Genomic DNA, 112,364 nt, shown 5'->3' with positions numbered 1-112,364 from the left:
ATTCCCCCAGCTCGTAAACGGTTGCTGCGCGCGGTGGCTGGGTGATTTGAGTATCTGGGAAAAGGTGAAGTTGGGGCGTTGACGCCTTGCTTTGGCCGGTTTAGCTGGCGGGTATGGCGAGAATTCCTTTATTGCAAATGTCCGGTATCTCTCTGACGTTCGGGGGTGATCCGGTGTTTTCCGATCTGGACCTTGTGGTTCAACCCGGTGATCGCGTCGCGCTGGTCGGGCGGAACGGGTCAGGCAAATCGACCTTGATGAAAGTGATGGCCGGGCTGGTCGAGGCCGATCAGGGTGAAATCGTCATCCCTCCTGGTAAATCAGTGGGTTACATGGAGCAGGATCCCGGAATGCAGGGATTCGCGACGCTTGGAGACTATGCCTCAAGCGGGTTGGAACCGGGTGAGCTGTATAAGGTCGAACGCGCGGGCGAAGGGCTGAAATTCGACCCTGAGCGCGCGGTCGAAACCGCTTCGGGTGGGGAAAGGCGACGCGCCGCCTTGGCCAAGCTGATGGCCGAGGCGCCTGACTTGATGTTGCTGGACGAACCGACGAACCACCTGGATATCGAGGCGATTGCGTGGTTGGAGCGTGAGTTGGGCTCAACCCGTGCAGCCTATGTTCTGATCTCGCATGATCGCGCATTCCTGCGTGCGTTGACCCGTGCGACGCTGTGGATCGATCGCGGAGTTGTGCGGCGGCAAGAACAGGGCTTTGCGGCCTTTGAAAACTGGCGGGACAAGGTCTGGGAAGAGGAGGATCAGCAGCGCCACAAGCTGAACCGCTTGATCAAGTCCGAGGCGCGATGGGCCGTCGAGGGTATCAGCGCCCGCCGCAAGCGCAATCAGGGTCGTGTTCGGGCGCTACAAGCCTTGCGCGCCGAGCGTGCAGCGCAGATCAAACGTCAGGGATCGGCTGCCATGACGTTGGAATCCGGTCCGAAATCAGGGCGCAAGGTCATCGAGGCCAATGGCGTTTCAAAGGCATTTGACTCTCAGCAGATCGTGCGCAATTTCGATCTTCTGGTTCAGCGCGGTGACCGTGTGGCCTTTGTTGGGCCGAACGGTGTGGGCAAGACCACGTTGCTGAAAATGCTGCTAGGTCAGGTCGAACCGGACGAGGGTTCGGTGGTGCTGGGTACTAACCTTGAGATCGCCGTGTTCGATCAGGCGAGGGCACAGCTGGACCCGGAAATGAGCCTGTGGGACAGCTTGACCGGCGATCCCGAGATGCGAGTCTCGGGCAAGGCCGATCAGGTGATGGTGGGTGGCCAACCCAAGCATGTAGTGGGCTATCTCAAAGAGTTTCTGTTCGATGACGCGCAGGCAAGAGCGGCTGTTAAGTCCTTGTCCGGTGGGGAAAAAGCCCGGTTGCTGTTGGCGAAACTGATGGCGAAAACATCGAACTTGCTGGTGCTGGACGAACCGACCAACGATCTGGATGTTGAAACGCTGGATCTGCTGCAGGAATTGCTGGACGACTATGATGGAACGGTGCTGCTCGTCAGCCACGATCGGGATTTTTTGGATCGGGTTGCAACCACAACCATCGCCATGGAGGGCAACGGGCGCGCGACCGTCTATGCTGGTGGTTGGTCAGATTACATCGCTCAGCGAGGTGATATAGTTGCGAAAAAGGAAGAAAAAGCAAGGCCTTTAAAACCGAAAGTGAAGCAAGAAGCGAAGGCAAAAGCAGGGCTGTCGTTCTCGGAGAAACACCGACTTGAGAAGCTACCAGCAGAGATCGCGCGCCTTGAAGCCGAGATCGCCAAGCTCGAAGAACTGATGTCTGATCCTGAGCTGTTCACACGCGAACCGATCAAGTTCCAGAAGGCAACCGATGCCCTGGTCGAACGGCAGGAAAAACTGTCAGCGGCTGAGGAAGAGTGGCTGATGCTTGAAGAGAAGGCCGAAGCCGGTTGAGTCCGAGTTGTACAACCTCGATCGACTAGATTGTCTGAGTTGTACAAACCTATGCACCGGTTTGCGCGTGCTCAAATGGGGCGGGCAGGGTTACCGACAACAGTTGCTCCGGCGGGGACGTCCTTCGTGACGACACTGCCCGCGCCGACGATGGCGCGGTCTCCGATCGTGACGCCGGGCATTATGATCGCGCCGCCGCCGATCCAGACGTTTTCGCCGATTGTCACCGGGTGGTCGATTTCCAGACCCTGCGCGCGCAGGACTGGGTCTTTGGCGTGTTGGGCGCAATAGATCTGCACCGTGGGGCCGAGCATCGAGTCACTGCCGATGCGAACAGGCGCGGTGTCGAGAATGACACAGCCCGCATTCAGATACACCCGGTCGCCCAGCGACAGGTTCATTCCATAAGCGCAGTGGAACGGAGCCTCAAAATAGCAATCTTGCCCGATCCCCGCAAAGAGCGCCGCCAATTCGGGAGCTATAGCCCCTCGGTCATCGGGCGGGCAGGTGTTGTGAGCATGAACCGCGCGGCGTGCTTTCATGCGAAGCACTTCCAGTTCGGGGTCGAGGCAGCAATACCACTCGCCTGCCGCCATTTTCTGCCGCTCGGTCATGAAACCCGTCTTAGCGCATCCGCAGGGCACCGTCGATGCGGATGACCTCTCCGTTCAGGTAGCCCATCTCGACGATGAACCCGGCCAGACGACCGTATTCGCGCGGGTCGCCGAGGCGAGCAGGGTTGGGGACGTCCGCCGCAAGCTGTTGCTGCACCTCTTCAGGCAGGCCGGCCAGCATCGGGGTCATGAAGATGCCCGGTGCGATGGCCATCACACGGATACCAGTCGAGGCCAGATCGCGCGCCATGGGTAGCGTCATGCCGACCACGCCGCCTTTCGAGGCTGCATAGGCCGCCTGACCTTTTTGCCCGTCAAAGGCGGCGATGGAGGCCGTGTTGATAATCACGCCGCGTGCGCCATCCGGTTCAGGATCATTCTTTGCCATCTCTGCGGCAGCAAGACGTGAGACGTTGAAGGAGCCGACCAGATTGATGTCGATGGTACGCTGGAACGCCTCCAGAGGGTGCGGGCCGTCTTTGCCAACCGTTTTGGCTCCGATCGCGATCCCGGCGCAGTTCACGGCGGCGGTGATGCGACCCATCTTGTCCATCGCATGTGCAATCGCTGCAGCGACCGAGGCCTCATCCGTCACATCAGTTTGCGCGAAATGTCCGCCGATTTCAGCCGCGACTTGCGGGCCACGCTCGGCGTCGCGGTCAAGGATTGTGACCTGCGCGCCGTTCTCGGCAAAGTGACGGGCTGTGGCTTCACCCAGGCCGGAGGCTCCGCCGGTGATCACCGCAGCTGTGGTTGAGAGTTGCATGGCGGGTTCCTTCCTGATCTGAACACTTGTTCAGATAATCCCAACCATGGCCCTCTGTCCAGTCACAGCTTTGATCAATCAAGCCTGCTGCGCTGCTGCATCGGCGTAACGCCAAACGCAGCTCGGTACACACGCGAGAAATGGCCGGCGCTTTCGAAACCGCAGGCAAAGGCGACCTCGGTCACCGAAGATTCGGTCTGCAGCAGCAGATTGCGGGCGCGGTCCAGCCGCAATTCCATGAAGTATTTCTTGGGCGAGGTGTTCAGGAATTTCCCAAACAGACGCTCCAGTTGCCGGGTCGAGATTCCGATATCGCTGGCAATGACCGAGGGGGACAACGGGCTTTGGATATTGTCGGTCATGATGTGGATTGCCTTGGCCAGATGCGCGTTCCGCATCCCGTTGCGCGATTGCAGCGAGACGCGCTGATCGGCAGTGGCGTTGCGCACGGCGTTATAGACCATCTGATCGGCCACTGCGACCGACAGGTCGTGGCCGTGGTCGCGTTCGATCAGGTGCAGCATCAAATCGGCGGTCGCGGTGCCGCCCGAGGCGGTCATGTGTTTTTCGTCGGCGACAAAGACGCTGCGAACAAGGTTTATCTCGGGGAAGGCCTCCATGAAAGCATCATGGTATTCCCAATGGATCGCCGCCTGCATCCCATCCAAAAATCCGGCCTCGGCCAGCAGCCATGCACCGGAACACAAGGCGCTGATATTGGTGCCCCGTGCCCGCTCTCGGCGCAGGGTTGCGAGCAGCGGACGCGAGACGTGATTGCGCATGTTTATTCCTGACAGAACAAACAGTTGGTCGCATTTTGGGATAGATCTCAATCCGCCATGCACCAAAGTGACCGATCCGTTTGAACAGACCGCATGCTCAGCGTGTTCGGACAGGAAGGACCATCGATAAAGATCTTCCTCGGCCAGCAAATTTGCGATCCGCAATGGCTCGACCGCGCAGGAGAAGGCGAGATGCGAGAATTCCTCGACCAGTATGAAGGCGTAGTGCTGTGTTTGGCTCATCGATAGGACCGGAATCAGGGCGTTCTGACAGTTTTCTGCATGCTGCACGAAAACTAACTGTATACAACATGTATTTTTCTACGATACCAGAGGGCAAGCTATCGATTCGCGGGATCGTGATGAAGGGGATCGGATGAGGGACGAAGGGAAATCACCAAAAGAGGCGTTGGCTGAGCATCTGAAGATGTCGGTTCTGACCCTGCGTTTGCGTCCCGGAGAGGATTTGGACGAGGCGCAGCTGTCGCAGGCCTTTGGCCTGTCGCGCACGCCTTTGCGCGAAGTGTTCCGGCAGTTGGCCGGTGAGGGGTATCTGGACTTGCGCACCCATCGCGGGGCGCGGGTGTCAGAGATGTCTCATACCACGCTACGCGATTTCTTTCTGGTTGCGCCGATGGTCTATGGCGCGGTGCTGCGTCTGGCCGCGGCGAATGCGACGCACGATCAGATCGATCAGTTGAAAGAGGCGCAAGAGACGTTTCGGCAAGCCTTGCGTACAGGCTCGGCTGAGGAGCGGACGCTGGCCAATACCCGGTTTCACGAAGTGACCGGTGAAATGGCGGGGAATGTCTATCTATCGCCTTCGTTCAATCGGTTGTTAATCGACCATGCGCGGATCGGGATGACATTTTATCGCCCGCAGACCGCACAGATGACCGAGAACCTATCGCAAGCCAGCCATCAGCACGACGCCATCATCGCCGCCATCGAGGCGGGCGATGAGGCGGCTGCTGCGCAGCTAGCCGACGACCACTGGACCCTGTCACGCGATCAGATCGAGCTGTTCGTGATGCCCGAGGGGTTGGATTTTCAGCTGGGACAGGTCCCCGGCAAGACATCTGCATGAGGGAAACATGACTCCGATCTTCAGATTTGAGGGTATTTATACGCCGGTGGTGACACCCTACGCGGCGGATGGCGGCGTGAACTGGGACGCGTTGGCCGAGGTGATCGAGTACCTGATCGAACAGGGCGTACACGGCTTGATCTCGGGTGGATCGACCGGTGAGAACTATGCCCAGACCGTCGATGAACGGCTGCAACTGGCGCGGTTTACGCATGAACAGCTGACGGGACGTGTACCTTTGGTTGTGGGAACCGGGGCGATGCTGACCGGCGATTCCGTTGCGCTGGCTTCAGGTGCGCGCGAACTTGGCGCGGATGCGATCCTGTTGGCCAGCCCTCCGTATTCGGTGCCGACCGACCGTGAGAATGCGCTGAACGCTCTGGCTATCGACAAGGCGGCTGATTTGCCGGTGATGCTGTACAACTATCCGCACCGGACCGGCACGATGATGGGGGAAGAGTTCCTGGACCGTGTGGGCCGCAGCCGGAATTTCTGCGGCATCAAGGAAAGCTCGGGCGATATCAACCGGGTACATCTGCTGGCGCGGGATTATCCGCATATTCAGCTGGGCTGCGGCATGGACGATCAGGCGCTGGAGTTCTTCGCTTGGGGCGCGCCGTTCTGGGTCTGTGGCGGGTCGAACTTTTTGCCCGCCGAGCATGTGGCGCTGTATCAGGCCTGTGTGATCGAGGGCGACTTTGCCAAAGGCCGCCGCATCATGAGCGCGCTGATGCCGCTGATGCGGGTGCTGGAGCAGGGGGGCAAGTTCATCCAGACGATCAAGCATGGCGTCACCATGAATGGGATTGATGCGGGGATGGTGAGACCTCCGCTCAAAGGGTTGAATAAGGATGACAAACGCGCGCTGGAACAGGTGACGCGCGTTCTGAAACGCAAAATCGCAGATATTGTGGCGGAGGATTGAGGCATGAGCTTGCTGACGAAAGACGAATACGAATCCATCGCTGCGCATCTGGATTTGCCGACGGGCGCGTTCATCGACGGCGGATACCGCCCGGCAATCTCGGGGCAGGTGTTCGAGACCGTAAACCCGGCCACAGGGGCGGTGCTGACCAGCATCGCGGCCTGTGGTGCCGAGGATGTGGATTTCGCCGTCGAAAAAGCGCGTGAAGCGTTTGATGATGGGCGTTGGTCAAAGATGCACCCGTCAGATCGCAAGGATGTGCTGATCCGGCTGTGCAAGCTGATCACCCGGAATGCGCGGGAACTGGCGGTGATGGAGAGCATCGATAGTGGCAAGACGATCTTTGATTGCGAAACCGTTGATGTTCCCGAGACGATCCACTGCCTGAAATGGCACGCCGAGGCGATTGACAAGATCTATGATCAGGTCTCACCGGCCAGTGATGATCACATCGCAATGGTGGTGCGAGAACCCATCGGTGTGGTTGGGCTGGTCCTGCCGTGGAACTTCCCTCTGCTCATGCTGGCGTGGAAGATCGGGCCGGCTCTGGCGGCGGGTTGTTCAGTGGTGCTGAAGCCGGCGGCCGAGACTTCTCTGACCGCTTTAAAGGTGGCGGAGCTGGCGTCTGAGGCCGGGTTGCCGCGCGGTGTGCTGAATGTAGTGCCCGGCGGTGGTGCCGAGGTGGGCGAACCCATCGGGCGGCATATGGACATCGACATGGTGTCTTTTACCGGCTCGACCGTAACCGGAAAGAAGTTCCTGAGCTATTCCGCTGAAAGCAATGCCAAGGAAGTTGTGCTTGAAATGGGCGGCAAAAACCCGGCCATCGTCTTGCACGATGCGGAAAATCTGGATCGGGTGGCGGCGCATGTCGTCAATGGCGCATTCTGGAACATGGGCGAGAATTGCTCGGCCTCGTCGCGGTTGATCGTGCATAAGGACGTGAAGGCAGAACTGCTGGAACGGATCGCGCATCATGCCAAGCACTGGAATGTCGGCGACCCGTTGGACCCAGAGACCCGCATGGGCGCGCTTGTCAGCGAGGGGCATTATTCCAAGGTGTGCGGCTATCTGGATCAGGCCGAGACTGTGCTGATTGGTGGCAAGGCGGAGAATGGGTTTGTTGAAGCCACGGTGGTCGAGGTGCCCGGAAACGATGCCACGCTGGCGCGCGAGGAGATCTTTGGCCCGGTTTTGTCGGTGATCGAAGTTTCGGGCTTTGACGAGGCGATCAGCATTGCCAATGACACCGAGTATGGGCTGTGCGCCTCGATCTTCACGGCCAACGCCAAACGCGCGATCCGGGGTGCCCGGGCGATCCGGGCGGGTACCGTCACGATCAACAGCTTTGGTGAAGGGGATATCACCACACCCTTTGGTGGCTACAAGCAGTCAGGGTTTGGTGGCCGGGACAACTCGGTTCACGCCCATGATCAGTATACCCAGCTGAAAACCATCTGGATTGATCTGGCCGATGACGAAGATGAGGCGGTAGATTGACGATCTACACCGCCAAACGTTTGCCCCGGCAAACCGGCGTGGCAGGATGGAATGCCATCCTGCCTCTGCAGCAAGACCTGCCTCGGCTTGAGCAAGACCAGACCGCAGATGTGACCATCATCGGCGGTGGTTTTGCCGGGCTGTCCGCAGCGCTGAGGCTGCATCAGCTTGATCCGGCGCTGAAGGTTGTGGTGCTTGAGGCTGGGCGCTTTGCGGAAGGCTCTGCCGGGCGCAACTCGGGGTTCATGATCGATCTGCCGCATGACTTGGCCTCGGACAATTACGCCAGCGATGGGCTGGAGGCAGATCGGGCCACAATCGCGCTGAATCGCCAGGCGATTTCCTTTGCGACCCGGGTAGCCGCTGAGTGCGACCTGTCGCCGGAGATGTTCGACCCGTGCGGCAAGATCAACGCTGCTGCGACCGCAGCGGGTGATCGGCACAACGCAGACTACGCAGTGCATCTGGCGCGATTGGGAGAGCCCCACGAGCTTTATGATGCACAGCAGATGCAGGCGCTGACAGGCAGCCCGCATTACACATCTGGTCTGTTTGCGCCCGGGACGGTGATGATCCAGCCTGCAGCCTATGTGCGGGCTCTCTCAACGCATCTGGCTGGGCGGATCGGTGTTTATGAAAACTCTGCCGTGACAGGGTTTCGCAAACAAGGCGGTGGCTGGGTGGTCGAGACCGAACAGGCGCGGGTTTCGACGGGGCGGATCGTGATGGCAACAAATGGTCATCTGGAAAGCTTTGGGTTTTACCAGCGGCGTCTGATGCACATCTGCCTCTACGCGTCGATAACGGAACCACTGACGCCAGATCAGATCGCCACGCTGGGCGGACAGCCACGCTGGTCAGTAACGCCAGCGGATCCGATGGGCACTTCGGTCCGGCGGGTTTCGGGCAGTTATGGGGATCGCATTCTGATCCGGACCTGTTCAAGCTTTCATCCTGAAATCCACAGCAGCGATAGCCAGTTGAATCGGGCAGGCACGGTGCACGATCGTAAGTTTCAGGAGCGATTTCCCAACTTGCCGAATGTACAGATGCAGCACCGTTGGGCTGGGATGCTGTGCCTCAGCCGCAATGGCTCGGCCGCGTTCGGTGAGATCGAGCAGGGTGTATATGCCGCCTGCTGTCAAAACGGATTGGGTATAGCGCGAGGAACACTGCAGGGAATGGGCGTGGCAGAGCTTGTACTGGGAAAAGACTCCCAGATTGCAGATCATTTTCTGGCGCAACCGATACCACCGCGTTTGCCACCCGAGCCCTTCGCATCGGTTGGGGCCAATACGTATCTGCGCTGGAAAGAGTGGCGATCAGGGGCGGAATAGCATGCAGGCTGGTCAGGGCAGGCTGAGCTTTGCCATCCGTCCGCCATCGATCGTGTAAATTTGACCGGTGACAAAACCCGCTTCCTCGGCTGCCAAGAACGCGACCAGTGCGGCGACTTCTTTCGGGTCGCCGGTGCGGCCAACGGGATGAATGCGGGCGATATCCCGGCGGAATGCGCCAGGGTCGTTCATGCTCTCGATGAAATCGATGTTGAGGTCTGTGTCGATCCAGCCCGGTGCCACTGCATTGCAGCGAATGCCTTCTGCTCCGTGGTCCACGGCAACCGCGCGGGTCAGCCCATGCAGCCCGGCCTTAGAGGCGCAGTAGGCGGCGTGGCCGGGGTTGCTGCCCAACCCCTCGACCGAGCCGATATTGACGATGCTGCCCTTGGTTTTGCGCAGATGTGGCAGTGCAGCCTGGATCAGCAGGAACGGGGCGGTTAGGTTGACCATGAGGTTGCGTTGCCAATCTTCAAGCGGCATGTCGTTGACGGAGGCCTCCTGCATCATGCCTGCATTGTTGATCAGTACGTCCAGCTGGCCCGCGCTGTCCACAACCTGCTTGATGATCTGCGCCGGGCTTTCCGGGTTTGCAAAATCCGCCGGGATAGAGGGGAACTCATCATCCTTACCGCGCTGCGCAGTGTAGACATTAGCCCCTTCTTCGCGCAGCCTCCGGGCGATGGCTTGTCCGATGCCACTGCGGCCACCGGTCACGAGCGCTGTTTTTCCTGCAAATCTGTTCATTGCACAGGCTTGCCCCCATTCACTTCGACCAGAGCACCACACATGTAGCGCGCCGAATCCGAGGCGAGAAAAAGGATCACTTCCGCTATATCTTCGGGTTCGGCGATACGCCCTAAAGGCACCGACTTCCCAAGCTCGGCAATCGCCGTATCAGGATCGAACCCACGTTTGGCAAAGCCCGAACGCAGCATCGGCGTATTCACCTCATTCGGGCAAACGGCGTTGATGCGGATGCCCTGATGGGCGTGATCGTGCCCCATGCATTGGGTGAGGCTGGCAATGGCTGCTTTGGTCATGCAGTACACCGCATGATCCGGGCCAGGTCGAAGGCCCCAGCACGAGGCAGTGTTCACAATAGCACCGCCACCCGCCGCCGCCATGATTGGAATCGCAGCGCGGCAGATACGGAAAGGGGCCTCGACATTCACTCCGACGGACAGGGCCCAGTCCTCATCGGATGTTTCAGTCACCGGGCCGCGGGTGATCACGCCTGCATTGTTGATCACGATATCAAGACCACCCAGCGCCTGATGTGCGACCAAGGCCAGCCCGTCGCAATAGTCGGGATCGCGCAGATCGCCGGGCAGATGCGCCTCGGCTTCAAGGCTGCCCACATCGCGGTCAGCAACGGCCACACGCGCGCCTTCGGCCCGCAACTGGCTGACGATGGCCCCCCCGATCCCGCCCGACGCCCCGGTGACGAGTGCGGTTTTTCCAGCGAACCTCATTCGTGTGCCTCCCCGGGACTTAGTAGGATTGGTTCAACTCATCCGCCGCCGGGATCTCGCGCTCGCGCCGTGCGATGTAGTCCAGCAGTTCTTCGTTCTTGGCGATGTCGAGCGTTGGCTCCTGATACTCAGCCAGCAGCTTGCGGGCGTGTTTCAGGGCACGTTCGGTGATCTCGACACAACCTTCGGCCTGCCATTGCTCGATCGAGTTGTTGTCGAACATGTCGGGCATGAAGAACGCGCTTTGGAAATTGTCCTGCGTGTGGGGATGCCCCAGATAATGCCCGCCGGGTCCGATATCGCCGACGGCCGAGACGGCCTGATCGAAGTCGTGCCACTTCGGACCCTCAGCCATGCGATAAGCCATGGCACATTGTTCGGCGTCGACGATGAACTTGGCGGTCGAGCAGTGCATCCCAGCCTCGTTCCAGCCCGCTGAATGCCAGATGTAATTGGCCCCTGCATGGATCACCGCCTGCAGGGTGGTCGCGGATTCATAGCCTGCCTGCGCGTCGAACGTCTTGGCCCCACCCAGCGTGTTCGAAGTGCGCCATGGCACTTCGTAATACCGGGCCATCTGTCCGATCATGAAGTTCATCAGACTGATTTCGGGCGTGCCTGCCATCGGTGCACCGGATTTCATCGAGACGGTCGATAGGTAATGTCCATAGATCGCAGGCGCGCCCTTGCGGATCACCTGCGTATAGGCCAACGCGCTGAGCGCTTCGGCGTTCAGCTGCGCCACGGTGGCCGGGACACTGGCAGGCGTATTGGCCCCGCCCAGTACGAAGGGCGAGCACAGCACCGGCTGTTTGCGGCGGCAGAAGGCCCGCATGGCGCCCAACATGGTTTCATCCCAGACCAGTGGCGAGTTGCCGTTGCAGTTGCCGGTGGTGACAGGGTGATCCTCAAGGAAATCCTCGCCAAACAGGATGGAGCACATCTCCATGACATCTTCGGCATTCTTGGGGCTGGTGGTCATGCCCATGAAAGTTTTGTCCGAGTGTTTCATTGATGAATAAGTGATCCGCAGATGGCGCTGGCTGATCGGGTGATCATAGGGTTCCACGATGTGATGGGCCGAGGAATGCAGCGCGGGCAGCATATGGCTGAGCTTGTGGAACATCGCCAGATCATCCAGCGTCGGGTTACGGCGCACATCGTCCAGATCGCGCAGGAACGGCGCGCCGGTCATTGGCACGAAGATCGAGTGTTTGCCGCCCAACCGGACATTCTTTTTCGGATCGCGCGCGTGGTAGGTGAAATCTGACGGGATGGTCGCGATCAGCTCGCGCACCAGACCGCGATCCAGATAGACGAGTTCGCCTTCGACCTTGGCACCAGCCTTCTTCCAGTCTTTCAGCGCGATGGGGTCACGGAACTGGACACCCACGTTTTCCAGAATATCCATCGATGCCTCATCGATGCGTTCAACCTGCGCGCCGTCCATCACCTCGCATAACGGAATGCCGCGGGTCAGGCCCGGCAACATCTCAAAGTTCGGGGCGGTGCGCATGGCGCGGCGGGCCGAGCGCCCTCCGGTACGTGTGGCTGTGGCAGTTCTGGTCATATGGTGCCTCCTTCCGGTTCAGTGTGAAATGGAAGGGGTGGGGTGCACATGCAGGAATGCGAAAGACTGTTGCGAAATGCGACGTTGGGGTTTCGCCAAAAAAACGGCAACTCGAAGGAGGTTCGCTAAAGCATCTCAAACGCATCGTTGTGAGAGTTTGTGTTTGACATCACACAATGGCAGCGAAGCAGACGATCGGGCCAAAGAATTGCCGCCAAAAGTGACTAGCCCACCCGCAGACTGTATTCTGATCAATGTATCGGCACCATTCGAGACGGGCTTAATCCATGTGGGAGCAGCGCATTAGGAACTCTCAGCAACCAAATCTGATCGTAAGGAGCGTGGCAAAAGCTGCCCTGTCTGTGCGGGTAAAACTGCTGATGGCGTTTTTGGGTATCACGTTGTTGCTTTTGGGATTGGCGCTTTTTGCGGTGTCGGCCTTGCAGCAATCGAACAGGCGTGTCGATGCGATGATCCATGATCAGGAGAGGATTGCATATTTTAACGAAATCCATTTGGCGCTGAGCGAGTTGAACCTGATGAACTTGTCCTTGGTCATCGATCAGACGCCCGGGGACGAATCGGACGAAATTTTTGCGTTTTCAACCGGCAATTTCATCGGTCAGATCGAGAACCTGCAACATCACATTGCGCAAGGGATACGTCGGTTCCTGCAGGCGGGCAGCAATGAGTCCCAAACCATTGACGAAATCCGCGCAGATTTGGGCGACATCAAAACCAAGGCCGCCGCCATGGTGCGATTTCGAAGAGACGGAGACATGCAGAATCTCGCCGAATTGGGATTGGATCAGATTTTTCGCCAAGTTCGTTCACTGCAAAGCGATGCGTATAATCTTGTGCAGGGCGCCGAAGCAGAGATGCGTGACCGGGCAAATAGGAATGCCGAAGTTTACCAATCGACGCGCAAAATGGTCGTGGCGGCGGCAACAATTGCAATGGGGGCAGCCCTTTTTCTTGGCTACGCAATCTCTTCGTCACTGATCTGGCCAATGCGCCGAATTGGTCAAACACTTAGCGTTGTCGCCGAAGGAGATTTCGCGGCGCGAGTTGATGTCCCCAATCGCGACGAGCTTGGCAAATTGGCAAACGACGTGAATGCAACAAGTGCGCGGCTGGGTGATCTTTATGAACAGGTAGAGACCCAGCGAGCCGAACTGGAAGCCGAATACGACCGGTCGGAAAAGTTGCTTTACAATCTGCTGCCAGAAGACATTGCGGTAAGATTGAAGCTTGAGCCAGACCAGACTATCGCTGACAGTTTGCCCAAGGTTGCAATACTATTCGCTGATATCGTGGATTTCACGCCACGGGCATCGAAACTGCCACCGGAAGATGTAGTCGGGTTTCTGAACAACATCTTTCGTCTATTTGACGAATTGGCCGACAAACACGGATTGGAAAAGATCAAGACAATTGGTGATGCCTATATGGTCGCGGCAGGTATGCCGTCTCCGGTCGGCGACCCGGTGCATCGCGTCGCCGAGATGGCACTGGACGTGCAGCGGTTGGTTTCGGAAATGTCACCTGATTTCCCGGATGGGCTTCAAGTAAGAATCGGACTTCACGCAGGGCCTGCTGTCGCCGGTGTCATTGGAAACCAGAAGTTGTTCTATGATGTTTGGGGGGAAACGGTGAACACCGCCAGCCGGATGGAGAGCCACGGAGAACCGGGGAGGATCCAGGTAACGGGTGCCGCAAAAGAGGAACTTGAAGCGGACTACGACTTCGAACCCCGAGGCGTGGTGGAGATAAAGGGATTGGGTGCTGTGAAAACGTGGTTCCTGATCGGTTCTAAAACCAAAAGCTGACCACTACGTCTCGACCTAATTAATCTGCCACTTCTACTTCAATGGACGGCCACCCGGCGGCGACCGCCCAATTTGGCTCAGCCCAACTGAACCAGCGCGTGGCGTTTCTTGCCCGCGCTGAGTTTGATGGGCGAGGACAGTGCGCTTGCGTCGATCATCAGGCCCGTATCAGTCAGCGGAGCATCGTCCAGTTTGGCGCCGTTTTCGGCGATCAGGCGTTTGGCTTCTTTGCCGGATTTGGCGAGGCCGGATTTGACGATCAACTGCACGATCGACATGCCGTCACCCAGCTCTGATGCGCTGAGGGTCAGGGTCGGGAGGTCTCCGCCAACGCCGCCCTTTTCGAACACCTCGCGCGCGGTCGCCTCGGCGGTTGCAGCGGCTTCTGCACCGTGCAGCAGAGTTGTGACTTCGTTGGCGAGGCGGATTTTGGCCTCGTTGATCTCGGACCCTTGCATCGCGGCCATGCGGTCGCATTCGTCCACCGGAAGCTCGGTGAAGATTTTCAGGAACCGTCCCACATCGGCGTCGGTCGTGTTGCGCCAGAACTGCCAGAACTCATAGGCGCTCAGCATGTCGCCGTTCAACCAAACCGCACCGCCCTGTGATTTGCCCATCTTGCGGCCATCGCTGGTGGTCAGCAGGGGGGTCGTGAGGCCATAGATCTCGTGATCCAGCACCCGGCGGGTTAGGTCGATGCCGTTGACGATGTTGCCCCACTGGTCCGAGCCGCCCATCTGCAGAACGCAGTTATACCGGCGGTTCAGTTCGAGGAAGTCATAAGCCTGCAGGATCATGTAGTTGAATTCGAGAAAGCTCAGCGACTGTTCACGATCCAACCGCGATTTCACCGATTCAAAGCTGAGCATCCGGTTGACCGAGAAATGCCGCCCAATATCGCGCAGGAAATCGAGGTAGTTCAGGCTATCCAGCCATTCGGCATTGTTCAGCATCAGCGCGCCGGTGTCGCTGTCATCGTAAGACAGGTATTTCGAGAACACCTGTTTCATGCCTGCGATATTGGCGTCGATCTGTTCAGGGCCCAGCAGGGGGCGTTCGTCTGAACGGAACGAGGGGTCGCCTACCTTGGTGGTGCCGCCGCCCATCAGGGTAATTGGCTTGTGGCCGGTTTTCTGCAACCAGCGCAGCACCATAATGTTCATCAGGTGACCTACATGCAGCGACTGTGCGGTGGCGTCATAGCCGATATAAGCCGTCTGCACCCCAGAGATCAGCGCGTCGTCAAGGCCCTGATAATCGGTGCAGTCGGCGAGAAAGCCGCGCTCGATCATCGTGGCGATGAAATCCGATTTGGGGTGGTAGGTCATGACGCTCAACAGGCCTTGTGTTCTGGCCCTCTCTGCAAGGGCTGGTGTAAGTCATAGGTCAGTAATTTCAAAACCAGACCCGCTTGGTCGCACGACGGAAGGTACATTCATGCGACTGGCCTTCTAATTCCCTAAGTCTCGCGGAATGTCCAGTCATTGGCGAGCAAGTGCAGTCCGTACTGAAAGAATCTTGCGGATAAGCTTTCTGAGGGAAACGCGAAGAAATAACGCATAGCGAAACACAGAATATCGCGTCAGTCTTTGAAGCGTACCAAGTCCTGCCGGATAACCTCTGGTTCTAGCGTGCAGTGTGTCTGGACAGAAGCGGCTTTTCATTCTTGATGTGGCGTTCAATCAGTTGCTTTTGCAGCTTCCCGGATGGGATCGGGCAGGCGGGCTTGGGGGCAAATTCCAGTTCTGCTATCTCGGGGAATACGCTCAGGATTTCTGTTCGTGCTTCTGGACTGATGGCCTTGAGCACTTCCGGTCCGGCAAACAGGCTTTCCGATGGTGCGCCTTCGGCATAGACTACCTCGTGCTGTCCAAAAAGAAGGTGAAAATACTCGACGCTCTGGGCATCCTGGTCGATGAAAATACCGGGCAGCGAAGTCAGATTGACGGCGGGTACCAGAACTTCGGAAGTCCTGAACATACGCTCGACAATCTTTGAAGACACCATCATCCGGTGCTGCCGGGACACCACAAGATCACGCTGAGGCAAGCCCAGACCTAACGCTCCGGCGCTGATACGAACCGGGCGCAGTTTGGGGTTTGCGGCCAGTTCCGGGGCAGATATCGTACGGCGAAACACCCGCAGCAGGGTGGCAAATCCGGGCCCATCACCTGTGGGTTCAAACACTTCGATCTCATCGCTGGCTTTCAGATCCTCGACCGCCTTATGACCACCCCTTACCCGAATATTCGTGCCACTGGTGAAACAGGGAACAAAGTCGTCAACGGGCAGATTTACGACTGGACTGGCGAAGGCACCGTCACCCAGTGCCGTGATCGTCAGTGTTGTGTTGAGCGGGGGGACATCCCCCAAAAAGCCGATGAAAAACCCTTGCTCGGCTCCGCCGCCAAACGCGCCGTCGCCGCTGGAATCATAGTCGAAAACGCCAATCGTATAGGTATTGGTGCCATCCGTGACTATGTAATTGTAGTCCCAAGCAATTGCATTCCCCAGATAGGTTTGCGTGGGATCGTCTGGGAATTCGTTGTTTACACCGTCTCCTTCGATGGTGTTGGGGTCAACACCATCAGTAATTTCGATCGTATTGTACGCGGAGATCTGAAATGTCGTTCCAACGCCGCCGAATTGGGCCTGGTTCGTGGTCAGAGTCGTGTCCGTCCGAAATGCACCGTATATGTTTGGCATAAACCCTGTTCAGGCCAATTCACTGCCGCTTTTTACTAAGCGGTATGAACCTACTCACCCGTCCTCAATTTGTTGTCTGTGCTTCGCTACATATTAATATCTCATCTATAAGCATTGGCGCAACATTTGCGAATATCCGGGGTTTTGAGCCTGCACTTTTATTGCACTCAACATCCCAAAATACCTGCCATTATTCAGTCGCCTTGTTTCAATGCAAATCTGACGAAGCTGAGCTATATGGAATGATCGTAGGTGCTTCAGATCAAGTGGAACATTGAAACCGGCGATGGGCATTCTTGGGAGAGCTTGGCACCTGCTGTAGCGATCTGCGAACATATGGTAATGGACTTTGTACAGTTCTTTCATGAGCACTCTGAACTGCGCTGCGTTCGAGAACGCCCTGTTGCCTTCATTCGCAGTCTCGTACCTTTCGGAACTCTGTAGCGGCGCACGTTAGAGGCGCGGGCAGAGGCAAGGAAAGGGCACCTTTTCCAAGAAAAATGAAGCTCGCGCATGATGTGTCTTGCCTTGGCTTTGCATTACCGTGCAGGTTGTGCTCAGAACCCGGCGAAACGGGTGGAGAGACGCAATACGAGGTCGGCGTGGGCAGGGTCATCAGTAAATCGGGGGCGATCAGAGCGTTGGGGGCCATGTCGGGCACATCGCTGGACGGTGTGGACGCTGCGGTCGTTGAAACCGATGGGCAGCAGATATTCGGCTTTGGTCCCAGCGGGTATCGCGCTTATTCCGAAGAAGAGCGTGCCTTACTGCGCGCGGCGCTGGGGCTTTGGCATGGACCAAAGGTTGATATTTCGGCTGAATTGGTGACCCGGGCACATGCCGAGGTTCTTTCAGAGTTCGAAGAGGTCGACCTGATCGGCTTCCACGGTCAGACATTGGCACATGAGCCGCGTGGGCGTGGCACGTTGCAGGTGGGAGACGGGCTGGGTCTGTCGCAGGCTTTGGGGCTGCCGGTGGTCTGGGATTTTCGCAGCGATGATGTGGCGCTGGGCGGAGAGGGTGCGCCTCTGGCCCCGTTCTTTCATTTCGCCTGCGCCAAATGGATCGGGGCGGAAGAGCCGCTGTGCTTCCTCAATCTGGGCGGTGTTGGGAACCTGACCTATGTTGACCCGTCTTTTGACGGGCCTGAAGCGCCAGGGGCGTTGCTGGCTTTCGACACCGGACCTGCCAACGCGCCGGTTGACGATCTGATGCAGGCGCGGTTGGGGTTGCCGATGGATCGGGACGGCGCGCTGGCCCGAGAGGGTACGGTCGAGACCGGCGCACTGGAGCTGTTTCTGGCCGAACCCTATTTCAACCGAATGCCGCCCAAATCGCTGGACCGGAATGATTTCTCGGAAATGATCGGTCTGGTGACCGAGCTGAGCGATGCGGATGCGGTGGCCACGTTGACCGGGATGAGCGCTGCGGGTGTGCTGCAGGGGATGGAGCATTGTCCCAAGCCGCCTGTGCGCATGCTGGTTACCGGTGGCGGACGTCACAACCCAGTGCTGATGGAAATGCTGCGCGTGTCGCTGGATTGCCCGGTCGAGCCGGTTGAGGCGGTTGGGCTGGACGGAGACATGCTGGAAGCGCAGGCCTTTGCCTACCTTGCCGTGCGTGTGGCGCGGGGATTGCCGACCTCTTGCCCGGGTACCACCGGGGTAAGTGCGCTGGTCGGGGGCGGTGTCGTGTCTTCTCCGGCGAGGGGTGTCGTGGTGAGCGGGTAGGGGGCTCTGCCCCCGTCGCTGCGCGACTCCCCCGAGGTATTTTTGGCCAGATGAAGATGCGGATCTAGCGATTTAGGGCGCGGGCGTAATCCAGGGTGAATTCGGTGTAGCCGTCCGAGGTGGATTGCAGGTGTGCCTGGGTCCAACGGTGGAAGGCTGGAAGGTGGTGGAAAGGCACGTTTGGAAAGGCGTGGTGCTCCGCGTGGTAGGGCATGTTCCAGGCCAGAAATCGGATCATTCGATTGGTAAAGGTGGTACGGGAGTTTTCGAGCATGTTTGCCACCGGCGGGCAGAGGCCGTGTTCGGCGAGCAGGTATAGGCGCAGGAAAGGCTGGCCGATAAGGGCGGGCAGAAGCCAGAGCCAGAACAACAAGGGGCTGAAGAACAGGCTGAGTGCGGCCAGGGCATATAGTGTGGACAATATTCGGGCTTCGGTTCGTATGGCGTGGTGCTGGCGGGTTGGCAGGTAAGCGGCGCCAATCCTGCCGCGCGCGTTGTCGGTCAACACACGGGCCATACCTGTCCAATATGGCCAACCGCTGAGATAGATCGCAAGGCTGCGCCAGTTTTCAGGGCGGGGTTTGCCGCCAAGTTCCGGGTCTTTGGTTGGGTGGTTTGTCCATTTGTGATGGGCAAGGTGAAAGTAGCGAAACCATGTGAACAGCAGGCAGATAGGAATTGAGACAAGGTGCCCAACCGCTTCGTTGATCCAAGGGGTTTTGAACGGCGTCTTGTGGGTGCATTCGTGGCTGAGCGTAAAGAGGAAAACCAGCAATAGGCCTTGCGGCAGGAGCAGTAGCGGCCAGAGGGGAACCTGTAGGATGATACCGGTGCTGGTTGCTGTCAAAGCGCCGAAATAGATCGCTAGATGTCTGAGACCTGCCATGTCTGACCGCTGTTGCAGCCTGTCCTTGGTCTTGGGCGGGATCGCGGCGATCAGGGAGCGGTGGTCCATGGAATTACACTCCTGGAATATCAAAGCCGGGTGGCGCGAGTTCAAACCCATCAAATTCAAATCCCGGTGAAACAGTGCAACTGACCAGCGTGTAGTCTCCACTGCTGCGCGCCGCCTGCCAATGGCCCTTGGGTACAATAAGCTGCGGTGCGCCTTGGGTCAGATCAGGTGTCAGGATGTGGTCTTTGGCAGGGCCTGTATCGGAGGCGCTGAGCGAGAGGATCAGCGGAGCGCCGGAATGGTAGAGCCAGATCTCGGTCGCATCTACCTTGTGCCAGTGGCTGCGCTCACCCTTTGCCAGCAGGAAGTAGATGCAAGTGCCGGTGGCACGGCCGGGATTGTCGGCGCGCCAAGTCTCTTTGAACCAGCCGCCTTCGGGGTGCTGCTGCAGGTTCAGGTGTTGGATGATGTCTTGCGCGGTCATGGGAGCCTCGGGTCTGTTTGTGGGATTATGCACGCACGCGCACGATCTGCTATGGCAATTGTGTATGCAGAGCATATGTTTGCCGCATGACTTTGACGATCCCGTTTGACAACAGCTATGTTCGCCTGCCGGACACCTTCTTTGCGCGGCAGGGGCCTGTGCCTGTGCGTGCACCGAAGCTTGTTGCCTTCAACAGTGATCTGGCGCGACTGTTGCGGATTGCGCCGGGCGACGTAGAAGAGATGGCGCAGGCTTTTGCGGGCAATACTGTGCCCGAAGGGGCCGAGCCGCTGGCGCAGTTATATTCCGGGCATCAGTTTGGCACCTATAACCCTCAACTAGGAGATGGGCGCGCGGTTTTGTTAGGTGAGACGGTCGGAACCGACGGGATTCGGCGGGATATTCAATTGAAGGGCTCAGGGCAGACACCTTTCTCGCGCCAGGGAGATGGACGTGCCTGGCTGGGGCCGGTTTTGCGCGAATATGTGGTTTCCGAGGCGATGCATGCGCTGGGCATTCCCACCACGCGCGCCTTGGCAGCGGTTGAAACCGGAGAGATCGTGCTGCGCGAGGGTCCGATGCCCGGGGCGGTACTGACACGTGTGGCGCAGAGCCATTTGCGGGTGGGCACGTTTCAGGTGTTTGCAGCGCGAGGGCAGATAGAGAGCCTGCAACGGCTGACTGAATATGCCGTTCAGCGCCACTATCCTGAGGCGGACAGGGCTATGGGTTTGTTGCGCGCGGTTCGGGATGCGCAGGCCGGGTTGATCGCTCGATGGATGAGCGTGGGTTTCATTCACGGGGTCATGAATACTGACAACAGCTCGATCGCCGGTGAGACGATCGATTATGGCCCATGTGCGTTCATGGACAGCTATCACCCGAATACAGTCTATAGCTCGATCGACCGGATGGGGCGGTATGCCTACTCGAACCAGCCTGAGATTGCGGTTTGGAATCTGGCGCAGCTGGCAACGGCCCTAATTCAGCAGTTTGAGGACAAGGACGCAGCTGTCGAAGAGGCCACCGAAATTGTCCATGCCATGCCTGCGTTGATGCAGGCACATTGGCTGGAACGTTTCAGGGCCAAGATCGGATTGGTTCGGGCAGAGGAGGGGGATCTTGAAATGATCTCGGATCTGTTGACGCGGATGGCGCAGAATCAGGCGGACTTCACAAACACGTTCCGCGCGCTGGGCAGCGACCGCGCGCGAGACCAGTTTGCCGACCCGGCGGCTTTTGACGAATGGGCAAAGGGGTGGCAGGAACGCTTGGCGCGTGAGGATGCGCCTTTGGACGTGATGGCTGTGGCCAATCCGGCCTTCATTCCACGCAATCATCGGGTGGAGCAGATGATTCAGGCTGCGGTGCAGGGCGATTACGCACCGTTCAATCGGCTGAATGAAGTGCTGTCACGGCCGTATGAGGATCAACCAGAATCAGCTGACCTGATGCGCCCTCCGGCGAAGAACGAGGTCGTACACGCGACATTCTGCGGTACGTAACAAAGAGACGGTTTCTTATGAAGAAACCGAGCCTGAAACTTTTGAAGTTTCAGGTTTCGAGGCTATCGGGGCGTGTCTGCAAAGGGTTCGGCGATCACCTGACACGCATCTTCATAGACAACGTAGCCGATCCGGTCTGATCGCAGAGTATCGATCTGATATCCGTTTTCTTTGAGTAGTTCGACCATCTCATACGACTTGCCCAAAACCTCATTGGCTTCGGGTTTGAACCAGCTGAGGCCTTTGGTATTGCGCTGAAAGGCGCCTTTAGATTTTGTCCTGTTGAAACGATAGGGGATTTCAAGGTTTTCCCGGAACCAAACCAGCAGCGCCTCAATTCGATCGAATGTGTATTTATCCAGCGCGGCAGTGTCGCGCAGGTCGTAGGCCGCGCAGAAGAACCCCTGACGCGCGTCCATATCTTCTATCTTGATCGGGTGGACAAACCTTATGAACATGATCGTGAAGGTGGCCGAGGGGCTGCGCGGGCTCAAGGCCGTTTTGCACAAATGTTAGCGGAGCAGGCGGCGCGTTGCCATTCAGCGCTGGGTTCAGCTTGCACTTGTCCGACCAGTTGGCGATCTTGGGTTAAATCAGTTTGGTGTGCCGATGACCTACCGCTCGACCCTGCGCCTTGCCAGTTACAACATTCAGAAATGCGTGGGCCTCGATTTCCGGCGGCAGCCGCAGCGGATATTGCAGGTCATCGAAAGCATGCAGGCCGATATCGTTGTTTTGCAGGAGGCGGACAAACGATTGCCGCCCCGTCCTGCCGCTTTGCCACATTTCATGTTGGATGAGGCCGGGTGGCAGATCGTGGACCTGGGCGGTGCCGGTAGTCTTGGTTGGCATGGCAACGCGGTGATCTGGCGTGGGGACGCCATTCAGGTGCGTCAGGCAGGTCATCATGATTTGCCGGGTCTGGAGCCCCGCGGCGCCGTGCGGGTCGAGTTTGATACGCAGATCGGGCCTTTGCGGGTGATGGGCATGCATCTTGGGCTTTTGCCGGCGTCGCGACGCCAACAGATCAGTCATATCCGTCGATGTGATTCTGATCTGGAACACATGCCCACCGTCTGGGCCGGGGATTTCAACGAATGGTCACGCCAGCCTGTTCTAGATCATTTGGCCCCGGACATGCGGTTTCTTCCTCCGGTTCCAAGCTTCCCGGCCGCGCAGCCATTGGGGGCACTGGACAGAATCGCGGTGGGGCAGGGGCTTGAGGCTGCACTGCACGGGGTGCATGATGCGCGGCCCGCGCATATCGCCTCGGATCATTTACCCGTCTGGGCCGATCTGCGACGCATCGCCTGACCGCAAAATCGTCTGTGGCGCAGGGCGCGTAGACATATTAAGACAGAACACCGAACAGTTCCGGGGGTCACCATGTCCGACACGATTATCGCCCGTTGCGAAGCCAAGGGCCTGCGCATGACCGGCCAGCGGCGGACCATTGCACAGGTCTTGCAGCAAAGCGAAGATCACCCGGATGTAGAAGAGCTTTATGCCCGTGCTTCAGCCGAAGATGCGGGAATTTCGATCGCGACAGTCTATCGTACCGTGAAGTTGTTCGAAGAGGCCGGGATACTTGAGCGGCTGGAGTTCGGTGACGGGCGCGCGCGGTACGAAGATGCGGAGCGCGATCACCACGACCACCTGATCGACATGCAGTCAGGCGAGGTGATCGAGTTTGTCGACCCTGAGATAGAAGCGCTGCAAGAAAAGATTGCAGCCAAGCTTGGCTACAGGCTGAAAGGCCATCGCCTTGAATTGTACGGCGTACCGTTGGAAAAAGACTGACACATCACGAAAATCGATCGGTCGGTGAACGCGATTTCATCGAACATGTCGTAATACTGCTTGCGACGTCGCAAAGGTTGCGGTTTTGCTGCCGGAAAGGTCCGCCTGTCAGCGGCCTGTTCCAATGGAAACGCGCATGAACAACGTAAACGGCATTTTGCTGATCATCGGCTCGATGGCGGCCTTCGCGCTTGAGGACATGTTCATCAAGCATCTCTCGGTCAGTGTGTCGACCGGGCAGATCATGATCGCATTGGGTCTGATCTGCGGGGCTGTGTTTACGCTTATGTCTATGGCGACACGTAAACGTATCTTCGACCCGGTCGCGTGGCAAACTTTGCCACTGATCCGTGCCGGGACCGAAGCCTTTGGTGCGCTCAGCTTTGTGACCGCGCTGTCACTTGTTGATCTGTCGACTGTGGCGGCGGTTTTTCAGGCGATGCCTCTATTTGTCACGATGGGGGCAGCACTGTTTCTGGGTGAGCAGGTCGGTTGGCGTCGTTGGAGCGCCATCGGCATCGGCTTTGTCGGCGTCTTGATGATCATCCGCCCCGGGTTCGATGGATTCCAGCCGGAATCATTGTTTGTTTTGGTCTCGGTCGTTGCAATTGCCGCGCGCGATCTGATCACGCGTAGGTTGGATGTTCGTGTGGCCTCGTCGGTCGTCGCATTGCAGGCCTATATCGGAGTGGCGCTGGCTGGTGCGGCCCTTATGGTGTTCACAGCACAGCCCGTTGTGCCGCTGCAAGCTGCGCAGATCGGGCCTTATCTGGGTGCCATCGGGTTCGGCGTTTTGGGCTATTACGGCATCGTAACCGCGATGCGGATTGGCGAAGCTTCAGCGCTGACGCCATTTCGGTATACTCGGTTGGTGTTCTCGATCACGGCCGGGATGCTGATGTTTGGCGAACGCCCCGACAGCATGACGTTGGCTGGTGCCGGTCTGATTATCGGATCAGGTCTGTATACTTTCATTCGAGAACGCCAGCTGGCGCGGGCATTGGCAGTGGCCTAAGCGCCCGCGACCTGTTGGCGCAAACAACAAACTGTTAGCCCTAAAGGCTGAAAAATATAAGTGTTAGCGATAACGGAAACGGTTTACTTTTCGCCGCGTGCTGGTATGAGGCATGCAACCGTTGGCATCATTGGGACCCGTATCATGAGCACGATCATCGACATCCACGCACGCGAAATACTGGACAGCCGGGGCAACCCGACGGTCGAAGTAGACGTGATTCTGGAAGACGGCACCATGGGCCGCGCCGCTGTGCCTTCAGGGGCGTCGACCGGCGCCTACGAGGCGGTGGAAAAGCGCGATGGTGACAAATCTCGTTACATGGGCAAGGGCGTGCTGGAAGCGGTTGCTGCCGTTAACGGCGAGATCGCCGAAGAACTGGTGGGCTTTGACGCGACCGAGCAGGTGGCCATCGATCAGGCGATGATTGAACTCGACGGGACCGAGAACAAGGGCCGTCTGGGCGCGAACGCTATCCTGGGTGTCTCGCTGGCGACGGCCAAGGCGGCGGCGGATTTCACCACGCAGCCTCTGTATCGCTATGTTGGCGGTACTTCGGCGCGCGTTCTTCCGGTTCCGATGATGAACATCATCAACGGGGGTGAGCACGCCGATAATCCGATCGACATTCAGGAATTCATGATCATGCCGACCTCGGCCGCGAATATCCGCGAAGCCGTGCGCATGGGGTCGGAGGTGTTCCATACGCTCAAGCGCGAACTGTCGGCTGCCGGACTGGCCACCGGAGTGGGGGACGAAGGTGGTTTTGCCCCTAACATCGCTTCGACCCGTGAGGCACTGGATTTCATCCTGCAGGCGGTCGAAAAAGCGGGCTACAAACCCGGCGAGGAGATCCATCTGGCGCTGGACTGCGCCGCCACCGAATACTACCGCGACGGAAAATATGTTCTGTCGGGTGAAAACATCTCGCTGACCTCAGAGGAAAACGCTGAGTATCTGGCGACATTGGTCAAAGATTACCCAATTATCTCGATCGAAGATGGTATGTCCGAGGACGATTGGGATGGCTGGAAAGCGCTGACTGATGCCATCGGCAACGAAGTACAACTGGTCGGCGACGACCTGTTCGTAACCAACCCAGAGCGTTTGGCCGAGGGGATCGATCGTGGCTGTGCCAACTCGATGCTGGTCAAGGTGAACCAGATTGGATCATTGACCGAAACTCTGCGCGCCGTCGATATGGCCCACCGTGCACGGTATACCAACGTGATGTCGCATCGCTCGGGCGAGACCGAAGATGCCACCATTGCCGATTTGGCTGTGGCGACCAACTGCGGGCAGATCAAAACCGGCTCGTTGGCGCGGTCGGACCGGTTGGCCAAATACAACCAGCTGATCCGCATCGAGGAATCGCTGGGTGAGGTCGCAGAATACGCCGGCGCGTCGATCCTGAAGCGCTGAGTTTGGCGTACTTGGTAAAACCAGATCAGGCCCCGGCAGAACGCCGGGGCCATTTTTTTCTTTGCGTCATTACCGATCCGTCTAAGCTGGGCATCGAAGGCCAACATGGGAGAGGGCGATTTATGACAACATTCAAACGCATCGTTGGCGCTGGGGCGCTATTGATCCTGCCTCAGCTTGCAGGGGCTGATCGTCCGCCTCAGGCAGTGTGCCAGAAAATGGTGGAAGGCGATCCCAGCGGGCAGGTCACGATGGAGGAATGCCTGTGCACCTATAACGTCGCCAACACGGTTTTGGACGATGACATCAAAGAACTATTGTTCGAGTCCTGGTACACCGGTGAGAACATAACTGAACAGTTGAATGCGCTGCCCAAACCCAAACGCGTGCCCCGGCAGTTCAAGACCATGGAGCAGACGTTCAATAAGAACTGCCGCTGATCGTTAAGCTAAACAAACATAAATGTCGTTATGTGTGAACTTGTTCCTATTGCGGCGCTGTGACTCCCGATAGTCTGCAAGCATTGCAGAAAGGGGGACGATATGTCTGCTTCAAAGGTCTTTCTCGTAATTTCAATGCTTTGCGCGGGGATGCTGGCTGCATGTTCAGAGCCTGGGACCTATCCGATCACAGGGATGCAGGTTTCGCAGGATGATCCGGTGCAGGAAATGGCAAATCCGGCGGTAATCTTCCGGGGGGAATCGCGCTAAAGCGATTTGCTCATCAGCATGTAGCGATCGCGCGGTTTAAAACCTGACCGCAGATATAGTTTCTGCGCGGTTTCGTTGGTCCGATCGACCTCAAGATGCAGGGCGGTCAGACCGGCCTCGGCCAGCGCCTTGGGGAGATCATGCAGCACTTCGGTGGCGATACCGCGTCCGCGAACGGCGGGGCGGATGTAAATCTCATCCACAAAGGCATCCATGCCACCAAACTCGACCGACCAGCCGAAGGTGAGGATGACATAGCCCAGCGGCGCGCGGCCCGGACCGATCAGATATATGCACCCATGGGGTATTCCATCCAGCAGAGGGGCCAGCGCGTTGCGACGTTTCTCGTCATCCTGCGCGATGCCGGATTCCGAGTGAAACGCCGCGACCAGCGCCATCAGTCGGTCCAGATCGTCGGGGCGGGCAAGGCGGAGTGCGGCGGTCATAGGCGGGCAAGTCTTTCTGTGAGCAGGTCGAAGAAACCTTGGGCATCCACGTCACCCATGAACATGGCGTTTGGTGCGCGATCAGTGACCCGCCACCAGTCGGCCACTGTCATGCCCAACGTCAATTCTGATTGGGTTTCGATCTCAACATTGATGTGGCGGCCCGAGAACAACTCGGGTCGGATCAGATAGGCGGTGACGCAGGGGTCGTGCAGCGGTGCGCCCTCCGATCCGTATTTTTCCTTGTCGAAACGTTCGAAGAAATCGGTCATTTCTGCGACCGCATGACCAACCTTGCTGTCCAATGCCCGGAATGCATCGTTGCGATGGGGCGTGACCAGCGCGTCGTGGGTGACATCCAATGGCATTACGACGACATGAATGCCGGATTTAAACACAATATCAGCGGCTTCCGGGTCGACATAAATGTTGAATTCGGCTGCTGGTGTGATGTTTCCAACCTCAAAATACGCACCACCCATCAGCACGATTTCCTGCACCCGGTTGATGATGTCGGGCGCTTTCTGGAACGCTGTGGCGATGTTGGTCAGCGGCCCCAGAGGGCAGAGCGTCACCGTGCCGGGCTCATGTGCGCGTAGGGTATCGATGATAAAATCGACCGCGTGACCTTCGGCCAGAGGCATTTCAGGATCTGGCAAAACAGGGCCGTCGAGCCCTGTTTTACCATGCACATGCTCGGCGGTGACGAGCGGGCGTTTCAGGGGGCGATCGCATCCGGCGTAGACAGGGATTTCGGTGTGCCCCGCCAACTCGCACACGATGCGGGCGTTTTTGGCGGTCAGCTCCAAAGGCACGTTTCCAGCGACGGCGGTGATACCCAGAACCTCGATCTCTTCGGGGCTGGCAAGCGCCAGAAGAATGGCGACGGCGTCGTCCTGTCCGGGATCGGTGTCGATTATGATCTTGCGGGGCATTGTGGTCTCCGGGGCCGTGAAGGGCGGACACTCGCAAGTGTCGCGGGGCTTGTCCAGCGGTTTCAGGCCTCGCGTGCGGCATCCACCGGCGGGAGTTTGCCGTTGGCGCGGTGTTCCTCGATTTTCACCTCGTCCCACAGCGCGTCCATTTCGGCCAGATCACTTTGGGAGGGCGTTTTTCCGCGTTCGGCCAGCCGGGCTTCGACCTTCTCAAAACGACGAGTAAACTTGGCGTTTGTGCGGCGCAGGGCGGCCTCGGGTTCGATGCCTAAGTGGCGGCCGAGGTTGACAATCACGAACAGCAGATCGCCAAATTCATCCTCGAGCGCGTCGGCATCCATGCTGTCGCGCGCCTCTTCCAGCTCAGCGGCTTCCTCGGTGATCTTGGCGAGCACATGGCTGGCGTCAGGCCAGTCGAACCCTACGCGCGCGGCACGTTTCTGCAGCTTATGTGCGCGTAGCAGGGCGGGCAGGTTGGCGGCGACACCGTCTAGTGCACCTTTTTGTTCTTTGCCCGCACGTTCGGCGGCTTTGATGGTTTCCCAGTCCTTTGTCTGTTGATCCGCCGACTTGTCTCGGGACTCATCACCGAAAACATGTGGGTGACGGGTAACCATCTTGTCCGACATGGTGCGCACCACGTCCTGAAAGGTAAAATGCCCAGCCTCTTCAGCCATTTGCGCGTGGAAGACGGATTGGAACAGCAGGTCGCCCAGCTCTCCCTTCAATTCGTCATAAGCCTCGCGTTCGATGGCATCGGCGACTTCATAGGCTTCTTCGATCGTATAGGGCGCGATGGTCGAAAAATCCTGTTCGATATCCCACGGGCAGCCGGATTGAGGGTCGCGTAAGCGGCGCATGATTTCCAGCAAACGCTCGATACCTGCGTCCGTGTCGTGGATCAGAGGATTTTCGGCCATTGCGAACCCTTTCGTTCCGGTGTCAGATGCATCCATCCCGCAGTCAGGATCAGGAGTCCACCCCAGATGCCCGTCGTCAACCGAATTGCCGATTACGCCGCTGATATGGCCAAGTGGCGCCAGCACCTTCACACTATCCCCGAATTGGAATTCGAATGCTATGAGACCGCCGCCTTTGTGGCCGAGCGTCTGCGCGAGTTTGGGGTGGATGAACTGCATGAGGGAATCGCCAAAACCGGCATGGTCGCGATCATCAACGGGCAGGGCGAGGGACCGACTATTGGTCTGCGCGCTGACATGGATGCATTGCCGATTACCGAGGAAACGGGCGTGGACTACGCCTCGAAGAACCCCGGTAAGATGCATGCCTGCGGTCATGACGGGCACACAACCATGCTGCTGGGTGCTGCGCGCTATCTGGCCGAAACGCGGAATTTCGCGGGCCGGGTTGCGCTGATCTTTCAGCCTGCCGAGGAAGAGGGCGGCGGCGCGGGCGTGATGGTTGAAGAAGGCATCATGGATCGGTTCAATATCTCTCAGGTTTACGGCATCCATAACACTCCGGGCCGGCCCGAGGGGCTGTTCGAGACTACGCCGGGGCCGCTGATGGCCGCAGTAGATACTTTCGAGATCAATATTCAGGGCGTGGGCGGCCATGGGGCCATGCCGCATGAGACGCGCGACCCGGTGATGGCGGCTTGCGGGATGGCGCAGGCGATCCAAACTATCGTCAGCCGCAACCACTATGCGCTGGACGATCTGGTGGTGTCGGTGACGCAGATACACACCGGAACAGTGAATAACGTGATACCTGATACCGCTTATCTGAACGGCACCGTTCGCACCTTTGATCCGGCCGTGCAAAGGATGGTCAAAGAGAGAATGGCGCAGATCGTGGCGGGGCAGGCGGCCTCGTACGGTGTCGAGGCCAAACTGGACTATCAGGAGGGTTATCCCGCCACTATCAACGACGCCGACAAGGCGGCATTCGCGGCTGAAGTGGCGCGGGATGTATCCGGCGCGGAACGCGTGAAAGATGATGCTGGGCGTGAGATGGGGGCAGAGGATTTTTCCTACATGCTGCAGGCCCGACCCGGTGCTTACCTGTTCATGGGACAAGGAGATGGCGCTGGGCTGCACCATCCGAAATACAACTTCAATGACGACGTCGCGCCGATCGGAGCGTCCTTCTTCGCACGGATCGTCGAAAAGGCACAGCCGTTGGGCTGACAGGGAATAGATATGGCACTGGAAGATGCAAAGAACCAGGTGGATGAGGCATTCACCAACCCCGATCTTAAGGGGCTGTCCTATGAAAACACCTTTGGCGGCGCGACCTCATTCCTGCGGCGGCTTTATACCAAAGACCTGACGGGTGCGGATATTGCTGTAACCGGCGTGCCTTTCGATCAGGCGGTGACAAATCGCCCCGGAACCCGTCTGGGGCCGCGCGCGATCCGTGAGGCGAGCGCGTTGCAATCCCCGGATGCACCCTATGGCTGGCCCTTTGACGCGCTCAGCGAGTTGGCGATCGTGGATTATGGAGACATGGCCTATGACTATGCCAATATCCCGGCCTTTCCCGACACGCTGACCGATCATATCCGTACCATTTTGGCGGCGGATGTGGCTTCGGTCACGCTGGGAGGGGATCACTATATCAGCTTCCCGATCCTTAAGGCCTATGCCGAGAAATATGGGCCAATGTCACTGCTGCAATTCGATGCGCATACGGACACCTGGGCCGATGACGACATGTCCCGCGTGGATCACGGGACGATGTTCTACAAGGCAGTGAAATCGGGGTTGGTTGATCCGAAACGCTCGGTTCAGGTGGGCATTCGCACTACAAACGAAGACACGTTGGGTGTCAACATCATCGACGCGCGCGAGGTTTACGAATCCGGCCCAGCCGCCGTGGCGCAGAAGATCAGGGGTATTCTGGGCGACAGCCCCGTGTACCTGAGCTTCGACATCGACGGTCTGGACCCTGCTTTTGCGCCCGGTACTGGTACGCCGGTCTGGGGTGGGCTGAGTTCGATTCAGGCGCAAATCATCCTGCGCGACATCGCCGGGATCAACATCAAGGGCGGCGATGTGGTTGAGGTATCTCCGCCATACGATACCTCTGGTGCGACGGCGATTGCGGGGGCTCATGTGGCAACACAGATCATTTGCCTTTTGGGGTGGAACAAGCTGGTGAAGCCTTAACCTTTGGTTAGGCATAATCCCGGTATCTGCTTGGTGAGGCACCGGATCGGAGACATCACATGACCCAATACAACCAACCGATTGGCGGCAATGATCTGGCACGGTTTTCGGGGCCGAACACGTTTATGCGGTTGCCACAGGCGTCGTCGCTGGACCGGCTGGATGTGGCGATCCTGGGGGTTCCGATGGATATCGGCACTTCGTGGCGGTCGGGCACACGGTTCGGACCCAAGCAGATTCGCAGCGAAAGTGCGATGATCCGGCCCTATAACATGTCCAATGGCGCGGCGCCCTTCGACCATCTGCAGATCGCAGATATCGGCGATCTGGCGATCAACACTTTCTCGCTCGCCGATAGTCTTAAGATCATCAAGGAAAGCTATGACGGCATTTTGGCGCAAGGTGTTGTTCCAGTGGCGATGGGTGGGGATCACTCGATCACTTTGCCGATCCTGCGGGCGATGGCAGCCAAGCACGGGCCTGTGGCTCTGGTGCACGTGGACGCCCATGCTGACGTGAATGATGAGATGTTCGGTGAAAAGGAAACCCACGGCACTGTCTTCCGCCGCGCCTATGAGGAAGGGCTGATTGTCCCTGACAAGACCTTTCAGATCGGCATTCGAGGCTCGGGTTACGCCGCCAGCGACTTTACCGAGGCACAGGGTTGGGGGTTCCGTCAGTACCCGGCGTGGGAGCTGTGGCAACAGAACCTGACCGAAATCGGCTCTTTGATCCGTAAAACTGTTGACGATTACCCGGTCTATATCACCTACGATATCGACAGCCTCGATCCGGCCTATGCACCCGGAACAGGCACGCCCGAGATCGCAGGTCTGACCACTCCGCAGGCGCTGCAGTTGATCCATGCGCTGGCAGGCATGAATGTGGTGGGCTGCGATCTGGTCGAAGTATCTCCACCCTATGATCCGTCGGGCAATACGGCACTGACCGCAGCCAATCTACTGTTCGAGATGCTGTGCATTCTGCCCGGAGTGACGTCACGATAGGGGTGCGACGCCATCCTCTGACCGAGTAAGCAGGGCATAGCGGGAATGAATGGGCAGATAAAAATGTTGCTGTGGCTGTTGATTGCGGTGGGCCTTGCAATGGGGGCCTATATCAGACTTGCGCCTTCAGATCCTGTGCGCTGGCATGTGGCCCCTGAAGACACGGAACGAGACCTGAAGGGTGGTGTCGTTCGGGTCGTCGAAACCGGTCCTGATGGGCTGGCGCGTCTCGATAAAATTGCGCGCGCAACACCACGCACCAGTGTGCTGGCCGGATCGCTGGAAGAGGGCATGATCACCTATATCACCCGTACCAAGGTGTTCGGTTTTCCCGATTACACCACCGTGCAGCTAGACGGTGATACGCTGCGTATCTATGCAAGATTAAGATTTGGCCGGAAAGATTTCGGCGTCAATCGGGACCGGGTCACCCAATGGCTTGCTTTGCTGCAACCCTGACGACAAACAGCCCTCTTGCACCTCGCGCCACATGGGCACGTTCAGCGACATCTGGCATTGAGCCATGAACATGCGGCCGTCGACCTGCAGGCATATCATCTCTCCCAACTCGATGCGGGTGCCGGATTTGTCGGTGCAATAGCAGTCTTGCACTTTGCCTCCGGGGCCAACAACATCGGCCATTCCGGGCGTCGCAATGAGTGTCAGGGCTAAGATCAGTCGCTTCATGGCCCAAGCCTAGCACAAGGCAGGGCCTTGACCAAAGCCTCTGGATGATAGACACCGCGCGGATGATCCCCGAAGAACGCCTTGAACAGATAACTCAGCGATTCCAATACCTCGAAGCGGCCATGGCGGATGGTGCCTCGGGCGGGGATATTGCAGCTTTGGCAAAGGAATATTCCGACCTCAAGCCGGTGGTCGATCAGATCATGGCGTGGCGTCAGCTGGTTTCTGATCTGGCCGAGGCCGAGGCAATGCTGTCCGACCCGGACATGAAAGAGCTGGCCGAAGAGGAAATTCCAGAACTGCAGGCGCGTATCCCCGAGGCGGAGCATGCCTTGCAGCTGGCGCTGTTGCCCAAAGACGCGGCTGATGCGCGCCCGGCAATGCTGGAAATACGCCCCGGCACCGGCGGGGATGAGGCCGCGCTGTTTGCCGGAGACTTGCTGCGCATGTATCAACGCTATGCCGAAGCGCGGGGCTGGCAGTTCGAGATCATCGAGGAACAAGCGTCTGATCTTGGTGGGATCAAAGAGGTGGTGGCACATATCAAGGGCGACAATGTCTTTGCGCGGATGAAGTACGAATCCGGCGTCCATCGCGTGCAGCGCGTGCCCGAAACCGAAAGCGGTGGGCGCATTCATACCTCGGCGGCGACGGTGGCGGTTTTGCCAGAGGCCGAGGATGTGGACATTCAGATCGATGCCAATGACATCCGTATTGACACGATGCGCAGCTCGGGCGCGGGGGGGCAGCACGTGAACACGACGGATTCGGCTGTGCGGATTACTCACTTGCCCAGCGGTATCGTGGTGACCAGTTCCGAGAAATCCCAGCACCGAAACCGTGAGATAGCGATGCAGGTGCTGAAAACGCGCCTTTATGATCTTGAACGGCAGCGGATCGACAGCGAACGCTCGGCGGATCGCGCCAGTCAGGTCGGTTCAGGTGACCGGTCGGAACGGATTAGGACGTATAACTTCCCGCAAGGCCGCATGACGGATCACCGCATTAACCTGACGCTTTATAAGCTGGATCAGGTGATGCAGGGCGATCTGGATGAGGTGATCGACGCGCTGACCGCAGATGATCAGGCTCGGCTTCTGGCCGAAATGGCGCAATGATTTCGGCGCTGACAGCCGCGCAGGCCATGGTCGCTGCAACCGCACGTTTGCGCGCAGCCGGTGTGCCTGATCCAGCGCGGGATGCGCGGGTGCTGCTGGCGCATGCGGCGCGGATCGAGGCCAGCCGGGTGACTCTGATCGCGCCCGAAGAACTGCCTGTCGATATTGCGGAACGCTATGACCAGCTGATTTCGCTGCGGGCCATCCGTGTGCCGGTGTCGCATCTGTTGGGCGAGCGGGAATTCTATGGCCGCCGGTTCCGGGTCAGCCGCGATGTGCTTGATCCACGCCCCGAAACCGAGGCTTTGATCGAGTCGGCGCTGAGTGAGCCGTTTGACCATGTACTCGATTTGGGTGTGGGCTCGGGCTGTATCCTGATCACCTTGCTGGCCGAGCGGGCGAGTGCCTCGGGCGTCGGCGCCGACCTCAGCGAAGCTGCCTGTCTGCAGGCCAGCGCCAATGCAGTACAGCATCAGGTGCAGGCGCGCGTCGAGATTCGGCAATCTGACTGGTTCGAAAACATTGAAGGTCAGTTCGATCTGATTGTTTCGAATCCGCCCTATATTTCAGCGGACGAGATGCACGCGCTTTCCCCTGAAGTGCGCGAGCATGAGCCGCGCATGGCGCTGACGGATGAGGGCGACGGTCTGGATGCCTATCGCCGTATTGCGGCGTCGGCCCCGGATTATCTGATGCCCGGCGGGCGTATCCTGGTTGAAATTGGCCCGACACAGGGCGCTTATGTTTCTGCCCTTTTTGATGCCGCTGGTTTGACCGGAGTAAAGGTGATCCCCGATCTGGACAGGCGTGATCGTGTTGTGGGGGCCAGAATGCCGCCTTCTAAGCGAATCTGAGGCCGAAAAATGCCGATTGATGTAAAAAAGCTGCGACATTTTCGAGAATCCCCTTGTCTGAACGCTCAGGACATGTTTACTCAGGACTAGTCGGCGAGGTTGACGCTGTTTCAGCGCACCCCTGACGCCAAGCCCAAAAAGTCGATAGCGCGTAACGGCACAAGCCACTGAGCAGCGTTAGATACGGGTTGATCGACAGTGAATTGATAAGGCTGACGTAAAGTAAGATGAGATCTTCCAAATCCCGCTCGCGGGCCAAGAACAACCGCAATCGTCCTTCTGGCGGAAACGTCGTAAACCGGGTTTTTGACAGCTCGGGCCCTGAAGGCAAGGTGCGTGGCACACCGCAGCAGATCATTGACAAATACAACCAATTGGCGCGCGACGCTCAGCTGTCGAATGACCGCGTGGCAGCTGAGAACTTTCAGCAACACGCCGAGCACTATCTGCGCATGCTAAGCGAAGCGCAGCGCGAGATCGAAGCGCGCCGCGAAGAGCAAGAGCGTCAGAACCGCGAACGACAGGCCGAGCGTGATCGTGAACGCGCGGAGCGTCAGGAACGCGAAGCAGCCCGTCAGGCCGATCCGGCCGAGGCTCCGCAGCCGGACGTTGTGGATTTCGGGAATGAGGCGGCTGCGCCCGATACAGGGCTGGTCGAGACGCCGGAAAGCAAGGATGCCGAGCAACCCGAAGCGACCGAGCGTAAGGAAAAGCCGCGCCGCCCGCGCACCCGGAAGCCAAAGGCTGCCACCCCTGCGGCTGAGGAAGCACCCGCTGACAAAGGCGACGCACCCGAGGCAGCTGAATAAGCGCTTTTCGATCATGAATTGAATGAAAACCCCGGGCAAAGGCCCGGGGTTTTTTCGTTCAGGGTTTGCGAATTTCGCGCGCGAGCGCGCAGAAGGCTTCGAGCGGGATCTGCTCGGCCCGGTCTGTGGGCTTGATCCCGGCTGCGATCAGGCGGTCCTCGATATCTGGCGCTGCCCCTTTCAGTGAGGCCCGCAGCATTTTGCGGCGCTGATTGAAGGCTGTGGCAACCACGCGCGACAGGGTTGCGGCGTCAGCGGGATAGCGGGGTTCGGGCAGGGCAGTCAGGTGAACCACGGCGCTTGAGACCTTGGGCGGTGGAGTGAAGGCTCCGGGTGGCAGGGACATCGCAATGCGCGCTTCGGCCCGCCATTGGGCAAGGATGGCGAGGCGGCCATAGGCCTTGCTGCCGGGTTGGGCGACGATCCGCTCGGCCACTTCACGTTGAAACATAAGGGTCAGGCTCTGCCAGAAGGGCGGCCATTCGGCCGGGGTGAGCCAGCGGACCAGAAGCTCGGTCCCGACATTGTAGGGAAGGTTCGCGGCCACCCGGATCGGAGGTGTCAGGTGGGCCAGCGGCTCGATTTCCAGCGCGTCGCCGTTGATCACTTCCAGCTGGCCCGGATAGGCGGCGGCGATGTCGTTCAGGGCGGCGATGCAGCGGGTGTCCTTTTCCACGGCCACGACCTTGCGCGCGCCTTCGGACAGAAGCCCGCGAGTCAGACCTCCGGGGCCTGGGCCGATTTCAAGGACATCGCATTGAGTCAGATCACCCGCCTGCCGCGCGATCTTGGCGGTCAAGTTGAGGTCGAGCAGGAAGTTCTGGCCCAGCGACTTGCGGGCCGAAAGCTGGTGAGTTGCGATAACCTCGCGCAGCGGGGGGAGGGAGTCGATGGCGCTCATGACTTTAGCGTTGTTCGGAATGGAGGGGGAGCGCCAGAGATTTTTTGCCTCCGGCGGAGGTATTTGGGGCCAGATGAAGCATTAGCGGGACTGCGCCATTCGCTGGGCGAGCTTCAGGGCCTCGATCAGGCTGTTGGGGGTCGCGCTGCTTTGGCCCGCGATGTCCAGAGCGGTGCCGTGATCCGGCGAGGTCCGGACGAAGGGCAGGCCCAAGGTTACGTTCACACCGCGGTCGAAATCCAGTGTCTTGATCGGGATCAGGGCCTGGTCGTGATACATCGCGATCGCGGCATCATATCGCGTGCGCGCCGCGGCGTGGAACATGGTGTCTGCCGGGTGGGGTCCGGTCACGGTGCAATCGACTGGATTGAGGTCTGCGATCAGTGGCGCGATCCAGTCAAGCTCTTCCGTACCCATTTTCCCGCCTTCGCCAGCATGGGGGTTCAGCCCCGCGATGGCGATGCGAGGATGGTGGATACCGAATTGGGTGCGCAGGCCTTGGGCGGTGATCTCGATGGTTTCTTGCAGCACTTCTGGGGTGAGTGCGCTTGGGACCTGGGAGAGCGGGATGTGGATGGTGGCCGGAACCACGCGGAGCTGTTCGCTGGCAAGCATCATTACCACGCGCGACCGGCCTGCCAACGCCGCAAGAAATTCGGTATGGCCAGGGAAGGCAAAGCCCGCACCGTCGATCAGCGCCTTTTTGTGGATCGGCGCGGTACAAAGTGCAGAAACTGCACCGGAACTCACCAACTCAACACCCTTTTCAATAGAATCGATGACCGAAAGTGCGTTAGCCGGATCAGGGTGGCCAGGCGTGTTCGGGGCGGGGAAGTCGAAATGCAGAACCGGGAGGGCCGAGGCGCTGGCCGATATTGCCTCAGACGGGTCGGCGATCCGGGTAATGGGTGTTCCATCGGGCAAATGTGATGCGTCGCCGATGTAGAAGAACGGACAGGTATCGCGCAGGGCTGCCCAAGCTTTGGCTGCGATTTCGGGTCCGATCCCGGCGGGCTCACCGCAGCTTAGTGCGATTGGGGCGATCATTGTTCGATGATGACGGCGTCGGCCCTCAGCTGTTCCAGCAGGCTGTTTGCAAGGGCCTGCAACCGCTGCTGGGTCAGTGCGTTTGCTACGTCCACACGGGTGGTGTCTTCGCCCAGGTTGCGGGTGCGATTGCACAGCATCAGGAACATCAGCGTCTGCCCGTTGTTGCGCGTCAGCGTGGCCGATGCCTCATTTGGATCAAGCTTGGCCAACTCAAGCGCTACGTCGCGTGGAATTGCCGAGGGGCTTTGGGTAAGGCGTTCCAGCACGTCGGGCGATTGATCTTTGGCGATGCCGTAGAGGTCATCGCAGGTGTCGATCTCTTCCTTGAGCTTTTCGGCTTTTGCAAGCGTTTCGGCGCTGCGGCCACCGGGAAGGTAGTAGATCGCGTAGTCGATCTCGGAATAGGTTGGGGCACCTGCGGCAACTTCGCGGATGCCGCGCATCTGGAACAGAGCCACGGCGTTCGGGAGCGAAAGTGGGTCAGTGATCTCACCGTTTTTCAAGCCCAGAATGACGGGTTGCAGGGCCGGAGGCAGGTTGTTGAGCGACAGCCAATCCAGTCGCCCGCCATTCTCGCGTGTGGCAGCGGCAGAGTATTGCGTAGCAGCCGAAGAAAAGCTGTCTTGATCGGGAAGTTGTGAGATTTCATCGGCCAGGGCTTCAGCCTGCGCCAGGGTCTGCGGTGTTACCGGAATGATAATTTCGGACAACAGAACCTGCAGGCCGCCGCCGCCACCCTGACCCAAAGCACGGTTGATCTCATCTTCCGAGGGGCGAGCCTGCGACAGAAAGCGGGTACTGACAAAGTCGCGCCAGGACAATTGATCGGCGACAAAATCCCGTACGGTTTCCTTTGATACGCCCGCATCGTTGAGCAGCTGCAGAAACTCTTCGCTGCTGAGGTTGCCGCGCGAGGCGAATTCATCAATCCCGGTCTGGATATCTTCGGGCGCGGCTTCGATGCCGGCATCGCGCATCGCCTGTTTGCGCAAACGATCCTCGATCAAGGCTTCGCGGACTTCGCGCTCGGAACTGCCCGGAACGCCGAGCAGTTCGAGAAACTGCTGACGTTGTTGAAGCTCATACCAGGTGACAATGTCCTGATTGACCCGGATTGCAGGCGAGAACAGGCTTTGAGCCTGGACCTGTGGTGTGGCCATTGCAACAAGCGCGGCAGCCAGCACCGGCAGCACCGATCTACGGCAGCCAGAGCGGAGAGATTTTGTGAAACCTGAGATCAACTGCATCTTCTCTTAAACTTCTGTCCATCGCCTTCGACGGAATACCCTGTCAGGGCAACGGTAAAGCCGAATTCTGTCGAAGGCTCAATACTTGATGTGGAGGTAAAGCGTCTGTTGACGTTCACATTTACCTGCACACACTCATTTTCGTAGGTCACGCCGAACCCAAGGCGGAGTGGTTCAGATTCGCTAAAATCATAGCGTGCGTTGGCTCGGGTCAACCAATTCTGATCTACGCGGTAGCGACCGCTCACCCGTAATTCCGAGATTTCATCATTATTCGCTTCAGCAGGATCAGGCTCGAGCCAGATGTAACCGCCGGAGATTGCCGTATCTCCACTAGACCAGCCTGCACGAATTTCAGCTTTGGTAAAACTGAAATCGCTGTTTAAAAGCCCACGCGCGGCCAATGTCAGCCCCTTGCCGTTATTCAATTGCCCGGCAAGCAGAATGTCGGACTTGGTACCCTGCAGCCCCGATGTGAGCGTGAAATCCGGATCCGCATCGGACCGGAAGACCTGTCCGATTGTCGCCAGCGCCCGCCAGCCGTCAACATTGTACCGAGACCAGTTCAGGCCCACAACGGCGGTTGCACCGTCTTCGCGGCGGTCGGGGGCCGGAAAGCGCGAAAGGGACAAAAGATTGCCCTGATCGAGTTCCTGAAAGGTACTTTCATCGTTGGGAACGTCATTGTTCGAAACATGCGTCCAACCAATTTGCGCGATTGGCTCAAGGATTTGTGTTGCACCGGACTGCTCGCGGCGCAGCATGGGGTAGCGCAGGGTAAAAGCTGCACGCGGGGTCGAGCGGGTTACATTGTTCGGAAACTCGCTGTCATTGCGGATATTGAACGTATCCACTGACGCGCCCACCAATGCCTCTGCACGTAATCCGGTCGCAAAGGTCCAGTTGCGCAGCCATTCCGCATCGAATGTTGCCCTGGCGACGTCGCGACCAATAATATCTTCGTCACTGGTTCGCGTGTGGGTGTGACCATCGAGGCTTAGTTCAACTTCACCTCCTAAGGTGCTGGGGAAGAATCGCTTTCGATAGTTGATGTCGAAGACACGCGATGGGATTTCATCCTGATTTTCGCTATCCCGAAGGGACTTGTAGTGGATGAAGCTGGTTCTGAACGCCGTATCACGCTTGATCCGCTCAAGTGCAATTTCGCTACGAAGGCGGTCAAAATCGGGCAAGCCGTAATCTGCCAGATACGAGTCATCCGAAGTTGTTTTGATATCGAATGTCAGCCGGTAGTCATTTCCAAGACCGAACCGGCCATCGGCGAAGAAATACCCCCGATCCTGACCGGGCTGCAGGTCGTCGCGTGTATAAGAGCCCCGCAGCCGAATGCGCCCGCGTTTGAATGCCTGTCGGTAACGAAACCCAAGTGTGCGGGTCTTGGACGACAGATACGGCGTCAGAGTCAGGTCCTTGTGATCTCCGATCTTGAAGAAATACGGCACCTGAACGCCAGTGCCCAGTTGCGAAGTGGTGCGGATCGACGGCACGAGAAAGCCGGTCGCCCGCTCAAGTGTCGGGTCGGGTAGGCGCAGCGTGGGAAAGTAGAAGACCGGGACATCAAGTATTCGGAACTGTGCGCCTTCGAAATAGAGCTGCCGTTCAAGCTGGTCATGGGTCACTTTACGGGCGCGAATTTGCCAGATCGGGGGTCTGCCATTCGCGCAGACATGACATGAGGTTGCGGCGACCTTGCTGAATTGCGTGTAGCGACCTGCCGCACGGGTGGCCTGGACTGAGGCGATCTGCACTTGCTGGTCAAAGACCATGCGCGCGCCCATCAAAAGGCCATTTTGTATCCCGCTGTCCAACTGCGCGGAATCGGCCAGCAATGTGCTGTTTCCGCCCTGATCGATCCGGATTGGGCCGGTCAGGGTCAACTCGCCGGTTTCGCGATCATAGGTGACGCTTTGCGCTGTCAGTTTGACGTCGCCTTGGAAGGCCTCGACATTCCCCTCTGCGACCAGTTTGCGATCCGGGGTAATGAATATCTCATCGGCCACCAGTAGGGCGGGTTGATTCTGTTCAGTCGCGTCAGCCTCGCTGGCGGCACCTTCTGGTTCGGACTGTGCGGCAACTGCTGCTGGCAGCGAGAGGATCAGTGCGCTCGACAGCAACAAAGACAGGACGGAGCGCATCAGCCATCCTCCGCATGGAGCAACAGGCCCAGAGACAGTAGAATGCCCGCAAAGGGTGGGGCCCAGGCCGAGACCAGAATAGGTAATTGCCCGTTTTCGCCAAGAATTTGGGCGAAATTCCGGATGAAGTAGATACCGAACCCCAGCAATACAGCGGTCAGCACGGCAACTCCGGTGCCGCCGAACCGGACATGGCGCATTGTGAAGGCGGCCCCGATCAGAACCATCGAAACCAGAAACAGGGGTCGCGCAAGTTGTACTTGCAGCCAGACCTCATATTGCTTGGTTGAAAATCCCGCCTCGCCCAGATCACGAATCAACTGCGGCAGATCATAGACCGAAACTGAATCCTTTTGCCCGAGAGTGTCCAGAATCCGGTCTCTGGTCAGCGTTGTGGGTAGGTTCAGGATCTCATGGCTGGTGGCATTTGCTTCGGGATTGAGATCGTCCTGAATGGGCCAGATTTTGGCCTGATGCAAGGTCCAGAATCCATCCTCCAGATCAGCTTTCTGGGCCGAGATTTGCTGGTTCGGCTTGCCGTCGGATGAGAACGTTGTGATGGTCACGTTCCGCAGGGCGAACCGGTCGCCATTGACAGTGCCGGTTGCGTGAATCACCGACTGACCGTTGGCTGAGCTCTGGCGCAACCACAACCCCTCGCGGCTGATGGACAGGGCTGAACCACCCTGGTTGCGATAGCCATCGGACAAACGTTGGAACTCTTCCGACGTCGCGGCCGCGATGGGATTCAGCAAAGTCACAGCAAGTGCGCCGATGGTCAGCGCAAGCAACACGGGCGCTAGCAGGGCTCGGATACCGGATCGCCCGATTGCGCGGGTCACCACCAGTTCGGAGCTGCGGGCGAGGCCGACAAACAGCGCGATCGTGGCTAGGATCATCAGCAGGGGCAACATCTCGCTGATCGCGGCCGGTGTGTTCAGCAACGTCAGTTGCAGCAACTGGCCAAAGGATAGGTCAACACCATCGAACCGCCGCACCTGTTCGATCAGATCGATCAGGATCATCAAGGTCAGAAAAATACCGCCGATTACAAGAAAGCTTTGAACAAAGCGGCGGGCAAAATAGCGGTCGAGGATCACTTTGGCATCCCCGTCAAACCCCGGCATCCAAGAATCACAATCGGGCATGGAATCATGCGCGACGGCCTGTAACTGCCGATTGGTGTCACGTTCTCTCCCCCGAGCCTGCCGTTATTTTCGCGCGACCATAATGCAATTGCCCGGCGGGGAAAACTGCTATCTGGTCAACGGTGGCTGCGCGGGCTAGGTCTTGGGCAACGCATTTTTCAGGAGAATGATATGAGCAGTCTTGTGCCCGTCCGATTCACCCCCTTTGACCTTGATGCGATAGCGCAAACCGAAGGGCGCGTGGCCATTCTCATTCCCGCCGATGGCAAGATGAGCCCCGCCGCGCGTCGAGCCAATCGCCTGACCAAAGGCGCGGTTGCGCGGCTGGTCGAAAGCGAGCGGTTCAGCAAGGTCAAATCGGGTAATGTTATTTCGCTGGCCTGGCCTGCCGGAATGGTGGCCGAGGCGCTGGATATTCTGGTGTTGCCGCGTCGCCCCGACTCTGACGAGGCACGCAAGGCCGGGGCCAATCTGGCGAAAGCTGCAGCGGGCAAACCCGTGCTGGTCATGGCCGCCAATCACGCGCGTATCGAAGAGGTAGCCTTGGGCATGGTACTGCGGGCCTACGATTTCGATGTCCACAAATCCAAGGACTCAGACCCGGCGGGTGAGATCACCATCGGTCACTCCAAGCCAGAGGAGGCCGAAGCTGACTTTGCGCCGCTCTATGCCGTCGCAGACGGTGTGCGCATGACACGAGATCTGACAAATGAACCCGCGAATGTGCTGACGACAACTGAGTTCGCGGACAGGTTGGTCGAGATGGAATCGCTGGGCCTGAAGGTCGAGGTTCTGGAAGAGGACAAGCTGGCCGAACTGGGCATGCGTACGCTGCTGAGCGTCGGGCAGGGCTCGGTCAGCCCCTCGAAAGTTGTGGTGATGCAATGGGACGGCGGCGACAAGGATGACGCGCCACTGGCCTTGGTCGGTAAGGGCGTCGTGTTCGATACCGGCGGTATCTCGCTTAAGCCGGCCGGAGGCATGGAAGACATGACCATGGACATGGGCGGCGCGGGTGTTGTTGCCGGAACCATGCGAGCGTTGGCCAAGCGCAACGCCAAAGCCAATGTCGTGGGGCTGGTCGGGTTGGTCGAAAACATGCCCTCGGGCAATGCCTCTCGCCCGGGCGATGTGGTCACTTCGATGAAAGGCGACACTGTCGAGATCATCAACACCGATGCCGAGGGTCGTTTGGTTCTGTGTGACGTCATGTGGTACGCGCAGGATCGGTTCCAGCCGGTGGGCATGATCGATCTGGCCACTCTGACGGGCGCGGTCATCATTGGTCTTGGGCATGAGAATGCCGGTGTGTTTTCAAACAATGACACCTTCTGCGACGCCTTCCTGAAGTCGGCCAAGGCCGAGGACGAGGGCGCATGGCGGCTGCCCTTGGGTGAAGGCTACGACAAACAACTTAAATCGCGCATTGCGGATATGAAGAACGTGGGCGGGCGGCCCGCAGGTTCGATCACCGCAGCGCAGTTCCTGCAGCGTTTCGTCAAGGAAGAGACGCCGTGGATTCACTTGGATATCGCAGGTGTGGCCTCTGTCTCTTCCGAGACCGCTTATGCACCGAAAGGGGCCACGGGCTGGGGCGTCCGCGCGCTAAGCCGGTTCGTGCAGGACAATTTCGAGTAAGCGCATGGGTGCCGTCTATTTCTACCACCTGACCCGTCAGCCGTTGGAGCACACACTGCCTGTGCTGCTCGACAAGGCACGGCAGGCCGGATGGCGGATTGCCGTGCGGGGTGTCGACCCTGCGCGGATGGACTGGCTGGATGAGAAATTGTGGCTGGGACCTGAGGACGGGTTCCTGCCGCATGGCCGCGAAGGTGGCCCGCACGACGCGGCACAGCCCGTTCTGCTGACGACCGGCCAAGGGGCAGCAAATGACGCGACCTGTGTAATGGCTGTCGATGGGGCAACGGTTGAGGCGGAGGAAGTTTCGACCATGGAGCGTGTCTGCATTCTGTTCGACGGGAATGATCCGGAGGCGGTTCAACATGCGCGCGGGCAGTGGAAGGCTCTGACCGGGGCGGGGTGTTCGGCACAGTATTGGTCCGAGGAATCCGGACGATGGGAGAAAAAGGCCGAGGCTTGATCGGCCACAAATATATTTTAGGAGATTTCAAATGGATATGAAGCCTTTGGGCCGCACCGGGATCATGGTGTCGGATTTATGTCTTGGGACAATGACCTTTGGTACTCAGACCTCGGAAACTGAGGCGCACCGCCAGATGGACATGGCGCTTGCGGGTGGGATCAACTTTGTCGACGCGGCTGAGATGTATCCGGTGAACCCGATCTCGGCAGAGACGGTCGGGCGGACCGAAGAGATTCTTGGCAATTGGAATGCCGCCAATCCTTCGCGGCGCGGTGACTATGTGCTGGCCACGAAACACTCTGGTGAAGGGTTCGTGCATGCGCGCAATGGCGCCCCAATCTCGAAAGAGACCATACCTGAGGCGATAGAGGGTTCACTGCGTCGTCTACAGACTGACTGTATAGATCTCTATCAGTTCCACTGGCCAAATCGTGGCAGCTACATGTTCCGACAGAACTGGGACTATGCACCCTCGGGTCACAACCGGGACGAGATTATGGACGAGATGCGCGAAAGCCTGATCGCTCTGCAGGCGCAGGTGGACAAGGGCAATATCCGCGCCTTTGGTCTGTCGAATGAAAGCGCTTGGGGTACCGCTCAGTGGTTGCGGGCATCGGATGAGGTTAGTGGACCTCGGGTCGCGTCGATCCAGAACGAATATTCTTTGCTCTGCCGGTTATTCGATACCGACCTGGCTGAATTGTGTCTTCTGGAAGATGTCGGGTTACTATCATTCTCACCGTTGGCGGCAGGTTTCCTGACTGGGAAATATCAAGGGGGTGTTGTTCCAGAAGGATCACGCATGGCGCTGGTGCCGAATATGGGCGGGCGTAAAACAGATCGCGTTTTTGATGCCGTGGCTGCTTATCTGGATGTTGCCGCGCGGCATGGGCTGGACCCGATCCACATGTCACTGGCGTGGTGTTGCAGCCGTCCTTTCATGGCCTCAACCATCTTTGGCGCAACAAATGTAGCGCAGCTAGAACATATTCTGGCGGGTAAGGATTTGAAGCTGTCGTCCGAAGTGATGGCCGAGATCAGTGCGGCGCACCGGGCGTTTCCGATGCCATATTGAAGGGATGGGGGCTCTGCCCCCGTCGCTTTTGGCGACTCCCCCGAGGTATTTTAGGCCAGATGAAGTTGGATCGCGTCAGTGATGGGTGGGTTGCGTACGGTCTTGCCTGAGGTCGCGAGCCGTGAGGCCGTGGGCGGTTCGGAACGCGCGCGCGAAGCTGGATTGCGAGGCGAAGCCGGTGGCCAGCGCCACGTCCATCAGCGGCAGGTCGGTATCGGTAACCAGACGGCGGGCCTCGGCCAGTCTGAGTTGCAGGTAATGATCCTGTGGAGTTGTATTCAGGCGCAGGCGGAACTGCTGCTGCAGGGTGCGCGTACTAGTGCCGAGTCTATCGGCGATGTGCGCAAGGGATAGGGGGTCGTCCAGTGAGGATTCCATCAATGAGTTGGCTTTGGCTGTGAGCGCGGTGTGACGGTGCGGCGCACCGGTGCGGCTTTGTGGTTTTGAGGGCTGAGACGCACCTTCATAGAGGAATAGCCCGGACACGCGGGCGGCAAAGCCCGCGCCATGACGTGCAGCAATAATATGGAGCATCATATCGATCGCCGGGACGGCGCCGCCAGAGGTTAGGCGTGTATCGGAGACGGTAAATCGGTCAGGGCACACATCGACATTGGGAAAGCGCGCAGCGAAGTTCTCCAAATCCTCCCAATGGGTCGTCGCCGCGTGACCGTCGAGCAATCCAGCCTCAGCCAGTAACCAGGGGCCGCCATCTATCCCGGCGATTGTTGCACCGGTGGCCGCGATCCTGCGGAGCCCGGCGAGCAGGCTTGGCGTCGCATGACGGGCCAATTGGAATCCGGCAACTACGATCAACAGATCGCAGCCCTGCAACCGGGCCAGGGGAATGCCCTGCACATTCAGAGCGCTGGTCAGCAACGCGGGTTCTGCGGTTGCCGTGACGTAGTCCCAATCAAAAGCGGGCCGATCCGCTAGTCGGTTGGCAGCACGCATCGGATCGACGGCGGCCGCGAAGCTGAGTGTGTTGCATTCGTCCAGCACCAGCACCGCCGTTTTCAGGGCGCGATGTTCGGGCTGCAGTATGTTTTTTGCGGATTTCATCAAGTCTGATTCGCATTTTGCTAAGTGGTTCCCTCAAGGCTGCGTCAGAGTTGGCGTTGACGCAAATCGGAATCCGGGGAGAAGCCTGGGGAAAACCCACGGTAAAACCGGGTATAAGCTGGGGATAACGCCATGCCTTTGGAAATGAACCGCGAAGTCTTTATCACCTGTGCCGTCACCGGCTCGGGCGGGACACAGGATCGCAGCCCACATGTGCCGCGTTCGCCGAAGCAGATTGCCGATAGTGCAATTGCTGCAGCGAAAGCCGGTGCGGCTGTGGTGCACTGCCATGTGCGCGACCCCGAGACCGGTGCGCCTTCACGCGATCTGGCGCTGTACCGTGAAGTCACGGACCGCATTCGCGATGCCGAAGTAGACGCGGTTCTGAACCTGACGGCGGGCATGGGCGGAGACATGGTGTTCGGCGGGATCGAAAATCCGCTGCCTTTGGCAGAGGCCGGAACAGATTTGGTCGGCGCGACTGAACGTGTTGCACATGTAGCGGAGTGCTTGCCTGAAATCTGTACTCTGGATTGTGGCACGATGAACTTTGCCGAGGCCGACTATGTGATGACCAATACGCCCGGCGCCTTGCGGGCGATGGGGCAGATGATGACCGATCTGGGTGTGAAGCCCGAGATCGAGGCCTTCGACACCGGCCATCTGTGGTTCGCCAAGCAGCTGGTGAAAGAGGGTGTTCTGGAACCGAACGCTCTGGTCCAGCTATGTATGGGGGTGCCGTGGGGGGCTCCGGATGATCTCAACACCTTTATGGCGATGGTGAACAATGTGCCGGAGGACTGGACGTTCAGCGCGTTTTCGCTGGGGCGCAATGAGATGGCGTATGTCGCGGCCTCGGTTCTGGCGGGCGGCAATGTGCGCGTCGGGCTGGAGGACAACCTGTGGCTGGAAAAGGGTGTTCTGGCCGAAAACTGGCAGTTGGTCGAGCGTGCAGGCAGCATCATCGAAAACATGGGCGCGCGGGTGATCGGGCCGCAGGAAGTACGTGAGAAGCTGGGGCTTACCAAGCGGGCTCCGGTTGCGAAGTAGTCGCGGATTGGGGGCCAGCCCCCAAACCTCCGAGATATTTTTGGCCAGATGAAGAGGCGGATCGTGGGCAAAGAACAGCAAGCAAAAACAGCAGCAATCATCGGAGGCGGAGTGATTGGTGGCGGGTGGGCTGCCCGGTTCCTGCTGAACGGATGGGATGTTCGGGTATACGATCCCGACCCTGAAGCCGAGAGGAAGATCGGTGAGGTGTTAGATAACGCGCGTCGTTCTTTGCCGGGGTTGAGCGATGTACCTCTGCCTCTAGAAGGGACGCTGAGCTTTCATGACGATCTCGGTGAGGCAGTTCAGGGTGCGATCTGGATTCAGGAGAGCGTACCGGAAAGGCTCGATCTGAAGCTGAAGGTTTACAAGAGCTTGCAGGGGGCTTGTGATCCAGATGCAATCATCGGGTCCTCGACCAGCGGGTTCAAGCCCTCGGAGTTGCAGGAAGGCGCTTTGCGACCCGAGCAGATCGTGGTGACCCACCCGTTCAACCCGGTCTACCTGTTGCCACTGATCGAACTGGTTCCGACCGACAAGAATTCACCTGACTTGATCGCGCGGGCCAAAGATCTTTTGACCTCGGTGGGGTTCTTCCCGCTGCACATCAAGAAGGAAATCGACGCGCATATTGCTGACCGGTTCCTCGAGGCGGTGTGGCGCGAGGCGCTTTGGCTGGTGAAAGACGGCATCGCAACGACCGAAGAGATCGATGAATCCATCCGCATGGGTTTTGGTATCCGTTGGGCCCAGATGGGACTGTTCGAAACCTATCGCGTGGCCGGTGGAGAGGCCGGGATGCGGCATTTCATGGCTCAGTTCGGCCCAGCGCTGAAATGGCCCTGGACCAAACTGATGGATGTGCCTGAGTTCACCGATGAGTTGGTCGACATGATTGCGGATCAGTCGGATGCGCAGTCTGGCAAGTACTCGATCCGCGAGTTGGAGCGTATCCGGGACAATAACCTCGTTGGTATGATGCGGGCGCTGAAGGCCCAGAACTATGGTGCAGGGGCGGTATTGAACCAGCATGATGCGGCCTTGAAGCCCGGAGCGCTGCCGACGCTGGACGAGGCGGATCTGAGCCAGCCGATCCTCACGCTGTCGCGCGCCGTTCCGCTGGATTGGACCGACTACAATGGCCACATGAATGAAGCTAAATATCTGGAGGCCTTTGCAGCGGCCACGGATCGTTTCATGGAAATCATTGGCTGCGATATGGAGTATATCGCGACAGGCGGCAGCTATTTCACTGCCGAAAATCACATCCGTTACATGCAGGAGACCCATGCGGGGTCGCGGATCGAATGCCGTACGCAGATGCTGTTAGGGCAGGGCAAGAAGCTGCATGTCTTCCACAGCATGTACGAGGGTGAAACGCTGTTGGCCACAGGCGAAAGCTTTCTTCTGCATGTCAGCCTTGAGACCCGACGCCCCAGCCCACCTTCACCCGAGATCGAGGCCGCGATGGCACGGGTTGCCGAGGCGCAGGCCGGGTTGCCTTATCCCGAAGGCGCGGGCGCGGCGATCCGCAAGCCCGCATGAGCAGCCGGGTCTTGATTACCGCAGGCGCCTCTGGCGTCGGCAGGGCCATGGCTGAAGCGTTTGATGCTGCCGGGGCTCAGGTCTGGGTTGCGGATGTTGATGCGGATGCGTTGGCGGATTGCCCGGCGCATTGGAAGCAAAGCCAGCTTGATGTGTCGGATGAGGATGCTGTCGCTGCTGCGTTTACTGACCTTGAGACCGAATGGGACGGGCTTGATGTGCTCTGTGCGAATGCGGGGATAGCGGGTCCCACCGCAGCAGTTGAGGACGTTTCCCTGACGGATTGGAGGTCATGCCTTTCCATCAATCTAGAGGGGTCATTTTTGTGCTCTAAATACGCTGCACCTCTGATGAAACAGCAACGCAGCGGCGCGATCTTGATCACTTCATCGACTGCAGGCCAGTACGGATACCCCAACCGCGCGCCGTATGCGGCGGCCAAGTGGGGCATGGTGGGATTAGGCAAAACGCTGGCGATGGAGCTTGGGCCGCACGGTATACGCTGCAATGTGATCTGCCCGGGTTCGGTTGAAGGACCACGCATGGAGGGCGTGTTGCAGCGCGAGGCCGATGCCAAGGGCATGACCCGGGATCAGGTTTACGACGGCTATGCCTCGGGCACGTCCATGGGCCGCTTTGTAGAGGCGCAGGACATTGCGAACATGGCTGTATTCCTGGCTTCAGATGCAGCGAGGCTGGTGTCGGGTCAGGTAATCGCGGTGGATGGCCATACGGTCAATCCTGACCCGAAACTGTGAATCAGCCCTGATTTGGCCCCCGAATCTGGCGGATGGCGCTGCGGACGGCTTGCCAGTCCTGCGCCTCCTGCTGATTTCCGGCGGCTTCGCATTCGCGCATTTTCTGCGCAGCTTCGGCTTCGGCCCGATCGCCATGGGCCGTATAAAGGGCACGTGCGTATTCAGCGGTTTTGAGTGCGTCCATTCCCGTCATCCTCCATCTCAGATCGGAATGTCTGTAGTTTCGCGCCAAGTGACTATACTACAGCTTTTAGCCCAGGTCATGTCTGAGAGATTTCTGAGCGCAATTGCTGCAGATGGTCCGGGAAATCACGTGCGGTCATATCCGCCTCTCGAACCAGCCGGTCGAAATGGAGCGTAAAGACCTCAATCCGGTCGCGGTCTCGGAAAGCCATGTAGTGGCTTCCGGCATAGAACACGCATAGAAGTGGGCCGAATATCGTGACAGGGGCAGAGTAAAGACGTTTTGCATCAAATAGATAGATGCGCAGACGTGGATAAAGCTGCTCGCACACCGACAGCAAGTGATCGATCTGATCCAACCGGACCTGAAGCGGTAGTCCCTCGTAGTAACCGGTGGCATAGGCAAAGCTGTGAAGCTCGTACAACGGCATGGCAATCTCATAATCGGACTGGGCGCTGCGCATCCATGCCAGTCGGTCTGCCGAGGCGCCAATGGCTTGATCCGCAGTACGGCCGAGATGCGGAGCGTATTCCCATTCAAGCACGGCGCGGGTCTTGAGCATGTCGGGTAGGGTGGCCGGAACGTAGCGTATCTTGTAGCCGGCGGCCTCCTGGTGCCATTCAAAGATGCGCTCATCCACCAATGCCCGGGCAGCTTCGGTCAGGGTGAGGGAACTGGCCAATAGTTCTGCCGCGCTCTCGGGTCGGTTAGAAAGCCCAAGCAGCCAATCGGCGGAAACCCCAAGCGCCGAGGCGCAGCTGCCGACGACATGAGCATTCGGAAGGCGTGCCCCCGCCCCGGTCAGCAATTGCGAAACGGTAGATCGGTCAACCCCGATGCTGCGTGCCAGGGCGCTTTGGCTGACGTTGCGCTCTTGCATCGCTCGGGCCATGCGCTGGCGAAAATGCAGGGCGCGATCCCGTTTGTCGATTTTATCAATCATGTGGTGATTAATATCACCTTTGGTGAGAATCGTTAATCATATTCAGAATTCACGACCCTTGGCTCTGTCTGTAACGCTGGTGTTACAAAAATAAGAATGGGGTCTGGAATGGAAACGCGACGCAGGTCGGTCGTGAAGGCGCTGGTGTGGAATGCGATGGGGCTGGCGATGATGACGCTGGTTGGTTTGATCGCCACGGGTTCAGCAGCACTTGGAGGGATGGTTGCTCTGGTCAATACAGCCATTGGCTTGACCATGTATGTAATTTACGAGCGTATCTGGGCCGGAATCACGTGGGGCCGCAATGGCTGAGCCGGTCACACCCAAATCACCTGAATGGGCGACATTTGCCCTGATCATCGCGTGCTATTTAGCCTGGATTGGTGCGATTTTCTGGTTGGCAGGCATATCGCTTTGGCTTGCGATCCCGTTCATGGGGCTGGTGGCTGCGCTGCATTCCTCGCTGACCCATGAGGCTTTGCACGGGCATCCCTTTCGCCAGAAGTGGCTGAATGAGACACTGATGGCGATGCCGCTGACTTTGTTCATTCCCTACAATAGGTTTCGGGACCTGCATCTGGCGCATCACTGTGACGCGAACCTAACCGATCCCTATGATGACCCTGAGACCAACTATCTCGACCCGCAGGTCTGGGCGTCTCTGGCTCGATGGCAAAGACGGATGTATCAAGTGAACAATACTCTGCTGGGGCGGATGGTTCTGGGGCCTGCGATCGGGCAAGTTGCGTTCTTGCGGGATGAACTGCGTGGTGCACTTCGCGGAGATCGGGCGATTTTGTTGGCATGGGCGCTGCATATGCCCGGCGTTGTCGCGACTCTTTGGATCGTCGCGCTTTCGCAAATGCCGATCTGGGCCTTCGCCCTTGCAGCATATATCGGGCTGGGACTGGTCAAGATCCGCACATTCCTGGAACACCGCGCGCATGAGAAGTCGCGCGCGCGCACAGTGATCGTAGAAGACCGTGGCATCCTTGCATTTCTGTTTTTGAACAATAACTTGCACGTCGTTCATCATATGAACCCATCAGCACCTTGGTACCGATTGCCTGCACTCTACCGCACGGGCAAGGAAAGGTACTTGGCCTGTAACGAGGCTTATGTCTACCGTTCGTACGGGCAGATATTCCGAGAGTATTTCTGGCGCGCCAAGGATCCGGTGGCGCATCCGCTCTGGCCAAAGCCTTGATTTAACGACAGAAGGGAAGCCATGAGTTTATGGATTCCCGTCACCATCGCGGCCGCATCGTTCCAGACGGTGCGGTTCATGCTGCAGAAATCCCTGAGCAGCGTGAAGCTTTCGGCTGCCGGGGCGACATTTGCACGATTCGCCTATTCCATGCCATTGGCCTTGCTGGGGCTTTCCATTGCTTTGGGCGCGACAGGGTACGAACTGCCAGCGCTGACGGCGAAGTTCTGGATATTTGCTGTCATCGGCGGGACCACACAGATACTGGCCACGATCTGCGTTGTGGCATTGTTCAAGCAGCGCAACTTTGCGGTAGGGATTACGTTTAAGAAAACTGAGGTGATTCAAACCGCTATTGTGGGGTTCCTTGTCCTCGGCGATCAGGTCTCTACCGGGGCGCTGGGGGCAATTCTGCTTGGGTTGCTGGCCGTCCTGTTGTTGTCAAAAACGCCCGGAGGCAGCGGCGCTTGGTGGCAACATCTGACAAACAAAGCCTCGCGTCTTGGACTGGGGTCAGGCGTGTTATTCGCATTCTCCTCGGTCAGCTATCGCGGCGCCTCTTTGCAATTGGGCGACATCGATGCGTGGTTCCGGGCACTTGTGACACTGGCCGTCGTGGTAACGTTTCAGTTTCTCAGCATGTGGCTGTGGCTGCTTTGGCGAGACAGGGCCGAGCTGCGCGCCGTGTGGGAGACTCGCCGGACCGGGGTTTTTGTCGGCCTGACCAGCCTCTGTGGTTCGTTTTGCTGGTTCTTTGCCTTCACGTTGCAGAACGCAGCCTATGTGAAGGCCTTGGGTCAGATCGAACTGATCCTCAGCCTGTTCGCATCGCTGCTGTTTTTCCGTGAAACCATCACCCGGCGCGAGATCGCCGGGATGACGTTGCTTGGCTTGTCGATACTGGCGCTTGTGCTGACAATCTAGCCAGCGCGACGCTCATCAAAGCTGAGAGCGATAAAGCTGGGGAGGTGATCCCCCATGCCTACAACTGCTGGCCCGCCATCGTCGCGACGCCCACGACCACGGGTTTTGGGCTCTCGCTCTTTGCGGCTCTCGCTCTTTTTGTTGTCCGACGCTTTGGCATTCTTCTCTGGCTTTAGCGCCTCGGGCTTGGGTTCATCGGCCTTGACCGGATTGTCGATGCGCGGAATGTCCTTCTGGATCAGGCTCTCGATCGCGGCCAGCGCCTTTTCATCGCGGCCCGAGCAGATCGTGATTGCCTTGCCTTCGCGCCCGGCACGGCCCGTGCGGCCGATGCGGTGGACATAATCTTCGGCATGGCCGGGAACATCGAAGTTGAACACGTGGCTGACCGAGGGGATATCCAGACCCCGTGCAGCAACGTCCGAAGCCACCAGCAGCCGCAGTGATCCATCGCGGAATCCGTCCAGTGTTTTCATCCGCTGCGACTGATCCAGATCGCCATGGATCGCGGCGGCGTTATAGCCGTATTTCTTCAGCGACTTGGCGCAAATATCTACATCGGTCTTGCGATTGCAGAAGATGATGGCGTTGGTGCATTTGTCACCCTCGGCATCGATCAATGCGCGCAGGGTTTTGCGTTTCTGGCTGGCCTCACGATCCCGGCGACCACCTTTGAACATCACCACGCCTTGTTCGATGGTTTCCGAAGCGGTGGCCTGACGCGCAACTTCGACCCGGGTGGGGGCCGACAGGAAAGTATCGGTGATCCGTTCGATCTCGGGCGCCATGGTGGCTGAGAAGAACAGCGTCTGGCGGGTGAATGGCGTCAGCGAGAAGATGCGCTCGATATCAGGAATGAAGCCCATGTCGAGCATCCGGTCAGCTTCGTCCACCACCATGATCTGAACGCCTGTCAGAAGCAGCTTCCCGCGTTCGAAATGATCCAGCAGACGGCCCGGAGTGGCAATCAGCACGTCAACACCGCGGTCAATCAGAGCATCCTGTTCCTTGAAGGAAACGCCACCGATCAACAGTGCTTTGGTCAGCTTGAGGTGCTTGGCGTAGGTATCGAAATTCTCGGCCACCTGCGCTGCCAGTTCCCGCGTCGGGCACAAGACCAGCGAGCGTGGCATACGTGCGCGGGCGCGACCACGGGCCAGCAATGTGATCATCGGCAGGGTGAAGCTGGCGGTTTTGCCGGTGCCGGTTTGGGCGATCCCCAGAACATCGCGCCCTTCCAGCGCGGCTGGAATTGCGCCTTCCTGGATCGGGGTCGGAGTTTCGTATCCGGCTTCCTCAATTGCTTTGAGGACCTTCGGGTTCAGGTTCAGTTCGTTAAACTTTGTCATGTATGTCCGGTTCAAGCGGACACTAGACCTGGCCCGCGCGTCTGAAAATGCCGGGCCCGGATGGCCATGCGCCCCATGCGCGTTTCGGCTGTGGCGCGGGCATAACAAAAACGTGGGGCAGGGTCAAATGAAGTCGGTTTAATCCGTGGCAAATCTGCCGGTAACAAGGATTTCCGCAACAATTCAGATGGTTCCGGGAAAGTGTTTCGCGACTTTTTGGTCCAGATCAAGCGGCCGGTGACGGATCATGTCGTTATCCTCAAGCCGTTCCAGCACTTCCGGGTCAGCAGCGCTGATTTCATCGTAAAATTCCCGCAGGCCATCGAGCCCGTATTCGGTTTCCAGAAGGGTGATCAATTCGTACCTGTCTAGCGCACCGATCTTTCGCGGGCGATCCGGGCTGGCCTGGTACGAGCCGCGTTCGAGGCGGAAACGATAATGCGCCAGCCAATGCTCCCAATCCGGGGCGTGGCGATGACACAGATCGATCTGAGGAAGCTCGGTTCTGACTGGCAGAAACTCACCGTGCTGATAGAGGTTGTGGATACGGTCGCTCAGTTTTTTCAAACCGCCGCGTACGAACAGTTTGCCCTGAATGTGGCTCATGAAACCGGCCAGAACGTAAGTGCCGAAATTGGGATAGAGCGCTTCGACCAGCGCTTGTCGATTCTGACCTTCGGGAATGAACGCTTTGTAGAGGTCCTGGCCACCCGCCAGCGCCTCAATCGGGCGGACGCGGACGGCGGGGATGTCATCGGGGATGTCGCGCAGCAGGTCGGGGATCGGGGACATCGGCCACAGAAACTCATCGACATCGATATGTGCGACCCAGTCCAGATCAGTCCTGTTGTAGATCAAATTCGCATTCGAGGATTGGCGAACCTGATGTTTGTCCGGCCTCTCACGCCTGCGACGCTTCCAGAATGCCGCATCGCAGGTACGCACCCGGATCCGGGGATGCTCGCGCAGGGCTGAGATGTCCCCCTGGACCGGCTCGTCCAGAAAGATGTGAATCCGGTCCGCGCCGATATCGAGGTGGTGGGCGGCAAAGCGCAAAATATCCTCACGCGGGGCGCGGATCGTTGACACAATCCCCCATGTGGTCACTTCTGGATTGCCTGCAGAATCCGTCAGGTCATCATTTCCTTCGTCGCGGTCAGGCTCAGCTCGGGATAATCGCGGACGACCCGGTCGATGTCCCACTGCAGCCGCGTCAGATAGACGATATCTCCATCGTGATCATGGGCAATATGCTGCTTGTTGGCGTTGACGAATTTGTCGATCTCAACCTTGTTGCCACTGACCCAACGGGCCGAGGTGAACTGAGACGCCTCAAACCGCACAGGCAGGCCGTATTCCATCTCAATCCGGCTGGCGAGCACCTCGAATTGCAGCGCACCGACGACGCCTACGATGAATCCTGACCCGATTGAGGGTTTGAAAACCTTCGCGGCACCTTCCTCGGCAAACTGCATCAGGGCCTTTTCCAGATGCTTGGCCTTCAATGGGTCACCCGCGCGCACCGTTTGCAGCAATTCCGGTGCGAAGGAGGGGATGCCGGTCACCCGGATCGCCTCACCTTCGGTCAGCGTGTCACCGATGCGCAACTGACCGTGGTTGGGAATGCCGATGATATCACCGGCCCAGGCTTCCTCGGCCAGTTCACGATCAGAGGCGAGGAACAGCACGGGGTTCGATATTGCCATCGGTTTCTTCGATCGCACATGCGTTAGCTTCATGCCGCGTTTGAAATGGCCCGAGGCCATGCGGACAAACGCCACCCGGTCGCGGTGTTTGGGATCCATATTGGCCTGCACCTTGAACACGAAACCGGCGACCTTCTTTTCATCGGGCGCGATCTGACGGGGCTCAGCCGACTGAACCTGCGGCTGCGGACCATAGGCGCCGATACCCTCCATCAGTTCCTTGACGCCAAACGAGTTGATGGCCGAACCAAACCAGATCGGCGTCATGTGCCCCTCAAGCACCGCCTGAGGGTCGAGCTTGGGCAGCAATTCGCGCGCCATCTCAACCTCTTCCAGCAGCTTGTCGAGCAATTCAACGGGCACATGCTCGGCCAGCTTAGGGTCATCCAGACCATTGATTTGGATGCTTTCGGCCACCTTGTTGCGGTCGGCGCGGTCCATCAGCTCAAGCCGGTCGCGCAGCATGTCGTAGCAGCCGATGAAATCGCGACCCACACCGATAGGCCACGCGGCTGGCGTGACGTCGATCGCCAGCATTTCCTGAATTTCGTCGATGATCTCGAACGTATCCCGGCTTTCGCGGTCCATCTTGTTACAGAAGGTCAGGATCGGCAAATCGCGCAGGCGGCAGACCTCGAACAGTTTCTGCGTCTGGCTTTCCACACCTTTCGCACCGTCAATGACCATGACGGCGGCGTCTACGGCCGTCAGGGTGCGATAGGTGTCTTCGGAGAAATCCGAGTGGCCGGGTGTGTCCACAAGATTGAACCGGAAGTTCCCGTAGTCGAATGACATGGCCGAGGCTGAGACCGAGATACCGCGATCTTTCTCCATCTGCATGAAGTCCGACCGCGTTCGCCGTGCCTCACCCTTGGCGCGCACCTGTCCAGCCATCTGGATCGCGCCGCCGTACAGCAGAAACTTTTCCGTCAGCGTCGTCTTACCCGCATCCGGGTGCGAGATGATAGCGAATGTCCGGCGACGAGCGATCTCGGGCGGCAGGGTGGGTTGGTTCGAAGTATCAAGCATAAGCGCGCGTATAGGCGGGGAATCCAACTGAGGCAAGACAAAGGGGGTGGTTCGAATCATGTGGCTGTGGCAATAAGAACATATAGTGAACAAAATATGGAGTGGACCAATGAATTTGAAAGAAATCGCAGACGAACTGGTTGCTGGATGCCGCGAGAACCGGGCCAAGGAGAACCTCGAGAAGCTTTATGCCTCGGATGCTGTTTCTGTTGAGGGACAGGATTTTGCGGGCATGGGGCGCGAGACACACGGATTGGAAGCCATTCGTGGCAAGCACGAATGGTGGGAAGGCGCTCATGAGGTATCGGGCGCGTCCGTCAGTGGCCCGTACCCGCATGGTGACGACCGTTTTGCCGTGATCTTTGAAGTGCAGGGCAAGGTGAAAGAAACCGGTGAAAGCTTTGATATGCGTGAGGTCGGTGTTTATCACGTCGCCGATGGCAAGATCGTGCGTGAAGAGTTCTTTTATTAATCCGCAAGATCCCATTCTGGCCTTCTTTGCCGGGCCGATGTTAGATGTGTGCCGAAGATAGGGAGGGTCAGAATGGACTTGGGAATTCGCGGAAAACGCGCGCTGGTTTGTGCCAGCAGCAAAGGCTTGGGATTGGGCTGTGCCGAGGCGTTGGCCGAAGCCGGCGTCGATCTTGTGATGAACGCGCGCGGAGCCGAAACGTTGGAGGCCGAAGCCACGCGTTTGCGATCATCATATGGCATTGCCGTGCAGACAGTGGCTTGTGATGTTACCACACCAGAGGGTCAGGCCGAGGTGATAAGTGCCGCGCAGGGTGCTGATATCCTTGTCACAAACGCGGGTGGCCCTCCGCCCGGCATGTGGTCAGACTGGGAGCGTGATGATTTCATCAAAGCGCTGGATGCCAATATGCTGACACCCATAGCTTTCATGAAGGCTCTGCTGCCGGGCATGATGGATAAGGGCTGGGGCCGCGTGGTGAATATCACCTCGCAGTCGGTACGCGCGCCGATTGCGGTGCTGGGCCTGTCAAATGCGGCGCGAACTGGATTAACCGGCTATGTTGCGGGCACATCGCGCCAGGTGGCACCACATGGCGTGACGATCAATAATCTGCTGCCAGGTATCCACGCCACCGACCGCGCGAACGCGCTGGATGGCGGGGTGTCAGAGCAGAAAGGTATTTCGATGGCCGAGGCACGGGCTGAACGCGCTGCAACCATCCCAGCGAGACGCTATGGCACGAGGGAAGAGTTTGGGGCGACCTGCGCGTTTCTATGCTCGCAACACGCCGGGTTCATTGTCGGGCAGAACATTTTGCTGGACGGTGGTGGCACCAATCTGACGATGTAGGTATGGCACAGAACTTTTCTCTGAAAGATCAGTTGTTCAACGCGGAAAAGGTAAGCTTTCTTGCGGGCTTGTTCGCCAAGGTTGATTCCGATTTCAAGGAAGAAGCATTCGCGGCGAAAGTGATGTCGCGTTTGCCCGAGCTTGAACTGAAAGAGCGTATGGCGTGGATTGCAGAGTGTCTGCAAGAATCGGTGCCTGGCGATTTGCCGGCAGTGGCACCGGTCATTCTGCGGGCGCTGCCGCCTCCGCTGGACCCCGCCAAAAGTGATGACGACTTCGGAGACTTTATCTTTGCGCCCTTGGGTGATTGGGTTTGTGCAATCGGCCTGGATCATCCCGCTTTGGCGCTGGATGTATTCGAAGAGTTGACCCAGAGATTTTCGATGGAATGGGCGATCCGCCCGTTCCTCAATCACCACTCCGAACTGGTCATGGCGCGGATGCAGGCTTGGTGCACGCATCCCAGCTATCACGTGCGTCGTCTGGTCAGCGAGGGCACGCGGCCGCGTTTACCGTGGGGGCAGGCCGTTGGCTTGGCAATGTCAGACCCATTGCCGTTATTGGACCGATTGCACGGGGATCGGACGCGCTATGTGACGCGCTCGGTCGCCAATCATCTGAATGATATCACCAAGAAAGACCCCGATCTGGTGCTGGAACGTCTGCGGGATTGGGGCAAGGCAGGGCGGCAGGACAAGGATGAACTGAACTGGATGACATCTCATGCATTACGAGGCCTTGTGAAATCTGGGCATCCCAAGGCGATGAAGGTGCTTGGATACGATCCCGATGCAGATATTGCGGTTGAGATTCAGGTAAACGGTCCGGCCCGGATTGGTGAAGCGCTGGAGTTTGAAACCCGCCTAAGCGGCGCAGAAGATCAGCCAGTCTTGGTCGACTATATCGTTCATTTCCAACGACCTGGCGGAAAGATCTCACCCAAGGTTCACAAGTTGAAACAGGCCGAGCTTACAGGTGGTCAGTTGACACTTAGAAAGCGGCACAAGCTGAAGGGCAATGCAACAACGTTCAAGTTGGCTCCTGGGCCGCATCGGTTGGAGATTCAAGTGAACGGCCGCGTGCACGCAGGCGTGGATTTCGACCTGCTCGCCTGAGCCCTGTCACGGTTTCGTCAGATCGGGCGCTGGTGGATTGCGTGGTGTGGATTGCTGCACTAGCTGCAAAAGACCAGTGACAAAAGGATTGCCCTGATGAAGCACGAGGCTGTGCAGAACTACTATGGTGAGGTGTTGCAAGGCAGCGCGGATTTGCAAACAAATGCCTGCTGTACTCCGGATGATATGCCGGATCACTTCAAGAAAATTCTGTCGCAAATTCATGATGATGTGCTGACACGTTACTATGGATGCGGGCTGATTGCTCCGTTGGATCTGGAGGGAATGCGTATCCTGGATCTGGGCTGTGGTGCGGGGCGCGATGTGTATGCTTTATCCGCGATGGTCGGTGAAAAGGGCCGTGTTGTCGGCGTTGACATGACGCCTGAGCAGCTCGACGTGGCGCGAGCGCATCAGGACCATCACGCGAAGGCATTCGGACATTCGGCCAGCAATGTCGAGTTTCACCACGGCTATATCGAAAAGCTGGATGAGCTGGACCTCGAACCGGGATCGTTCGATATCATCGTCTCAAACTGCGTGATCAATCTGGCGACCGACAAGGCTGCTGTGCTGCGTGGTACGCATCGGCTGCTAAAAGAGGGCGGAGAGATGTATTTCTCGGACGTCTACGCCGATCGCCGGGTGCCCAAGGCGATGGCCGAGGATGAGATCCTGTATGGCGAATGCCTGTCGGGTGCGCTCTATTGGAACGATTTTCTGTCGATGTCGCGTGCTGCCGGATTTGGCGATCCCCGTCGGGTGACGCATCGTCCTTTGACGATCGAAAACCCAATTCTCGAAGAACGGGTCGCACCGCTGAGCTTTATCTCGGCCACCTACCGTCTTTTCAAGCTGCCGGAGTTGGAGCCTGCGTGCGAGGATTACGGTCAGGCTGTGATCTACAAGGGCACAGTGCCGCATGCGCCGCATGAATTTGTACTGGATGACCACCATACGATCGAGGCCGGCAAAGTATTCCCGGTCTGTGGCAACACGTGGATGATGTTGCAAGACACCCGTTTTGCACGGCATTTTGAGTTCATCGGCGATTTTTCGACCCATTACGGGATTTTCGAAGGCTGCGGCGGGGATAGCCCGTTTGTTGTACAGGGCGAAGCTGCCTCGACCGGGTGCTGCTGATCCCTTGCGCCTGATGGGCGGGGTTGTTATCCCCGCCTAAGCCCGATGGATTTGATCGGGAAAGGCAATGGGGTCCATCGGTGACAGTGACGACAACTCCTCCTCGATTGGAAATCCGCAATCTGATTGCGCGCTTTGGCGGGCGGACGGTCGTGGATGATGTATCGTTGACCGTACACGCGGGGCAGGTGACTTGCCTGCTGGGGCCTTCGGGCTGCGGAAAGTCGACCACATTGCGGATGATCGCGGGGGTCGAAATGCAGACCTCGGGCGAGATTTACGTCGATGGCAAGCTGATCTGTGACACGGTTTTCCGCGTACCGCCCGAACGGCGCGAGATTGGGCTGATGTTTCAGGATTTTGCGCTGTTTCCACATCTCAGCGTAGCGGATAACGTCGCGTTCGGCCTGAAAGGCAGCAAAGAGCAGAAACGCGCGCGGGTCGAGGAACTGCTGACCAAGGTCGATCTGATGCGGTTCATCGATGGATTTCCGCATCAGTTATCTGGGGGTGAGCAGCAGCGGGTTGCTCTGGCGCGTGCGTTGGCCCCACGCCCGCGGATCATGCTGATGGATGAGCCGTTCTCGGGCCTCGATAACCGTCTGCGCGACGGCATTCGGGACGAAACGCTCGCAGTCCTCAAAGAAGAGGACGCTGCTGTTCTATTGGTCACGCATGAGCCGGACGAGGCGATGCGAATGGCTGATGAAATCGCGCTGATGCGGCGCGGCAAGATTGTGCAGCAGGGGGCGCCATACAATGTCTATACCCGGCCTGCAGACAAGGCAGCAGTTTCGTTTTTTAGTGATATCAATGTGTTGAAGGCTCAAGTTAATGGTGCGTTGGCGCATACTCCGTTTGGCCGTTTTCTTGCGCCCGGTGTGCCGGACGCGACCGATGTTGAAATCGTGTTTCGACCCCAGCACGTCAAGCTGGACTTCGACCGCAATGGCAAAGGGCCTGCGCCGACGCCGACAGACGGTATTGCCGCCCGAGGCGTGGTTGAGCGTGCTCGGTTTTTGGGAAATGAAAGCCTTGTCGAGTTTCGCATGGACTATGATGGCTCGATCCTGAAGGCGACGGTTCCGAACGTCTTTGTGCCCAAAGAGGGCCGTGTCATGTGGCTAACCATTCGCCGCGACCGGTGTTTTGTATTCCCGGCCTGACGCTCAAATCCTGCATTTTCATCCAAGTGGTGCGTGAAAGCCTCAGATTGCGCATGTGCATTGCTTGTCGCAGCGCTGAGGCGGGTCTATCAAGGGCAAAACGAGGGGTGGACCGGGCATGCGAATTCTTCTGACCAATGATGACGGCATCAATGCGCCGGGACTGATTGTACTTGAAGCGATCGCGGCTGAACTGGCCGGTCCCGATGGCGAGGTCTGGGTCGTCGCGCCTGCCTTTGAGCAGTCAGGCGTGGGCCATTGCATTAGCTATACCCACCCAATGATGGTCGCCAAACTAGGCGAGCGTCGCTATGCCGCCGAAGGGTCTCCGGCGGATTGCGTGTTGGCCGGTTTGCACGATGTGATGAAGGACGCCCCGCCCGATCTGGTGTTGTCAGGGGTGAACCGGGGCAACAACTCGGCTGAAAACACGCTGTATTCGGGTACTATCGGCGGCGCGATGGAGGCGGCGTTGCAGGGTGTGCCCGCGATTGCCTTGTCTCAGTATTTCGGGCCGCGCAATCTGGGGCTGGACGATCCGTTTGAGGCGGCTGCCAAATTTGGGGCCGATCTGGTGCGCCGCATTCTTGATGCGACACCCGAGCAGCAGGGCGACTATCGACTGTTCTATAATGTGAATTTTCCTCCGGTTCCCGCAGATGAGGTGCTGGGTACGCGCGTGGCCCCGCAGGGGTACCGGCGCGATACACATTTCTCGGTCGAGCCGCACAGCTCGCCCTCGGGTCGCCGGTTCCTTTGGATCAAGGGCGGGTATCAGCATAACCCGACCGCTCCGGGCACGGATGCGGCGGTCAATCTGGAAGGGTATATCTCGGTCACTCCGATGCGCGCTGATCTGACAGCATATGACACGCTCGAGGCGCTAAAGGTCATCGAATGACTGGGCCAAGCGCAGAAACCATAATGCAGTTCCTGTTTGCCCTGCGCTCGCGCGGGGTAACGGATGCACGTGTGCTGGCGGCGATGGAGCAGGTTGACCGGGGGAAGTTTGTCAAAGGCCTGTTCGCGGACCGGGCCTATGAGGACACTCCACTGCCTATTGCCTGTGGCCAGACCATCAGCCAGCCTTCGGTTGTGGGGCTGATGACGCAGGCGCTGCAGGTGCGCCCACGTGATACGGTTCTGGAGGTCGGCACCGGCTCGGGCTATCAGGCGGCGATCCTATCCAAGCTGGCGCGCCGGGTCTACACGGTTGAGCGGCACAAGAGGCTGGTGCGCGAAACGGGAGAACTGTTCCGTGAGCTGGGGCTGACGAATGTGACCGCGATGCTGTCGGATGGATCATTTGGACTGTCCGAGCAGGCCCCGTTCGACCGTATCATTGTGACCGCTGCTGCCGAAGATCCTCCGGGGCCGCTCTTGGCGCAGTTGAAAATCGGCGGTATCATGGTGTTACCCGTGGGCCAGTCGGACGCGGTGCAGACCCTAATCCGGGTCACGCGCACTGAAACCGGTCTGGACTATGACGAATTGTTGCCGGTCCGTTTTGTGCCCTTGCTTGAGGGGCTGGGAAAAGACGGAGCGTAAAGGTATATTAGAGGCGCCAGAACCCCGGAGAACAGGGGCAGGTGTTGAGGACAGTAAAATGAGAGCAGTTTCCAAATCAGCAATGCGCCGCTATGCGACAGGTGTTGCCGCGCTGGCAATTCTGGCCGGGTGTGAAGGGCCATATGACTATGACCTTCGCGGCAATGTCGGCGGGTTCTCCACTGCAGATGCCGCCCTTGCAGCGACCGCCAACCGCCCGACGCCGGATGCGCGTGGCGTGATCACCTATCCGAACTATCAGGTCGCGGTAGCCCGCCGTGGGGATACAGTTGGCGATGTCGCCACCCGGATCGGCATGCCGGTGGCCGAATTGGCCCGGTTTAACGGATTGCAGCCAAATGACAGCCTGCGTGACGGTGAAGTTCTGGCCTTGCCGCGCTCGGTCGGTGGGACGAGCAATGTTGATATTGCGACCATTGCCGGAACCGCGATTGACGAGGCACCGGACACAGGATCTGTACAGACATCGACATTGGAGCCCGCGCAACCTGCTGCGGCTCCGGCACCGGTTGCTACGGGGCCTGAGCCGATCCGGCACAAGGTCAAGCGGGGTGAGACAGCCTATACAATTTCGCGCCTCTATCAGGTGCCTGTGGAGTCTCTGGCAGAATGGAACGGTTTGGGACCAGACTTTATGGTGCGCGAAGACCAGTACCTGTTGATCCCGGTCAAGAATCAACCGGCACCTCGGGCAGCAGCGCCGGCCGCCACGGCAACTGCGGTAACCCAACCGGGGGAAGGCTCACCAACTCCTACGCCGCCGAGCGCGACGCAGCCATTGCCGGATGAGAAAGTTGCCGCGGCAACGCCTGCGCCGGATATCACAGCCGAGGCCCCGACCAATTCGGGAAGCTCGGCGCTGGCAAGCCCGGTGAGCGGCACCATCATTCGGACCTACAAGAAGGGTAAGAATGAGGGGATAGATATCGCCGCAGCGCCAGGCGCGTCGGTCAGTGCGGCCGAGGCAGGCACGGTCGCCGCGATCACCGCGGATGCGGATCAGGTTCCGATCATCGTTGTGAAACACAACAATGACTTGCTGACTGTTTATGCCAATGTCGACAATATCACCATCAAGAAAGGTGATCGGGTGCGACGGGGACAAAAGATCGCCTCGCTTCGCGGGGGCGACAATGCATATGTGCACTTCGAAGTGCGCAAAGGGTTCGAGTCGGTTGATCCCGAGCCTTACCTGAAGTGACCGAAATGGCCCGTTCCGGGCCATGCCTCCGGCGGAGGTATTTGGGGCCAGATGAAGGACGGATCACGCATTGGGATCGTAGTCGCTGAGCCGTTTACCTGGTTCGTCGATAAAGAGTTCCGGCAGAGGCGTGACGTTTTCTATCAGGTCGATGCGGAAGACCCGGAAGTCATCGCGCAGTTCGCACCAGGCGGTCAGTGTCCAGACACGGCCCCAGTATTCCATATGTAGCGGTCGGATGGTGCGTTCGGTCAGCGCGCCGTCAATGCGACGGTAGCTGAGCTGCAATTTCTGGCGCGATTTGATCGCGGCGCGGATCGGGGCCATATGTGCCATTCCGCGTACGACATCAGCGAAGGGATAGACCGCGAATTTCCAGCTGTCGGCCTCGGCAATGACCTGCGTGGGCAAGACGGCGTCGATTTTCTCGGCCAGAGATTCCGCGGCGGATTTAAGATCGGGATCGGCGGCCTCGGCAACGATCGCCATGCCGAGGTTCAGAGCCTCAAGCTCGGCGGGTGTCAGGTTTAGCGGGGGCAGCGTGATCTGTTCACGCACCATGTAACCTACGCCGCGTTCGCCTTCTACAGGAACGCCCGAGGCCACCAACGTGTCCATATCGCGATAGATCGTACGGACCGACACCTCAAGTCGGTCCGCGATGTCCTGCGCGCGGTGCAAGTTACCATCGCGCAGGATCTGTATGATGTCGAACAGGCGGTCAGTGCGGCGCATGACACGCCGTCTGAGCCGCCCTTAGGCGGTCATGTTCCATAGCACGGTCTCGTGACGCATCTGGGCGCTGTCGGGGTTGATTGCCGCCATCAGAGCGGGTGCAAAATCCTGTTGCATGAATGCAGCAGCGGCATCCTTTGCGGATTTCATATCGGTCCAGACGACATAGTCGGTCCAGCGGCCATCTTCGCCATGGCTTAGCTGGCGGTGGGTAAAGCCGGGAGCCGCGCGGACGAAGGCTTCGGAGGCTTGGCTTAGCCTGACGAACTGTTCGGGCTTTGTGCCGTCGGCAAGGGTAAAGGTGACGATTTCTGCGACATGGGTCATGTGGTTCTCCGTAGACCAGGTTTCGATATCGTCCTTCTAGGTGATATCAACTGACATAAACCTGTCAGTTGAGAAATGCGAGTCCGCAAAAAACGCATGATCCGTTCAATTTTGCGCGCGGATTTGATCTGTCGCACTTTTGCTGATGCCCGTACGGGCGTAGACACGGGGCCAGACATATTCACGGCGCGCTGCGCCGACGTAGAAGGAGACAAGTCATGCTCAACAATATTGGCCTTCCGGGTATCCTGCTGATTGCTGTTGTGGTTCTCGTCCTGTTTGGACGCGGTAAGATCAGCTCGCTGATGGGTGAAGTGGGTAAAGGCATTACCTCGTTCAAAAAAGGCATCAAGGAAGGTTCGGAAGAGCTGGAACAAGACGCGTCTGAGCTGGCCAAAGACGTCACGCCTGAGACTGACAAAGACAAGGTCTGAGCCTAGATGTTTGATCTGGGCTGGACCGAGCTTCTGGTCATCGGCATCGTCGCGTTGATCGTGGTGGGGCCAAAGGACCTGCCTGTGCTGTTCCGCAATGTCGGACGGTTCGTCGGCAAGGCGCGCGGCATGGCGCGCGAATTCAGCACTGCAATGAACGAGGCTGCGGACGAAGCAGGCGTCAATGAGATCAAGAAGGGCCTGAACGCGGCGACCAACCCGGTTAGTACAGCGATGGACGGGATCAACGAAGCCGCGCGCGACGTGGCCAAATCCATCGACCCAACCAAGTTCGACCCTGACAGCGAGACCGGCAAGCTGGCCACCGAGCGAGCAGAGCAAGCCAAGAAGATCCAAGCCACAACGGCGCGCGCTGCCGCTGAACGCAAGGCCAAGGAAGCCGCGGATGCGCTGGCCAAGGCGGAAGAGGCCGAAGCAGCGCTGAAAACCGAAAGCAAGACATGACCAAGACCGACGAGATCGAGGACAGCTCGGCACCCCTGATCGAGCACCTGGCCGAGCTACGTACGCGGCTGATCCACTGCGTTGTGGCGTTTCTGATCGGTATGATCATCTGTTTCACCGTGGCCACGCCACTGTTCAACTTCCTCACGCAACCGCTATGTGAGGTGCTGACCGAGCGTGGACAGGATTGCGGGCTGATCTTCATCTCGCCGCAGGAAGGGTTCTTTGTAGCGATCAAGGTTTCGCTGCTGGGCGGGTTCATTCTGGCCTTTCCCTATATCGGGATGCAGATGTGGAGGTTCGTGGCGCCGGGCCTGTATAAGTCGGAAAAGAACGCGTTTCTGCCGTTCATGCTGGCCTCTCCCTTCATGTTCCTGCTGGGCGCAAGCTTCGCTTTTTATGTGGTCACGCCATTGGCCTATGACTTCTTCCTCGGTTTCCAGCAATTTGGAGCGGAAGGGGAAGCTGTAGCAGAAGGCGCAACCGCACCTTTGAGCGTGGTGTTTCAGGGTTCGGCGCAGGAATATCTCAACCTGACCATCAAGTTCATCGTGGCCTTTGGCCTGTGCTTTCAATTGCCCGTATTGCTGACACTGATGGGTAAGGCCGGACTTGTCAGTGCCGAAGGTCTGGGGGCAGTGCGGAAATATGCGGTGGTAGGCATTCTGGTGTTAGCTGCGATTGTCACACCGCCGGACGTGATCACCCAGATCATCCTCTTTGTCGTAGTTTACGGGCTCTATGAAATTTCAATATTCCTGGTCGCCCGTGTCGAGAAGAAGCGCGAAGAACAGTTGCGCGCCGATGGATACTACGACGATGAAGAGGCCGAAGCCGACGCAGACGTGATGCAGGATTACGAAGAGAACAAGTAACCTATTCCAATAGCTTTAAAGGCGCGCCCAAGGTAGGCGCGCCTTTTTCAATTGTTACTCTTGTTGTGTTGATCGGAACATGGTTGAACTCCACCAGAACATCCCGGAGGAGCCGATGGACGACCAAGCCCTGAATCGCATTGCGGACGCGTTGGAACGCATGGCGCCCGCGCCGCTGGCGACACCTGATTTCAATGCGGCCCCGGCTTTCGTCTGGCATGTCGAGCCTGACCGGCTGGAACCCGTCACACAGGTCAATCGGGTCGACCTTGATCTATTGGTGGGGATCAACCGCTCCCGCGATACGTTGCTGGACAACACGCGCCGCTTTGCTGCGGGTTACAAGGCTAATAACGCGCTCTTGTGGGGCGCGCGCGGAATGGGGAAATCCAGCCTCGTCAAAGCGGTGCACGGTACGTTGCAGGATGAGCATCCTGACCTGAAACTGGTCGAATTGCAGCGCGAGGATATGGGCTCGGTCGCGCGTTTGCTGAACCACCTGCGTGCCGCGCCGCACAGGTTCATCCTGTTTTGCGATGATTTGTCGTTCAGCCACGATGATCAGCATTACAAATCGCTCAAGGCCGTGCTGGACGGCGGTATCGAAGGTCGCCCGGAAAACGTTGTGTTCTACGCCACATCAAACCGCCGCCACCTGATGCCGCGCGACATGATCGAAAACGAACGCTCCAGCGCCATTAATCCGTCCGAGGCGGTCGAGGAGAAGGTCTCACTCTCTGACCGTTTCGGCCTGTGGCTGGGGTTCCACCCCTGCGATCAGGACGAATATCTAGCGATGATCGATCGCTACTGCGCCGCTCATGGCGTCAAGGTTGATCCCGAAACTCTGCGCGCCGAAGCCATCGAGTGGCAAGCCACACGGGGGGCACGCTCGGGCCGCGTCGCCTGGCAATTCTTCGTCGACCTCGCCGGGCGAAACGGCGTCCATATCGGTTAGTCCGCGCGCTTCATCTGGCCAGAAATACCTCCGCCGGAGGCATGGCCCGTCAGGGCCATTCTCACAACAGTGCTATAATCCGCGCCGCCTCATCCGCAGTGCTGGTTAATACATCCCGATCCTCACCGGGATGGAAACGTGCACGGACAGCGGTCGGCATCGGTGCAGGCTCAACAATCGATACGCGCGGTCCCGTCCGTGCGGTCTCGGTCGCCCAACTGCGAGCCAGCGCCATCTGTGCCGCTTTGGTGGCGCCGTAGATGCCATAGAACTTCTCGCCTGCCTTCGGGTCATCGAAGAACACGGCATGGCCAGTTTCGCCCAACAAAGGCGCGACATACGGGATCAGAACCGAGGTGGCGTTTGCATTGATGCTGACTGCCTTGTTCCATTCCTTCGGATCAACGAAATGCACTGGCGTCAGGGCTGAGGTATGGATTGCAGTATGCAACCACAAATCGATCTTGCCCCAGCGATCGTGAATGCTCCGGCACAGGGTCGCCATCGCATTGGGATCGGTGATGTCCATGGGGGCCAGAGTGGCCGAGCCACCCTTTGCCTGGATGCGGTCATCCAGCTCTTCCAGCCCGCCCTGAGTGCGAGCGACAGCGACGATGTGATAGTCGGGGGCCAGCGCTTCGGCCAGCGCCGCGCCCAACCCACGAGAAGCCCCGGTGATAAGGGCGATTTTGGTCTGATCGGTCATGAGGGGGGTTTGAACCTGCACGCGCAGGGCGTCAAGTCAGGATCAGCTGCCGGGGATGTCGATCCTTCGGTTCTGGCCGCTTTGTCGCAGCACAACACCATTTTCATCAATGGCGACGACCTTACCCGGGCCGACACGACTGCCGGGTTTCACTTTCTTAATGCGCCCCGACGACATGCGGACCAGGGCTTGCAGGTCCGCCTTGGGCCCAAAAATGCCCAATACCGAGACCGCGTTCTTCTTGAGCGCCCCCGCCTGTGTGGCGGAGCTTTTCACCGCTGCGTTTGCCATGATCTGTGGCCGAGCTGCGCGCCCGGACCCCGTTTTGTGAGTGGTTTTCGGCATTCGGGTAACACGGGATTTGCCGGACCAAAAGGCCGGCAGCACTCGGTTCGGAGCGGTTCGAATGCCGCATACCGAACCCTTTGCAAATGCAGCCTGTTCAGCAATAGGTTGTCGGCGGATTCTGACCTATGGCGGCTAGCGCAAGTCTCTTGGCCGACGCCTCAGGACAAAGCGATTCGCCCGATCACCCCGAGGCCAGTTTCGCCGCGTTCCACGAACTGCCGACCACCTGCATATCTTCACGCTTTTTGCTGACCCGACTGCTGTTTTCTAGGCTGCCCAGATATTCCTCATCGACGCCGGTGACGTAGTTGCCGTCAAAGCAGGAACAGTCAAAAGCTTCGATCTCGGGGTTGCCTTCCTTGGCAGCCCAGATCAGATCGTCGAGATGTTGGTAGAACAGCGCATCCGCACCCAGTTCTTCGCGAATCTCCTCGATCTCTTTGCCATTCGCGACAAGCTCGTGTCGGGTGGGCATATCGATGCCATAGACATTGGGGTATTTCACCGGGGGCGAGGCGCTGGCGATGTAGACCTTTTTGGCGCCGGCCTCACGGCACATCTGGACGATCTTTTTGATTGTATTGCCGCGCACGATCGAATCATCGATCAGAAGTACGTTATGACCGTCAAACTCCAAAGGCACCGCGTTCAGTTTGCGACGCACGGATTTCTGCCGTTCTTCCTGGCCCGGCATGATGAAGGTGCGGCCAACATAACGGTTCTTCACAAGCCCCTCGCGATAGGGAATGCCTGTGATCTTTGCGGCCTCAAGCGCGACAGGGCGGGCGCTATCTGGCACAGGGATGATCCGGTCGATCTCAAGTCCCGAGTCCTGAATTTGCTTGGCCAGCGTCTGCCCCATGCGCATCTGGGTTTTGTAAACCGACACCCCATCCAGCAGCGAATCTGGTCGGGCCAGATAGACATACTCGAAGATGCAGGGCGTCAGTTTACCTTCAACGGCCTGGAACTCGTGCATATTGCCGTCGAGGTCGATAAGGATCGCCTCGCCGGGACCTAGGTCGCGCAGCTTGTCAAAACCGTTGATGCCGAATGCCACATCTTCGGACGCAAAGGCATAATCATCGCCGTCACCAGTTGCGGCACGCTTGGCAACAGACAAAGGTCGGATGCCGTAAGGATCGCGGAAGGCCAGCATCCCTACGCCCGCGACGAGGCAGATCACCGAATACGCCCCCTGAACCCGCTCCATCGTCATTTTGACACCGGCAAACAGGTTGCGGATCGGATCAGCATTACCATTGACCTTGATCGCATCCGCGACCTTGTCGGCCAGTACGTTCAGAAGGACCTCGGAATCCGAGGTGGTGCGCAGGTGACGGCTGTATTTCGCGGTAACCTTTTCGCGCTGTTCTTCGGTATTGGTGATGTTGCCGTTGTGAACCAGATAGATGCCATAAGGCGCGTTCACGAAAAATGGTTGCGCCTCGGCCGCGCTGAGCGAGCCAGCGGTTGGATAGCGGACATGGCCCATGCCGACCTTTCCCAACAGGGTTTCGGCGTCACTGGCATTGAACACGTCTTTGACGAGACCATTTGCTTTCTTCTCACGGAAGAACTCGCCGTTGTAGGTGACGATCCCCGAGGCGTCCTGACCTCGGTGCTGAAGCATCAGCAAGCCGTCATAGATTTCCGCAAAGACATCATGTGTCCGGCTTGCGATCCCCAAAATCCCACACATACACGGGCTCCAATTTCTATGACTTGCTTAGGATGGCGTTCAGGTCGGATCGGGTGCGGACGGGTATCTGAATGGTGTGTTTTGGTCCGTTTGCACGGGACTCAGGCACAAGCACGAAAGCGGCTAGCGCATAAGAAAACAGATACAGCAAGGTCGGCAGCTCCGATTCCATGTCGGTATGGCCTCCACATAATGCCAAACGATGCGTGTGTCATCAAAGGATCACATTCGCGATTTGACGCAGGTGCGAATTGTACACGCCGCGGGTTTAGGATGACAAATGTACAGACCTATGCTGTCATATCATTACGAAGGTTTTTTGCATGCATTCCGGCAATACCTGGTGGAGCAGACGCCATGTGGCAACACAAGCAAAACACACCGATGGACAAACCTGTCAAGCGGCGTTGCCACCGATGTCGTGGGGCAGGGCGCGCACCCTGCGAGATCTGCAAGGGAACCGGTGAAGTGATCAAGAGCCGAGAACAGTATGGCAAGCCGATCTCAAGCCGATGTGACGGATGCTTTGGCCTGAAGACCATCCGGTGCAATATTTGTGGTGGCGAAGGGTTTATCTGATTTTTCCGAACCAAACGCAAAAAAGCCCGGCTGAAACCGGGCTTTTCTTTGGAATTTGATTAACCCTCAGAGGCGTTGTCGGCGGTGCAGCTTGCGACCAGCTCTTCGTACTGGGCGGTAACCCAACCCAGCGCCGCCTCGGGGTTTTGTTCCTCGATCTTACTGCTGAACTGTTCGAACACCTTGGCCGAGCGGCTTTCATCGACCATCGTGTAGGATTGACCGGTCATCACGGTGTCGTAGACGAAGAACGCAATCGCAACCAGCAATATGCCGCGGGCGATGCCGAAGAAGAAGCCAAGCGCCTGATCCAGCCCGCCAAGCGCGGAACGCTGCACAAGTGAAGAGAATAGCGGCGTGAAGATGCTGACTACGATCAGTGCAATGGCGAAGACGGCGGCAAAGCCGGTAATCACCGAAAGCTCACAACTGTCGCGCAGGAATTCACCGACCACTGGCACTTCTTTGACCAGCGGTACAGCCTGCGGCGCAAAGATGAATGCTAGAACTGCCGCGGCGACCCAACCTGCGATGGCCAAAACCTCGCGCATGAAACCGCGCGAATAGGCCAGCAAGCCCGACAGCACGATGATCAGGGCCACAACCCCGTCAATTATTGTAAAACCTTCCATGGCCCTCGCCTGTTCGTTTTCTGCCCCTCAAGGCGCGACTTTACCCTGCTCCGAAGGTTTCGCCAACAAACCCCACCAAATCAGAGGGTCGGGTGAGTGTCAGACCTGCCACAGTGCCAGTTTTGCCACCTGCCGGAGCAATTGCCGCTGTGAAACCAAGTTTTTGCGCTTCTTTCAACCTGTTTTCGGTCTGCGGGGCTGGTCTAAGTGCCCCGGATAGCGAGATTTCTCCGAAAACGACCGTATCGGCAGGCAGGGCGGTGTCTTCACGAGCGCTGAGCAGTGCAGCAGCAACGGCGAGGTCGGCAGCAGGTTCGCTGACTTTCAGCCCTCCGGCGACGTTCAGGTAGACATCGAGCCCGGCAAAGGGGATGCCGCAGCGTGCTTCGAGCACTGCAAGGATCATGGCGAGCCGCCCGCTGTCCCAGCCAACGACCGTGCGTCGGGGCTGCGAATGGGGCGAGGGCGCAACCAGTGCCTGCAGTTCGACCAACACGGGGCGGGTGCCTTCGATACCTGCGAACACGGCGGAACCAGGGCTGGGCTTACCGCGTTCCGATAGGAACAGGGCCGAGGGGTTGGTGACTTGCGCCAGCCCTTTGCCGGTCATTTCGAAGACGCCAATCTCATCCGCTGGGCCAAAGCGGTTCTTAACGGCGCGCAGGATGCGGAACTGGTGCCCGCGTTCGCCTTCGAAGTAAAGCACGGTGTCGACCATATGTTCGACTACACGGGGGCCAGCGATCTGGCCTTCTTTGGTGACGTGGCCAACCATGATGATCGATACGCCGTGGCGTTTTGCAAATGTCGTCAGCTCATGCGCTGCGGCGCGCACCTGCGACACCGAGCCCGGCGCGCTGTCGACATTGTCGGCCCACATCGTCTGGATCGAGTCGATGATGGCGAGGCCGGGTTTTTCTGCCTCTAGCGTCGTGAGGATGTCCCGAAGGTTGGTTTCAGCGGCCAATTGCACCGGCGACTCTTCCAGACCTAACCGGCGCGCGCGCATCCTAACCTGCGCGCTGGCCTCTTCGCCCGAGACGTAGATGGTTTTGACACCTTTGCGGGCAAAACGTGCGGCGGCCTGTAGCAACAGGGTGGACTTGCCAATACCGGGGTCTCCGCCCACCAGCAGGGCCGATGCAGGGACAAGGCCGCCGCCGAGGACGCGATCCAACTCTTCAACCCCGCAGAGGGTGCGGGGCGGCGGTGTTTCTTCGGTCGATAGGTCGGTGAGCGCGATGGATTGGCCGCGCTTGCCGCCGAGTGACTTCTTGGCTGGTCCTGCCGAAAGCGGCGCTTCCTGAACGATAGTGTTCCATTCGCCGCACGCATCGCAGCGGCCCGACCATCTGGTGTGAGAGGCTCCGCAGGCCGAGCAGGAGAAGGAGTGTGTCTTTGCCATGTCGCCCTTGGTGCCCGAGGAAAGGCGGTTCTTCAAGCCCTTGCGGGCTTTCCTCACCGCCGGTGGCGCGCCACGTCCTCAGGCCCTTCGGGCCATCGTCCGCTGCGGGCGCTAGACACGCCTATTCCGCGGCACGCGGCGGGGTCATCGCAACCACGCTGCCTGGTGTTTGATCGTCCGTGGGGGATTGCAATTGCGCCGACAGTTCCGGAAGCAGATCGAACAGCTCATCCCTGAGGCGCGCGAGTTGCGATTTGGCGATGGATTCCTCGATCTCGATGTCTCGGGTCCATTGGCGCAGCTCGTGCTGGATGATTTGGGCTTCCTCGATGCGCTGCTGGAATTGTTCGACCTCTTCCTGACGTTGCCGCAGGAAGGCACGGGCGCGTTCGACCTTTGTGTCCCCATAGGTCTCGGCCAGTTCCTGGCTGATCTGGCTCATCTGAGCAGCCAGTTCCAGCACCTGCGGTTCGAGCCCCTGCAAATCGGGGTGATCGCGCAGGAAGGCCATGCGCTCTTTCACCGCGTCGAATTCGGAGGCCAGCGCAAAGGCTCCGCTGCGGTCGGCGGCATGGGCGACCTGATAGGCCCCGGCCACGTCCTGCATATTCATTGTGAACTTACGATGGGTGTTTTCAAGCGCCATCATGCGGGCGTTCGATGGCAGATAGAAGACCAGCATCAGGATCAGGGCGGTTAATCCGATCTGGATATAGATGCCTGCGTCAATTGTTGCACCGTTGCTGAGACCGGCCTGCAACGAGAGCCAGGGCAGGATGCCAATCGCGGATAAAATGGTGGTCGTCACCGCGAACAATGCTGCGGCGCAGATCAGGAAAAAAGTGAGCCTTAATAAGGTATTCTGAAATTGCAATGTTATTGTGTGGAGGGCGGCCATGATCGTCGTTCTCCTTCTTCAACCGGTACAAAAACCGGGCCGAAGCGGAAGGTTAGACAGACGCGAAGTGATCCGCTACGGACCCGAAAACTACAAAATTTACTGCTCGAAATATAAAGATGATACTCAGAAATCTGTTTTCAATCAATTAGGTCTGAGGTTTTCGTGATCCAAATGTCATCTCTGTAATATGGCCCAGTGCAAGTGAGGCCAGAATGCAGCCGGTGAACAGGTAGAGACCCCATGCGGTTTCGATGGTGGCGTATGAGATGCCTTTGGCCAGCGTGATGTAGAGCGCGATGAGGAAGATATCGGCCATCGCCAGCTTGCCGAGGATGTTGAGCGCGGGCTGGACGCGCGGGTCCAGCAGGTTCCATTGGATCAGCGCGGTGCCGATGGTTTTGACGTAGGGCGCGAAGAGGGCGAAGACGGTAACGATCAACGCGAGGAAGATGTCGGACTTCCACAAGGACTGGAGCCCGGTGATGACGCTGATTTCACTGAGGCCGAAGATCGGGAGGAGACCGGCGCGCATCAGCGGGGCGAACCACGCGATGGGGTAGAGGATCAGGAGCGAGAGGGTGGCGAGGCGGAGGGTCATTTTAAGTCGCTTCTGTCGGCGTAGTTTTCGCGGTACTTTCAACAACTCTGTGCACGCCGACCAATTTTGCGAAAAACTCAGCCACTAACAAAATTATTTCTGGATCAGGGACAGAGCCGGTCCCCGAAGTAAAATACCTTGCCCGGTAAGGCGTGTCGAAACTTAGATTCAAGATCGCTAACTGTTCCTGGTAGTCAGCAAGTTCAGGTCGCTTTAGCGGCTCAAGGTGAATCTCGTACTTCTCCCTAAAGTACTCATGTCTGCAAAGCACATCCTTTAAGGCCGCGCGGTCGTCTTTTGAGATCGAAAGGAGAGACGCAGCTCTAAATAGAAAGACAAGATCGTGTCGTCTGTGTTTGTTTCTTTTAAGACGTTTGCCGTCCGAGTACTTGAAGCCTTTGAATTTGAGAATCTTTTCAGGCTGAACTCCGTGCGCGCGAAGTAACGACTTAAACGCAAGCTCCGTTGCGTGGCCGCATAGAAAAACCAATGGGCCGGTCTCAATTGCAAGATCGCGAATGTATGGGTAATTCTCGGTCCTATTCCGCGCAAAAAGCGTCTTTGCTGCTTCTATGTACGCTAGACACTTTCGTGCCTCTCCAAGCGGGGAGAAATCGAATGATTTTGCTTCTTCACCGTTCACCGCACCGCCTCAATCGGCCCTTCAGCGCTGCCACTGATAAACTGCTCCACATAAGGATCACCCGAGGCGTCCATCTGCCCGACTGGACCGGTCCACTGGATCACACCTCCGTGCAGCATGGCCACGTTGTCGGCAATCGCGCGGACCGAACTCATGTCGTGGGTGATGGTCATCGCGGTGGCGCCCATCTCGGTCACGATTTCTCGGATCAGGTCGTTGATGACGCCGGACATGATGGGGTCGAGGCCAGTGGTAGGCTCATCGAAAAAGATAATCTCGGGCTCGGCGGCGATGGCGCGGGCGAGGCCGACGCGTTTTTGCATCCCGCCCGACAGCTCGGCCGGGAGCCGGTCGGCCACGTTGGATTTCAGGCCGACGCGGCGCAGTTTTTCGATGGCGATTTCGCGGGCTTCATCCGCCGGGCGTTTCAGCGAGCCGCGCAGTAGGCGGAAGGCGACGTTTTGCCAGACGGGCAGCGAATCGAACAGCGCCGCCCCCTGAAACAGCATCCCGAAACGGGCCAGAAACGCGTCGCGGTCGCCTTTGGTGGCGTCCTTGCCGTCGACATAGATCATGCCGCTGTCAGGCTTGATCAGGCCGAGGATACATTTCAGCGCCACGGATTTGCCGGTACCCGAACCACCGATGATAACCATCGAGGTGCCCTTGGGGATCTCAAGGTTCATGCCTTGCAGGACGTGGTTGTCGTCAAAGGCCTTATGTACGTTCTCCATCCGGATCATAGCGAGAAGAACACCCCTGTAAGAACGAAATTGGCGGCGAGGATCAGCACGGCAGCAGCCTCGACCGAGCCCTTGGTGGCGCGGCCCACGCCCTGCGCGCCGCGGCCCGATGACATGCCGTAATAGCAGCCCATGATGGCGGCGATCACACCGAAGGCGGCACCTTTGACGAGTGACGAAACGATATCCCGCGCTTCAAGGAAATCGACGGTGTTTTTCAGATAGGCTGCCGGGTTGAAGCCCAGATTTTGCGTCGCGACGGTGTAGCCGCCTGCAATGCCGATGATATCTCCGACCCCGACCAGCGCTGGAACCGTGATCAGGGCGGCCAGCAAGCGTGGGGCGGTGAGGTATTTCATTGGATGGGTGGACAATGTGACCAGAGCGTCGATCTGCTCGGTCACTTTCATCGTCGCAATCTCGGCGGCGATCGAAGACGTCACGCGGGCGGCGATCATCAGGCCGACCAGCACCGGGCCAAGCTCTCGCACCATGCCTATGGCGACGATCTGGGGCACAACGGCTTCGGCGTTGAAACGCGCGCCGCCTGCGTAGATCTGCAGCGCCAACGCGCCGCCGGTGAAGATGGCGGTCAGGCCGACCACGGGCAGGGACAACCAGCCGATATTCAGCAGGGCGATGCCGAACTCGCGCGGATAAAACGGTGGTCGAAAAATGTGCGAAACCGCGTCGAGCGCGAACAGCGCGACGCGGCCAAACGCGGCGAGCATGGTCAGGATAGAACGCCCCAGCTCACCCAGCAATGAAACGGGATTCATTCCACGTAGCCCCGCGAAAAGCGACTGCCGAGCGAGGTCAGAATTTCATAGCCGATGGTGCCAGCGGCTTCGGCCAGATCATCGACGGTTTGGTGCCCGTTCAGGATACGCAGGCGATCAGGTTTATACGGCAAGTCAGTCACATCCACGGTGATCAGGTCCATCGAGATACGTCCTACCACCGGGCAGGGCTGATCACCAGCGAATGTATCGATGCCGCCCCCAATGGCGCGATGCAGCCCATCGGCATAACCGGCCGCAACGGTCGCAATCTTCGACGGGCGGCGCGCGCTCCAACTGTTGCCGTAGCCGACGGTCTCGCCCACGGCGACGTCGCGCACTTGAATCACCGGCAGATCGACGGTGACGACCGGCTTGGCCCCGGCAAAGGGCATCCCGCCGTACAGGCCAATCCCTGGGCGGCAAAAGTCAAAGTGGAATTCCGGCCCCATCAGAGTACCACCCGTCGCCGCAAGCGAGCGCGGCGCGTCGACGCCATCGGTCATCTGTTTGAACGTGTTCAACTGTTGGCGGTTCATAGGGTGTTCAGGCTCATCCCCGCAGGCCAAATGCGACATTATCACCAACGGGTTCAGGGCAAGGGCTTCGTGCCGCAGGTCGGCCCAGTCCGCAGGCTCAAGCCCAAGGCGATTCATACCGCTGTCGAGCTGGATACCAAAGCCATGATCGGGCAGGGCCTGACGATGACGCTTGAATTGTTCGGGCGAGTTGATCAACGGCGTCAGATCATGCTGGCGCAGCAGATCCGTGTCACCCTCCATATGTCCGGAAAACACCGCAACCAGCGGGCCGGGGCCCACAGCCTCACGCACGGCCACGCCTTCCTCGGCAACGGCGACGAAGAATTTTGCAACGCCTTCCTCAGCCAGCGCAGAGGCGACTGGACCGGCACCTAACCCGTAAGCGTCAGCTTTGACCACTGCGCCGGTCTCAACCTGGGTCTTTGCGTCAAGCGCCTGCCAGTTCTGGGCGAGCGCGTGCAGATTTATCGTCAGATGTGCGGTACTCATAAACGCCGTTCATCACATAGGATTGGCCCAGGTCAAGGGGGAGCACCTTAATTCTTGGCGGGTTTATGCGCCTCATAGGCCGCTTCCAGCTCGGAACGCAGGAAATCCGCAAATAATAAGGGGCTAAACTGAGGTTGGCCGGTCCCGTGTAGGGGTTCGATGATTGTGCTGACATGAGGATCAAAGAAGAACGGAACGCTATATCGTTCACGGCCCGAACGGTTGATGACCCGATGCGGCGTCGAAAGCAGGCGACCGTTCGACATCCGGTGCAGCATATCCCCGACATTGACGACAAAGGCGTCGGGACGGGACGGAACGTCAACCCAATGCCCTGACGGTGTTTTGACCTGCAAGCCGCCCACCTGATCTTGAGCAAGCAGCGTAAGGCATCCGAAATCAGTGTGCGGGGCCGAGCCGAATAGATCATCGGGGCCGGTCTTTGCTTGCGGAGGATAGTGAAGCAGACGCAGCCAGAATGTAGGCTCATCAAACGCGGAAAGGACCGAGAAATCCTGCGCCTCGCAAGCGATCAGCGCGATATGCATCAATCTGCGTCCAAGGGCCGACATAGCCTTAACGTAGGTTTCCAGGGTGTCGCGAAAATCCGGTAGATCAGGCCATCGGTTTGGACCCGAGAGGTAGATATCGGGATCAACGCCAGCATCCTCGCGCATCATCATGAAGCTGGCGGATTGGTTGGGTTTTTTTACATCGGCCAGTGTTGAGTTCACATCTGTCGATGTGTTGATGGCGATGTATCCGCGATGCGTGTGGTCGACTGCGATTGCCAGCTTTTGATCCAGCGGCAGCGCGTGAAACTGTTTTGAGGCTTCGAACACATCGCGCATCAGCTGCGGGTCTATTCCGTGATCTTCGATATAGCCGAAACCAGTCGTGCCGTAGGCCGAACGAAACTCGGCCGCGATTTCCTCATCAGGGCGTGCACCCAGACGAATAACGGGGATCTCTGTGAATTCAGTCATGTCTCTCTCGCTTATAGGGGGAAGATTGCAGGGGCAAAAATGCCCCCGGTCTATCCCGCAAAGCGTTTGCGGCGATGCCCGAAATGACGCGCCAGAATCACGCGCCGGGGTAGGGGATTGAGACAAGCTTGCATGGCCCGATCCGTACACATCGGACCGGGCAGGTCAAGGAATCAATAGCCCTCGATCTGGCTGTCCTGTTGCCAAGGTTTGACCAGATTGCCAAATCGGGTGAACTGAGCTTCGAACGACAGCTCGACCGTGCCGATGGGGCCGTGGCGCTGCTTGCCGACGATGACCTCGGCCTTGCCATGCAGGCGCTCCATGGCCTGTTTCCACTCTTCCATCTTTTCCAACTCGTGATCGCCGGGTTTTTCGCGTTCCTTATAGTATTCCTCGCGGAACACGAACATCACAACGTCGGCATCCTGTTCGATCGAGCCCGATTCCCGCAGGTCAGACAGCTGCGGGCGTTTGTCGTCACGGCTTTCTACCTGTCGGCTGAGCTGTGACAATGCGATGACCGGGATGTTGAGTTCCTTGGCGATGGCTTTCATGCCCATCGAAATCTCGGCGATTTCGTTGACGCGGTTGTCGGCCATTCCGCGGCAGAGCTGAAGGTAGTCGATCACCAGCAAATCCAGCCCGTGCGTCCGCTTCAGCCGCCGTGCACGGGCAGCGAGTTGCGAGATTGGCAGGGCGGGGGTGTCATCAATGAACAGCGGGCAGGCTTCCAGTTCTTTCGCGGCGTCCACGAAGCGGCGGAACTCGGACTCGGTCATGTCGCCCTGGCGGATTTTGTGACTGGAGATCTCAGAAGCCTCGGCCAGAACCCGGCCCGCAAGTTGCTCGGCGCTCATTTCGAGTGAAAAGAACCCAACCACACCGCCGTCGATCGCACCTTCAGAGCCGTCCGGCTTGGTGCCGCGCTTGTAGGCCTTGGCCACGTTAAATGCCACGTTTGTTGCCAGCGATGTCTTACCCATCGACGGACGCCCGGCCAAAATGATCAGGTCGGACGGGTGCAGGCCACCCAATTGCTTGTCGAGATCGGCCAGACCGGTGGAAATCCCCGCCATGCCGCCACCGCGTTGGTACGCCTCATTGGTGACGTTGACGGCTTCTGTGACCGCCTTGAGGAAGGATTGAAAACCCTGTTCGGTCTGGCCCTGCTCGGATAACTGATAAAGCTGTTGCTCGGCCTCGACGATCTGTTCTTTGGGCTCGCTGCTGACATCGACCCGAGCCGCCTTGTCTGAAATGTCCCGGCCCAGCCGGATTAGCTCGCGCCGAATGGCGAGGTCGTAGATCATCTGGGCGTAGTCATGCACCGCAAAGGCACTGATTGAGGCACCGGCAAGCTTGACCAGATAGGCCGGACCACCCAGTTCCTTCAGGCCCTCATCCTCGGCCATGAAAGACTTCAGCGTGACGGGTGAAGCCAGCGCATTTTTAGCGATACGGGTCGACGCGACTTCGTAGATGCGCGCATGAACCGGATCATAGAAATGCTCGGCCCCAATAATCGATGCGACCCGATCATACAGATCGTTATTCGTCAGAATCGCACCCAGAAGCTGCTGCTCGGCCTCGATGGAGTGCGGCATTGTTTCTGGGTTCTGAATCTGTGCGGCGGCCTGCTCGATACTGCTGATCTCGTTCATTGCTGTTCTCTTTGTCCCCTGGACAGAGGCCATAGCGCGGCCCTGTGAGTCGGCGCAAATTGTATGTTTTCTGGGGATATGCTGTGCATATCTCTCTGCCCCATCATATTGAAGGATGAGGCAGGGTTGCGTCAACATCTTGTGGATGAAGCGATCGACGCAGCGGTCAGTGTTTCCATTCTGAAAACAGTTTGCGCAACGTCAGCTTTTATGTGCGTCCTGCCAACCGCGCGGGTCGTTCAGGAAGGCCTCGACGCCATCAAGCGTCTCTTCGTCAAAGGCCTTTTGCGCTTTGGCTTCCGCCAAAACATCCCACCAAGTACAAAGCGAGTGCAATTTTACGCCGTGATCGCCCAGCGTTTTCTCGGTTTCGGGGAAAATACCATAATAGAAGATCACAGCCGTATGCCCACAGGTCGCACCGGTTTCGCGGATCGCGTCGACAAAGGACAGTTTTGAGCCTCCATCGGTGGTCAGGTCTTCAACCAGCAGTACCCGCTCACCCTCGCTCATCGCGCCTTCGATGCGGGCGTTCCGGCCGTAGCCTTTGGGTTTCTTCCGCACGTAGGTCATTGGCAGTGCCATGCGCTCGGCCACCATTGCAGCGAAGGGAATACCTGCTGTCTCGCCACCGGCGATATTGTCAAACGCTTCGAACCCCGCGTCGCGCATCACGGTAACCGTCAGGAAGTCCATCAGGGTCGAGCGGATGCGCGGGTACGAGATCAGCTTGCGGCAATCGATATAGGTCGGGCTTGGTAGACCGCTGGCCAGCGTGAAAGGTTCGCGGGAATTAAAGTGTACGGCTTTGATCTCCAGCAGCATCCGTGCGGTCAGGCGGGCGATTTCGGTGCTGTCGGGGAAGGAACTGGGGATCATGGCGCAAACCTCTGGGCTGAAAGGGTGTCGCAGGCTGATAGCCTGACCCCCGGCCCAGAGTCGAGAGGGCACGCTAAAAGAAAAGCGGACCCCCAAGAGGTCCGCTTGATGCCCTTGCGGGCAGAGCAGCCAAGGTGGGCTTGACTGCTCATTTCTCAGGCTCGCTTTCCGCAATCGGCAAGACTGTGCCTTCAATCTCGGTTTCGACGTGTATGCGAGGCGAGGTAAGAAGCGCAACCACCATTGCCGTCACAAATGCGTAGGCTGCCGCGCAGTAACTGTATTCAGCGCCCAGTATTCGAATTGATGCGATGAAGGGTGCAGGTTTTCTTAGGTCCGAGCCAGATCAGCAAGAGCGTCGCTCAAAAGGGTCAAAGCGTGGTCCCGCGCAGCGCGACGTACGTTATCCCGTCCCTGCGCTCCGAATTCCACGGTCTCGGTTCGGGTCGGTTGACCCTGTGCAGCGAGGCCAAAGCATACGCGGCCTTCGGGTTTGTGTTCGGACCCGCCGGGGCCCGCGATGCCGGTGATCGAGACCGCCAACTGTGCCCGCGAATTCTGCAGGGCGCCATTGGCCATTTCCCGGGCGACTTCTTCTGAAACTGCTCCATATGTCTCAAGCGTATCGGCGCGCACGCCCAGCATCTCTTGCTTTGCGGTGTTGGTGTAGGTGACAAAGCCGCGCTCAACCACGGCGGAGCTGCCAGGGATGTCAGTCAGTGCAGCGGCGACCATACCGCCGGTACAGCTTTCAGCAGTGGTGATCATCATGCCCTGCGCCTTGGCGCGATCCAGCAGGTCGACAACGATCATTGACCCATGACTCCATGTGAGATACCGGCGAGGACGACCACACCGATGGCCGCAAAGACGCCAGCGATCACATCATCCAGCATGACACCCATCGGATCTCCACGCCGGTCGGCCCAGCCAATGGGACCGGGTTTGGTAATGTCGAAGAGGCGGAACAAGAGAAAACCCGCGATCCAGCCGGGCCAGAGCGCTGTGATGTCGATCCCATGCGCCCAAGACGGGTAGGAAATCGCCCATATCGCGATGAACTGGCCCGCGACTTCATCAATGACAATTTCGGACGGGTCGTGGTCATCTTGTCCAGCTGTCATCACTTGCGTAGCCCACAGGCCCCCGAAGAAAACCGCGAGTGTTGAGATGACCAGCAAGGGGAAGCCACCCAGCGTATGCAGAACCCATGCCAGCGGCAAAGCAGCCAGCGATCCCCAGGTGCCGGGGGCAGGGCGGAGGTAACCGACGCCGCAGACGGTTCCGATTAGACGAGCCGCTGTCATGACTTCACCAGACAGGCAGTTGCGAGCGAGGCAATGCCTTCGCTGCGACCGGTAAAGCCCAGCCGTTCGGATGTGGTGGCCTTGACCGAGACCTGATCGGTGCGCAAGCCCATGATCCGTGCCATTTCGGCACGCATGGTATCGGCATGAGGGCCGATCTTGGGAAATTCGCAGACCAGTGTGCAGTCGACATTCGAGATCTCATAGCCCAACTGCCCAGCCAATTCGACTGCGTGGCGCAGGAAAATTTCACTCGCTGCACCTTTCCACTGCGGATCGGAGGGCGGAAAATGCTGACCGATATCACCCCGCGCCAGTGCGCCATAGATCGCGTCGGTGACCGCGTGCATCCCCACATCTGCATCGGAGTGACCTTGGAGCCCACGATTGTGCGGCACCTTCACACCGCAGAGGATCACGTGATCTCCGTCACCAAAGCGGTGCACGTCGTAGCCGTTGCCCAGCCTTACATCCATATTCATACCCATTGTACGTTCGGCCCGGGCGAAATCCTCGGGCCGTGTGATTTTCAGGTTATCCGCATCGCCCGGAATAATCGCGACTTCGACTCCTGCAGCGCGCGCGACTTCTACATCATCCGCCGCACCTCCGGGATGGGCTGAATGGGCGGTGGTGATTGTGCCAAAATGAAATCCCTGCGGTGTCTGCGCAGCGTAAAGGCCGGATCGATCATGCGTTCCTGTCACCATCGAGCCGTCTCCTGTCCATAGCGCATCCGTGACGGCCAAGCCCGGAGCAGCTGCCGTATGCGTGTCGAGTGCTTTCAGAACATCGCCGATTATCCGAGCGCTGACGCAGGGACGGGCAACATCGTGAATCAAAACCTTTTCAACGCTGTACGCTTCCAAAGCCTGCAACCCGTTGCGCACTGATCCGGCGCGGTCTGCACCGCCGGGTGCAAGGATCAGGTTTGTCGCGCTGAATTCTTCCCAAACGGCTGTGTCGTCTTCGGCCAGCACCAAAACGAGGTGATCAACCAACCCTTCGAAGCGGTCAATCGTCCAATCGGCCACGCGCCGCCCAGCCAAGGCACGCCACTGTTTTGGCACTCCGCCTCCGGCGCGCTGGCCGCGCCCGGCGGCGACGATGATGGCGGCTGTGGTCATCTGAAAGGTCTCCTGATTGGGGCATTGTTTAGGGGTCGGTGAATGCAGAGGCAATCACCCGCGTCAATTTGCTTAAAAAATAAGCATATGATGATTTTGTGGGCTTGAATGCTCCCGTTTTATTGTTCATATGCCGCAATTTCGATATCAAACGCACAACTGCTCAAGGATTAAGCACATTGGCCCTGCGTCTTGCTGAAAAGGATCTGACCCCTCCGGTGCTCTTGGCGCCAATGGCCGGAATCACCGACCGGCCTTTTAGGGACCTTGTGATGCGCTTCGGCGCGGGCATGGTTGTCAGCGAAATGGTCGCCAGCCAAGAGATGGTGCAGGCCAAACCAGGCGTACGTGAACGGGCCGAGCTGTCGGCGGATGTGGAAAACACCGCAGTGCAATTGGCCGGACGCGAGGCGCATTGGATGGCCGAGGCCGCCCGGCAAGTCGCTGACCGGGGCGCGCGCGTGATCGATATCAATATGGGTTGCCCAGCAAAGAAGGTAACCAATGGCTATTCCGGTTCAGCTTTGTTGAAAACTCCGGACCATGCACTGACGCTGATCGAGGCCGTTGTGGGTGCAGTTGATGTGCCTGTTACGCTGAAAACGCGGCTAGGCTGGGACGACAATCTGTTGAACGCACCGGATGTGGCGCGGCGGGCGCAGGACGCAGGCATCCGGATGGTGACCATCCATGGGCGTACGCGCTGTCAATTCTATAAAGGCCGGGCAGATTGGCGGGCGATCCGGGCGGTGAAAGAAGCCGTCTCGATCCCTGTCATCGCAAACGGTGACATCGTCGATACCGAGGCCGCGCAAATCGCGCTGAATCAGTCCGGGGCCGATGGCGTCATGGTAGGTCGGGGGGCGCAGGGCAAGCCCTGGCTGCTGGCGCAGATTTGCCATGATCTCTATGGCGCTGCTTCTCCAACCATTCCCACGGGCACTGAACTGATCGAGATGGTGCGTGGCCACTATCTGGCGATGCTGGAGTTCTACGGTACCGATCTGGGCCTGCGCGTCGCACGCAAACATCTCGGATGGTACATGGATGAGGCCGGAACACCCGCCACCTTGCGGCGGGCTGTCCTGACATCCCGCGACACCAATGAGGTGTTACGGCTTTTGGCAGATGCGCTTAGTGGCACGGCGGAGGCAGCAGCATGACCTCTGACCAGAGCATCTGGACCTCGCTTCCGGTTCCGGCGTTCATTATCGATGCCGAAGATCGGATATCGGACGTCAACTCCTCGGGTGAGGGGTTTCTGAACGCCTCCCGCAAGGCAGTGATTGGACACCCGGTCTGGGATCAACTCGCGGTTGACGCGCCGTTGGAAGAGGCGTTTCTGCGCGCGCGTCAACAAGGTACACCGCTGTTCGTGAACGATGTGGACGTTGGGTCGGGCAATCGCGCGCCGCTACAATGTGCGCTGCAAATCGCGCCGCTGATGGGGCATCCCGGTTCAATGATCATGATCATCTCGCCGCGCGAACTGGCCGGTCGGATGACCCGTGGCAACACTGTGAAATCGGCAGCGCAGTCTGCGATTGGTATGGCCGAGATGCTGGCGCATGAGATCAAGAACCCTTTGGCAGGGATCACCGGTGCGGCGCAATTGCTCAGCATGAATATTTCGCAGCAAGATCTTGAGCTCACTGACCTTATCGTTGAGGAAAGCCGCCGCATCGTGAAGTTGTTGGAGCAGGTAGAACAGTTCGGCAACCTGTCTCAACCCGATTTCAAACCGGTCAATATCCACGATGTACTGGATCGCGCGCGCCGGTCAGCGCTGTTGGGTTTTGGCGCGCATATGACGATTATCGAGGATTACGACCCCTCGCTGCCCTTGGCCTATGGGGACCCGGATCAGTTCCTGCAGGTGGTTCTGAACTTGCTCAAAAACGCTTCGGAAGCTGCTGATGGCAACGGTACAATCCGGCTGCGTACCTATTTTGAGCATTCATTCCGACTGCGGCGCAGTGACGGTTCGGGTCATTCGCTGCCTCTGCAGATCGAGATTATTGATGATGGGCCGGGCCTGCCGGAAAATATTCGCAGTGATATTTTCGACCCCTTCGTGTCAGGCAAGGAGAACGGCACCGGGCTTGGGCTGGCGCTGGTCAGCAAGATCGTTTCCGACCACGACGGCTGGATTTCGGCTGAATCTGTGCCCGGACGCACTAGTTTTCGACTGTCCCTGCGACGTGCACCGAACGACGCGTATGAAAAGGAGAGCATCTGATGGATGGCACAGTTCTGGTTGCCGATGACGACCGCACGATCCGCACGGTTCTTACACAGGCCCTGACGCGGGCGGGGTGCAAGGTTCACGCGACATCTTCGCTGACCACGCTGATGCGCTGGGTAGCCGAAGGCAAGGGCGACGTTGTGATCTCGGATGTGGTAATGCCGGATGGAAACGGGTTGGAGATGCTGCCAAAGATCGCGCAGGACCGTCCCGGTTTGCCGGTCATCGTGATCTCGGCCCAGAACACCATCATGACAGCCATTCAGGCGGCTGAGGCCGAAGCTTACGATTATCTGCCAAAGCCTTTCGATTTGCCCGATCTGATGAAGCGCACCGCGAGGGCGCTGGATCAAAAGCAGCGGGTACAGGCTGAGCCGGTGATGGCCAGCGAAGACCGCCCTGATGAACTGCCGCTGGTTGGGCGCACCCCCGTGATGCAGGCGCTTTATCGTCTGGTCGCCCGGGTGATGAACACGGATCTGTCTGTGATGATTTCTGGTGAAAGTGGGACGGGTAAATCTCTGATAGCACGCGCTATTCACGATTTCTCTGACCGAAGGACACTGCCCTTTGTCACCGTGACAGCTGCCGATCTGAGCGATTTGGAAGGCCCGGCACGGGTTATGGCGCGCGTACGTGGTGGTACGCTGCTGATCGATGAAATTGCCGATATTGATGATGAGATCCAGGCCCGTATCGTGCGCATGATGGACACGCCGGGCGATCACGTGCCGCGTTTCATGGCCACAAGTCAATCAGATCTGACCGACGCAATGGAAAGTGGTCGCGTACGACAAGATCTCTATTACCGTCTCTGCGGTGCGACGATCCACGTGCCTGCGTTGCGCGAACGGGTTGATGATATCACCTTGCTGACCGATCACTTTCTGGCGCGGGAGGAGCGGGAAAGCGGCGCGCAGCGTCGCCTCAGCCCCGAAGCGGTCGAGTTGGTGCGCCGGTATTCCTGGCCCGGCAATGTCCGACAGCTTGAAAATGCGATCCGGCGTCTTGGTCTAACCAGCCGTTCTGATGAAATCTCGCGCACCGAAGTTGAGATGGTGCTGGGTAGCCAGCCCGAGGCCGAACCAGTTCTGGGTGATGGCGAGCGTGAGAAGCTGTCATCTTCTGTTGGTCGTCACCTGCGCCGGTATTTTGATCTGCACGGAAACATCCTGCCGCCTCCCGGCCTCTATCAACGTATTCTACGCGAAGTCGAGGCACCGTTGATCGAAATCGCGCTGGATGCGACTGGTGGAAATCAGGCAAAATGTGCTGATCTCCTGGGGATTAACCGGAATACGCTGCGGAAAAAGATTACTGACCTCGATATTCAGGTGACACGCCGTCGCAAACTGATGTAATATCGCCACACAAACAGTGGCATTCGGGTTCGACCCCGGGAACGACCACGATATATGGCGGTAAGCCGCGCAAGCGGCACATCAGAATGAGGGCAGACGGTGGCAAGCCGGGCACAGAACGGGCCGATCCTATCGATCAACCGGTGGCGCAAGTCCCGGAGGATGCGCAATTTCAGTACCTTGGGATTGGTTATGCTGGGCCCGGTTCTGGCGCTTGCAACCTATCTCGTCATTGGCCCTTTTGATCTTGGCGCGGCGGCACCGACACTGCGGCTGATTTTGTTGGCTGATCTGGTCTACGTGCTGGTCGTAGCTGCGCTGGTGTTGGGCCAATTGTTCAGTCTGATCGCCGCACGTCGCGCGAAATCTGCGGGCTCCCGTCTTCACCTGCGCCTGATCGGCGCTTTCACGCTGTTGGCTCTGGTGCCGACGGTCACGGTGGCGATTTTCGCCGGGCTGACGGTGAATATCGGCCTTGAAGGTTGGTTCTCGGACCGTGTGCGGCAGGTGGTTGGGTCGTCACTGACTGCGGCCGAAGCTTACGAACAGGAACACCGCGAGGGCCTGACGCAGGATGCGGTTGTTCTGGCGCGTTTCCTCGATAACGCGCGATCGTTGGATTATTTTGTCTCAGACGCCGAATTGCGAGAGGTTCTGGCCCAGGGGCAGGCCCAGATACAACGCGGTTTGCGCGAGGCCTATGTGATCGATGGCAGCGCCGAAATCCGATCGCGCGGTGATCGGTCCTACCTGTTCGACTACGAGGCACCAACCCCCGAAGAGATGATCGAGGCCAATGATCAGGGCGTGGCCATCATTGCCGATTGGGAGAACAGCGAATTCCGCGCGCTTGTTCCTTTGCATGCCTATCTTGACCGGTATCTTTATGTCAGTCGCGAGGTTGATGGGCAGCTTCTGACCTTGCTTGATGAAACCAAAGAAACAGCACAGTTCTACAGCCAACTGGAAAGCGAGCGGGGCAGGGTCCTGTTCGAATTCGGCCTTCTGTATCTCGGCTTTGCTGTGATCCTGATTCTGGCCGCGATGTCGCTGGGCATGTGGTTCGCTGAACGTCTTTCTCGCCCTGTTGGACGGCTGACAACGGCGGCGCAGCGCGTTGGTGCTGGTGATCTGAGTGTTCAGGTCATCGAAGAGGCCAGCGATGACGAAATCGCGATGCTGGGCCGCTACTTCAACCAGATGACTCGTCAGTTGAAGGGGCAGCGCGACACGCTGTTGGAAAACACTCGCCATATCGAACGTCGAAGGCGGCTATTTGATTCAGTGCTAAGCTCGGTGACATCCGGTGTCGTTGGCGTTGATTCAGAGGGCTGTGTGACCTTTGTGAACCGATCCGCCGAACGTCTTCTGGGCTGGTCTGGTGGAGAGCAGAACCTGGCAATCGGCATCGCTGTTCCCGAATTTTTGCCTTTGTTCGAAGCCCTTAAGGACAGCGGGCAAGAGGCGGTCCAGGGGGAGATCAAGGTAACCCGCAAAGGCCGGTTGGAGAACTTACTGGTACGCATGGCGACGCGGCGTGGCGAGGATGGAAGGCTGGAAGGCTACGTTGTGGCCTTTGATGACGTGACCGATCTGGTAAGCGCGCAGCGCATGGCGGCGTGGGGTGATGTGGCCCGTCGCATTGCGCATGAGATCAAGAATCCGCTGACACCGATCCAACTGAGCGCCGAGCGAATCAAACGCAAATTCTCGCGCAAGCTGGACGAGGACGATTGCGATAGCCTGGAATCGATGACCGACGTGATCGTGCGGCAGACCAATGATCTGCGGCGGATTGTTGACGAGTTCTCGAAATTCGCACGCATGCCCGAACCGGAACGGCGCGAAGAGAATATCGTGACGCTAGTGCGTGAGGCGGTTCTGTTGCAGCAGGCGGGTCAGCCTGATGTTCAGATCGATGCGGACTTACCTGAACAGCCCATTTTGGCGGATGTGGATTCGACCATGTTGAGCCAAGCGTTGACGAACCTGATCAAGAACGCGGGCGAGGCTATTGAAACGCTGAAAGAAAAAGGCGCACCGGACAATCTGAAACCTCAGATCAAAGTCGTAGTCTCCACTGACGATGCAGGAACGCAGATCACCATTGCGGACAATGGCATCGGTCTGCCTGAGGACAGGGCACGGCTGTTCGAACCTTATGTGACTACGCGTGACGAAGGCACAGGCCTTGGCCTGCCCATCGTAAAGAAGATCATCGAAGAACATGGCGGAGCGCTGACATTGGAAGACGCGCCCACATTCGACGGACAGGACCATTTCGGCGCAATGGCTGTCATTCGTCTACCCGGGGCCTCAGGCGGCCCGACAAATGCGCCGGAAAAACAGGCGATTAAAACAAACAAACTGAAAGCAGGCCAAAGATGAGCGACATTCTGATCGTAGATGACGAACGCGATATTCGCGAATTGGTGTCCGACATTCTGGAGGACGAAGGCTATTCCACCCGGTTGGCGGCAAACTCGGACGAGTGCATGTCGTCGATCAATGCTGAACCTCCCGGACTGTTGATCTTGGATATCTGGCTGAAAGACAGCCGAATGGACGGGATCGACATCCTGAAAGCTGTAAAACGGGACAACCCGGATGTTCCGGTGGTGATCATTTCCGGACATGGCAATATCGAGATTGCGGTGGCGGCTATCAAGCAGGGGGCTTACGACTTTATCGAAAAGCCCTTTAACATTGACCAGTTGATGGTGGTGATCCGCCGTGCGATGGAAACCTCGCGCCTGCGTCGCGAGAATGCCTCGCTGAAGCGGCAGGAAGTCAGCTGTTCAGACATGATTGGCAATTCTGCGTCGTTCCGAGCGATGCAGGGGCAGTTGGATAAGGTAACAAAGTCGAATGGCCGGGTTATGCTCAGCGGGCCGGCTGGGTCGGGCAAGGAAATTGCCGCGCGCTATATCCATGCCCATTCCAACCGGGCGAATGCCCCATTTGTGACGGTCAATTGTGCGGGGATTGAACCTGAGAGGGTTGAAGAAGTTCTGTTCGGACGAGAATCGTCTGAGCGCGGAATCGAGTCAGGCCTGCTGGAAGAGGCGCATGGCGGCGTTGTCTACTTCGACGAAGTCGCTGACATGCCGCTGGGGACGCAGTCCAAGATTCTTCGCGTGTTGGTTGATCAGCAATTCCAGCGTGTCGGTGGCTCTGACAAGGTGCGGGTTGATCTGCGGGTCATTTCCTCGACCAACCGCGATCTGGAAGAAGAGATCGCCGCCGAACGGTTCCGCGAAGAACTGTATCACCGGCTGAATGTGGTGCCGATTGCGGTTCCCTCGCTGGAGGAACGGCGAGAGGACATCCCGGTTCTGGCGCAACATTTCATCGAGATGTGCAACGATACACAGGGTCTGCCGATGCGCGAGCTGTCGGATGAGGCTATTGCTTTGCTACAAACGATGACATGGCCGGGCAATGTGCGTCAGCTGAAGAACCTGATCGAGCGGGTGCTGATCCTTGGTGACAGCACTGGCCCGATCGAGGCCCGCGAGTTGCCCAACGAAGAAGAGAAATCCGACGAGTCCGGGCGCGTGGTACTGTCTGGCGCACTGGCGACGCTGCCGCTGCGTGAGGCGCGCGAAGCGTTCGAGCGTGAATATTTGCTGACCCAGATCAATCGGTTTGGTGGCAACATAAGCCGCACGGCCAGTTTTGTCGGCATGGAACGCAGCGCCTTGCATCGCAAGCTCAAGTCGCTGGGCGTCGTGACCTCGAACAAATCCGGTGCGCGGGTGGCTCAGATTGACGAGCCCGAACCAGCCGAGTGATTGCCGCGCCGAATACAAAGACCGCAGCCGTTTCCATCGGTTTTCCCGCCTTTGGTAAACGGTTGAAGCGGTTGCGGCGGTCGGTTGGACTTAAGCAATCCGCCCTCGCAGATCTGATTGAAGTCGACCAAACCACGATTTCCCGGTGGGAAAACGGGGGTCAAACGCCATCGCCGCATATTCAACAGTCCGTTTTTGCAGCGTTGGGGCCGGTTCGGGTGCAGGATTCTGCGCTGAAACGTCTGGTCGTTCATTCGGCAGAGTGCTTGCACCTTGTCGAAGAGGCCAGCCATACCTGCCTTGCTTATTCGGGCAGCCGGGCGCGGGATTGGAAGACCTCACAGCGCGCCTTGCTGGGCGTTTCGCTTTGGCAATTTGCAACGGATGAGATCAGGCAAGCCGAAGCAGAACTGCAGAAAGATGGCTGGTGGGATTTGCATTCGCCTTCACCCAAAGCGTTTCTGACTTCCGAGGCTGTGCATGATCAAATCAGGATCAGCGCCGGGCAAATCGTGTGGGAGCGGTTGTATCTGGGTGATGGTACTCCGGTCCGTCTGGTCAGCGGGCGGCGCGAAGTCACCGCATAATTTATGCGTTCCGCTGGCAGGTTAGGCGCGATAGACCGGCTGCATGAGTGACTCTTTTCGCACATTCTTGCAGGTCATGCTGATCTGGTTTGCTGGCCTCGGTGCGGCAACCCAATTTGCAAAGATTGCCGTACCATTTTCTGATGTGGGGCTGTTGTACCCGGACAATGCTGCCGTGATCGGCTGGTTGCTGTCCATTATCAGTCTAATGGGGGCTGCCTTGGGCGCGATATCCGGAGCGATCACAGCGCGTATTGGGCCAAATCGTCTATTGCTATCAGGGCTGGTGCTCGGCGGCGCATTATCTTTGCTGCAAGCAAGCTTGCCGGTTTTTCAACTGATGCTGCTCAGCCGGGTGATTGAGGGGCTGTCACATCTAGCGATTGTGGTAGCGGCACCAACGCTGATTGCTCAGATCACATCCGGTCGGGCGCGGTATAATTCCATGGTGCTGTGGAGTACATTCTTTGGCGTTGCATTCGCATTAAACGCTTGGGTTGGGCTTCCCATCGTCGATCGTTTCGGACTGCCCACATACTTTGCCATGCACGGGGGTCTGATGCTGCTGATCGCCGCGCTGATCGCGCTTAGCGATCTGAAAACCGACATGGGCCAGACGGAGGGTGCCGGGTGGGGGCTCTCCACCTTCCTTGATGTGCATATCAGGACCTACCGCTCACCCTTTATTTCGGCCCCGGCAATTGGCTGGTTCTTTTACACGCTGACATTTGTTTCTCTGTTAGCGATCCTGCCGGGGCGTTTACCCGAAGGGCAGGGCGCATCGATTGCAGCACTTATGCCCCTGGCAGGGATTGTACTGTCATGGCTGCTGGTGCCCTTGCTGTTGACCGTCCTGTCCTGCGTCAGCGTCGTCAATCTGGGCTTTGTGCTGGGGATCGCGACGATCATCGCATTGTTTCTGGGGGCGCCCCTTACGTTCGGATGTATCGCCTTGTTTGCCGTGCTCGGGCTTGTACAGGGCGGCAGCTTCGCCGCAGTGCCAGAGTTAAACGATACCACCGAAGCCCAAGCCCTGAGTTATGGTGCGATGGCGCAGATGGGCAATGCCGGAAACCTGCTTGGAACCCCGGTATTGCTGGCGATATTGCTGGGCGTCGATGAGGCTGGCATGTTTGTAACCGTCGCCGCGTTCTATAGCATCGCGATCATAGCGCATCTGCTGCTGGCGCGGCGTCGCAAATCAGCCGGCTTGTCCCGGAGTGATGATCTGAAATGACCCGTCGTCGAATTTCACGAAACAGGACGCGCTGTTCAGCGGCGGGAGCGTCGTGGTGCGCGTGGGCGTGACCCGCGATTTGACACCTTGTTTGCAAGGCGGAAGGCTGACCGGGCGATAGCCCTTTTGGGCCATGCACTGCGCCTCGACCTTGTTTCTCAGCCCCTGATTCACGTCGACGGTATAGACCCGCCCAGGCTCCCACCATCCGGGGTTGCGATAGCAGCGTCCTCGGCCATCGCAATAGGTGCGCCCGGGCCAATAGACTGGCGGGCTCTGCCGGACCTGATTGGCGACAGGGGCGTCCTTGAGCGCCTGCACCTGGCAGTTCGTGGTCTCGGTCTGCATCCGCGAGACGCTCTCACCTTCGCGATAATACAAAGAAAGCGGACCACAGGCGGACAGCGTCAGCAGGCAAATCAGAGCAGGCAGAATGGTTTTCATATGCTTACTTTGGCGCAGCTTAGGAGGCATGACAATTCAATTGACCGCTTTGGGGGCATCTGTCATTCAAAGATTTCAGGCAGAAAGGCCAAGAGCATGAAGGTCATCATATGCGGTGCCGGTCAAGTCGGCTGGCAGATTGCGCGTCACCTTTCGGGCGAACTGAACGATGTGACGGTGGTCGACAACAATCCCGATCTGGTACGTCGCGCGACCGAGACGCTGGACGTGCAGGGGATCGCGGGGTTCGCCAGTTATCCGGATGTGCTGGATCGTGCAGGGGCCCGCGACGCCGACATGATCATCGCCGCGACCCATTCGGATGAGGTGAATATGGTCACCTGCCAGATGGCGCATTCGGTTTTTTCGATCCAGCGCAAGATCGCGCGTTTGCGGTCGAAATCCTATCTTGAAGCAATCCATTCCGATCTCTACCGCCGCGATCATCTGCCCATTGATGTAGTGATCAGCCCGGAACGCGAAGTTGCCGCCGCAGCGATGCGCCGTCTTTCGGCGCCTTCTGCTTTCGATACTGAGATATTCATGGATGGAAAGGCTCAGCTGCTGGGCATTCGGGTCGAGGAAGACTGCCCAATCGTCAACACACCGCTGCGACAATTGACCGACCTGTTTTCCACGCTCAGCTCGATTGTGGTTGGTGTGCGCCGCGAAGGGACGCTGTTTGCACCGGAATCCGAGGACCAGCTGTTTGTAGGCGACGAATGCTACGTCTTTACCAGCGTCAAGGACGTTGAACGTACGATGGAGGTGTTCGGCAAGGCCCAGCGTAAGCAAGATCGTGTGGTGATCGTCGGCGGCGGTAATGTCGGGTTGGAAGTGGCCCGCACACTGGAAGAGCGCGAAAGCCGGGTGCGTGCCAAGATTATCGAGCGTGACCGCAAATGCGCCGAAATCGCTGCCGAAGCATTGGAGCGGACGATTGTTCTGAACGGCGACGGCCTAGATTCATCTTTGCTGAGCGAAGCAGGGATTGAGCGCGCCGACGCGATGTTGGCGGTCACGGATGACGATCGCACCAACATGCTGGCCGCGGTACGCGCCAAGGGAGAGGGTTGTCCACTGGCCATCGCCCTGATCAACGACCCCAGCATGGTCGCCTTGATGGGACCGCTGGGGATTGACGCATATATTAACCCGCGCGCCACCACTGTCAGTTCGATCCTGCGTCACATTCGGCACGGGCGCGTGCGTCAGGTGTATTCCATTGGTGATGCCGAGGCCGAGGTAATCGAGGCCGAAGTGCTATCAACCTCGCCCATGGCCGGACAAAAGCTGCGCGACATCGATTTCCCAGAAGGCGTTCTGGTCGGCGCAGTACGCAAAGGTGACGAGGTTCTGCGCCCGACCGGCAGCCTGCGCATCGACGAGAAAGACGTGGTGGCGATCTTTGCAATGGCCAAAGACGTGCCCGAGGTTGAGCGTCTGATGCAGGTTTCAATCGATTTCTTCTGATGTTGCAAGCACGCGGACAGCAACGGATCGGAGTATTGCGGCGATTGCCGCTGCTGCTGATGATCTGGGGTATCGTGTCGCTGGCAATGTGGATACCCGCAGTTTATGCGCTGGCGCTGGATGATCACGCCACCTCACGGTCATTCTTCTATTCCGGATTGCTGGGTGTTTTTGCGGTGTCGATCATAGCTCTGGCCATGTCGAACCGACGACCACGGCGGGGAACGCTTGGCCAATTGGCGGTTCTGCTGGCCGCCTTTACCGTACTGCCGATATTTCTTGCTATTCCGTTTCATGATGCGCTGGGGACAACCAGCTTCCTGAACGCCTATTTCGATATGGTCAGCGCGCTGACCACAACCGGCGCTGATCTGTTCCCCGATCCCGCACGCCTTTCGGCGCCGTTGCACTTATGGCGCGCGTTGGTCGGTTGGATGGGCGGATTGCTGATGTGGATCTCGGCGGCCGCGATTCTGGCACCCTTGTCGTTGGGCGGTTTCGAAGTCACAGCCCGGGGGCAACCAGGGCGTCCCGTCTCGGGCGTGGCACAAAGCGAGAAGTCCGATCCACGCGGCCATCTGATCCGCGTGTCGCGCACATTGGCACCCGTCTATGCGGGTTTGACAGCTGTGATCTGGATCCTGCTGTTGATCGCAGGTGAGCAAGGGCTTACTGCCGTGAGCCACGCGATGTCAGTGATTGCGACTTCCGGCATATCACCCGTCGGTGGATTGGAAGGATCGACCGCAGGAATCACTGGCGAGGCGATCCTGTTCCTTTTCCTGTTCTTTGCCCTGTCGCGGCTGACCTTTTCGACCGATACAGCGACCTCAGGGTATTCGCGGCTGGACAAAGACCCAGAATTTAGGATTGGCATCTTCATCGTGCTGGCGGTCGCTGTGCTGCTGTTCATCCGGTTTTTGGCTGGAACGGCCGAACTGAACATTGCCGTCGAAGTGCGGCAAGCACTTGGCGTTTTTTGGGGGTTCATGTTTACGGCGATGTCGTTTCTGACCACGGCCGGATTTGAAAGCGCCAACTGGAACGACGCGCAGCAATTGTCGGGCTTGAGCACACCGGGCCTGATTCTGATGGGGCTAGCCCTGGTCGGAGGAGGCGTGGCGACGACTGCGGGTGGGGTAAAGCTGTTGCGGGTTTTTGCGCTCTATCTGAATGGCAAGCGCGAGATTGACCGACTGATCTATCCTTCTTCGGTCAGCGGAGAGGGTGGCGGCAACCGCCGCATTCAAAGCGACGGTGCCTTCATCGCCTGGATCTTCCTGATGATGTTTGCCCTGACGTTGGCCTTGTTCGATTTGTTGCTGGCCGTCATGGGCGTAGGTTTTGAACAGGCCATGCTGCTCAGCGTTGCCGCACTCAGCACCACGGGGCCGTTGATAGAATTGGCAACGGATGTGCCCATACGTCTGATTGATCTTTCCAGCGGGGCCAAGTTGACGGTCTGCGCGGCGATGGTGATCGGGCGGTTGGAAACTCTGGCGATCGTGGCACTGATTACGCCAACGCTGTGGCGCGATTGACCCTGCGTCAGGCACCTGGTGTTACTGCCTGATTTTTCATCTGGAATATCTGTGCGCGGCACTCCATACTCTGCCGGAGGGAGCGCGTTGGTCCGCAGCGCGTAGCAAGAACAATGGCGAGATAACAAAATATGGCTTCGGACAGACAGAATCTGCAGGACGCGTTCCTGAACAATGTACGGAAAGCAAAGGTCCCGGTCACAATATTCCTGATCAACGGTGTGAAATTGCAGGGTGTAATCACCTGGTTCGATAACTTCTGCGTGCTGCTGCGCCGCGACGGACAGTCGCAGTTGGTGTACAAGCATGCGATTTCGACCATCATGCCGTCACAGCCGATCAACCTGTATGAGGGCGAAGACGCCTCTTGATGGAACATGAGAGGGCGCACACCCGGGCTTGGGTGCTGCATCCCGAAATCAAATCAGATGAACAGCGCCGTGTCCCCGAACCAGCGCTGGAAGAGGCGGTGGCACTCGCTGCCGCTTTGCCCGATCTGGATGTGGTCGGTTCCGAAATAGTGCGCCTACCGCGCGCGCAGGCTGGTTTTCTGTTCGGCAGCGGCAAGATCGAGGAACTGGCCGAACGCCTCCACGACAATGAGATCGAGCTGGTTCTGATCGACGGGCCAGTGACTCCGGTTCAGCAGCGCAATCTGGAAAAGGCGTGGAAGGTCAAAATTCTTGACCGGACCGGTTTGATTCTGGAAATTTTCAGCGACCGTGCGCGTACCCGAGAAGGTGTGCTGCAAGTTGAGATGGCCGCGCTTAGCTATCAGCGTACGCGACTGGTTCGGGCCTGGACCCACCTGGAACGTCAGCGCGGTGGACTTGGGTTTGTGGGTGGTCCCGGTGAAACTCAGATCGAGGCCGACCGGCGTGCCATTGATGAACAACTGGTCCGCCTGCGCCGCCAATTGCAAAAAGTGGTGAAGACCCGCACCTTACACCGCGCAGCGCGCGCGAAGGTTCCATACCCGATTGTTGCACTTGTTGGCTATACAAACGCCGGGAAATCCACGCTGTTCAACAGCCTAACCGGGGCCGAGGTGATGGCAAAAGACATGCTGTTCGCCACGTTGGACCCAACTATGCGACGGGTTGAGCTGCCGGATGGCCCCGAGGTGATCCTGTCCGATACCGTGGGTTTCATCTCGAACCTGCCCACGGAACTGGTTGCGGCCTTCCGCGCCACGCTGGAAGAGGTTCTGGGGGCTGATCTGGTCGTGCATGTCCGCGATATCAGCCACGAAGAAACCGAGGCACAGGCACGGGATGTTGAGGCGATCCTGAACTCTCTGGGTGTCGAGGACAGTCGCCCCCGGTTGGAGGTTTGGAACAAGATCGACTTGCTGAGCCCGGAAGACCGCGAAGCCGCGCTTGCGCGGGCCGAGCGTGATCCGGCGATCTTTGCCATATCGGCCGTAACGGGCGAAGGTGTTGATCCGCTGCTGTCTGAAATCGCCACGATCCTGCAGGGTGCGCGGCATGAGACTATCCTGAAACTGGGCTTTGCCGATGGTGACAAACGCGCGTGGCTCTATCGTCAGGATGTGGTCAGGTCTGAAGATCAGACCGAAGAGGGGTTCGAGATCACGGTGCTCTGGACTGACAAGCAGGCGTCCCGCTTCGCGGCGTTCTAGGTACCGTCTATCTGGCGCTGGTAATCCTCTGCATCGAACCACCCAAGCGATGATAGCACCTTGTTGTCCTTTGAAAGCTCCCACTCTTCCCAGCCGCGTGTAACGACACGGTTGCCGGTCTCGGCGTGATGGCCTTCGAGGGTCCACACAAAAATGGCATGCCCTCCGGCCCAACGCATCATATCGCAACGCACCTCAAGATCGGGGAATTCTGCATAGAACCCGCGGGCCATTTCGGCGATTTCGGCATGGCCGCGCAGGGGCTCACCGCGATTAATGCTGATCTGACCTTCGGGGGCGAAAAAACCGGCGACCAAGTCGGGATCGCCCGAGCTCCAGGCGATGGCATAATCGCGTGCGAGATTGTTTAAGGTGTCTCGAAAGCTGCCCATGCATTTTCCCCCTTCGTGCAATGCGACGGCCAGACGAGTTTAGGCGATAACGAAGGGGTGCGCCACGCGAGGTTCAAAAAGGGGCGGGGATTTGCCGATCAGATCAGCGCGGGTTCAGGACGGTCACACCAACTGCCGCTGCTCGGGCAAGCCCGATATCCAGCGACATGGGGATGTATTCCCCGCGCCGCCATAGTTGGGCCTGATCGTCATAATAGCGAGATAGGAAATGGCCTGACTGGCCAGTTGCGGTGATGAAAACCGAACTATCGGGGTCCGCAAAATCGTAGACGCCACGATAACCTGCGCCATGCACATTCTGGAACGGGTCCGGTCCTTCGCCTGACGTGCGCCCGCGCAGCAGGGTGTTATCGCCACCGCTGGTGGATTGGCGGATGTTGACGAAAAACCGCAGCACCGGAACCTGGCCCAGCGCGGGGTGGTCCTGGGTGGCCTGATGCGCATCGCCCCAGCGTAAAGATTCGAGTGCGGGGCCATAGCGCTCGGAAATCCAAATGATCGCGTCATCCAGGGCCAGTCGTGCCATGTCGGTGCAATTTTCAACGGGAGCGCTCTGAACCACGTCGCACCAGACCGAGGCACCGTCGATATCGCGATACACCCGCTCGATAAACAGCGGCTCGACATGCTTGTACTCGGCAGCCAGCGGGCCAAGTTCGTCCGAGATCAGGCGGATTTGCAGCGCGCGCAACCATGCGGCGTAGATCAGGGGTTCCGGCAGATGCTCGTTCATCTCACCGTTCCAGTTGGCCAGCAGATCCAGCGCGATCTGACGCTGCCGTTCGGGCGTGCCATCGGGTGCCGACTCACCGGTAAACCAGAGATCGGCGCCGATCAGAGGAAGCAGTGATCGCGCTGTAAAGCTAACCGTGTCCAACTGCGCTTCGATAAAACTGTCACGCGTATGTACCTCGCGCGATTGCATCAGGCGTTCCCAGCGATTGACCCGCTGGGTGTCGCCCCACTCGTACGACACATGGCGCGGGAAGGGCCGGTCGATAATCTTGTTGTTTGTGTTACCCAGAACTCCACCGACTGGGGCCACGAATTCAGGATTGTCTGAATAGGGCAGGCGGCCCTGCCAACGGTTCCGTTCCAGCCAGCCGGGGGTGGGAATGCGGCCTCGGCTTTGATTGTTCAGATCGCGCCGGGGCATTGCGCCGACCAGTTTCATGCCGATCGTGTCTTTATCGACAAGTGACAAGTTTTGCGAAGGGGCAATATAGTCCTCGGCCGCGTCAATGGCGTCTCGAACTGAATCGGCATTCATCAGCGCCAAAGAGGCGCTCATGGATGTATCGCGGGGGCTTAGCGCGCTCCACGACAGAGACGCGACATGGCCCGGTGGTGTGATGGTTTCCAGATCATAATGCGTGCCCGGCAGAACCGGGCCATTCTCGGTCCAGCGCAGGGTCAGGGTAATTGGGGCGGCGTCTTTGATCTCGATAATCGAAGGGCGGGTCTGAAAGCGTTTGTAGCCGTCTGGAGTAAGGTATTCTTCGGGATTGTCGGGGTTCAGTTGTTCGATGTGAACGTCCTGATCGTCCAGATAGGATGAGGTAAGGCCCCAGCCCAAGCGCTCACTCCGTCCGGCTGAGATTGCCGGTACGCCTGGAATGGTTGCACCGATAACGCCGCCTTTGGCCAGTTCCAGCCGAGCCAGATACCAGATACCCGGAGCGGTGAGGCCCAGATGCGGATCGTTTGCCAGCAACGTGCCACCGCTGGCCGAGCGGGACGGCGCGGCGGTCCACGCGTTTGACGCACCTGCCAGCCCGCGCTGCGGGAAAGGCGACAGCGGCGTGTCGGGCATCGGGGTGCCTTGGGCATAGCGCGGAAGGTCTGGAAACAGATCAGCATACTCGGGCAGCGCGGCAATACCGGGACCGGGGACGTCGGGCAGAATGTCGGCCAGCCGTGCGGGATTATCCAGCATCAGTGATGTGCGTGCGCGCAACACTTCATCAGCAAGATGGCCGGAAAGCTGCAGGCTCATCAGCTTGATAATCGCTACGCTGTCGCCCGGCTGCCATGGGGGAACGGGGGCGTTGAACAGGAACATCTCGGGGGCGCCACGTCCAAGCGCCTGTTCGTTGATCTCGGTAAGCCGGGCGTTGATCCCTGCGGAATAAGCACGAAGCGCGGCCTTGGTATAGTCGTCCTGAAACTCGACTGACCGATGGGCGAGCCCGTAAAGATCGAAACGACGCAGTAATTTGTCGATGGCTACCGTGCGCTGGCCGAACACTTCGGACAAGCGGCCCTGTGCGGTCCGACGCAGAATGGTCATCTGCCACAGCCTGTCTTGTGCATGGGCATAGCCCAGACCAAAGAACACGTCCGGGTCGGACTGGCCCAGTATATGCGGCACATTTGCAGTGTCGCGAACGATCTCGACAGGGGCAGTTATTCCTTCAACTTCAAGGGTTTGATTGTATTCAGGCAGGGATTGGCTGGCCAGAAAGTAGACCAACCCCACAGCAGCGATTGCCAGCAGGATCAGGCCTGTCGTAAGTCTCACCAGCCAGCGAAAAACCAGGCCCATCTGTCCCCCGAGAATTCTATGCGGTCATTTGCGCCAAGGTTACTGGAACCTCCGCCCGACCGAAAGAGGAATGCCACTGGAATTTGTGGAAAACCGCGAAAACACGGAGCCCCGCCACAAGATGTAGCGGGGCTCGTCAGAGGGGGGAGGGTGGTATCTGGGGTCTTAGGGGATGATGCGCGTATATTTGGTGCCTTCGACCGTCGCGCCGAACTTCAGACCCGCCTGTCCAAAGACTGCGGCCAGCACGGGTTTGCGCAACTGAGTGGTGTCGGTCGACAAGGATTCTCCGGTCGCGTCGACGACGTATCCGATATCTGCACCGGCCGTCCAACCGCTGGAGCGGCGGAAATCGTTCAAGGCCTCTTCGGTCATAAAGAACAGAACATGCGCATATTGCTGTGCGCCGATCTGCAGACCCGCAGTACCGGAGATGGCGGAATAATAGTCGACCGTCGCGCCCTGAATACGCAGTGCACCCTGACCATAGGCGCCACCAAAGATAAATCCGGCATCTGTAATCAGTGGCATGACCAACATTCCGTTGGCCTTGTTGGCAATCTCAACGGTGTTGGGATACTTGCTGTACATCTCGTTCAGCGTCGCGTCGACGCGCGCGTCGAGTGTGACTGCGTTGGAGTTGCCAACGCCGTTGCCGCAGGAGGCGGTCAGCGTCAGTCCGGCCATGCCAAAAGCAAAACCGCGACGGCTAAGTCGGGGGGAGTTTGAACTGCTCATGTTTCTCTGTCTCTGTGTATGTGCCTGATATGTCGGGTGTTCCCGATCTTGTCTGCAAGAATACGCCGATTGCACCGGCCTGTCACGGGAAAGCTGTGCTGCGCACGCAGCAAATCGGCGAAAAATTGCGACAATCTGAAGTGTTAGCCCTGCAGGATGCGCGCGGCTTCGGGTGCAAAATAGGTCAGAATGCCGTCACATCCTGCGCGCTTGAAGGCCAGTAGGCTTTCCAGCATCACCTTTTCGCCGTCGATCCAACCGTTTTGTGCAGCGGCTTGGATCATCGCGTATTCGCCAGACACTTGATAGGCATAGGTCGGCGCACCGAAGTTGTCTTTGACCCGCCGGCAGATGTCCAAGTATGGCATCCCCGGCTTGATCATGACCATATCTGCACCCTCGGTCAGATCACGCTCGATCAGACGCAGGGCCTCGTTCGAGTTGGCAGGGTCCATCTGATAGGTCTTCTTGTCACCGGTCAGCGCGCCTGATGCCCCAACGGCGTCGCGGAACGGGCCGTAGAAAGCGCTGGCGTATTTGGCGGCATAACTCAGGATCATGACATTCTGGTGACCCGCCGACTCAAGTGCGCTGCGCATGGCGCCGATACGACCATCCATCATGTCGGACGGGCCGATGATGTCAGCTCCGGCTTCGGCCTGCGCCAGCGTCATTTTCACCAGCGCCTCAATCGTCTGGTCATTCACAATCTCGCCATCGACCACATAGCCGTCATGGCCGTTGATGTTGTAGGGGTCCAGGGCCACATCCGTCATCACCGCGATTTCGGGCGCAGCGGTCTTGATCTCACGAATGGCGCGGTTGGACAGGTTGTCGGGGTTCCAGGCCTCGGCACAATCCTCGGTTTTCAGGCTCGGATCGGTGTATGGGAAAATACATATTGCAGGAATACCAAGGGCTTGCGCTTCAACCGCGGCTTTGGTGACCAGGTCGACCGAGCGTCGCACGACACCGGGCATCGACGGGACGGGTTCTTCGATATTTTCACCGTCGCGCACAAAAACAGGCCAGATAAAGTCATTCACAGTCAAGGTGTTCTCGCGTACCAGACCCCGGATCGCCTCGGATTGGCGGGCCCGGCGGAAACGGGTCCGGGGATATGGGGCGATGGTCGGTTTCATGGCGCACTCTCCTTGAACAATTGCGCATTGGGTGGCATGAATTCCCGGTGGTCTCAAGGGTAACAATGGACGCATCGCTGCGATGACGGTCCCTGCGGACGTTGAACAAAGGGCAGACGCTTGGACATATACTCTTCGATTTTCGAACTCATCGACATGCGGAGCTTTTCGAATCTGTGGTACTGGATCGGTCTGGCCGTTCTTTGGTCATCTGCCAGCCACTGGACGATGGGGGTGCCCTATGATCTGGTGATGCGCGCCCGTCGTGTGGGTGGTCAATCAGAACAAGACCTTCTGGATGTCGCGCGGATCAACTCGAACAGAGTGTTGTACATCGTCGAAACCTCGGGTCTGGTATTGATGGCAATTTGCTGTTTTGTTTTGACTGGCCTTGCGACGTTGGGGTTCTTCTACGACGTGGAATTTGCACAGGCCGTATTCCTTCTTCTGCTCCCGATGTGTTTTGTCATGATGATCAGTATTGCGGCAGCGCGTCGATTGCAGACTCAAGAAGCGACCGTAGAAAATGTTTCCAAAACGCTGACGCGCAGTCGGACCTTTACTCAGATTATCGGTATGTTCTCGATCTTGATCACTGCGTTCTGGGGAATGTATCAGAACATTTCGATTGGTGTCCTGGGTTAGTAGTCCCTGAAAGGCAAGGTAATGACGGCTCCGAACCACGTAACAGTCGGCGGCGGCCCCGAGGGGTTTGATGCACAGCTTGTGCTGAAAGAGATCGCGCGCTCGGGCGGTCCAGTCTGTCATATCGCCCGCGATGACAAACGGATGGAGGCGATGCGGGCAGCGTTGGCATTCTTTGCCCCGGACATGCCCGTATTTGTATTCCCCGGATGGGACTGCTTGCCCTATGATCGGGTGTCGCCCAACGCCGACATTTCTGCTGCCCGCGTGGCAACATTGGCTGCTTTGGTGCATCAGATGCCGCAGCGGTTCGTGCTGCTTACCACGCTCAATGCCGCGACCCAACGGGTACCCGCGCGTGCAATGTTGCGAGAGGCCGCATTCACCGCTCGCGTAGATCAGCGCATCGACGAAGATGCCCTACGCAACTTTCTGGTGCGCATGGGCTTTACCCAAAGCCCCACGGTGATGGAGCCCGGAGACTACGCTATCCGAGGCGGTATCATCGACATCTTCCCACCCGGTGAGAGCGGTCCCGTGCGGCTGGACTTGTTCGGGGATGTTCTGGATGGTGCACGCCGGTTTGATCCTGTCTCTCAGCGAACGACTGAAAAACTTGATGTGGTCGAGCTTGCCCCGGTGTCCGAGGTCATACTGGACGAAGCCGCCATCACCCGATTCCGTCAGAACTATCGCATCGAATTCGGCGCGGCGGGTACGGATGATCCCTTATACGAAGCTGTCAGCGCAGGTCGCAAGCACCAGGGGATTGAGCATTGGCTGCCGTTTTTCCATGAAAAACTGGAAACGCTGTTCGATTATCTTCCAGGGGCCTCAATCTCGCTTGACGATCAGGTCACGCCTGCTCGGCTGGCGCGCTGGGATACGATTGCGGATCAGTATGAGACGCGAAAGCTCGCTTTGGAAAACCGCTCGCGCATGGATACGGTTTATAAACCGACGCCTCCCGGTCTGCTCTATATGGACGATGCTGCATGGGAAGATGCAGTGGGCGATCGTCGCGTTTTGCAGTTCAGCCCGCTGCCGCAGGCGAGTGGTCCGGGCGTGATCGATGCAGGCGGACGGATCGGGCGCAACTTTGCACCCGAACGTCAGCAGGAAAGCATCAGCCTGTTTGGCGCTCTGGCGGCGCATATCACCGAAAAGATGGACAAGGGGCCGGTCCTCATTGCCTCTTACTCCGAAGGCGCTCGTGAACGACTGACCGGCTTGATCGAAGATGAAGGCCTGGCCGAGGCGATCCCGGTGACCGACGGAACCCGGGTTGGAAAGCGCGGCCTGCATCTTGCGGTTTGGGCATTGGAACACGGGTTTGAAGCGCCCAATCTGACCGTGATCTCGGAACAGGACGTTCTGGGCGACCGTCTGATCCGCCAACCCAAAAAACGCCGCAAGGCCGAGAACTTCCTGACTGAAACGCAGTCGCTTAGCCCCGGTGATCTGGTGGTGCATGTTGACCACGGGATCGGGCGGTATCAGGGGATGGAGGTCGTTACGGCTGCGGGGGCCGCGCATGAATGCCTGCTGCTGGAATATGCTGAACAGTCCAAACTCTACCTGCCGGTCGAAAACATCGAACTGCTTTCGAAATATGGCCATGACGAAGGTCTGCTTGATCGCTTGGGTGGTGGCGCTTGGCAGACCAAGAAGGCCAAGCTGAAAGAGCGCATCCGCGAAATGGCGGACAAGCTGATCCGCATCGCCGCCGAACGAGCCCTGCGGAAAGCTCCTGTCATGGACCCACCGCCGCATGCATGGGAAGAGTTCAGCGCGCGTTTCCCATATCAGGAGACCGACGATCAGTTGCGCGCGATTTCCGAGGTGATGGAAGACATGCATTCCGGCGCGCCGATGGATCGTCTGATCTGTGGCGATGTAGGCTTTGGCAAGACCGAGGTCGCCATGCGCGCAGCCTTTGTCGCCGCGATGTCGGGCGTACAGGTTGCCATTGTGGCACCGACCACGTTGCTCGCGCGGCAACACGCGGCGTCCTTCAAGGATCGCTTCCGGGGTTTCCCACTTGAAGTCCGGCAACTGTCGCGCTTTGTCTCGGCCAAAGAGGCGCAGCAAACCCGTGACGGGCTGGCGCGAGGCACTGTAGATATCGTGATCGGCACCCATGCGTTGCTGGCGAAAGGGATACGGTTCAATAATCTAGGCCTGCTGATCATCGACGAGGAACAGCATTTCGGCGTGGGCCACAAGGAACGGCTGAAAAAGCTGCGTTCAGATGTGCACGTCCTGACCCTGACAGCGACACCGATCCCACGAACTCTGCAATTGTCCCTGACAGGCGTGCGTGATCTGTCGATCATTGGCACGCCCCCCATCGATCGGCTTGCGATCCGCACCTATGTTAGCGAATTCGACGCGGTAACGATCCGTGAGGCGCTGCTGCGCGAGCATTATCGTGGCGGGCAGAGCTTCTATGTGGTGCCGCGCATCTCTGACCTGCCTGAGATCGAGGAATTCCTGAAAGAGCAGTTGCCTGAATTATCCTACGTGGTCGCATACGGGCAGATGGCTGCGGGTGAGCTTGATGACCGGATGAACGCATTCTACGATGGTAAATACGACGTTCTGCTGGCCACGACGATCGTTGAAAGCGGGCTGGATATCCCGACTGCCAACACGATGGTCGTGCATCGGGCGGATATGTTTGGCCTAGCGCAGCTCTATCAGATCCGGGGGCGGGTGGGGCGCTCAAAAACCCGCGCCTATGCCTATCTGACCACCAAACCGCGCCAGCGCCTGACGGCGACGGCTGAGAAACGGTTGCGGGTTCTGGGCTCGCTGGATACGCTCGGGGCCGGGTTCACACTGGCTTCGCAAGACCTCGACATTCGTGGTGCGGGCAACCTGCTGGGTGAGGAACAGTCCGGCCAGATGCGTGATGTGGGCTACGAACTCTACCAATCGATGCTGGAAGAGGCGATTGCCAAGATCAAAGCCGGCGAGATGGAGGGGCTGTCGGATGCCGATGACCAATGGGCGCCGCAGATCAATCTGGGTGTCCCGGTTCTGATCCCCGAGGATTATGTGCCCGATCTGGACGTGCGTCTGGGCCTCTACCGCCGCCTGTCGTCACTGTCGACGAAAGTGGAACTAGAGGGCTTTGCCGCCGAACTGATCGATCGCTTCGGCAGCCTGCCGAAAGAGGTGAATACCCTGATGCTTGTCGTGCGCATCAAGGCGATGTGCAAACGCGCCGGGATCGCCAAGCTGGACGGCGGGCCAAAGGGCGCAACGATACAGTTCCACAATGATAAGTTCGCCTCACCCGAGGGGTTGGTCGAGTTCATTCAGAACCAACGCGGGCTGGCCAAGGTCAAGGACAACAAGATCGTTGTGCGGCGCGACTGGAAGAAGGACAGCGACAAGATCAAAGGTGCGTTTGCCATCGCCCGTGATCTGGCCGAAAAGGTCGTGGCTGTGAAGAAAAAGGCGAAAGCCTAGTCCCCTGTCACAAAAGTGCAGAGCTGCCAGTCACCCGCTTCGGATCTTACAAGCGCAGCGCGGTAACCGACCATTGATGCCAGAAAATCGCTGAGTAAGTAGCCCGATGTCCCATCGGTCAGTCTGATTTTCTGGTATTCCTCATCAGGTTGATAGACAGGGACGATCACGATTTCATGACTGATCAGCGCAAGGATGGGCGCGCCACGAGACGGTGCCTGACGTAGTGTGATGCTTTCACCCGAAACATAGAAGGCGGTGAAAGGGTCTACTGTAGCGGGAAGAATGATCCGCCAATAGTGCGGCATCCAGAATTCACCCTGATCGTCAAAATATCCCGGTTGGGAAACCGTTTGCTGCAATTGCGACCAGTAAAAATCACGTAGCTCCGCAGCCTCGTCCTTAAATTCTTCACCAAGCGTTTCCGGAGGCACAGTCAAGTTGGTGCGAAACTCTTCCGGTCCACCTGCTGTGCCGTGACTGAGATAGATGTCGGGACAAGCGGCGGCGACAACTGCATCGATATCGCGTGCCTCGATTTTCGCCAGCAAGTCAGCTCGGAATGCGACCAGTGATGGATTTTGACCTGCCTCGTCGATAGGTGGAAAGGTCTGGCGCTGTGCCAGCGCTGGACTGGCAAGCAGCAGGCCTGCCACCAAAAGGAATAGCTTCATTCCGCAGCCCTCATGGCGGCTTGGGCACAGAAGCATGACGCGCCGACGGTGCGGTCCGCGCGCGCCAAGGCAAGATCAAGGCGTTGCTTGATTTGGCGGATTTCCACTGTCTCGCCGCGTGCTTTCAGGCAATCATGCAAACCCTTCAAACTCCAGACATTGTCAGGGTGGATCGAGGCGCGGCTGAGCGTGCCACCCAAGCCTAGATCTTCACGATAGACTGCCTCGGCCTCGTTCACATGCCCTTGTTCGAACAACAACGCACCAAGCGCATGGCGTGTTGGTTGCATCCAACCCCATGGCTCGTCATAGGGCAGCGTGTCATCCAATTCGACCGAGCGGCGTAGATGTGCATAGGCAATCTCGTAGTTGCCTTTGCGATACTCGATTTCTCCGCGCAGCATTTCTGCTGCGATCTCCAGAAGATCGATGACCCGATTGTTGTGCAGGCGGCGGGTCTCGGGCACGCAGGTTTTTGCGGCAAGGAACAACTGCTCTTCGGCTTCGGCCTGCGCCACCTCATCAGTGGCTGCATGGGCGATGGCGCGAGCATAATGTATTGTTGCCGTCAGAGTGCGATAGAGATCAGGGTCGTCTGGCAACTTCAGTGCCTTGGCCTCTTCCCAGCGGCCAAAGCGGATCAGGATATGCGGGCCCATGGACATGTAGCTTTCAAAATAATCCGCCATGGGCGGGCTTTCGATCCGAAGCATATCTTCGGGGGTGGTATCCCACAGGCCCTGATTGGCACGCAGGGCTGGTTCCATCTGACCGAGAAACAGAGCGCCATAGATGGTGAAGTGATAGTTGTGCTGACGATAGCCGGTATAAATGTTGAACGCGCCTTCACGCTCATAATATTTCAGATCGGCCTCGGTGGCCTTTTCGTTCCAGTAGGCAACGTTGTGATAGTGGCCGCACAGCACGTCGATATGGGTCGGCATATGCACCAGGTGACCGGCATCGGGCACTAGTGTACGCAGGATGTCTCCGGCCTGCAGCGCCTTTTCTGGCGTCGGCGACATCTCCATCAGGTGCACATATAGGTGAAGTAGACCGGGATGAGACATCGACGCCGGGTCATTGACCATAGCGCTCTCCAAAGCGTCTTGCGCTTCAAGGGTCGCGGCACCCTCGGCCGGTTGACCCGTTTTCAGGTCCCACATCTGCCACGGGGTGAGGTTCATCAGCGCCTCAACATGGATCGTGCGCAGGTCCAGATCATCAGGCTGTTCGGCAAATGCGGCGCGCATCGCATCCGCATAGTCATAGTCCCACTGGTGCATGTTTTCGATGGGGTCACGCTGAGGGTATCGGGAGGGTAGGGCGCGGATCAACGCTTGCTCAACCGCTGTGCACCCGTTGAGCAGCGACAGCGCCTTCTGTGTTGCATCATAGGCGAAGGCCAGTGATTTGGCCTGGCCCTGATCGTCCCGCAATTCCCACGGCAGGTTATAGTTTGGGCCTGCTGCATAGGCGACGCCCCAATGGGCCATGGCGCAATCCGGGTCAATCTCGGCAGCTTTCTGAAAGCATGTGACCGCTTCGTCGTGGTTGTAGCCATACGTCCAGACCAATCCGCGATCGAACCAAAGCTGCGCTTCGGGTGATGCTGTGGTGACGGCACAGGAATACGTGCCCAGATCATAATAGTCGCTCATGGCGCCCCCCCACGATTTGCGGGAAGGTTAGCGTGTTTCAGCGGCTCTGCACAGATCAGGCGGGCAGTCTGTTTTCGATCCGGCCCATATGTAGCATCAGGCCGAAGCCAAGCATGCACATCGTCAGTACTCCGGTCGTCAGCGGTGTGATCGACCCGTCAAATAACAGCCCAATAGGGGCCGCGATGGCAGCCGCCAGAATTGTGGCGATCGATCCAATGACCGAGGCAGCCATTCCCGCGATATGACCCATAGGTTCCATGGCAATGGCGTTCAGGTTGCCCATGGTTACACCGGCCATAAAGAAGATCGAGGTCTGCCACGCCACAAAAACAGCAAATGACGCGCCCGGTGAAAGTGGTGTTATGTTCAGGATGATGACGGCGCTTGTGATCAGAATCTGCGCGCCCAAGGCCCAGGTCACCATACGGCGCATCCCGACGCGTACGACCACGGCGGCGTTCAAAAGGCTGGCCGAACCCGAGATCAGCGCCACGAAGGCGAACCAGAAGGGAAAGCTGTCTGCCCGATCATGGATGACGTCAAAAACCGGCTGAACCATCGTTAGCATGGTGAACAGCAACCCCATGCAAAGGGTCTGCACCAGGATCGAGAGGCGTACGGTGGGGTGTGCGAACATCTCATGCACTGCCGCAATCATCAGGGGCAGGCGGAAGGGGCGTCGGTTTTCGGGCGCCAGAGATTCAGGCAGGCGCGTGGCCATCCAGATCACGATGATCGTGGCGAATATGATGAAGGACACAAAGATGCCGCGCCAGCCGACCAGTGCAATAACGCCTGCGCCTAGCAGCGGTGCCACGGCGGGGACCAGAGTAAAGATCATCATCGCGATCGAGATGATGCGCGCCATCTCGCGCCCTGAAAACAAGTCGCGAATGATTGCCATGGCCACAACGCGCGGCCCGGCCGCCCCGAGGCCCTGCGCGATGCGCGCAGCCAGCACCAGTTCAAGCGATGAGCTGGACCACGCAACGGCGCAGGCCAGTATATAGAGAGCAGCACCGCCATAAATCACCGGCTTGCGCCCGACCGCATCGGAAATTGGCCCAGTAAAGAATGTGCCGATCCCCATGCCCAGCACAAAAGAGGTCAAGATCAACTGTGCTTTGTTCAGATCGTAGGGGCTGAGCTCTGCGCCGATCTCGGGCAGGGCTGGCAGCATTGAATCGATCGAAAAGGCTATCGTGGCGAACATCATCGCGATCAACGCAATGAATTCGCCCCGGGACATGCGGTCGGCCATGGGGAACTCCTTCCCGAATGCGCTATCACGGCGTTTCGGGTTGGACTAGATCAGAAATGCACAGGGGTATGTGCTATTCTGCAGGGGAAGCCTCAATCTGAGACATGATCTCAGCGATCACTTTTGCCCACAATTCAGGAGGTTGCGCGCCCGGAACGGCGTGCTGGTTTGCAACGATATATGTGGGAACCGAATTTACGCCCATTTCGCGTGAATGGCTGTCGCGGTTACGGATATCTTCTCGGTCGGCGTCTGACTGCAGCAGTTTCAGTACGACCGCTGCGTCCATGCCGACGCTGTCGGCGACATCAGCCAACACCTCATGATCACCAATATCACGCGCCTCGACGAAGTAAGCATTAAAGAGTGCATCGACCACGGCATCCTGCTTGCCCTCAATCCCCGCCCAGTGGATCAGGCGGTGGGCATCCAGCGTGTTGGGCGTGCGTTTCATGCCTTCGAAATCGATATTCAAACCTGCGTTTTCGGCATGTTCGACAACGGGAGCGTATGCGCGAACTGCTCCGTCCTTGCCGCCGAACTTCCGTTCAAGGTATTCGCGCCGATCCATGCCCTCGTCGGGCATATCGGGGTTCAGCTGAAAGGGGTGCCACTCGATCACAAAGGGGTGGTCTGGCACTTCGGCGAGCGCTTTGTCCAGATGGGTCTTGCCGATATAGCACCAGGGGCAAATCGGATCGGACATGATGTCGAGCTTTATAGTGTGTGTCATTCGGACGTCGCCTTGAAATAGGCCGGCAGGGCGCGGCGCAGAAGTTTGCCGTTGCCTCCGGTGGGCAAGGCGGGCAGATGGACAAAGGCACGCGGCTGTTTGTAGCGCGCCAACTTGTCAGACACATAGGCGTGCAGGTCCGCCGCGTCCAGTTCTTCGGGGCCAGTGTAGAAGGCAACGATGATCGAACTGTCCTGTTTTACCTCAACCGTAGCCGCCCCGACCTGGGTGATCTCGGGATGGGTGGATAAGGCCGCCTCGACTTCGACCGGGGAAACGCGATATCCGCCCGCATTCATCATGTCGTCATCTCGACCCAGATAGGTGATTTGCCCATCAACCGCCATCGCGCCTTGATCACCGGTCAGGAACCAATCCCCCTGCATCCGAGCAGCGGCCTCGTCGGGGGCATTCAGATAGGTCAGCATCAGGCCCGGATCTTCGCGATGTACGGCTATTGTACCTTCCTGACCTTGTGGCACAGGGCCATCCGGCCCGAGGATGGCAATCCGACGCCCGGGCTGCGGCTGCCCCAACGCTGTGCCGCGTGCCGGGTGGCTTGGGCTGGATGAGATGAAGGTCGAGCATTCGGACATGCCGTAAGCCTCATAAAGCTCGGTGCCGGTGAACTGCACCCATTTTTCATGCAGGTGTCGCGACAGCTTTTCCCCGGCGCAAAGGCCGTGGCGCAGATCGGGAAGGCCGGGCTGCGTGTCACTTTGCATCATCTTCCGAAAGACCCCCGGTGCGGCTGCAAAGATGGTGGCACGATGTTGTTTCAACAGGGCAGGCAGATCGCGTATGTCTGTCCCGGGTTCAGGGATCAGAGCCGTTGCACCAATGGCCCAAGGGTCCATCAAGCCGGTGCCCAGCGTGTAGGTCCAATTGAATGCCCCCGCATGGCACA

At 58.4% G+C, this 112,364-nt stretch carries 112 protein-coding genes (2 of these 112 only partly in view); 56 read left to right on the top strand and 56 right to left on the bottom strand.

The genetic code is table 11. From position 1 onward, the window contains the following. Together ACR0AY_RS03965 and ACR0AY_RS03960 are read left to right on the top strand one after the other, a co-directional pair. A protein-coding gene (locus ACR0AY_RS03965; protein ID WP_170510766.1) for a GNAT family N-acyltransferase crosses the window boundary here: on the top strand, positions 1 to 45 show its end. The gene continues 690 nt to the left of window position 1, outside the view; 45 of the gene's 735 nt are visible here — the last part of the coding sequence; its start codon lies beyond the left edge, outside the window; the stop codon is at positions 43 to 45. 68 nt (positions 46 to 113) lie between these two features. Continuing rightward, positions 114 to 1,922, top strand: a complete 1,809-nt coding sequence (locus ACR0AY_RS03960) for an ABC-F family ATP-binding cassette domain-containing protein (protein WP_480453741.1) — start codon at positions 114 to 116, stop codon at positions 1,920 to 1,922. 71 nt (positions 1,923 to 1,993) lie between these two features. On the opposite strand, the gene ACR0AY_RS03955 is transcribed toward ACR0AY_RS03960, so the two are convergent. The 3 genes from ACR0AY_RS03955 to ACR0AY_RS03945 all read right to left on the bottom strand — a co-directional run bounded on the left by ACR0AY_RS03955 (position 1,994) and on the right by ACR0AY_RS03945 (position 4,327). Further along, the gene (locus ACR0AY_RS03955) at positions 1,994 to 2,536 is read right to left on the bottom strand and encodes a sugar O-acetyltransferase (RefSeq protein ID WP_170509420.1); all 543 of its coding nucleotides are present in this window, start codon (positions 2,534 to 2,536) and stop codon (positions 1,994 to 1,996) included. A 10-nt stretch (positions 2,537 to 2,546) separates the two neighbouring features. Then, a complete protein-coding gene (locus tag ACR0AY_RS03950; protein WP_170509423.1) occupies positions 2,547 to 3,302 on the bottom strand; it encodes an SDR family NAD(P)-dependent oxidoreductase in 756 nt (251 codons plus the stop codon). A 74-nt stretch (positions 3,303 to 3,376) separates the two neighbouring features. Beyond that, entirely contained in the window at positions 3,377 to 4,327 is a 951-nt protein-coding gene (locus ACR0AY_RS03945) for a GlxA family transcriptional regulator (RefSeq protein WP_170509425.1), read from the bottom strand. 133 nt (positions 4,328 to 4,460) lie between these two features. Here ACR0AY_RS03945 and ACR0AY_RS03940 point away from each other — a divergent pair, with 133 nt between their 5' ends. The 4 genes from ACR0AY_RS03940 to ACR0AY_RS03925 are packed head-to-tail and all read left to right on the top strand — an operon-like array spanning position 4,461 to position 8,933. Beyond that, on the top strand, positions 4,461 to 5,171 hold the full coding sequence (locus tag ACR0AY_RS03940) for a GntR family transcriptional regulator (RefSeq protein ID WP_170509428.1): 711 nt from the start codon (positions 4,461 to 4,463) through the stop codon (positions 5,169 to 5,171). A gap of 7 nt (positions 5,172 to 5,178) precedes the next feature. After that, the gene (locus ACR0AY_RS03935; RefSeq protein WP_170509431.1) at positions 5,179 to 6,096 is read left to right on the top strand and encodes a dihydrodipicolinate synthase family protein; all 918 of its coding nucleotides are present in this window, start codon (positions 5,179 to 5,181) and stop codon (positions 6,094 to 6,096) included. A gap of 3 nt (positions 6,097 to 6,099) precedes the next feature. Further along, positions 6,100 to 7,596, top strand: a complete 1,497-nt coding sequence (locus ACR0AY_RS03930) for an aldehyde dehydrogenase (protein WP_170509434.1) — start codon at positions 6,100 to 6,102, stop codon at positions 7,594 to 7,596. After that, entirely contained in the window at positions 7,593 to 8,933 is a 1,341-nt protein-coding gene (locus tag ACR0AY_RS03925; RefSeq protein WP_170509436.1) for an NAD(P)/FAD-dependent oxidoreductase, read from the top strand. Before ACR0AY_RS03930 ends, ACR0AY_RS03925 begins: the two co-directional genes overlap by 4 nt. Before the next feature lie 12 nt (positions 8,934 to 8,945). On the opposite strand, the gene ACR0AY_RS03920 is transcribed toward ACR0AY_RS03925, so the two are convergent. Genes ACR0AY_RS03920 through ACR0AY_RS03910 form a run of 3 tightly spaced genes read right to left on the bottom strand, consistent with a single transcriptional unit; the run spans position 8,946 to position 11,978 of the window. Continuing rightward, entirely contained in the window at positions 8,946 to 9,680 is a 735-nt protein-coding gene (locus tag ACR0AY_RS03920; RefSeq protein WP_170509439.1) for an SDR family oxidoreductase, read from the bottom strand. Further along, positions 9,677 to 10,408, bottom strand: a complete 732-nt coding sequence (locus ACR0AY_RS03915) for an SDR family oxidoreductase (RefSeq protein WP_170509442.1) — start codon at positions 10,406 to 10,408, stop codon at positions 9,677 to 9,679. Before ACR0AY_RS03915 ends, ACR0AY_RS03920 begins: the two co-directional genes overlap by 4 nt. 19 nt (positions 10,409 to 10,427) lie before the next feature. Further along, positions 10,428 to 11,978, bottom strand: coding sequence for a trimethylamine methyltransferase family protein (locus ACR0AY_RS03910; protein ID WP_170509445.1), 1,551 nt, complete (start codon positions 11,976 to 11,978; stop codon positions 10,428 to 10,430). 341 nt (positions 11,979 to 12,319) lie between these two features. Here ACR0AY_RS03910 and ACR0AY_RS03905 point away from each other — a divergent pair, with 341 nt between their 5' ends. Continuing rightward, a complete protein-coding gene (locus ACR0AY_RS03905; protein WP_170509448.1) occupies positions 12,320 to 13,807 on the top strand; it encodes an adenylate/guanylate cyclase domain-containing protein in 1,488 nt (495 codons plus the stop codon). 77 nt (positions 13,808 to 13,884) lie between these two features. Here ACR0AY_RS03905 and tyrS read toward each other — a convergent pair whose 3' ends face one another. Together tyrS and ACR0AY_RS03895 are read right to left on the bottom strand one after the other, a co-directional pair. Then, positions 13,885 to 15,135 carry a tyrosine--tRNA ligase gene (gene tyrS, locus ACR0AY_RS03900; RefSeq protein WP_170509450.1) on the bottom strand — a complete coding sequence of 417 codons (1,251 nt, stop codon included), beginning with the start codon at positions 15,133 to 15,135 and terminating at the stop codon, positions 13,885 to 13,887. A 298-nt stretch (positions 15,136 to 15,433) separates the two neighbouring features. Continuing rightward, the gene (locus ACR0AY_RS03895) at positions 15,434 to 16,513 is read right to left on the bottom strand and encodes a Hint domain-containing protein (protein ID WP_480453738.1); all 1,080 of its coding nucleotides are present in this window, start codon (positions 16,511 to 16,513) and stop codon (positions 15,434 to 15,436) included. Positions 16,514 to 17,163: 650 nt separating this feature from the next. On the opposite strand from ACR0AY_RS03895, the gene ACR0AY_RS03890 reads away from it, so the two are divergent. Continuing rightward, positions 17,164 to 18,243, top strand: a complete 1,080-nt coding sequence (locus tag ACR0AY_RS03890; protein WP_480453842.1) for an anhydro-N-acetylmuramic acid kinase — start codon at positions 17,164 to 17,166, stop codon at positions 18,241 to 18,243. A 64-nt stretch (positions 18,244 to 18,307) separates the two neighbouring features. Here ACR0AY_RS03890 and ACR0AY_RS03885 read toward each other — a convergent pair whose 3' ends face one another. Further along, on the bottom strand, positions 18,308 to 19,198 hold the full coding sequence (locus ACR0AY_RS03885) for a fatty acid desaturase (protein WP_170509460.1): 891 nt from the start codon (positions 19,196 to 19,198) through the stop codon (positions 18,308 to 18,310). Positions 19,199 to 19,202: 4 nt separating this feature from the next. After that, complete coding sequence (locus ACR0AY_RS03880; protein WP_170509491.1) at positions 19,203 to 19,622, bottom strand: cupin domain-containing protein; 420 nt, start codon at positions 19,620 to 19,622, stop codon at positions 19,203 to 19,205. Positions 19,623 to 19,708: 86 nt separating this feature from the next. Here ACR0AY_RS03880 and ACR0AY_RS03875 point away from each other — a divergent pair, with 86 nt between their 5' ends. After that, positions 19,709 to 21,127 carry a protein adenylyltransferase SelO gene (locus ACR0AY_RS03875; protein ID WP_170509494.1) on the top strand — a complete coding sequence of 473 codons (1,419 nt, stop codon included), beginning with the start codon at positions 19,709 to 19,711 and terminating at the stop codon, positions 21,125 to 21,127. Between the two features lie 62 nt (positions 21,128 to 21,189). On the opposite strand, the gene ACR0AY_RS03870 is transcribed toward ACR0AY_RS03875, so the two are convergent. After that, positions 21,190 to 21,621, bottom strand: coding sequence for a hypothetical protein (locus ACR0AY_RS03870; protein WP_480453736.1), 432 nt, complete (start codon positions 21,619 to 21,621; stop codon positions 21,190 to 21,192). Positions 21,622 to 21,736: 115 nt separating this feature from the next. Here ACR0AY_RS03870 and ACR0AY_RS03865 point away from each other — a divergent pair, with 115 nt between their 5' ends. From ACR0AY_RS03865 to ACR0AY_RS03840, 6 genes are all read left to right on the top strand, one after another. Beyond that, a complete protein-coding gene (locus ACR0AY_RS03865) occupies positions 21,737 to 22,441 on the top strand; it encodes an endonuclease/exonuclease/phosphatase family protein (protein ID WP_170396721.1) in 705 nt (234 codons plus the stop codon). A gap of 72 nt (positions 22,442 to 22,513) precedes the next feature. Beyond that, positions 22,514 to 22,927 carry a Fur family transcriptional regulator gene (locus tag ACR0AY_RS03860; protein ID WP_170396723.1) on the top strand — a complete coding sequence of 138 codons (414 nt, stop codon included), beginning with the start codon at positions 22,514 to 22,516 and terminating at the stop codon, positions 22,925 to 22,927. Between the two features lie 136 nt (positions 22,928 to 23,063). After that, entirely contained in the window at positions 23,064 to 23,942 is an 879-nt protein-coding gene (locus ACR0AY_RS03855) for a DMT family transporter (protein WP_170509497.1), read from the top strand. 144 nt (positions 23,943 to 24,086) lie between these two features. After that, on the top strand, positions 24,087 to 25,364 hold the full coding sequence (gene eno, locus ACR0AY_RS03850) for a phosphopyruvate hydratase (protein ID WP_170406273.1): 1,278 nt from the start codon (positions 24,087 to 24,089) through the stop codon (positions 25,362 to 25,364). Positions 25,365 to 25,486: 122 nt separating this feature from the next. Then, positions 25,487 to 25,804, top strand: coding sequence for a hypothetical protein (locus ACR0AY_RS03845; protein ID WP_170422059.1), 318 nt, complete (start codon positions 25,487 to 25,489; stop codon positions 25,802 to 25,804). A gap of 102 nt (positions 25,805 to 25,906) precedes the next feature. Continuing rightward, on the top strand, positions 25,907 to 26,074 hold the full coding sequence (locus ACR0AY_RS03840) for a hypothetical protein (RefSeq protein ID WP_170396730.1): 168 nt from the start codon (positions 25,907 to 25,909) through the stop codon (positions 26,072 to 26,074). On the opposite strand, the gene ACR0AY_RS03835 is transcribed toward ACR0AY_RS03840, so the two are convergent. The 3 genes from ACR0AY_RS03835 to mazG all read right to left on the bottom strand — a co-directional run bounded on the left by ACR0AY_RS03835 (position 26,071) and on the right by mazG (position 28,375). After that, the gene (locus ACR0AY_RS03835) at positions 26,071 to 26,520 is read right to left on the bottom strand and encodes a GNAT family N-acetyltransferase (RefSeq protein WP_170422057.1); all 450 of its coding nucleotides are present in this window, start codon (positions 26,518 to 26,520) and stop codon (positions 26,071 to 26,073) included. The genes ACR0AY_RS03840 and ACR0AY_RS03835 overlap by 4 nt on opposite strands. Then, positions 26,517 to 27,455: a nucleoside hydrolase gene (locus ACR0AY_RS03830; protein ID WP_170509500.1), complete on the bottom strand. Its 939-nt coding sequence runs from the start codon at positions 27,453 to 27,455 to the stop codon at positions 26,517 to 26,519. The genes ACR0AY_RS03835 and ACR0AY_RS03830 overlap by 4 nt, the downstream gene beginning before the upstream one ends. Before the next feature lie 62 nt (positions 27,456 to 27,517). Then, a complete protein-coding gene (gene mazG / locus ACR0AY_RS03825; RefSeq protein WP_170509503.1) occupies positions 27,518 to 28,375 on the bottom strand; it encodes a nucleoside triphosphate pyrophosphohydrolase in 858 nt (285 codons plus the stop codon). A 66-nt stretch (positions 28,376 to 28,441) separates the two neighbouring features. Here mazG and ACR0AY_RS03820 point away from each other — a divergent pair, with 66 nt between their 5' ends. The 4 genes from ACR0AY_RS03820 to ACR0AY_RS03805 all read left to right on the top strand — a co-directional run bounded on the left by ACR0AY_RS03820 (position 28,442) and on the right by ACR0AY_RS03805 (position 32,052). Next, entirely contained in the window at positions 28,442 to 29,605 is a 1,164-nt protein-coding gene (locus tag ACR0AY_RS03820) for a M20 aminoacylase family protein (RefSeq protein ID WP_170509506.1), read from the top strand. A 12-nt stretch (positions 29,606 to 29,617) separates the two neighbouring features. Further along, on the top strand, positions 29,618 to 30,586 hold the full coding sequence (gene speB, locus ACR0AY_RS03815) for an agmatinase (protein ID WP_170509509.1): 969 nt from the start codon (positions 29,618 to 29,620) through the stop codon (positions 30,584 to 30,586). Between the two features lie 59 nt (positions 30,587 to 30,645). Next, the gene (speB, locus tag ACR0AY_RS03810; RefSeq protein ID WP_170509512.1) at positions 30,646 to 31,593 is read left to right on the top strand and encodes an agmatinase; all 948 of its coding nucleotides are present in this window, start codon (positions 30,646 to 30,648) and stop codon (positions 31,591 to 31,593) included. A gap of 63 nt (positions 31,594 to 31,656) precedes the next feature. Beyond that, positions 31,657 to 32,052 (top strand): DUF1499 domain-containing protein, encoded by a 396-nt coding sequence (locus tag ACR0AY_RS03805; RefSeq protein WP_480453734.1) that lies wholly within the window; start codon positions 31,657 to 31,659, stop codon positions 32,050 to 32,052. Here the strand turns inward: ACR0AY_RS03805 and ACR0AY_RS03800 are convergent. Further along, positions 31,978 to 32,280 (bottom strand): hypothetical protein, encoded by a 303-nt coding sequence (locus ACR0AY_RS03800; RefSeq protein ID WP_170509520.1) that lies wholly within the window; start codon positions 32,278 to 32,280, stop codon positions 31,978 to 31,980. The genes ACR0AY_RS03805 and ACR0AY_RS03800 overlap by 75 nt on opposite strands. A gap of 62 nt (positions 32,281 to 32,342) precedes the next feature. Here ACR0AY_RS03800 and prfA point away from each other — a divergent pair, with 62 nt between their 5' ends. The 3 genes from prfA to ACR0AY_RS03785 all read left to right on the top strand — a co-directional run bounded on the left by prfA (position 32,343) and on the right by ACR0AY_RS03785 (position 35,061). Then, a complete protein-coding gene (gene prfA / locus ACR0AY_RS03795; RefSeq protein WP_170396981.1) occupies positions 32,343 to 33,398 on the top strand; it encodes a peptide chain release factor 1 in 1,056 nt (351 codons plus the stop codon). Next, positions 33,395 to 34,252, top strand: coding sequence for a peptide chain release factor N(5)-glutamine methyltransferase (gene prmC, locus ACR0AY_RS03790; RefSeq protein ID WP_170509523.1), 858 nt, complete (start codon positions 33,395 to 33,397; stop codon positions 34,250 to 34,252). The genes prfA and prmC overlap by 4 nt, the downstream gene beginning before the upstream one ends. Positions 34,253 to 34,479: 227 nt before the next feature. Then, positions 34,480 to 35,061, top strand: a complete 582-nt coding sequence (locus tag ACR0AY_RS03785) for a DUF4167 domain-containing protein (RefSeq protein WP_170509525.1) — start codon at positions 34,480 to 34,482, stop codon at positions 35,059 to 35,061. Positions 35,062 to 35,119: 58 nt separating this feature from the next. Here ACR0AY_RS03785 and rsmA read toward each other — a convergent pair whose 3' ends face one another. The 5 genes from rsmA to lptG form a co-directional block, all read right to left on the bottom strand. Next, the gene (gene rsmA / locus ACR0AY_RS03780) at positions 35,120 to 35,962 is read right to left on the bottom strand and encodes a 16S rRNA (adenine(1518)-N(6)/adenine(1519)-N(6))-dimethyltransferase RsmA (RefSeq protein ID WP_170509528.1); all 843 of its coding nucleotides are present in this window, start codon (positions 35,960 to 35,962) and stop codon (positions 35,120 to 35,122) included. 81 nt (positions 35,963 to 36,043) lie between these two features. Continuing rightward, positions 36,044 to 37,009, bottom strand: a complete 966-nt coding sequence (gene pdxA, locus ACR0AY_RS03775; protein WP_170509532.1) for a 4-hydroxythreonine-4-phosphate dehydrogenase PdxA — start codon at positions 37,007 to 37,009, stop codon at positions 36,044 to 36,046. Beyond that, positions 37,006 to 38,259 carry a peptidylprolyl isomerase gene (locus ACR0AY_RS03770; protein ID WP_170406236.1) on the bottom strand — a complete coding sequence of 418 codons (1,254 nt, stop codon included), beginning with the start codon at positions 38,257 to 38,259 and terminating at the stop codon, positions 37,006 to 37,008. Before ACR0AY_RS03770 ends, pdxA begins: the two co-directional genes overlap by 4 nt. After that, positions 38,250 to 40,415, bottom strand: coding sequence for an LPS assembly protein LptD (locus tag ACR0AY_RS03765; protein WP_170509535.1), 2,166 nt, complete (start codon positions 40,413 to 40,415; stop codon positions 38,250 to 38,252). Before ACR0AY_RS03765 ends, ACR0AY_RS03770 begins: the two co-directional genes overlap by 10 nt. Continuing rightward, entirely contained in the window at positions 40,415 to 41,515 is a 1,101-nt protein-coding gene (lptG, locus tag ACR0AY_RS03760) for an LPS export ABC transporter permease LptG (RefSeq protein ID WP_170510774.1), read from the bottom strand. The genes ACR0AY_RS03765 and lptG overlap by 1 nt, the downstream gene beginning before the upstream one ends. 219 nt (positions 41,516 to 41,734) lie before the next feature. Between lptG and ACR0AY_RS03755 the strand changes: the two genes are divergently transcribed. Genes ACR0AY_RS03755 through ACR0AY_RS03745 form a run of 3 tightly spaced genes read left to right on the top strand, consistent with a single transcriptional unit; the run spans position 41,735 to position 44,742 of the window. Then, complete coding sequence (locus tag ACR0AY_RS03755; protein WP_170509538.1) at positions 41,735 to 43,201, top strand: leucyl aminopeptidase; 1,467 nt, start codon at positions 41,735 to 41,737, stop codon at positions 43,199 to 43,201. 4 nt (positions 43,202 to 43,205) lie between these two features. Further along, positions 43,206 to 43,664, top strand: coding sequence for a DNA polymerase III subunit chi (locus ACR0AY_RS03750; protein ID WP_170509541.1), 459 nt, complete (start codon positions 43,206 to 43,208; stop codon positions 43,662 to 43,664). Positions 43,665 to 43,695: 31 nt separating this feature from the next. Then, entirely contained in the window at positions 43,696 to 44,742 is a 1,047-nt protein-coding gene (locus tag ACR0AY_RS03745; protein WP_170406224.1) for an aldo/keto reductase, read from the top strand. Positions 44,743 to 44,817: 75 nt separating this feature from the next. Here the strand turns inward: ACR0AY_RS03745 and ACR0AY_RS03740 are convergent, their stop codons facing one another. Beyond that, complete coding sequence (locus ACR0AY_RS03740) at positions 44,818 to 45,804, bottom strand: GlxA family transcriptional regulator (RefSeq protein ID WP_170509544.1); 987 nt, start codon at positions 45,802 to 45,804, stop codon at positions 44,818 to 44,820. A gap of 132 nt (positions 45,805 to 45,936) precedes the next feature. Here ACR0AY_RS03740 and bcoG point away from each other — a divergent pair, with 132 nt between their 5' ends. From bcoG to ACR0AY_RS03725, 3 genes are all read left to right on the top strand, one after another. Beyond that, complete coding sequence (gene bcoG, locus ACR0AY_RS03735; RefSeq protein WP_170509547.1) at positions 45,937 to 46,854, top strand: 3-dehydrocarnitine:acetyl-CoA trimethylamine transferase BcoG; 918 nt, start codon at positions 45,937 to 45,939, stop codon at positions 46,852 to 46,854. A 63-nt stretch (positions 46,855 to 46,917) separates the two neighbouring features. Beyond that, a complete protein-coding gene (locus ACR0AY_RS03730) occupies positions 46,918 to 48,399 on the top strand; it encodes a carnitine 3-dehydrogenase (protein ID WP_480453731.1) in 1,482 nt (493 codons plus the stop codon). Further along, positions 48,396 to 49,157, top strand: a complete 762-nt coding sequence (locus tag ACR0AY_RS03725; RefSeq protein ID WP_170396769.1) for an SDR family oxidoreductase — start codon at positions 48,396 to 48,398, stop codon at positions 49,155 to 49,157. The genes ACR0AY_RS03730 and ACR0AY_RS03725 overlap by 4 nt, the downstream gene beginning before the upstream one ends. A 1-nt stretch (position 49,158) precedes the next feature. Here the strand turns inward: ACR0AY_RS03725 and ACR0AY_RS03720 are convergent, their stop codons facing one another. Beyond that, positions 49,159 to 49,341, bottom strand: a complete 183-nt coding sequence (locus ACR0AY_RS03720) for a hypothetical protein (RefSeq protein ID WP_170396771.1) — start codon at positions 49,339 to 49,341, stop codon at positions 49,159 to 49,161. 76 nt (positions 49,342 to 49,417) lie between these two features. Then, positions 49,418 to 50,284, bottom strand: coding sequence for a helix-turn-helix domain-containing protein (locus ACR0AY_RS03715; protein WP_170509554.1), 867 nt, complete (start codon positions 50,282 to 50,284; stop codon positions 49,418 to 49,420). Positions 50,285 to 50,392: 108 nt separating this feature from the next. Between ACR0AY_RS03715 and ACR0AY_RS03710 the strand changes: the two genes are divergently transcribed. The 3 genes from ACR0AY_RS03710 to ACR0AY_RS03700 are packed head-to-tail and all read left to right on the top strand — an operon-like array spanning position 50,393 to position 52,415. Further along, positions 50,393 to 50,596 carry a DUF2061 domain-containing protein gene (locus tag ACR0AY_RS03710; protein WP_170396775.1) on the top strand — a complete coding sequence of 68 codons (204 nt, stop codon included), beginning with the start codon at positions 50,393 to 50,395 and terminating at the stop codon, positions 50,594 to 50,596. Next, a complete protein-coding gene (locus tag ACR0AY_RS03705; RefSeq protein WP_170509556.1) occupies positions 50,589 to 51,491 on the top strand; it encodes a fatty acid desaturase in 903 nt (300 codons plus the stop codon). Before ACR0AY_RS03710 ends, ACR0AY_RS03705 begins: the two co-directional genes overlap by 8 nt. A gap of 21 nt (positions 51,492 to 51,512) precedes the next feature. Next, a complete protein-coding gene (locus ACR0AY_RS03700) occupies positions 51,513 to 52,415 on the top strand; it encodes an EamA family transporter (protein ID WP_170509559.1) in 903 nt (300 codons plus the stop codon). Here ACR0AY_RS03700 and ACR0AY_RS03695 read toward each other — a convergent pair. The 3 genes from ACR0AY_RS03695 to ACR0AY_RS03685 form a co-directional block, all read right to left on the bottom strand. Beyond that, positions 52,412 to 53,764 (bottom strand): DEAD/DEAH box helicase, encoded by a 1,353-nt coding sequence (locus tag ACR0AY_RS03695; RefSeq protein WP_170509561.1) that lies wholly within the window; start codon positions 53,762 to 53,764, stop codon positions 52,412 to 52,414. The genes ACR0AY_RS03700 and ACR0AY_RS03695 overlap by 4 nt on opposite strands. A 183-nt stretch (positions 53,765 to 53,947) precedes the next feature. Beyond that, the gene (locus tag ACR0AY_RS03690) at positions 53,948 to 54,853 is read right to left on the bottom strand and encodes a glycosyltransferase family 2 protein (RefSeq protein ID WP_170406195.1); all 906 of its coding nucleotides are present in this window, start codon (positions 54,851 to 54,853) and stop codon (positions 53,948 to 53,950) included. Positions 54,854 to 54,894: 41 nt separating this feature from the next. Beyond that, the gene (locus tag ACR0AY_RS03685; protein WP_170509564.1) at positions 54,895 to 56,499 is read right to left on the bottom strand and encodes a peptide chain release factor 3; all 1,605 of its coding nucleotides are present in this window, start codon (positions 56,497 to 56,499) and stop codon (positions 54,895 to 54,897) included. Positions 56,500 to 56,608: 109 nt separating this feature from the next. On the opposite strand from ACR0AY_RS03685, the gene ACR0AY_RS03680 reads away from it, so the two are divergent. The 8 genes from ACR0AY_RS03680 to ACR0AY_RS03645 all read left to right on the top strand — a co-directional run bounded on the left by ACR0AY_RS03680 (position 56,609) and on the right by ACR0AY_RS03645 (position 64,017). Next, positions 56,609 to 56,971, top strand: coding sequence for a SnoaL-like domain-containing protein (locus tag ACR0AY_RS03680; RefSeq protein WP_170396787.1), 363 nt, complete (start codon positions 56,609 to 56,611; stop codon positions 56,969 to 56,971). A gap of 72 nt (positions 56,972 to 57,043) precedes the next feature. Beyond that, positions 57,044 to 57,823, top strand: a complete 780-nt coding sequence (locus ACR0AY_RS03675) for an SDR family oxidoreductase (RefSeq protein ID WP_170509566.1) — start codon at positions 57,044 to 57,046, stop codon at positions 57,821 to 57,823. A 2-nt stretch (positions 57,824 to 57,825) separates the two neighbouring features. Then, complete coding sequence (locus ACR0AY_RS03670) at positions 57,826 to 58,938, top strand: hypothetical protein (RefSeq protein WP_170509570.1); 1,113 nt, start codon at positions 57,826 to 57,828, stop codon at positions 58,936 to 58,938. A 96-nt stretch (positions 58,939 to 59,034) separates the two neighbouring features. Continuing rightward, complete coding sequence (locus tag ACR0AY_RS03665) at positions 59,035 to 60,081, top strand: methyltransferase domain-containing protein (protein ID WP_170509573.1); 1,047 nt, start codon at positions 59,035 to 59,037, stop codon at positions 60,079 to 60,081. An 80-nt stretch (positions 60,082 to 60,161) separates the two neighbouring features. Beyond that, complete coding sequence (locus tag ACR0AY_RS03660; RefSeq protein WP_170396795.1) at positions 60,162 to 61,247, top strand: ABC transporter ATP-binding protein; 1,086 nt, start codon at positions 60,162 to 60,164, stop codon at positions 61,245 to 61,247. Between the two features lie 118 nt (positions 61,248 to 61,365). Beyond that, a complete protein-coding gene (gene surE / locus ACR0AY_RS03655; RefSeq protein WP_170406170.1) occupies positions 61,366 to 62,148 on the top strand; it encodes a 5'/3'-nucleotidase SurE in 783 nt (260 codons plus the stop codon). Next, the gene (locus tag ACR0AY_RS03650; RefSeq protein WP_170421982.1) at positions 62,145 to 62,795 is read left to right on the top strand and encodes a protein-L-isoaspartate(D-aspartate) O-methyltransferase; all 651 of its coding nucleotides are present in this window, start codon (positions 62,145 to 62,147) and stop codon (positions 62,793 to 62,795) included. Before surE ends, ACR0AY_RS03650 begins: the two co-directional genes overlap by 4 nt. 58 nt (positions 62,796 to 62,853) lie before the next feature. After that, positions 62,854 to 64,017: a peptidoglycan DD-metalloendopeptidase family protein gene (locus ACR0AY_RS03645; RefSeq protein WP_170406164.1), complete on the top strand. Its 1,164-nt coding sequence runs from the start codon at positions 62,854 to 62,856 to the stop codon at positions 64,015 to 64,017. A gap of 63 nt (positions 64,018 to 64,080) precedes the next feature. Here the strand turns inward: ACR0AY_RS03645 and ACR0AY_RS03640 are convergent, their stop codons facing one another. Next, positions 64,081 to 64,752, bottom strand: coding sequence for a helix-turn-helix transcriptional regulator (locus tag ACR0AY_RS03640; protein WP_170509576.1), 672 nt, complete (start codon positions 64,750 to 64,752; stop codon positions 64,081 to 64,083). Between the two features lie 21 nt (positions 64,753 to 64,773). Then, positions 64,774 to 65,079 carry a hypothetical protein gene (locus ACR0AY_RS03635; RefSeq protein WP_170406158.1) on the bottom strand — a complete coding sequence of 102 codons (306 nt, stop codon included), beginning with the start codon at positions 65,077 to 65,079 and terminating at the stop codon, positions 64,774 to 64,776. Between the two features lie 218 nt (positions 65,080 to 65,297). Between ACR0AY_RS03635 and ACR0AY_RS03630 the strand changes: the two genes are divergently transcribed. The 4 genes from ACR0AY_RS03630 (at position 65,298) to ACR0AY_RS03615 (ending at position 67,811) form a co-directional block, all read left to right on the top strand. Then, complete coding sequence (locus ACR0AY_RS03630) at positions 65,298 to 65,513, top strand: twin-arginine translocase TatA/TatE family subunit (protein WP_010440381.1); 216 nt, start codon at positions 65,298 to 65,300, stop codon at positions 65,511 to 65,513. A gap of 6 nt (positions 65,514 to 65,519) precedes the next feature. After that, positions 65,520 to 65,978 carry a Sec-independent protein translocase protein TatB gene (tatB, locus tag ACR0AY_RS03625; RefSeq protein ID WP_170396807.1) on the top strand — a complete coding sequence of 153 codons (459 nt, stop codon included), beginning with the start codon at positions 65,520 to 65,522 and terminating at the stop codon, positions 65,976 to 65,978. Continuing rightward, on the top strand, positions 65,975 to 66,853 hold the full coding sequence (gene tatC / locus ACR0AY_RS03620) for a twin-arginine translocase subunit TatC (protein WP_170396809.1): 879 nt from the start codon (positions 65,975 to 65,977) through the stop codon (positions 66,851 to 66,853). Before tatB ends, tatC begins: the two co-directional genes overlap by 4 nt. Before the next feature lie 115 nt (positions 66,854 to 66,968). Continuing rightward, a complete protein-coding gene (locus tag ACR0AY_RS03615; protein ID WP_170396985.1) occupies positions 66,969 to 67,811 on the top strand; it encodes an ATP-binding protein in 843 nt (280 codons plus the stop codon). Between the two features lie 61 nt (positions 67,812 to 67,872). On the opposite strand, the gene ACR0AY_RS03610 is transcribed toward ACR0AY_RS03615, so the two are convergent. The 18 genes from ACR0AY_RS03610 to ACR0AY_RS03525 all read right to left on the bottom strand — a co-directional run bounded on the left by ACR0AY_RS03610 (position 67,873) and on the right by ACR0AY_RS03525 (position 83,841). Beyond that, positions 67,873 to 68,517, bottom strand: a complete 645-nt coding sequence (locus ACR0AY_RS03610; protein WP_170509579.1) for an SDR family NAD(P)-dependent oxidoreductase — start codon at positions 68,515 to 68,517, stop codon at positions 67,873 to 67,875. A gap of 42 nt (positions 68,518 to 68,559) precedes the next feature. Then, positions 68,560 to 68,808 (bottom strand): hypothetical protein, encoded by a 249-nt coding sequence (locus ACR0AY_RS03605; protein ID WP_170509582.1) that lies wholly within the window; start codon positions 68,806 to 68,808, stop codon positions 68,560 to 68,562. A gap of 238 nt (positions 68,809 to 69,046) precedes the next feature. Next, entirely contained in the window at positions 69,047 to 70,567 is a 1,521-nt protein-coding gene (gene purF / locus ACR0AY_RS03600; protein WP_170396815.1) for an amidophosphoribosyltransferase, read from the bottom strand. 16 nt (positions 70,568 to 70,583) lie between these two features. Continuing rightward, positions 70,584 to 70,739 (bottom strand): hypothetical protein, encoded by a 156-nt coding sequence (locus ACR0AY_RS03595; RefSeq protein WP_170396817.1) that lies wholly within the window; start codon positions 70,737 to 70,739, stop codon positions 70,584 to 70,586. Positions 70,740 to 71,205: 466 nt separating this feature from the next. Then, complete coding sequence (locus tag ACR0AY_RS03590; protein ID WP_170421967.1) at positions 71,206 to 71,778, bottom strand: CvpA family protein; 573 nt, start codon at positions 71,776 to 71,778, stop codon at positions 71,206 to 71,208. Between the two features lie 40 nt (positions 71,779 to 71,818). After that, positions 71,819 to 73,183: a DNA repair protein RadA gene (radA, locus tag ACR0AY_RS03585; protein WP_170396821.1), complete on the bottom strand. Its 1,365-nt coding sequence runs from the start codon at positions 73,181 to 73,183 to the stop codon at positions 71,819 to 71,821. Between the two features lie 121 nt (positions 73,184 to 73,304). After that, a complete protein-coding gene (locus tag ACR0AY_RS03580; RefSeq protein WP_170509585.1) occupies positions 73,305 to 74,081 on the bottom strand; it encodes a DNA repair protein in 777 nt (258 codons plus the stop codon). A gap of 148 nt (positions 74,082 to 74,229) precedes the next feature. Beyond that, entirely contained in the window at positions 74,230 to 74,682 is a 453-nt protein-coding gene (locus tag ACR0AY_RS03575) for a paraquat-inducible protein A (protein ID WP_170396825.1), read from the bottom strand. Position 74,683: 1 nt separating this feature from the next. Further along, positions 74,684 to 75,325 (bottom strand): hypothetical protein, encoded by a 642-nt coding sequence (locus ACR0AY_RS03570; protein ID WP_170509587.1) that lies wholly within the window; start codon positions 75,323 to 75,325, stop codon positions 74,684 to 74,686. After that, the gene (locus ACR0AY_RS03565) at positions 75,322 to 76,068 is read right to left on the bottom strand and encodes an ATP-binding cassette domain-containing protein (RefSeq protein WP_170509590.1); all 747 of its coding nucleotides are present in this window, start codon (positions 76,066 to 76,068) and stop codon (positions 75,322 to 75,324) included. The genes ACR0AY_RS03570 and ACR0AY_RS03565 overlap by 4 nt, the downstream gene beginning before the upstream one ends. Then, a complete protein-coding gene (locus tag ACR0AY_RS03560) occupies positions 76,065 to 76,847 on the bottom strand; it encodes an MlaE family ABC transporter permease (RefSeq protein ID WP_170509592.1) in 783 nt (260 codons plus the stop codon). The genes ACR0AY_RS03565 and ACR0AY_RS03560 overlap by 4 nt, the downstream gene beginning before the upstream one ends. Further along, entirely contained in the window at positions 76,844 to 77,878 is a 1,035-nt protein-coding gene (gene alr, locus ACR0AY_RS03555; protein ID WP_170509595.1) for an alanine racemase, read from the bottom strand. The genes ACR0AY_RS03560 and alr overlap by 4 nt, the downstream gene beginning before the upstream one ends. Before the next feature lie 47 nt (positions 77,879 to 77,925). Next, on the bottom strand, positions 77,926 to 78,864 hold the full coding sequence (locus ACR0AY_RS03550) for an isopenicillin N synthase family oxygenase (RefSeq protein ID WP_170509598.1): 939 nt from the start codon (positions 78,862 to 78,864) through the stop codon (positions 77,926 to 77,928). Positions 78,865 to 79,037: 173 nt separating this feature from the next. Further along, complete coding sequence (locus tag ACR0AY_RS03545; RefSeq protein WP_170421945.1) at positions 79,038 to 80,528, bottom strand: replicative DNA helicase; 1,491 nt, start codon at positions 80,526 to 80,528, stop codon at positions 79,038 to 79,040. A gap of 201 nt (positions 80,529 to 80,729) precedes the next feature. Next, positions 80,730 to 81,407, bottom strand: a complete 678-nt coding sequence (locus ACR0AY_RS03540; protein WP_170406124.1) for an orotate phosphoribosyltransferase — start codon at positions 81,405 to 81,407, stop codon at positions 80,730 to 80,732. 330 nt (positions 81,408 to 81,737) lie between these two features. Continuing rightward, positions 81,738 to 82,220, bottom strand: a complete 483-nt coding sequence (locus ACR0AY_RS03535; protein WP_170509600.1) for a CinA family protein — start codon at positions 82,218 to 82,220, stop codon at positions 81,738 to 81,740. Continuing rightward, positions 82,217 to 82,714, bottom strand: coding sequence for a phosphatidylglycerophosphatase A family protein (locus ACR0AY_RS03530; protein WP_170406118.1), 498 nt, complete (start codon positions 82,712 to 82,714; stop codon positions 82,217 to 82,219). Before ACR0AY_RS03530 ends, ACR0AY_RS03535 begins: the two co-directional genes overlap by 4 nt. Then, entirely contained in the window at positions 82,711 to 83,841 is a 1,131-nt protein-coding gene (locus ACR0AY_RS03525) for a bifunctional 2-C-methyl-D-erythritol 4-phosphate cytidylyltransferase/2-C-methyl-D-erythritol 2,4-cyclodiphosphate synthase (protein WP_170509603.1), read from the bottom strand. Before ACR0AY_RS03525 ends, ACR0AY_RS03530 begins: the two co-directional genes overlap by 4 nt. Before the next feature lie 179 nt (positions 83,842 to 84,020). Between ACR0AY_RS03525 and dusB the strand changes: the two genes are divergently transcribed. From dusB to ACR0AY_RS03490, 7 genes are all read left to right on the top strand, one after another. Beyond that, complete coding sequence (gene dusB / locus ACR0AY_RS03520; protein ID WP_480453725.1) at positions 84,021 to 85,004, top strand: tRNA dihydrouridine synthase DusB; 984 nt, start codon at positions 84,021 to 84,023, stop codon at positions 85,002 to 85,004. Next, a complete protein-coding gene (locus ACR0AY_RS03515; protein ID WP_170396849.1) occupies positions 85,001 to 86,080 on the top strand; it encodes a two-component system sensor histidine kinase NtrB in 1,080 nt (359 codons plus the stop codon). Before dusB ends, ACR0AY_RS03515 begins: the two co-directional genes overlap by 4 nt. Beyond that, complete coding sequence (locus ACR0AY_RS03510) at positions 86,080 to 87,447, top strand: sigma-54-dependent transcriptional regulator (RefSeq protein WP_170396851.1); 1,368 nt, start codon at positions 86,080 to 86,082, stop codon at positions 87,445 to 87,447. Before ACR0AY_RS03515 ends, ACR0AY_RS03510 begins: the two co-directional genes overlap by 1 nt. Before the next feature lie 162 nt (positions 87,448 to 87,609). Then, positions 87,610 to 89,835, top strand: a complete 2,226-nt coding sequence (locus tag ACR0AY_RS03505; RefSeq protein ID WP_480453723.1) for a sensor histidine kinase NtrY-like — start codon at positions 87,610 to 87,612, stop codon at positions 89,833 to 89,835. Further along, a complete protein-coding gene (gene ntrX, locus ACR0AY_RS03500) occupies positions 89,832 to 91,241 on the top strand; it encodes a nitrogen assimilation response regulator NtrX (protein ID WP_170396856.1) in 1,410 nt (469 codons plus the stop codon). Before ACR0AY_RS03505 ends, ntrX begins: the two co-directional genes overlap by 4 nt. Further along, positions 91,238 to 91,828, top strand: coding sequence for a helix-turn-helix transcriptional regulator (locus ACR0AY_RS03495; protein ID WP_480453721.1), 591 nt, complete (start codon positions 91,238 to 91,240; stop codon positions 91,826 to 91,828). The genes ntrX and ACR0AY_RS03495 overlap by 4 nt, the downstream gene beginning before the upstream one ends. A 43-nt stretch (positions 91,829 to 91,871) precedes the next feature. Continuing rightward, positions 91,872 to 93,065: an MFS transporter gene (locus ACR0AY_RS03490; RefSeq protein WP_480453719.1), complete on the top strand. Its 1,194-nt coding sequence runs from the start codon at positions 91,872 to 91,874 to the stop codon at positions 93,063 to 93,065. Here ACR0AY_RS03490 and ACR0AY_RS03485 read toward each other — a convergent pair. Continuing rightward, positions 93,030 to 93,509, bottom strand: a complete 480-nt coding sequence (locus ACR0AY_RS03485) for a hypothetical protein (protein WP_170406102.1) — start codon at positions 93,507 to 93,509, stop codon at positions 93,030 to 93,032. The genes ACR0AY_RS03490 and ACR0AY_RS03485 overlap by 36 nt on opposite strands. Positions 93,510 to 93,605: 96 nt before the next feature. Here ACR0AY_RS03485 and trkA point away from each other — a divergent pair, with 96 nt between their 5' ends. From trkA to hflX, 4 genes are all read left to right on the top strand, one after another. Continuing rightward, the gene (gene trkA / locus ACR0AY_RS03480; protein WP_170396865.1) at positions 93,606 to 94,982 is read left to right on the top strand and encodes a Trk system potassium transporter TrkA; all 1,377 of its coding nucleotides are present in this window, start codon (positions 93,606 to 93,608) and stop codon (positions 94,980 to 94,982) included. Then, the gene (locus ACR0AY_RS03475; protein ID WP_170396867.1) at positions 94,982 to 96,523 is read left to right on the top strand and encodes a TrkH family potassium uptake protein; all 1,542 of its coding nucleotides are present in this window, start codon (positions 94,982 to 94,984) and stop codon (positions 96,521 to 96,523) included. Before trkA ends, ACR0AY_RS03475 begins: the two co-directional genes overlap by 1 nt. Before the next feature lie 131 nt (positions 96,524 to 96,654). Continuing rightward, on the top strand, positions 96,655 to 96,894 hold the full coding sequence (hfq, locus tag ACR0AY_RS03470; protein ID WP_005982826.1) for an RNA chaperone Hfq: 240 nt from the start codon (positions 96,655 to 96,657) through the stop codon (positions 96,892 to 96,894). Beyond that, positions 96,894 to 98,165 (top strand): GTPase HflX, encoded by a 1,272-nt coding sequence (gene hflX, locus ACR0AY_RS03465; protein ID WP_170509611.1) that lies wholly within the window; start codon positions 96,894 to 96,896, stop codon positions 98,163 to 98,165. The genes hfq and hflX overlap by 1 nt, the downstream gene beginning before the upstream one ends. Here hflX and ACR0AY_RS03460 read toward each other — a convergent pair. The 4 genes from ACR0AY_RS03460 to hemB all read right to left on the bottom strand — a co-directional run bounded on the left by ACR0AY_RS03460 (position 98,162) and on the right by hemB (position 103,003). Continuing rightward, positions 98,162 to 98,557: a nuclear transport factor 2 family protein gene (locus ACR0AY_RS03460; protein WP_170509614.1), complete on the bottom strand. Its 396-nt coding sequence runs from the start codon at positions 98,555 to 98,557 to the stop codon at positions 98,162 to 98,164. The two genes, hflX and ACR0AY_RS03460, sit on opposite strands and share 4 nt — an antisense overlap. Before the next feature lie 103 nt (positions 98,558 to 98,660). Beyond that, complete coding sequence (locus ACR0AY_RS03455) at positions 98,661 to 101,123, bottom strand: penicillin acylase family protein (RefSeq protein WP_170396872.1); 2,463 nt, start codon at positions 101,121 to 101,123, stop codon at positions 98,661 to 98,663. A 165-nt stretch (positions 101,124 to 101,288) separates the two neighbouring features. Then, positions 101,289 to 101,861: a YSC84-related protein gene (locus ACR0AY_RS03450; RefSeq protein ID WP_170509617.1), complete on the bottom strand. Its 573-nt coding sequence runs from the start codon at positions 101,859 to 101,861 to the stop codon at positions 101,289 to 101,291. 143 nt (positions 101,862 to 102,004) lie between these two features. Continuing rightward, a complete protein-coding gene (gene hemB / locus ACR0AY_RS03445) occupies positions 102,005 to 103,003 on the bottom strand; it encodes a porphobilinogen synthase (RefSeq protein WP_170509620.1) in 999 nt (332 codons plus the stop codon). 120 nt (positions 103,004 to 103,123) lie between these two features. On the opposite strand from hemB, the gene ACR0AY_RS03440 reads away from it, so the two are divergent. Continuing rightward, entirely contained in the window at positions 103,124 to 103,648 is a 525-nt protein-coding gene (locus ACR0AY_RS03440; protein WP_170396878.1) for a component of SufBCD complex, read from the top strand. A 21-nt stretch (positions 103,649 to 103,669) separates the two neighbouring features. Then, positions 103,670 to 107,125 carry a transcription-repair coupling factor gene (gene mfd / locus ACR0AY_RS03435; protein WP_170509623.1) on the top strand — a complete coding sequence of 1,152 codons (3,456 nt, stop codon included), beginning with the start codon at positions 103,670 to 103,672 and terminating at the stop codon, positions 107,123 to 107,125. On the opposite strand, the gene ACR0AY_RS03430 is transcribed toward mfd, so the two are convergent. The 5 genes from ACR0AY_RS03430 to ACR0AY_RS03410 form a co-directional block, all read right to left on the bottom strand. Then, a complete protein-coding gene (locus tag ACR0AY_RS03430; RefSeq protein ID WP_170509626.1) occupies positions 107,122 to 107,799 on the bottom strand; it encodes an SH3 domain-containing protein in 678 nt (225 codons plus the stop codon). The two genes, mfd and ACR0AY_RS03430, sit on opposite strands and share 4 nt — an antisense overlap. Then, positions 107,796 to 109,460: a hypothetical protein gene (locus ACR0AY_RS03425; RefSeq protein WP_170509629.1), complete on the bottom strand. Its 1,665-nt coding sequence runs from the start codon at positions 109,458 to 109,460 to the stop codon at positions 107,796 to 107,798. Before ACR0AY_RS03425 ends, ACR0AY_RS03430 begins: the two co-directional genes overlap by 4 nt. Before the next feature lie 55 nt (positions 109,461 to 109,515). Beyond that, the gene (locus ACR0AY_RS03420) at positions 109,516 to 110,724 is read right to left on the bottom strand and encodes a multidrug effflux MFS transporter (protein WP_170509630.1); all 1,209 of its coding nucleotides are present in this window, start codon (positions 110,722 to 110,724) and stop codon (positions 109,516 to 109,518) included. A gap of 73 nt (positions 110,725 to 110,797) precedes the next feature. Beyond that, positions 110,798 to 111,457, bottom strand: a complete 660-nt coding sequence (locus ACR0AY_RS03415) for a DsbA family oxidoreductase (RefSeq protein ID WP_170509633.1) — start codon at positions 111,455 to 111,457, stop codon at positions 110,798 to 110,800. Further along, positions 111,454 to 112,364 carry the 3' portion of a class I adenylate-forming enzyme family protein gene (locus tag ACR0AY_RS03410; protein ID WP_480453718.1) on the bottom strand. It continues 607 nt past the right edge of the window, so 911 of the gene's 1,518 nt are visible here — the last part of the coding sequence; the start codon falls outside the window, past its right edge; the stop codon is at positions 111,454 to 111,456. The genes ACR0AY_RS03415 and ACR0AY_RS03410 overlap by 4 nt, the downstream gene beginning before the upstream one ends.

Source organism: Ruegeria sp. A5, from assembly GCF_056543005.1.
The sequence above is the reverse complement of the archived record's forward strand: the minus strand, read 5'-3'. Positions and strand labels throughout refer to the sequence as shown.

Bases quoted from the DNA above. Each gene is read 5' to 3' on its own strand.
- ACR0AY_RS03940 (WP_170509428.1), top strand. From the start codon at position 4,461: ATGAGGGACGAAGGGAAATCACCAAAAGAGGCGTTGGCTGAGCATCTG.
- ACR0AY_RS03950 (WP_170509423.1), bottom strand. From the start codon at position 3,302: ATGCAACTCTCAACCACAGCTGCGGTGATCACCGGCGGAGCCTCCGGC.
- ACR0AY_RS03715 (WP_170509554.1), bottom strand. From the start codon at position 50,284: ATGATTGATAAAATCGACAAACGGGATCGCGCCCTGCATTTTCGCCAG.
- ACR0AY_RS03530 (WP_170406118.1), bottom strand. From the start codon at position 82,714: ATGACAGCGGCTCGTCTAATCGGAACCGTCTGCGGCGTCGGTTACCTC.
- ACR0AY_RS03525 (WP_170509603.1), bottom strand. From the start codon at position 83,841: ATGACCACAGCCGCCATCATCGTCGCCGCCGGGCGCGGCCAGCGCGCC.
- ACR0AY_RS03935 (WP_170509431.1), top strand. From the start codon at position 5,179: ATGACTCCGATCTTCAGATTTGAGGGTATTTATACGCCGGTGGTGACA.
- ntrX (WP_170396856.1), top strand. From the start codon at position 89,832: ATGAGCGACATTCTGATCGTAGATGACGAACGCGATATTCGCGAATTG.
- ACR0AY_RS03575 (WP_170396825.1), bottom strand. From the start codon at position 74,682: ATGACCCTCCGCCTCGCCACCCTCTCGCTCCTGATCCTCTACCCCATC.
- ACR0AY_RS03800 (WP_170509520.1), bottom strand. From the start codon at position 32,280: ATGAAGCGACTGATCTTAGCCCTGACACTCATTGCGACGCCCGGAATG.
- ACR0AY_RS03670 (WP_170509570.1), top strand. From the start codon at position 57,826: ATGGCACAGAACTTTTCTCTGAAAGATCAGTTGTTCAACGCGGAAAAG.
- speB (WP_170509512.1), top strand. From the start codon at position 30,646: ATGACCCAATACAACCAACCGATTGGCGGCAATGATCTGGCACGGTTT.
- ACR0AY_RS03590 (WP_170421967.1), bottom strand. From the start codon at position 71,778: ATGGAAGGTTTTACAATAATTGACGGGGTTGTGGCCCTGATCATCGTG.
- ACR0AY_RS03755 (WP_170509538.1), top strand. From the start codon at position 41,735: ATGAGCAGTCTTGTGCCCGTCCGATTCACCCCCTTTGACCTTGATGCG.
- ACR0AY_RS03930 (WP_170509434.1), top strand. From the start codon at position 6,100: ATGAGCTTGCTGACGAAAGACGAATACGAATCCATCGCTGCGCATCTG.
- ACR0AY_RS03835 (WP_170422057.1), bottom strand. From the start codon at position 26,520: ATGACCGCCGCACTCCGCCTTGCCCGCCCCGACGATCTGGACCGACTG.
- ACR0AY_RS03685 (WP_170509564.1), bottom strand. From the start codon at position 56,499: ATGCTTGATACTTCGAACCAACCCACCCTGCCGCCCGAGATCGCTCGT.
- eno (WP_170406273.1), top strand. From the start codon at position 24,087: ATGAGCACGATCATCGACATCCACGCACGCGAAATACTGGACAGCCGG.
- ACR0AY_RS03750 (WP_170509541.1), top strand. From the start codon at position 43,206: ATGGGTGCCGTCTATTTCTACCACCTGACCCGTCAGCCGTTGGAGCAC.
- mfd (WP_170509623.1), top strand. From the start codon at position 103,670: ATGACGGCTCCGAACCACGTAACAGTCGGCGGCGGCCCCGAGGGGTTT.
- ACR0AY_RS03675 (WP_170509566.1), top strand. From the start codon at position 57,044: ATGGACTTGGGAATTCGCGGAAAACGCGCGCTGGTTTGTGCCAGCAGC.
- ACR0AY_RS03945 (WP_170509425.1), bottom strand. From the start codon at position 4,327: ATGAGCCAAACACAGCACTACGCCTTCATACTGGTCGAGGAATTCTCG.
- ACR0AY_RS03425 (WP_170509629.1), bottom strand. From the start codon at position 109,460: ATGAGCGACTATTATGATCTGGGCACGTATTCCTGTGCCGTCACCACA.
- ACR0AY_RS03595 (WP_170396817.1), bottom strand. From the start codon at position 70,739: ATGGAATCGGAGCTGCCGACCTTGCTGTATCTGTTTTCTTATGCGCTA.
- trkA (WP_170396865.1), top strand. From the start codon at position 93,606: ATGAAGGTCATCATATGCGGTGCCGGTCAAGTCGGCTGGCAGATTGCG.
- ACR0AY_RS03665 (WP_170509573.1), top strand. From the start codon at position 59,035: ATGAAGCACGAGGCTGTGCAGAACTACTATGGTGAGGTGTTGCAAGGC.
- ACR0AY_RS03650 (WP_170421982.1), top strand. From the start codon at position 62,145: ATGACTGGGCCAAGCGCAGAAACCATAATGCAGTTCCTGTTTGCCCTG.
- ACR0AY_RS03460 (WP_170509614.1), bottom strand. From the start codon at position 98,557: ATGGGCAGCTTTCGAGACACCTTAAACAATCTCGCACGCGATTATGCC.
- ACR0AY_RS03845 (WP_170422059.1), top strand. From the start codon at position 25,487: ATGACAACATTCAAACGCATCGTTGGCGCTGGGGCGCTATTGATCCTG.
- hfq (WP_005982826.1), top strand. From the start codon at position 96,655: ATGGCTTCGGACAGACAGAATCTGCAGGACGCGTTCCTGAACAATGTA.
- mazG (WP_170509503.1), bottom strand. From the start codon at position 28,375: ATGGCCGAAAATCCTCTGATCCACGACACGGACGCAGGTATCGAGCGT.
- ACR0AY_RS03920 (WP_170509439.1), bottom strand. From the start codon at position 9,680: ATGAACAGATTTGCAGGAAAAACAGCGCTCGTGACCGGTGGCCGCAGT.
- ACR0AY_RS03865 (WP_170396721.1), top strand. From the start codon at position 21,737: ATGACCTACCGCTCGACCCTGCGCCTTGCCAGTTACAACATTCAGAAA.
- ACR0AY_RS03420 (WP_170509630.1), bottom strand. From the start codon at position 110,724: ATGGCCGACCGCATGTCCCGGGGCGAATTCATTGCGTTGATCGCGATG.
- ACR0AY_RS03785 (WP_170509525.1), top strand. From the start codon at position 34,480: ATGAGATCTTCCAAATCCCGCTCGCGGGCCAAGAACAACCGCAATCGT.
- ACR0AY_RS03955 (WP_170509420.1), bottom strand. From the start codon at position 2,536: ATGACCGAGCGGCAGAAAATGGCGGCAGGCGAGTGGTATTGCTGCCTC.
- ACR0AY_RS03725 (WP_170396769.1), top strand. From the start codon at position 48,396: ATGAGCAGCCGGGTCTTGATTACCGCAGGCGCCTCTGGCGTCGGCAGG.
- tyrS (WP_170509450.1), bottom strand. From the start codon at position 15,135: ATGACCTACCACCCCAAATCGGATTTCATCGCCACGATGATCGAGCGC.
- purF (WP_170396815.1), bottom strand. From the start codon at position 70,567: ATGTGTGGGATTTTGGGGATCGCAAGCCGGACACATGATGTCTTTGCG.
- ACR0AY_RS03610 (WP_170509579.1), bottom strand. From the start codon at position 68,517: ATGACCGATCAGACCAAAATCGCCCTTATCACCGGGGCTTCTCGTGGG.
- ACR0AY_RS03830 (WP_170509500.1), bottom strand. From the start codon at position 27,455: ATGCCCCGCAAGATCATAATCGACACCGATCCCGGACAGGACGACGCC.
- ACR0AY_RS03720 (WP_170396771.1), bottom strand. From the start codon at position 49,341: ATGGACGCACTCAAAACCGCTGAATACGCACGTGCCCTTTATACGGCC.
- ACR0AY_RS03540 (WP_170406124.1), bottom strand. From the start codon at position 81,407: ATGATCCCCAGTTCCTTCCCCGACAGCACCGAAATCGCCCGCCTGACC.
- ACR0AY_RS03855 (WP_170509497.1), top strand. From the start codon at position 23,064: ATGAACAACGTAAACGGCATTTTGCTGATCATCGGCTCGATGGCGGCC.
- ACR0AY_RS03475 (WP_170396867.1), top strand. From the start codon at position 94,982: ATGTTGCAAGCACGCGGACAGCAACGGATCGGAGTATTGCGGCGATTG.
- hflX (WP_170509611.1), top strand. From the start codon at position 96,894: ATGGAACATGAGAGGGCGCACACCCGGGCTTGGGTGCTGCATCCCGAA.
- ACR0AY_RS03565 (WP_170509590.1), bottom strand. From the start codon at position 76,068: ATGATCCGGATGGAGAACGTACATAAGGCCTTTGACGACAACCACGTC.
- tatC (WP_170396809.1), top strand. From the start codon at position 65,975: ATGACCAAGACCGACGAGATCGAGGACAGCTCGGCACCCCTGATCGAG.
- ACR0AY_RS03535 (WP_170509600.1), bottom strand. From the start codon at position 82,220: ATGATCGTTGTCGACCTGCTGGATCGCGCCAAGGCGCAGGGCATGATG.
- tatB (WP_170396807.1), top strand. From the start codon at position 65,520: ATGTTTGATCTGGGCTGGACCGAGCTTCTGGTCATCGGCATCGTCGCG.
- ACR0AY_RS03680 (WP_170396787.1), top strand. From the start codon at position 56,609: ATGAATTTGAAAGAAATCGCAGACGAACTGGTTGCTGGATGCCGCGAG.
- pdxA (WP_170509532.1), bottom strand. From the start codon at position 37,009: ATGATCGCCCCAATCGCACTAAGCTGCGGTGAGCCCGCCGGGATCGGA.
- bcoG (WP_170509547.1), top strand. From the start codon at position 45,937: ATGCCTTTGGAAATGAACCGCGAAGTCTTTATCACCTGTGCCGTCACC.
- ACR0AY_RS03960 (WP_480453741.1), top strand. From the start codon at position 114: ATGGCGAGAATTCCTTTATTGCAAATGTCCGGTATCTCTCTGACGTTC.
- alr (WP_170509595.1), bottom strand. From the start codon at position 77,878: ATGAGTACCGCACATCTGACGATAAATCTGCACGCGCTCGCCCAGAAC.
- ACR0AY_RS03630 (WP_010440381.1), top strand. From the start codon at position 65,298: ATGCTCAACAATATTGGCCTTCCGGGTATCCTGCTGATTGCTGTTGTG.
- ACR0AY_RS03910 (WP_170509445.1), bottom strand. From the start codon at position 11,978: ATGACCAGAACTGCCACAGCCACACGTACCGGAGGGCGCTCGGCCCGC.
- ACR0AY_RS03805 (WP_480453734.1), top strand. From the start codon at position 31,657: ATGTTGCTGTGGCTGTTGATTGCGGTGGGCCTTGCAATGGGGGCCTAT.
- speB (WP_170509509.1), top strand. From the start codon at position 29,618: ATGGCACTGGAAGATGCAAAGAACCAGGTGGATGAGGCATTCACCAAC.
- ACR0AY_RS03740 (WP_170509544.1), bottom strand. From the start codon at position 45,804: ATGAAATCCGCAAAAAACATACTGCAGCCCGAACATCGCGCCCTGAAA.
- ACR0AY_RS03605 (WP_170509582.1), bottom strand. From the start codon at position 68,808: ATGGCAAACGCAGCGGTGAAAAGCTCCGCCACACAGGCGGGGGCGCTC.
- ACR0AY_RS03840 (WP_170396730.1), top strand. From the start codon at position 25,907: ATGTCTGCTTCAAAGGTCTTTCTCGTAATTTCAATGCTTTGCGCGGGG.
- ACR0AY_RS03895 (WP_480453738.1), bottom strand. From the start codon at position 16,513: ATGCCAAACATATACGGTGCATTTCGGACGGACACGACTCTGACCACG.
- ACR0AY_RS03640 (WP_170509576.1), bottom strand. From the start codon at position 64,752: ATGCGCCGCACTGACCGCCTGTTCGACATCATACAGATCCTGCGCGAT.
- prfA (WP_170396981.1), top strand. From the start codon at position 32,343: ATGATCCCCGAAGAACGCCTTGAACAGATAACTCAGCGATTCCAATAC.
- ACR0AY_RS03915 (WP_170509442.1), bottom strand. From the start codon at position 10,408: ATGAGGTTCGCTGGAAAAACCGCACTCGTCACCGGGGCGTCGGGCGGG.
- ACR0AY_RS03490 (WP_480453719.1), top strand. From the start codon at position 91,872: ATGAGTGACTCTTTTCGCACATTCTTGCAGGTCATGCTGATCTGGTTT.
- ACR0AY_RS03695 (WP_170509561.1), bottom strand. From the start codon at position 53,764: ATGACAAAGTTTAACGAACTGAACCTGAACCCGAAGGTCCTCAAAGCA.
- ACR0AY_RS03745 (WP_170406224.1), top strand. From the start codon at position 43,696: ATGGATATGAAGCCTTTGGGCCGCACCGGGATCATGGTGTCGGATTTA.
- ACR0AY_RS03550 (WP_170509598.1), bottom strand. From the start codon at position 78,864: ATGACTGAATTCACAGAGATCCCCGTTATTCGTCTGGGTGCACGCCCT.
- rsmA (WP_170509528.1), bottom strand. From the start codon at position 35,962: ATGAGCGCCATCGACTCCCTCCCCCCGCTGCGCGAGGTTATCGCAACT.
- ACR0AY_RS03580 (WP_170509585.1), bottom strand. From the start codon at position 74,081: ATGGCCGCCCTCCACACAATAACATTGCAATTTCAGAATACCTTATTA.
- ACR0AY_RS03645 (WP_170406164.1), top strand. From the start codon at position 62,854: ATGAGAGCAGTTTCCAAATCAGCAATGCGCCGCTATGCGACAGGTGTT.
- surE (WP_170406170.1), top strand. From the start codon at position 61,366: ATGCGAATTCTTCTGACCAATGATGACGGCATCAATGCGCCGGGACTG.
- ACR0AY_RS03705 (WP_170509556.1), top strand. From the start codon at position 50,589: ATGGCTGAGCCGGTCACACCCAAATCACCTGAATGGGCGACATTTGCC.
- ACR0AY_RS03885 (WP_170509460.1), bottom strand. From the start codon at position 19,198: ATGGACCACCGCTCCCTGATCGCCGCGATCCCGCCCAAGACCAAGGAC.
- radA (WP_170396821.1), bottom strand. From the start codon at position 73,183: ATGGCAAAGACACACTCCTTCTCCTGCTCGGCCTGCGGAGCCTCTCAC.
- ACR0AY_RS03890 (WP_480453842.1), top strand. From the start codon at position 17,164: ATGTCGGGCACATCGCTGGACGGTGTGGACGCTGCGGTCGTTGAAACC.
- ACR0AY_RS03515 (WP_170396849.1), top strand. From the start codon at position 85,001: ATGACCTCTGACCAGAGCATCTGGACCTCGCTTCCGGTTCCGGCGTTC.
- ACR0AY_RS03875 (WP_170509494.1), top strand. From the start codon at position 19,709: ATGACTTTGACGATCCCGTTTGACAACAGCTATGTTCGCCTGCCGGAC.
- ACR0AY_RS03880 (WP_170509491.1), bottom strand. From the start codon at position 19,622: ATGACCGCGCAAGACATCATCCAACACCTGAACCTGCAGCAGCACCCC.
- ACR0AY_RS03505 (WP_480453723.1), top strand. From the start codon at position 87,610: ATGCGCAATTTCAGTACCTTGGGATTGGTTATGCTGGGCCCGGTTCTG.
- ACR0AY_RS03415 (WP_170509633.1), bottom strand. From the start codon at position 111,457: ATGACACACACTATAAAGCTCGACATCATGTCCGATCCGATTTGCCCC.
- ACR0AY_RS03615 (WP_170396985.1), top strand. From the start codon at position 66,969: ATGGACGACCAAGCCCTGAATCGCATTGCGGACGCGTTGGAACGCATG.
- ACR0AY_RS03430 (WP_170509626.1), bottom strand. From the start codon at position 107,799: ATGAAGCTATTCCTTTTGGTGGCAGGCCTGCTGCTTGCCAGTCCAGCG.
- ACR0AY_RS03455 (WP_170396872.1), bottom strand. From the start codon at position 101,123: ATGGGCCTGGTTTTTCGCTGGCTGGTGAGACTTACGACAGGCCTGATC.
- ACR0AY_RS03700 (WP_170509559.1), top strand. From the start codon at position 51,513: ATGAGTTTATGGATTCCCGTCACCATCGCGGCCGCATCGTTCCAGACG.
- hemB (WP_170509620.1), bottom strand. From the start codon at position 103,003: ATGAAACCGACCATCGCCCCATATCCCCGGACCCGTTTCCGCCGGGCC.
- ACR0AY_RS03860 (WP_170396723.1), top strand. From the start codon at position 22,514: ATGTCCGACACGATTATCGCCCGTTGCGAAGCCAAGGGCCTGCGCATG.
- ACR0AY_RS03510 (WP_170396851.1), top strand. From the start codon at position 86,080: ATGGATGGCACAGTTCTGGTTGCCGATGACGACCGCACGATCCGCACG.
- ACR0AY_RS03450 (WP_170509617.1), bottom strand. From the start codon at position 101,861: ATGAGCAGTTCAAACTCCCCCCGACTTAGCCGTCGCGGTTTTGCTTTT.
- ACR0AY_RS03560 (WP_170509592.1), bottom strand. From the start codon at position 76,847: ATGAATCCCGTTTCATTGCTGGGTGAGCTGGGGCGTTCTATCCTGACC.
- ACR0AY_RS03765 (WP_170509535.1), bottom strand. From the start codon at position 40,415: ATGCGCTCCGTCCTGTCTTTGTTGCTGTCGAGCGCACTGATCCTCTCG.
- ACR0AY_RS03820 (WP_170509506.1), top strand. From the start codon at position 28,442: ATGCCCGTCGTCAACCGAATTGCCGATTACGCCGCTGATATGGCCAAG.
- ACR0AY_RS03485 (WP_170406102.1), bottom strand. From the start codon at position 93,509: ATGAAAACCATTCTGCCTGCTCTGATTTGCCTGCTGACGCTGTCCGCC.
- ACR0AY_RS03545 (WP_170421945.1), bottom strand. From the start codon at position 80,528: ATGAACGAGATCAGCAGTATCGAGCAGGCCGCCGCACAGATTCAGAAC.
- ACR0AY_RS03635 (WP_170406158.1), bottom strand. From the start codon at position 65,079: ATGACCCATGTCGCAGAAATCGTCACCTTTACCCTTGCCGACGGCACA.
- ACR0AY_RS03710 (WP_170396775.1), top strand. From the start codon at position 50,393: ATGGAAACGCGACGCAGGTCGGTCGTGAAGGCGCTGGTGTGGAATGCG.
- prmC (WP_170509523.1), top strand. From the start codon at position 33,395: ATGATTTCGGCGCTGACAGCCGCGCAGGCCATGGTCGCTGCAACCGCA.
- ACR0AY_RS03770 (WP_170406236.1), bottom strand. From the start codon at position 38,259: ATGCAGTTGATCTCAGGTTTCACAAAATCTCTCCGCTCTGGCTGCCGT.